This window comes from Enterobacter cloacae complex sp. P1B (assembly GCF_014982345.1).
GTDB lineage: Bacteria > Pseudomonadota > Gammaproteobacteria > Enterobacterales > Enterobacteriaceae > Enterobacter > Enterobacter bugandensis.
This window is the reverse complement of the sequence record NZ_JADCLF010000017.1, coordinates 57,388-172,730: the sequence shown is the minus strand read 5'-3', so window position 1 is coordinate 172,730 and position 115,343 is coordinate 57,388. Positions and strand designations below refer to the sequence as shown.

Genomic DNA, 115,343 nt, shown 5'->3' with positions numbered 1-115,343 from the left:
CAAATAATTCCGCTTAATAAAATCAAAGACTTAAAAACCACCAATGAAAAAGGGTCCAGAGACCCTTATATTTTCAGTACCCAGCTTTATTGCCACGCAGGCGCTTTCCCTAACGCAAACCGCCCTGCCCCTAAACACGCCACCGCCAGCGAGCCAACAAAGAAGTACACCAGGCTTTCAATCGCCCATGCCCCAACCTTATCGAGCGCGAACGTTTCACCCATTCCCACCATCAGCCATGCCACGATCATCGTAAACGCCAGCACCAGCGCGGCCGGGCGCGTAAAGAGCCCGACAATAATCAGGATCGGTGCCACCACTTCGCCAATCAACACGCCGTAGGCAATAAATCCCGGCAGCCCTTTCTCCACAAGCATGCCGCTGATAAAGCCCACGCCGCCAAACAGCTTATGCAAACCGTGAAAAAGCATCAGCCCACCGACGGCAAGTCGTAACAAGAGTTTGCCGAGATCGTCGCACGATAGCTTTTCATTAACAGCAATTAACAATGATTTAACCATTTGAAATGATTCCTGTTTTCACTGAGGCATCACCAGATTATGCCGAAGCGTGGCGCGTGAAAAGCACCTTTTAAATGGGGGGATTTGACGGGCAATACAGTGACTTTCTTCTAAGCTTGTAAGCGATATCACAAAAAGGAGACGGACAACCATGAAACAAACCGTGGCTGCATATATAGCGAAAACGCTCGAACAGGCTGGCGTAAAACGTATCTGGGGCGTGACCGGCGATTCCCTGAACGGGCTCAGCGACAGCCTGAACAAGATGAAAACTATCGAATGGATGCCGACCCGTCATGAGGAGGTCGCTGCCTTCGCGGCCGGTGCCGAAGCGCAGCTCACAGGAGAACTGGCCGTGTGTGCAGGCTCGTGCGGGCCTGGCAACCTGCATCTGATCAACGGCCTGTTCGACTGTCACCGCAACCACGTGCCGGTGCTGGCGATTGCCGCCCATATCCCCTCTTCCGAAATCGGCAGCGGCTATTTTCAGGAGACGCATCCGCAGGAGCTGTTCCGTGAATGCAGCCACTACTGCGAGCTGGTTTCATCCCCGGAGCAGATCCCGCAGGTGCTGGCGATCGCCATGCGCAAAGCCGTACTAAACCGTGGCGTTTCCGTGGTCGTTATCCCGGGAGATGTGGCGCTCAAGGCTGCGCCCGAAGGGGCCAGCACCCACTGGTATCACGCCCCGCAGCCGGTGGTAACGCCAGCCGAAGAGGAGCTGAAAAAGCTGGCGCAGCTGCTGCGCTACTCCAGCAATATCGCCCTGATGTGCGGCAGCGGCTGCGCGGGCGCGCATAAAGAGCTGCTGGAATTTGCCGGTAAGCTTAAAGCGCCCATCGTCCACGCCCTGCGCGGCAAAGAGCACGTCGAATACGATAACCCGTACGATGTGGGCATGACCGGGCTGATCGGTTTTTCTTCCGGCTTCCACACCATGATGAACGCCGACACGCTGATCCTGCTCGGCACCCAGTTCCCGTACCGCGCGTTCTACCCGACGGATGCCAAAATCATTCAGATTGATATCAACCCGGCCAGCATCGGCGCGCACAGCAAGGTCGATATGGCGCTTATCGGCGATATTAAATCCACCCTTGCCGCCCTGCTGCCGCTGCTGGAAGAGAAAACCGACCGCAAATTCCTTGATAAAGCGTTGAGCGATTATCGCGACGCGCGCAAGGGGCTGGACGATCTCGCCAAACCGAGCGACAAAGCCATTCATCCGCAGTATCTGGCGCAGCAGATCAGCCATTTTGCGGACGACGACGCTATTTTTACCTGCGACGTCGGCACGCCCACCGTCTGGGCGGCACGCTACCTGAAGATGAACGGCAAACGTCGCCTGCTCGGCTCGTTCAACCACGGCTCAATGGCCAACGCCATGCCGCAGGCGCTGGGGGCAAAAGCGACGGCACCGGAGCGTCAGGTCGTGGCGATGTGCGGCGACGGCGGGTTCAGTATGCTGATGGGGGATTTCCTGTCGGTGGTGCAGATGAAGCTTCCGCTGAAAATCGTGGTCTTTAACAATAGCGTGCTGGGCTTCGTGGCGATGGAGATGAAGGCAGGAGGCTATCTCACGGATGGCACCGAGCTGCACGACACCAACTTTGCCCGCATCGCCGAAGCGTGCGGCATCACCGGCATCCGCGTGGAGAAAGCCTCAGAGGTGGATGAAGCCCTGCAGCGCGCCTTCTCCATCGACGGTCCGGTACTGGTTGACGTCGTCGTCGCCAAAGAAGAGCTGGCGATCCCGCCGCAGATCAAGCTGGAACAGGCCAAAGGTTTTAGCCTCTACATGCTGCGAGCCATCATCAGCGGGCGCGGTGACGAAGTGATCGAACTGGCAAAAACCAACTGGCTCAGGTAAAACGTTTCGCATGACCTCTTAAAATAAAGGGATGTGAAATGATTGATTTGCGTAGTGATACCGTTACCCGCCCGAGCCGCGCCATGCTCGAAGAGATGATGGCCGCCCCGGTCGGGGACGACGTCTACGGCGATGACCCGACGGTCAACGAACTGCAGCGCTATGCGGCAGAGCTGAGCGGCAAGGAGGCCGCGCTGTTCCTGCCGACCGGCACGCAGGCTAACCTGGTGGCGCTGCTCAGCCACTGCGAGCGCGGCGAAGAGTATATCGTCGGCCAGGGTGCGCATAACTACCTGTACGAAGCTGGCGGCGCGGCGGTGCTCGGTAGCATCCAGCCGCAGCCGATTGACGCCGCGCCGGACGGCACCCTGCCGCTGGATAAAGTCGCGGCAAAAATCAAAGCTGACGATATTCACTTCGCCCGCACCCGGCTGCTCAGCCTCGAAAACACCCACAACGGCAAGGTTCTGCCGCGCGAGTACCTGAAAGCGGCGTGGGAATTCACTCGCGAGCGCAGGCTCGGCCTGCACGTCGACGGCGCACGCATTTTCAACGCCGTCGTGGAGTACGGCTGCGAGCTGAAAGAGATAACGCAATATTGCGACTCGTTCACCATTTGCCTCTCGAAAGGGCTGGGCACGCCGGTGGGTTCGCTGCTGGTTGGCAGCACAGATTACATCAAGCGCGCCAACCGCTGGCGTAAAATGACCGGCGGCGGCATGCGTCAGGCGGGCATTCTGGCGGCTGCGGGACTGTACGCGTTAAAAAATAATGTGGCGCGCCTCAAGGACGATCATGACAACGCCGCGTGGATGGCAACGCAGCTGCGCGAGATCGGCGCGGACGTGATGCGTCACGACACCAACATGCTTTTTGTGCGCGTGGGCGACGAGCACGCCGCTGCGCTGGGTGAGTTTATGAAAGCGCGTGGCGTGCTGATCAATGCCTCCCCGGTCGTGCGCCTGGTGATGCATCTCGACGTGAGCCGCGAACAGCTGGCGGACGTGGTGAAACACTGGCAGGCGTTTTTACAGCGTTAAGGAGCATCACGTGCCGCAACGTATTCTGGTGCTTGGCGCCAGCGGATATATCGGTCAGCACCTCACCACTGCATTAAGCCAGCAGGGGCATCAGGTGCGGGCAGCGGCACGCAATACCGAGCGCCTGCAAAAGCTTGGTTTGCCTGGCGTGACCTGTCACAACGTCGATCTCAACTGGCCGAAGGAACTCCCCGCGCTGCTGGAAGGGGTCGACACGCTTTACTACCTGGTCCACAGCATGGGCGAAGGCGGGGATTTTATCGCCCACGAGCGTCAGGTGGCGATGAACGTCCGCGATGCCCTGCTGCAAACGCCGGTGAAGCAGGTGATTTTTTTAAGCTCGCTCCAGGCACCCGAACACGAGCAGTCCGACCACCTGCGCGCCCGCCAGCTGACGGCAGACACGCTGCGCGGGGCGAATATTCCCGTCACCGAACTGCGCGCCGGGATCATCGTCGGCGCGGGTTCCGCCGCCTTCGAAGTAATGCGCGATATGGTCTACAACCTGCCGGTGCTGACCCCGCCGCGCTGGGTGCGCTCGCGCACCACGCCGATTGCGCTGGAGAATTTGCTCCACTATCTGGTGGCCCTGCTGGATCACCCGGCAGAGCAACACCGCGTGCTGGAGGCGGCAGGCCCGGAAGTGCTGAGCTATCAGGAGCAGTTCGAACATTTCATGCGCGTCAGCGGACGCCGCCGCTGGCTGATCCCCATCCCCTTCCCGACCCGCTGGATTTCAGTGTGGTTTTTGAATGTGATCACCTCGGTTCCCCCAACGACTGCCAAAGCACTGATCCAGGGGCTAAAGCACGATCTGCTGGCGGACGATCGCGCGCTGCGCGCATTGATCCCCCAGGCGTTGATCCGCTTTGACGACGCGGTGCGCCATACGCTGAAAGAAGAAGAGAAGCTGGTGAACTCCAGCGACTGGGGCTACGACGCGCAGGCCTTTGCCCGCTGGCGCCCCGAGTACGGCTATTACCCGAAGCAGGCGGGCTGCACGGTAAAAACCTCTGCCAGCCTTCACGCGCTGTGGGAGGTGGTGAACCAGATCGGCGGCAAAGAGCGCTATTTCTTCGGCAATATCCTCTGGCAGACGCGCGGTGCGATGGATCTGCTGGTCGGTCACCGGCTGGCGAAAGGCCGCCCGGCGCATCCGTATCTTAAGCCAGGCGATGCGGTCGACAGCTGGAAGGTGATCGTCGTCGAGCCGGAAAAACAGCTGGCGCTACTGTTCGGCATGAAAGCGCCGGGGCTGGGGCGGCTCTGCTTTACGCTCAAGGACAAAGGCGACCATCGGGAACTGGACGTTCGCGCCTGGTGGCACCCACACGGGATGCCGGGTCTGTTCTACTGGCTGTTTATGATCCCCGCCCATCTGTTTATCTTCCGGGGAATGGCAAAACGCATTGCGCAACTGGCAGAACAAAAGACGAAAATAAGTTAATAAAACCCTCTTTCTTTCACCTTTCCCATTGCAACACATCGTAATTCACGAAAGAATGCGCACGAAATTCTTTTCAACACAGTGGATTGATATGAAGGTACTGGTTACCGGGGCGACCAGCGGCTTAGGCCGAAATGCGGTCGAATTTCTGCGCAACAAGGGCATCAGCGTCAGGGCCACCGGTCGCAACGAAGCGATGGGGAAACTGCTGCAAAAAATGGGCGCGGAGTTCGTCCATGCCGACCTGACGGAGCTGGTCTCCTCGCAGGCGAAGGTGATGCTCGCCGGTATCGACACGCTGTGGCACTGCTCCAGTTTTACCTCCCCGTGGGGAACCCAGGAAGCCTTCGATCTCGCCAACGTGCGCGCCACGCGTCGTCTGGGCGAATGGGCCGTCGCCTGGGGCGTGCGTAACTTTATCCATATCTCCTCCCCGTCGCTCTATTTTGATTATCACCACCATCGCGACGTGCAGGAAGATTTCCGCCCTGCTCGCTTTGCCTGCGAGTTTGCCCGCAGCAAGGCGGCCAGCGAAGAGGTAATCGACCTGCTGGCGCAGTCAAACCCGCATACCCGTTTTACCGTCCTGCGCCCGCAGAGCCTCTTCGGACCGCACGACAAAGTGTTTATTCCGCGTCTGGCGCAGATGATGCACCACTACGGCAGCGTGCTGCTGCCGCGCGGCGGCGATGCGCTGGTGGACATGACCTATTACGAAAATGCCGTCCACGCCATGTGGCTGTCAAGCCAGCCGGACTGCGATAAGCTTATCTCCGGTCGCGCCTATAACATCACCAACGGCGAGCCCTGCACGCTGCGCAGCATTGTGCAGCGGCTGATTGATGAACTGCAGATCGACTGCCGTATCCGTTCCGTGCCCTACCCGATGCTGGACATGATCGCCCGCAGCATGGAGCGTTTTGGCAGTAAATCCGCCAAAGAGCCCGCGCTGACGCACTACGGCGTATCGAAGCTTAATTTTGATTTTACGCTGGATATCACGCGCGCGGAGACTGAGCTGGGGTATAAGCCGATTGTGACGCTGGATGAAGGCATTGTGCGCACGGCGGCGTGGTTACGGGATCACGGGAAGTTGCACCGCTAGCCTTTTTGCCCGGTGGCGGCTTCGCCTTACCGGGCCTACATCTCCTCGCCCCTCCGGGGTGAGGGGAAAGTGCAGATACTAAAACGGCAACCTTTCGGTTGCCGTTTGCTTTTACAGAGCCGTCCAGGCATCAGCCCATGCCAGACCTGCGCCTGGTTCATAGTATGCCGGGGAGTTGTTACACCAGCCGCTGTACGGGAACGGTTTGCACTGGAACAGTTTACCGTGGTTGTTCACGATATCACCTGCGTTGTACTTGCTGTTCGCGCTCCACGCCTGGTAAGCACCTTCGTCACCTGATGGCGTTGCCGCTTTCGCTTTCACGTTCAGCAGGTAAGTGGTGGTATTGCTCAGCTCGCCATCGCTGACGGTCAGGCTGATTTCAATCTGCTGCGCCGTTGCGGACTCAGGCGCCTTGAAGGTCACCACCGCTTTATCTTCGCCGGTCACAGTCTGGCCATCCTGAGAATGCCAGGTGTAGGTCAGCTTGTTGCCGTCCGCGTCGGTAGAGCCTTCCGCGCTCAGAGAAACCTGTGCGCCCGCTTCAACGGCACCGATTGGACCCGCAATCTGCGCAACCGGCGCGTGGTTCACCGCAACAGGTTCAGCCGGGGTTTCATCCGGCGTTGGCGCTGGAGCTGGTGCCGGCGTTTCATCTTCTGAAGGCGTTGGCGTTGGCGCTGGCGTTACCGGGGTTTCGTCCGGCGTTACGGCAGAGCCGTCATCGTTCACGATATTGACGTTATAGAACTTCTGCACGCACTTGGTATAGTCGCCGTCTTTGAACGCACTGAACGGCGTCTGGTAGCCCACCAGCTGGCACGAGTAGGTCTTACCGTCTGGCGTATCCGCGCTCCATCCCCAGTCCTGCTCCCAGTAGATCTTCAGGGCGCCGGCACCGTATTCGTCGAACTGCTTCATGTTGGCGCAGCCCAGCACTTCATTGGCCGGAACAGGCACTTTCAGGTAGTTCGCGAACTCTTTGTAGTACTTGATACGGTTCTGAGACTGAGCAATTTCAGTCGGGCCGCCGCACTCTACGCCGCCGTTGATGATCTGGGTGGTCACACCGAAGCCAGGGACCAGACCGTTGGCTTTATCATGATCGTTCGGCTGCCACGTGCCGTCGATAACCTGCAGCATGCTTGGTTTTGGCGGCTGCGGGTAGGCGAAGAAGAAGATCGCGCTCGCCAGGTTCAGCCAGGTATCCGCCACCAGCTCAGGTTTATCCAGCAGGGTACGCACGTCGCCGTACATTGCTTCGGAGAACGGACCGTAGTTGTAGTTGTAGGACAGCTGCTTCGCGCCGCGACCGAAGTAGCTCAGGAAGTCGCCGTCTTTATCCTTACCGCACGGCCAGGTCTGGCCCTGCCATACTTTCGGGTCACATTCGCCGTTATAGCCGCCCTTCTGCCCTTCGCTCCAGCCCATTTCACGCACGTGGACCAGCGCCTGACGCCACTCGGCTTCCGGACGCCAACTTTCGTGGCCGCCGGTTTCCTGGGCAAAGTGGGCAAACATGGTGGCCAGCTCTTTGCGGCAGATCGCATCGCTGTCGCGACCGTCGTTATAGGTCTTACACAGCGCCGGGAATTTACCTACGGCTTTCAGGAAGTTGCTGTAGGTATAGGCCTGAGCGCGCAGCGGGAAGAGATAATCCCAGTCGCTGGCCTTCACGATCCCTTCCACGCGCTTAACGTTGTCCGGGTTCGCCGCACGGCCTGGCTCAATCATTTCGACCTGCGCGTTATCAAGGGTCTGAATCGTCTCTTTAACGGAGGTCATCAGCGGGAAGTTAGTGAGCTCCTGCTCTTTCTTCGCCAGATCGCTGGCTTTCATGGTGTACGGCTCGCCGGTGGTCGCCTGCAAAGAGGCAGCCTGCGCCATAAAAGGTGCAACGCAAGCACCAGCAACAAGTACACTCAGTAACGTCCTTTTGTTCATTTCAATATTCCTGTTTCGTTAAGATTAAAAAAAGAATCCCGGTTTATGTATTAATCCATTAATAAATAAACCACAGACAGCTGTTTTCACTTTTCGAAGAACACCAAAAGGAATTCTTCAAAAATAAAAAACGTTAATAACTCGCTGCTAATTTCAATTCCTGATATTTTTTCCAGACTTTGTGGGCATACATCATACGCTGCGGATAGTTCTCTCTTTTTAATCCGGCGTTATAAGCCCCTACTGCTTCCCAGTTATAACCGTAGACCTTAATCATGTTTGAGAGAATCGACGCTCCCACCATAATTGAGGTACAGGGTTCGGCCATCAACCGATACTCATCAATGCCTTTTCTCTCAAGCTCCGTAAAGTGTGAGCTGTTTATTTGCATTAATCCGACATCGCGTGTGCCATCATGATTTTGCCCTACCGCATACGGGTTCATCCCCGATTCAACGTTAGCGATGGCGTACAGCAAATAAGGATCGACATGATAATAGTGCGCGGCGTTATTCCAACAGTTTGCCAGTGCGCCGTGGCTTATTATCAATAATAACAAGATGAACTTTTTCATTTTTACCTGCTGACATTTTCGGTTATTTCTCCTGGCCAACATCCTGTAAAATGAAGTTTGAATTGCTCCCCCCAATAAGGGGGGAGCATTTATTGGGCTAGATTATTTGCAGTCTGTTGCTGCGCCTTCTTTTACCCATACATCGCTGTTAGCCGGGTTATCACCACGGGTCCACCATTTGGCACGGTAAACGCTGCCCTGGTAAGTGGTGGTATCGCCGCCGTTGTAAACCAGGTCAGAACGCCAGTTCATCTTCACGTTGCTCACCAGTTCCCATGCATCCACACCGAAGCCAGGCTGGTTGCCCTGCGTCCAGTACTTCGCTTTCCACACCAGATGGTCGAAGCTTACGGTATCGCCATTGTTGTAGATTTTGCTGGCATCCCACGCAGCATATTTGCTGGCGTTAGCATCGACAGGCGCGTCGCAGCTGCCGGTTGCAGAACCTTCGTCAGATGGCGGAGTCACATCATCAGCCGGAGGGGTCACATCGTCAGCTGGTGGGGTCACATCGTCAGCCGGAGGAGTCACCTCATCAGCCGGTGGCGTTACGTCAGCCGGTTTTGGATTCACAGTCACCTGCACGTTAGACTGCACGCTGGTTTTACCATCCGTCACAACAACGCTCAGCGTGTAAGAAGAGGTATTGTTCACCTCTGGCGCAGTGATGCGAACGTTAGCAGTATCGGTACCCGTTGCGTTCATATCAGCCGGTACGCTCCAGCTGTAGGTCAGCGCATCGCCATCAGGATCGGAGGCTTGTGCATGCAGAGAAATCGCTTCACCGGATTCAACGGTAACGGATTCCATGGCATTGATCACCGGAGCCTGGTTGGCCTTAGGCGCTTTGTTCACTACCTGTACGTCGATAGCGTTGCTCAACCCTTTCGCGTCGGTCACGGTCAGGCGGAACACCAGGTTCTGATCGCTGGTCACGGCCGGTACGCTGAAGCTGGCTTTCGCTTTGGTGCTGTTCGCGAGGGTCACGGTGGCGCCGGAAACCTGCGTCCATTTATAGGTCAGCGCATCGCCGTCCTGGTCGCTGGAGGCTGAGCCGTCGAGCGTGACAGTCGCCGGGCCCGTTACCGTCATGTCGGTTGCAGAAGCGACCGGCGCATGGTTGGTTACAACCGGCTCAACAGGCGTAGAGCTGCCGCCCAGCAGGCTTTCGTTCATGGCATTCAGGATATCGCCGTTATCGGATTCGATAGACCATGCGAACAAACCACCCAGGTTTTTGTTCAGGACGTATTTGCCTTTCGCATTGACGGAACGGGCGTTATCGTATGTCACCAGCTCACCGGTGGATTTGTTGAACACGTACGGCGCTTCTGCTGCTTCGTCGTATTTGTATTCCCAGCCTGGTTTGCCCAGCATCTGGTTTACAATCTGACGGTAGTCAACAATACCGTTTTCCCATGTCCCTTTGATTGGACCCGTCGCGGTACCGGTGAATGGATTGTCACCCGTGTAACCGTGAACGCCGGTCCAGCCGCGGCCATACATGCCCGCACCGACGACGATCTTGCCAGGCTGAACGCCCTGCGCCAGCATCTCTTTCACTGCGTTATCGGTGGTGTAGTTGGTATCTGGTTTCCAGGACGCACCGTACAGCGCGGTCTGGTGACCCAAATCGGTATTACTCCACGCACCGTAGAAGTCGTAGCTCATCAGGAAGATATGGTCGATGTACTGCTGCGCGGTGTTGTAGTCCACGTCTTCGATCTTATCTTTACCTGCACCGATTGCCGTGGTCAGCTCGTAGGTACGGCCAGTTTCCGCAGACAGCTCGTTCAGCATCTGACGCAGGTCATGCATCAGCGCGGTGTAAGTTGCTTTGTCGGTCTGCGGGTTACCCAGCTTGGCGTTCTCACCGCCGCCTCCCGGGAATTCCCAGTCGATATCCACACCGTCGAACACTTTCCAGGTGGTCAGGAAGTCTTTAACGGACGCAACGAAGCGGTCGCGCAGCACTTTGTTATCCATCTGATAGAACGGGTCAGACAGAGTCCAGCCGCCTACGGATGGCAGGATTTTCAGATCAGGATGGGCTTTTTTCATCGCCATCAGCTGGCCGTAGTTGCCTTTGTACGGGTCGTCCCAGTTGCTTACGCCCTGCTGAGGTTTTTGCAGCGCAGCCCACGGGTCGTGGATCGCCACGGTGTAGTCCTGGCGGCCCTGACAGGCGCGTTTCAGAGACTCCAGCGCGCCGGAGGATTTGGCGCTGTCGTTAATGCCGTCGCCGCCACAGATTGGAATGAAGCCGTACAGCAGGTGGTTAATGTTCGCGACAGGAATTTTGTCTGCCGAGAAGTTACGGTCGTACACGCCCCACTCAGGGAAGTAAGCGCCAACCACTTTATCGGTGTGCTGCGCGAACGCTTTGTTGTTTTCCAGCAGCGGGGTGTTCAGAGGAAGCAGGTGGCTACCGTCGGTATCCGCCACGATGATCAGCTTGCTGGCGCTCTTGGTGCAGCCGCTGTCGTTACACAGCTCAACCTGCTCCTGATAGCGTCCGCCTTTCTTCACTTTAAAGGTTGCAGAGCCTGCGGCACTACCCGCACCGGTCCAGACGGTCTTGCCGTCCAGCAAAACTTTTGCAGACGTTGGGGCATCGCCGCTCCAGACGTTCCACTCCACCTTCACGTCAACGCCATCTTTATGCACTTTGATGAGGTTGTTGTAGTCCTGTGCCGCCTGATCCACCTCTACCAGCGCAAACTTATCATTGCCTGATGTAATTGACGGTGTACCCGGCGCCGCTGCAAATACTGAGCTTGTTGCGGCTGCAACAAAAAGCGCCAGATATTTAGGCTTCATAAATTTCATTTTTTATTTCCTGATAAATTTATTCGTAACGTAATAATCCATGTCTTCCTTGAGAGCATGGAGTCTATTTGCGTAATGCGTATTTAACCAACCTGAAAACCGTGACAAAAAACGTTTTGCTGCGTTGTATTCCTCCATAAAAAGATACAAGCCCAAATTCCGTGTAGCTTATATCTTTTACGATACACTGAGCGCAAAGAGACATCCTTCTCTTCCACCGTCAAAAAAACTTATAAAAAAACTTGACCTGTATATTTAAAATATGAAAGCAAACTGCTGCCCAATAAACACGACTATTCCAGCAAATGACAGATAGGGTCCGAAAGAAATAGTGAGGTTATTTTTATTTAAATTATTTAACGCGAAATAGCCCGCGATACCGCTCAACGCTGCGGCAAGTTCAATTGAAGGCAGCGCCTGCCAGCCGCACCAGGCGCCTAAGGCCGCCAGCAGCTTAAAATCGCCGTAGCCCAGCCCTTCCCGCCCGGTCAGCAGGCGAAAGGCCCAGTAGAGCAGCCAGAGCGACAGATAGCCCGCTACCGCACCGAACAGCGCGTCCTGCAACGGCAATCTGTGGTCAAATGCATGGAGTAAGAGACCTGCCCACAGCAGCGGCTGGGTCAGGCAGTCCGGGAGAAGCTGATGCTGCCAGTCGATCATCGCCAGAGGAAGTAAAAACAGCGCGAGTAACCACAGCGAAAACAACCCCTGAACGTCCGGCATGCACCAGGCCGTAACGCCAAAAAACAGCGCCGAGAAAAATTCGATCAAAAATAACCGCAGCGGGATGGTCGTGCCGCACTGGTGGCAGCGTCCCCGTAATAACAGCCAGCTGACCAGGGGGATATTTTCCCATGCAGCAAGCGTGTGCTGGCACACCGGACAGTGCGAGGCAGGAAAGAGCAGATTGCCGCTTCCCTCTTCATCCATCACGATCCCCGGCAGGCGCTCGGCAACAACGCCAAGAAAACTACCCATAATCCCGCCCAGGATCGCACTCATTATCGGAAAACTAACCGGGCAGGCCTCCCTGATCAGCGAGAAGGTATTCATGCGTTTTTTGCCCAGGTGAGCTGCACCTGCGCTTTTACATCGCTGAGATGGTCAACCGGCGTAAGGTTTATTTTTTTCAATCTGACGCCGGAGGTTTGATTAATTTCGCGCAGCCAGTTTTTTAATTCATAAACATTTACCCGATTAACCACGAACGATAAAGTTTGTCCCTCCTGGCGCACGTCCGTCAGCGACAGGTTAATTTCATTGGCGCTTTTCTCGACCACTGTGCGAGGATTATCCGTTTTGACTAACTGAACCTGAAGATGATTTTTATCAATTTCATTGCGCATCCAGTTAAGCGTCTCTTTTTGTCTTTTAAGCGTCGATTTACTATTTTGAATCATATTATCCAAAGGGATGACTCCTGCGTAATACACTGCAGCCCCAAGCAGGGCAACGATGCAGAGTTTTAAAATAACTTTCTCCCGGGCGCTGTAGTTCTGGTAGCGTGATTTCAGCTGCGCGATTCGCTCTTTCATTTATGTTTCCCTGCGATCATGGCGGTATAGGGTTTGGTGGTTGAAACAGGCTGTAAGGTAAAATCGAAATTCTCACGGGTCTGGTTAACAAACGCCTGCAACGCGGGCTGGTTTTGCGCGCTAACGCTCAGCGTCAGCGTGTTTTGCTGAGCATCGTATTCCAGCAGATCGATTTCCATCGCAGGCACTGACTGCCGGGCGGCCGCCAGCTCGTCCAGCTGAAGGAAGATCCCCTTACTCTGTTTTTTGACGTTCTGACCAAAGTGATATTTGATGTTGGTCTGGTGACGCATGCTGGGGAAATGGTGCTTATACACCTGGAGGATCTCCTCCTGTATCTGGTTTTCCTGCTGCACCAACATCCAGGCCATCGCAATGCGCGGCCCCAGCAGCAGGCCAACGGACAGCAGGCCCGCAATCGCCACTGCGGCTTTCATGCTTTTCGCGACGCGCCCGTTACCGGCCTTAAGGCTGAATTCACCGTGAAGCAGATTCACGCGACAGGCCTGCCACTGCGGCTGGATCAGCACCAGCGGATGCTGCCAGGGCTGGGCAATGTCGACGTCCACACCAGCAGGCGCTTCGCCGTAACAGCACACCTCCCCCTCTCCGGCCTTCTGCATCAGAAGCGGCAGCAGGCTCGCTTCCATTTCGCTGGCAACATGCGGTGATAAACGTAGCCAGTAGCCGTCGTCCTGAGCGACAAGAGTACTTCCGCCAGCCGTCACGGGCAGCAGCCAGGCATCCGGCAGCACCTGGATCACTTTTAACCCCGCCTCCTGACAGCGGCTTAACCACCCGCGCAGCAGATCGGCGTCTATCGCCACCGCATCAACCTCAGCGCCTTTTTTGTTCAGCACCGTCCAGTGGAGATTATCCACCTCGCCAATCAGCGTCTCTTCCGCCATCCAGGAGAATGCCATCGCCTGAGAGGCGACTTTCTTCGGCAGCGTAAAATGGCGGAAGATCATGCTGCTGGCGGGCAGCAGCAGACAAACACGGGCCGCCAGTGGGTGGTCCGCCAGCGCGTCCAGGCTCTCCAGCGTCTCAACCTGCTGGCTGCCGGAGACACACCCCATTATTTTCCCGCCCTCGCGGTTATCGGGACGAACAAAAAGTACCTGTTTCATAGCGATCTACTTTTCTTATTCAATCATTCGGTAACGACGTTGCCACGTCACGATCTCACCGGCCTCGTTATTGACCTGAAGCTGGCTAACCACGCGAAGCGTTAATTCATCGGTATTGCCGGTATAGTTCACGCGGAAATACCGGCTGCTGATGGAGAGAAGCTCAGCCACCTGCGGGAGATCGTCTTTCAACTGCGGGAAGGTCTGCTCCAGCGCTTTGCTGAAGGTTTCCATATTTTCCCAGCCGGTTTCTGGACGCGAATCAATCAGGCGAACGGCATCATCTTCCGTTAATTTTCCGGGGAACAGCGCGGCCAGTAAGGCGGCCTGTTCCGGTTTCAGGGTGTTCACATCCACCTTGCTGGCAGAGTCCGGCAGCGCGCAGAGCAGCTTGCTCACCTTCGGATATGCCGCTACCGGGAACGCGGGCAGCTGTTTGATCTCCGCAATAGTGCGCATCATCTGATTCGCGGGCTGTCGGGCGGGCACAACGCCCGCCCAGGCATCGCTCTCTGCACCGTCTTTGGCCGTCGTCGCGTCGCCATCGAGATAGTCCACCAGCTGTTGATACACCTCTTCTGCCGTAGTGTGGCTGATGCCGCTTTCCGTCAGGATCTGTTCAACAATCTGCTCGTTGCGCGGTTTTTCCGGCACGGCGGGCGCGTTTTGCCCCTGTGGTATTTTCTCTGCGGCCAGCAGGTTATTGACGTTAAAGCAGTCCTGCGCGTCTTCCACCTGGCTGACCACCGTGTAATCTTCGCCCCGCGTCTCCAGCGGCTGGTGCCAGTCGCCGTCAAGGTTCAGAGCCTTGTTTTCACCGGTGGCGTCGGTCTGCAGGCGGTCCTTCACCACCTTCTCCTGCGCCTGCATCGCCCAGCGCAACTGCTGCTGGCTGACCTGATAATGGGTTTTCTGCAGATTGCGACAGAACTGCTGGCTAATTTTGGCGGCCAGCGCCGACATCATGACCAGCAGGATCAGCACCACCAGCAGCGCTACCCCTTTCTGTTTACGTAATGCATTCATGATTTTGCTTCCGGTGCCGGCAGCGGCGCAGGCGCGGTCTCTGGCGCAGCGGCGGGCGCTGGCGCCGCCGCTTCAGGCATATCGCCCGGGGTCGTAAAGACCCAGCGCCAGGTATCGCCATTTTCCATGGTCAGCGTCAGCTCCACGCCGTCCGGCAGATGCGCCGGGTCGCTCCAGCTTTTCTGCCAGCCCTGACGATAAAAACGCCACTGCAGGGATTTCACCTCGCTGACAATCGGCACTTCATCGGGCTTCGCGTCCACCGGGCCATCAATCACCGGCCAGACGTCGCGATACAGACGCCCCTCTTCCAGGCGCCAGCGCACACGCTCCAGCTGGATCGTTCCGCTCACGCCATTCAGCGTGGTCAGCTCAAGCGCATCATCCACCTGACGAAACAGATCCGGCTCGTTACGCGGGGCGCGTGCCTGCAGCTGGTAGAAATCGCGCTCCATCAGATTCCAGGCCCGCTGCAGCTGATTGAGCTTCGCGGCGCTGGCGTCGGTTGCCGAACTGGTGCGCATTGCGCCGTCCAGAATTTGCCAGGCCAGGGTGCTGATCACCGCGAAAATGGTCAGGGCAATCATGATCTCCAGCAGGGTAAACCCGCGCTGGCATCGCGTTTTTTTCACTTGCTCTCTCCCGGCGGAACGATCTGCAAAGCGATAACCGGCTGGCTGTCGTCCCCTTCCGCGTAGACGCGAATGGCGTTCGCCCAGCCGTTGTCGGCGGTTTTCACCCGCTGCTTGCGCCAGTTCCAGCTGCGCCCGCCCATGATTTCCGTCCCCTGCGCCTCGGCGTCCGGGAAGTCGGTTTTCGTGAGCTGCGCTTCCGCCAGCTGATTTTCCGCCACCCAGCTGGCCTGCAGCGTGTCGGCCAGGCCGTGAGTGAAACGCACGTTCAGGGAGACGGAGTTCATCAGCGCCAGCGCGGCGGTGGAGAAGATCACCAGCGCGACCATCACCTCCAGCAGCGTCATCCCCTTTTGCTTTTTGCCGTTAGCCATCGTTCTCTACCGATACAGGCGCAGCGCCTTGCGACACCACGCGGAAATGGTGCTGTTTGTCATAGCTTTGCAGCGTCAGCGTGAAGCGGCTGATTTCGCCGTCCGGTAAAAAGAGCACCTGCGGATCGGCGCTTACCGTGGCGGCAAGGCGCTGGGGCGAGAGCGAAACGTGCATCTCTTCCGGGAAATCGCCTTTGGTGGTAATACGCCCGGCGGATAACGGCACCCAGTGACGTTCGCCGTTTTTATCCTCGAGCGTCACCAGCTGATAATTATCCGTCGTGATGACCAGCCCGACGATATTTCCGTCCATCACCGCACGGTCTGAACCATAATCAACGAGGGCTTTTAATTGCTGGCCAAATATATCCGCACCGCTGCGTGAAGGTATTGTTGACACCACCATCATGGCGCAGCTGGCAAATATCACCAGCGCCAGAATAATTTCCAGCAACGTAAAGCCGCGTTGTTTATTCATTATTTCTCTTTCTTATCCAGAGACCAGTTCGTAATATCATCGGCGGTATTGGCTTCACCGTCCGGACCGGCGGAGAAGACGTCGACCGCGCCGTGTTCGCCCGGGCTAACCAGAATATAATCTCCGCCCCACGGGTCCTGCGGCAGGCGACGGATATAGCCATCAGCACGGTAGCCGTTCGGGATTGGCGCGATTTCAGGCTTGGTTACCAGCGCCTGTAAACCCTGCTCGGTTGTCGGGTAACGGTGGTTATCCAGCTTATACATATCCAGCGAACCTTCGAGCGCGACAATATCGCTGGTTGCTTTTTGCGTATCTGCTTTTTCTTTATTGCCCATTAAGTTTGGCACCACCATGCTCGCCAGTACGCCGAGAATAACAATGACCACCATTAATTCGAGCAAGGTGAAACCCGCCTGACGCGCCAGGTTTTTACGTTTTAAAGCCATGATTTAACCTACCATATTATTAAGTTGCAGAAGCGGTTGTAATATTGACAGCACGATGAATAAAACAATCGTCGCCATGGATACCACCAGCGCCGGTTCAAATACCGACAGCGTTAATGTAATTCGATGCTGCAATGCCGATTCCTGGTTTTCCGCCGCGCGGTCCATTAAATTGCCTAATTCTCCGCTCTCTTCACCGGAGGCAATCATATACAGCATGGTCGGCGGGAATAATTTCGCCTGTTCCAGCGCGGCATAGAGCGATGCCCCCTGGCGCACGGTATCCGCCGCCTGCTCCAGCACCTGCCGGGCATAGAGGTTTTCGATACCGTCCATCGCGATATACATCCCCTCCAGCAGCGGCACGCTGCTGGCCTGCAAAATGCTCAGGGTACGGATGTAGCGGGCGCTGTTGATGGCGCACACCAGCTTTTTGATAGGCGATCCGTTCACCAGCCAGCTGTGCCAGCGAAAACGGTTTTTGGCGTTTCTCAGCCAGGTCTTAAAGCCGACAAACCCGCCACCGAGGATCCCCACGATGTAGATCCCGTACGCCTGCAGAAAATCACTCACCGCAATCAGCGTGCGGGTGGTGATCGGCAGCTGCTGCTTCATGTGGGTGAACTGCTCGATCACCTGCGGCACCACCGCCACCAGCAGAATGCTGATGACCGCGATGGCGACCACGGTCAGGGTAATCGGGTAGACCATCGCCTGCGTCAGCTTGCTTTTCATCTTCTGGCGCTGCTCGTTGTACTCCGCCAGCTTCTCCAGCACGTCGCCCAGGTGGCCGGTTTTTTCGCCGGCCATCACCAGGGTGCAGTAGAGCTTGTCGAAGGTGCGCGGGAACTGGCTAAACGCGTCGAACAGCGTGTGGCCTTCCACTACTTTCTCGCGGATCTCCACCACCATCGCCGCCAGCTTTTTGTCCTCCGTCTGCTTCGAGATAGCCTTCAGGGCGCTTTCCAGCGGCAGCGCGGCGTTGACCAGCGTCGAAAGCTGGCGGGTAAACATCGACAGCACCGGCGTGGAGAGCTTTGCGCCGGTTTTCGCTTTACCGGACGCCGCCGCCTCGCGGGTTTCGTTGATGCTGACGGGCATCAGTTTTTGCTCGCGAAGCCACTGGCGAACCTGCTTTTGCCCCTCGGCCTGCAGCGTGCCGCGCTGGGTTTTCCCCGCGCCGTCCGTTGCGGTCCAGGCGTAGAAGGCCATTACGCATCCCCCCCACGCTCGGCGGTGACGCGCATCACCTCTTCCAGCGAGGTCACGCCGCTAATCACCTTCAGCAGCCCGTTTTCACGCAGGCTGTAAGCCTGCTTAAAGAGCTGCGTCTCGATGGACATTTCGTCCTTATCTTCATGAATGGCGCGGCGCATGGTGCTGTCCACCACCAGGAACTCATGAATACCGGCCCGGCCCTGATAGCCGCTCTGGCGGCAGTGTTCACAGCCCACCGCGCGGTAGATTGCTTTTGGCGGCGCGTCCATAAAGCTGAACAGCGCTTTTTCATTGGCATCCAGCGGACTGGTGGTCCGGCAGTGCGTACACAGCCGACGCACCAGACGCTGGGCAATGACACCGAGCAACGATGAACCGATTAAAAAGGATTCCAGCCCCATATCCCGCAGGCGGGTTATCGCCCCTGCGGCGCTGTTGGTGTGCAGCGTAGACATGACCAGGTGACCGGTAAGCGACGCCTGTACCGCAATTTGCGCGGTCTCACCGTCACGAATTTCCCCGATCATCACCACGTCCGGGTCCTGACGCAGAATGGCGCGCAGCCCGCGGGCAAAGGTCATGTCCACGCGCGGGTTAACCTGCGTCTGTCCCACCCCTTCCAGCTCGTATTCAATCGGGTCTTCTACGGTCAGAATGTTGCGTTCGTGACCGTTCAGCGCCGAAAGAATGGCGTACAGGGTGGTACTTTTACCGGAGCCTGTCGGCCCGGTGACCAGGATAATGCCGTGCGGGCGGTCAATCAGCCCTTTCAGCTTCTCCAGCTCTTCATCAATCAGGCCCAGCTTGTTGATGTCGGGCTTGAGATTGCTTTTATCGAGCAGACGCATCACCACGCGCTCGCCGTACTGGGACGGAATGGTCGAGACGCGCACGTCGATCGCCTTGCGACCAATGCGCAGGGAGATACGGCCATCCTGCGGCAGGCGCTTCTCGGCGATGTCGAGTTTTGACATGACCTTGATGCGCGATACCAGCAGCGGCGCGAGCTTGCGCGCAGGCTGCAGCACCGGGCGCAGCACGCCGTCAACGCGGAAGCGAATGCTCAGCGTGCGCTCGAAGGTTTCGATATGAATATCCGACGCGCCGTCCTTCACCGCCTCGCCGAGAATGGCGTTGATCAGGCGGATTACCGGCGAGTTTTCGTCGTTATCGAGCAGATCTTCGTTATCCGGGATCTCCTCGGTTAACGCCATCAGGTCGATATCGGCGTCCATATCGTCCACCAGCTGCTGCGAGACGCCGCTGCTCTGCTGCCAGATTTTGGCCAGCATCTCGTCAAACGCTTCCGGCGTGAGGGTGACCGGGACGAACGCGCGTCCCAGCACCCGGCGCACTTCCAGCAGTGCAAATGCCGGGGTGTCATCACGGATATAGACGTCATTGTTATAAAATAAAACGCCGTTATCTTTTGCGTAGCTGCTGCTACACAGTGTTTTACTCAGTTCGTCCACGTTGCCCCTCCGCCTTACTCTTTAAACGGATTGCGTGTCGCGCTGGTTTTCACCGGTGCGGCATGGGTGGCAGTCTTAGTGTCGGCAGACGGAAACGCGGGCAGAATGGCGTTATCCGCTGGCTCAATAATGCCGAGCTTTTTCTCCTCCACGCGCTGCATCTGGCGAACGCGGATCTGGTCATATTTCTCTTTCGACGCGGCGCTGTAGTTGTCGTCGTCACGCAGGACGGTGGTATGGATAAACACCATCAGGTTGCGTTTCGACGTGTCCTGCGAGGTGTAGCGGAACAGCTGGCCCACCAGCGGGATATCGCCGAGCAGCGGCACTTTGGAAACCGACTGCTTGGTGACGTTTTCCATCAGGCCGCCGAGCACCACCGTCTGGCCACTGTGGACCATCACTTCGTTATTAATGGTGCGAGTGTTGAAGGTTGGGCCGAGGCTGGCGTCTTCCGTCGCGCTGTTGTCAACGCTGGAGACTTCCTGCTCAATCTTCAGGTGGATCATGTCACCGTCGTTAATCTGCGGCACAATTTTCAGCTTGGTACCGACGGTCTTACGCTCAACGGAGTTAAAGACGTTGTCGCCGCTGGTGGTCTGCGAACCGGCAAGGACCGGCACGTCCTGACCCACGTTAAACGACGCTTCTTTGTTATCCAGCGTGACCACGCTCGGCGTGGAGAGAATGTCGTTTTTACCGTCGGTGGAGAGCGCGGTCATCAGGGCGCCGAAGTCGCCGTTGAAGAAACCGGTCGCCAGGCCGGTGAAGCTTGCCCCCTTCATGGTGCCGTTTTTAATCTGGCTGATAGGCAGGCCGGTTGAGCCGAACTGCACGCCGCCGTGTTTGCTGGTCCACTGCACGCCGAGATCCAGGCCGTTACCGTCCTGCACTTCAGCAATGATCGCTTCCACCAGCACCTGCGGACGGCGAATGTCGAGCTTGTCGATCACCTTCTCCAGGGAGTTCATCACGTTAGGCTGCGCGGTGATCACCAGCGAGTTCGTTGACTCATCGGCGCTAATATTCAGATCGCTGGCCGCCGTGGCGGTTTTCGACTTCGGCGCACCCGCCTTGTCTTTCAGCTGCTCGCCAATACCGGTCAGCACCGGAACCACTTTGGTGGCGCTGGCGTATTTGAGGTAGAAGACGCGGGTATTCCCCTCGTTGTTCTGCTCGCGATCCAGCTGATGGATCAGGGAACGGGTGCGCATGCGCGCATCTTCCGAACCGCTGATCACCAGGCTGTTGGTCTCGTCATCCGCTACCACCTTGGTGGCGAGCTGCGGCGCGTTCTGCCCCTTCTGCTCTTCGTTGTTGAGGTTGTTCAACATGTCGGAGAGCTCTTTGGCGGACGCAAAGCGCAGCGGTACGATTTCGCGACGCTGAATGCCGTCTCTGTCGACGCGCTGCACCAGATCCACCAGGCGGTTCACCACCGAGGCTTTCCCGGTTAACAGCAGGACGTTCGACGGCTCAAAATGCACCACGTTACCGATACCGGTGGCATCGTTCAGCTGGCGCAGCAGCGGCGCCAGCTCACGCACCGGCACGTTTTCCATGCGCACGACGCGGGTGATGATCTCATCGCCTTTGCCCGGATTTTTGCTGTCTGCCAGCGGGGCCCCGGCGGTGCGGGCTACGCTTGAGCGCACCACTTTGACCATGCCGTTGTCCATCGGGATCACCGACAGACCGTACAGGTCCAGCACGCTCAGGAAGAACTGGTAATACTCATCTTCCGTCAGCACGTTATAGGTTCTGACCGACACCGTACCCTGAACGGACGGGTCGACGAGAATGGTTTTGTTAAGATTGCGGCCTACCGTATCGATAAACTCGCGGATATCGGTATTTTTAAAGCTCGCGCTAAAGTTGGCTGCAAGCAGCGAACTGGAATATAACGACAATGCGGTCAGCGCCACGCACGCCCAAGGAAATTTCTTCATGTCTGTACACTTGTTAATTGTTTAGAACATTAACCCGAATATTTTCAAGGTGAGCGTGACGTCTGACGACGACCTCCGCTTCTTTCATTTTCGACCAGTTGGCAATAATACTTTTTGCCTTTGCTTCATCGGTCATATCGACAGAGTTGACTTTCACAGCCACGTCGCCCTTTTCCAGCCCGGAATGGCTGAAGAACGCTGAGGCATTCCTTGGATTGATGTTGTAGCCTTCCAGTTGGCCTTTTTCGATTACCGGTTTTAACACCAGATAATCATCCAGATGCACGCTTTCCGCGCCTGCATCTTTCGTCGATTTGGTTACCGGGCCGCTGTCAACGCCGCCCTTAAAATAGTCAGGCTTATTTAACGCCAGTACCTGCGTAGCACCTTCATAATTAACCACCACATTGTCTTTGTTAATTTCCTGAATAAAGGCATCGTTAAAACCGGTCAGCGGCTCGCCTTCGCGATAGCTGCGCTGGCCTGCCGGGGTTTTAATCACCGCAAAGGAGAGCCAGGCATCGTCACTGCTGACAATTCCTTCAATTTCCGCTGCCAGCGGGGCTTTCGCGGCAGCCGGTAAGTTATCCTGACGCACCGCAGCCGTGAACAGAGTAAATGTCTTTTCTTCACGACGATTTTTCAGCGGCTGTTCATCAGATTTAGCCAACTTATTCGTAACTTTTTTATAATCTTTAAACGTCAGATAGCCTTGCTGGCCGCAAAAAATTAACAGCACAAACATAATACAAGGCGTTATCCACCGTGACAGAAATGAGAACCTCATTTTTCATCTGGCCTTTAGCAAAGCGGAAATAAGCAGCGTCGGGCTGCGCCAATATGTGTGAAAAATAGTAATTAACTGCCGTAAATACGACCATCGACTTCGCCATTAACTTTAATAAAAAAAACTATTGACCAAATAAAATCGGGATGTTAGGTCATTGCAACTGGATATTTTTACCCTGTGCGCAAATTGACCACCCTGTGGCGTTGCTTTACTTTCTCGTCCTGTTGCTATTCCTAATCAGAGACGGTAAGTCGTTATGTATCAGAGCCACTTTAAATTTAAACAACCGCCATTCAGAACAATCACGGGTTTCTCCGGCGATTTTCTGGTGCCTTATCATCAGGACGTATTCAACCTGCTGAAAGAGAAAAGCCAGGTGGCGGGAATTATCGGGCTCTTTTGCAACGACGCACCGCTGCTGGGCCACTTCAGCGATGCGCTGAAGGCCAGCCTTCCTGGCGCCATTGCCATCAACGCGTTTCCTAAGCTGAGTGCCAGTAGCCTGCTGTACAAGCTCAACCCGGGAACGAAAGAGAGCAAGAGCCGCATTCAGGCGGTGGATGCCGTGCTGCATCAGTGGCAGGGCGGAAAAAACCGCAGCAAAACCCTGGTCATCCGTCACGCGGAAGCGATGAAGGAGACCTGCCGTGAGGTGCTGGGGATGTTGCTTACGCGTGCTCAGGAGCTGGAGTTCCGTCTGTCCATCGTGCTGATGGGCAGCGCGGATCAGGAAGCCGCCCTCTTACACCCATCTGAACTTCGCGAATATGCCCATACCCGTCATACATTGCGTCCCCTGACCTGCCGGGAATTTCTCAGCTATGTGCAGGCGCAGTGTGAAGAACACGGGTGCGAGAATTCGCCGCTAACCCCGGCGCGCGTGCGCAAGATGCACGCGCTGACCAAAGGCAACATCAGCAAACTGAATGAACTGGCGCACCTGTCAATGCTCGCGGCCTGGACCGAACGTGCAGCGCAGGTCAGCCCGCGTCATTTACGCCTGGCGGCAGGCGAGATCCTCCCGGCGAAAAAACACGGTAAGCGCCTGGCGACCGTGGGATTGTTCGCCTCGGTTCTGTTCGCCGCCTGCGGATGGTATTTAACCGCCTCAATCAATGCAAAACTGCCGATTCAGCTTCCCGTACCGGCGAGCTGGAAACAGCAGAAGCCAAAAGCCGACGCGCCTGTCGTGCCGGTTATCGACAATGAAGTGGTTAATCAGCCGGATGCGATGCACCAGCTGTACCTGATGTGGGGGTATGACGCCTCCGCGGATGATGCGCTGTGTCAGAACGCCGGGAAGGTCAATCTGATGTGTAAACAGGGCAACGCGTCACCGGATGCGCTGGCACAGGAGGGTTATCCGTGGGTCAGTGAACTCAAAACCGGTAACCATCTTAACTACGCTGTTGTCGCCCGCGTAGGCGATGACTCGATGGATCTGCTGATGAATAACCGCACCTGGCAGGTGAGCCGCAGCTGGTTTAACCAGCATGCCACCGGTAACTTTACCCAGCTGCATCGCCTGACGCCGGAAGGCAAAGATGCCATCAGCGCCGCCAGCGATGCGAAAGACATGGGCTGGCTGGATCAGGCGCTGAGTCTGGCTCTTGGCCAGCCTGAAACCCATGCTCAGACCTGGACGGCTGAGATGATGAAACGCACCCGCGAGTTCCAGCAAAAAATGCATCTGCATGTGGATGGTATTCCAGGGGAAGATACGCTGATGCAGTTAATGCGTGAAACCCATACCACGCCGAGCGTGCTGATTCAGGCCACGCATGCCACACCGGACGCCAACACGCAGGAGAAGCATTCCTAATGTCTACCATCTGTCTTGCGGCTCAGCGCAGCTACACCACCGGAGAGGCGGTCTGGTTTTCGTACCGCCTCCCCAGCCTGAGAAAAATTTGCGGTCATACCTTTTTATGGGTATTGGGTTTGTGCGCCCTGGTCATGGCAGGGCTGTACGCGCATATTTACTGGAATTTGCGCCACCCGGCCCCTGAACCGGTAAAAGCGAGCGTCGCTAAACCGGAAACGCAGCTTTCCGATATGCATTATGTGTACGTGAGTAAACCGTTCCCGCATCCGCATCCGCATCCTAAACCGGCGCCGGTACGGGAAGAGATGCCGCCCATGCAGGATCTGCCGATAAGCACCGATGATGCTGACTGGCAACAGGCCCCTGATAGCACCGTGCCGCAGGATGTCGGGCACGATACGTCGCGTGATACCCTGCCGGGAACCGAGGCGCACGAAAACGCCACCGCGTCGTCGGGTAGTGAAGATGCTTCGTTAGCCGAATTGTTTAAGCAGGCGTTGAAAGAACAAGAGCAGGATTATTCTCAAGGCAAAATTCCCGCGCCGCCGGTTGACGAAACGCAGGATCAATCGCAAAGCAGTTTGTTGCATAACGATAACGTCCAGTCTCCTTTGAGTAAAAAAGGAGACCGGCTGGAGTAGTTAATATTTTTCAGGCAGCGTGGTGAGGTTAAGCAGACGACCTTTCTCCACCACAATATATTGACCTTTTTTCAGGTCGGAGAGGATTTTAATAATGGTACTGCGGGCCAGGTTGGTATATTCCTGAATATAGTCATAAATATTAATATCGCGCTGCTGGTGAACAATCAGCTCATTAATTTCGTAGAGGAATTCGCGGACCACAGAATAGGCGCTACGGGCGACCAGAACATCATCGCGTTTGCTCAGCAGGCAGATGTACCAGGAGAGCACTTTGGTCAATTCAGGCCACAGATTTTTCTCGGTCATAAGCTGCGCGAAGGCCTCTTTTTTGATGCTGCGTACCACGGTGTTTGCGCGGACCAGGCCGTACATATGGGCTGACTGATAGAAAATAGCGGACAGGCCAAACACGCACTGTCCGGTGACGGTAAACATGCAGAGTTCGTCTGATTCACGACGGAATTCGACTTCGCCGCTGACGATAATATGAATATACTGAGAGTCAGCCGTGGAAATTTTCTGCCATTTCTTTAAGGTTTTCTCTTCAAAACCTTCCGTGGCAGAAATAATGGCTTCCATTTCAGGTTGTGGACGTAATTTTTTACCGTAAATGCTTAACATTGTTATACCCATTTAAGATTAGATTTATTAGACATAGCATGGCCGCGGCATTAAAACCGAAAACCAACAATCTTTTCCTGATGAAAGGCTCAAGGAGAAAATAAGAACGCCTGCCGCCAGCAATATTTTTTTGATTTACTTAGCAAGCTATGTGTCTATCTTAAATCCGGATAATTTTAAGTCAATTTACTAAAAATGAATTGAGTTTGTACTTAAGATTAATCTTAAGCACAAATAAGGGGAAAACGCGCATTCGGGCGCAAACCGAAGGTTTACCCCTGCCCGTATTTCTCTAAAAGGGCTTCTGCAATGGCCATCGTTTCCACATCCGCGACGCCGTTCCATACCTGCGGGCGATAGTGCATCTGAAAGGCGGTGATAACGCGTTGCTGCTGCTGATCCGTGGCGTTGTCCGGCACCTCATAGCCATAGCGCATCAGCAGATCGAGCAGGGCTGCACGATCTACCTCCTGATAGCGCGGACGACCATTGATATAGAAGTTCACGCGCTCGGCATCGGGCCAGGCCCCAATCCCCTGCTTCGCCAGCGCCTGCCAGGGAAACAGCGGGCCGGGATCGTCCTTACGCTGGGGCGCGATATCAGCATGCGCCACCACGTTCTGCGGTTTAATGTCGTACCGGGCGATAATATCTTTCGCAAGCGGGATAAGCGCCGCGATTTGCGCGGGCTCAAACGGCGCGAAAACTTTCACACCGTCGCGCTTCTGCCAGCCGCGGTTCTCCAGTTCAATGCCGACAGACGTGTCGTTGATGCGGTTGGTGCCGCGCCAGAAGCTGATGCCCGCATGCCAGGCCAGCTCGCTCTCCGGCACCAGCTGCCAGATGCGCGGTTTGCCGTCGGGTGTGGGCGGTTTTGCGGGGATGAGATAATGCGAGCTGACGTTTTTGTCGGTTAAGGTCGCAAGCGAGGTGTCGAAGTCGTCGGCGGTGTAGTGGATCACCAGCACCTTTATGCGCGGGTAGGCCGCCTGCGCCTGATGGCGGGTATCCAGCTCGTAGGCACCTTTATCAACAATGCCTTTTTCCTGGGCGCATCCTGCCAGCAACATCGCCAGCAGGAGCGTTGAAAGCGAGCGCTTCATCGACGGGTTTTCACCGCCGTGCCGCTTACGCTCACCATCAGCATGCTCGAATCTTTGCCGACGGTTTCATAATCAATATCGATTCCTACAACGGCATCTGCGCCCAGCGCTTTGGCCTGCTCGCCCAGCTCCTTAAACGCAATTTCGCGCGCTTTACGCAGCTCTTTTTCGTACGCGCCGGAGCGTCCACCGACGATGTCACGAATCCCGGCGAAGAAATCCCGGAAAATGTTCGCGCCCAGAATCGCTTCGCCGGTGACCACGCCGCAATACTCGGTAATGGTCTGTCCTTCCAGGGTTGGCGTTGTTGAAAACTGCATACTTTCTCTCCTTCTTTAGCGTTCAATGCGTTAGCAACAGCATTATCGGTTCGTTACGCTATGATTGAAAGGATAGTTAATAAATAAGGAAATCAACATGCGCTACTCTGCTTTAACACTTTTAGTGCCCTGCGCGCTGGTGCTCAGCGCCTGTACTACCACGGTCACGCCAGCCTTTAAGGATATCGGTACCCGCAGCGGCCCCTGCATAGACGGCGGCCCGGATACCGTGGCGCAACAGTTCTATGATTACCGCATTCAGCATCGCGGAAATGATCTCACCGCCCTGCGCCCGTACCTGAGCGATAATCTTGCAAAACTGCTCAACGATGCCACTCGCGATCCGCAGCATAACGCCCTGCTGAAATCCGATCCGTTCTCCAGCCGCACCACGCTGCCGGACAGCGCCGAGGTGGCCAGCGCGTCAACCATCCCGAACACCGATGCGCGGAACATTCCGCTGCGCGTGAAGCTGACCCAGGGAACCCAAACCTGGCAGGACGAAGTGCTGATGATCCGTGAAGGCCAGTGCTGGGCGGTGGACGATGTGCGCTATATCGGCGGCAGCGTTCATGCCCCGGCCGGCACGCTGCGCCAGTCGATTGAGAACCGCTAGATCATTAGTGATAAAAATGTTACCCCCGTAAAATGTCCGGCATTTCACGCGGAATGCCGACATTTATACTCGCCGACCTTGCCGTTCGCTATTTTGTGCTATGTTTAAGAGGAAATGCGGGTTATATTTAACTTTTAACGCAGAAATATTGCATAACTATTCTGTCAACGGTACTATCTGCGGCCTCAATTGCTATAGATTGCCTGGATGAGTAAAGACTGCCCCGATGAGTATTAAACTAAACGGCATTAACTGCTTCTACGGCGCACACCAGGCGCTGTTTGACATCACGCTGAACTGCCCGGAAGGCGAAACGCTGGTTTTACTTGGCCCAAGCGGTGCAGGCAAAAGCTCCCTTCTGCGCGTCCTTAATCTGCTTGAAATGCCCCGTTCCGGTACGCTGGCTATCGCCGGTAACCATTTTGATTTCGCGAAAACCCCGTCAGATAAAGCTATACGCGAACTGCGTCAAAACGTCGGCATGGTCTTCCAGCAATACAATCTCTGGCCGCACCTGACCGTGCTGCAAAACCTGATTGAAGCCCCGTGCCGCGTGCTGGGGTTAAGCAAAGATCAGGCCATCGCGCGTGCTGAAAAGCTGCTGGAGCGTCTGCGCCTTAAGCCCTACAGCGACCGCTATCCGTTGCACCTCTCAGGGGGTCAGCAGCAGCGCGTGGCGATTGCCCGCGCGCTGATGATGGAGCCCGCGGTACTGCTGTTTGATGAGCCGACCGCGGCGCTGGACCCGGAAATCACCGCCCAGATCGTCAGCATCATTCGCGAGCTGGCGGAAACCAATATTACGCAGGTCATTGTTACCCACGAAGTGGAAGTGGCGCGTAAAACCGCCAGCCGTGTGGTCTACATGGAAAACGGGTATATCGTTGAGCAAGGTGACGCGAGCTGCTTCGCTAACCCGCAAACCGATGCCTTCAAAAACTATTTATCTCATTGATTGTGTCAGGGGAAATATAATGAAAAAAGTATTACTTGCCGTGCTGCTTGCTGGCGTTACCCTTTCCGCTACCGCAGCCCAGACCATTCGTTTCGCCACGGAAGCCTCCTACCCTCCGTTTGAGTCCATTGATGCGAACAACAAAATTGTTGGCTTCGACGTAGACCTGGCAAACGCCCTGTGTAAAGAGATCGACGCAACCTGTACCTTCAGCAACCAGGCGTTCGACAGCCTGATCCCAAGCCTGAAGTTCCGCCGTATTGACGCCGTCATGGCCGGTATGGACATCACTCCTGAGCGCGAAAAGCAGGTGCTGTTCACCACCCCTTACTACGACAACTCCGCCCTGTTTATTGGTCAGAAAGGTAAATTCACCTCTGTCGATCAGCTGAAAGGTAAGAAAGTCGGCGTGCAGAACGGCACCACGCACCAGAAGTTCATCATGGATAAACATCCAGAAATCACCACCGTTCCGTACGACAGCTACCAGAACGCGAAGCTGGATCTGCAGAATGGCCGTATCGACGGCGTATTTGGTGATACCGCTGTCGTGACCGAGTGGCTGAAAGCCAACGACAAACTGGCGCCAGTGGGCGACAAAGTGACCGATAAGGACTACTTCGGTACCGGTCTGGGGATTGCCGTTCGTCAGGGCAACACCGAGCTGCAGCAGAAATTCAACGCTGCGCTGGAAAAAGTGAAGAAAGACGGCACCTACGAAACCATCTACAAAAAATGGTTCCAGAAGTAATTCCTGATGAATGAAATTTTTCCTTTAGCAAGCGCCGCCGGGATGACCGTCGGCCTTGCCGTTTGCGCACTGATTATCGGCCTGGTGCTGGCGATGTTCTTTGCGGTGTGGGAATCAGCAAAATGGTTCCCCGTCGCCTGGGCGGGCTCCGCGCTGGTCACCGTACTGCGTGGGCTACCGGAAATTCTGGTGGTCCTGTTCATCTATTTCGGCTCCTCACAGCTGCTGCTCACGCTGTCGGACGGCTTCACGATCAATCTCGGCTTTGCGCAGATACCGGTGCAGATGCAGATTGACAACTTTGACGTCAGCCCGTTCCTCTGCGGCGTGATTGCCCTCTCCCTGCTCTACTCCGCGTACGCGTCGCAAACCCTGCGCGGTGCGCTGAAAGCGGTACCGCAGGGGCAGTGGGAATCCGGTCAGGCGCTGGGCATGTCGAAAGCAGCGATCTTCTTCCGTCTGGTGATGCCGCAGATGTGGCGCCACGCCCTGCCGGGCCTGGGCAACCAGTGGCTGGTATTGCTGAAAGATACCGCGCTGGTGAGCCTGATCAGCGTGAACGATTTGATGCTGCAAACCAAAAGCATCGCCACCCGTACTCAGGAGCCATTTACCTGGTACATCGTGGCGGCGGCTATCTACCTGGTAATCACGCTGCTCAGTCAGTACATCCTCAAGCGTATTGACCTGCGTGCGACGCGCTTTGAACGGAGACCAGGCTGATGCTTGAATATTTCCCGGAGCTGATGAAAGGGCTGCACACCAGCCTGACGCTGACCGTGGCGTCCATCATTGTGGCGCTGATCCTGGCGCTCATCTTCACCATCATCCTGACGCTGAAAACGCCGGTGCTGGTGTGGATCGTGCGCGGCTACATCACCCTGTTTACCGGTACGCCGCTGCTGGTGCAGATCTTCCTGATTTACTACGGTCCGGGCCAGTTCCCGTCGCTGCAGGCGTATCCGGTTATCTGGCACCTGCTCTCTGAGCCGTGGCTCTGCGCTCTGATTGCCCTTTCGCTGAACAGCGCGGCCTATACCACCCAGCTGTTTTACGGGGCGATCCGTGCCATCCCGGAAGGACAATGGCAGTCCTGCGGGGCGCTGGGCATGAGCAAAAAAGACACGCTGGCGATCCTGCTGCCGTACGCCTTCAAGCGCGCGCTCTCCTCTTACTCTAACGAAGTGGTGCTGGTGTTCAAAAGTACCTCGCTGGCCTACACCATCACCCTGATGGAAGTGATGGGTCACGGGCAGCTGCTGTACGGGCGCACCTATGACGTGATGGTGTTCGGCGCGGCCGGCGTGGTCTATCTGGTGGTGAACGGTCTGCTGACGCTGATGATGCGACTGATTGAGCGTAAAGCGTTAGCGTTTGAGCGCAGAAATTAATCACGCGAGTGCATAAAACGTAATTACCAGAGCGGATAACCCGATGGCTTATCCGCTTTTTTTTATATTCAATATAATATTTAATCATATTTATTGCATATAAATTCATTAACTGGCATTGTACATCCATGCCGCAGACACGGCGCATAATGACAAGATAGACAGACGGGAGCATTACAATGAAAAAGTTAGTTCTGGCCGCACTACTCGCCACCTTCGCCGCTGGCGCATCCGCTGCTGATAAAATCAATTTTGGCGTTTCGGCCACCTATCCGCCGTTTGAATCGCTGGACGCCAGCAATCAGATCGTCGGTTTCGATATCGACCTGGCGAAAGCCCTGTGCAAGCAGATGCAGGCCGACTGCACCTTTACCAACCATGCCTTCGACAGCCTGATCCCGTCGCTGAAATTCAAGAAATACGATGCGGTGATCTCCGGGATGGACATCACGCCGGAGCGCAGCAAGCAGGTGGCGTTCACCGACCCGTACTACGCCAACTCAGCGGTGGTAATTGCGAAGAAAGGGGCTTATAAGTCCTTTGACGAGCTGAAAGGCAAACGCATCGGGATGGAAAACGGCACCACGCACCAGAAATACCTGCAGGACAAACATCCTGAAGTGAAAACCGTCGCCTATGACAGCTACCAGAACGCGATTATCGACCTGAAAAACGGCCGTATCGATGGCGTCTTCGGCGACACCGCCGTGGTAAACGAATGGCTGAAAACCAACCCGCAGCTGGGTACGGCAACGGAAAAAGTGACCGATCCGCAGTACTTCGGCACGGGCCTCGGCATCGCGGTACGTCCGGATAACAAAGCCCTGCTGGAAAAACTGAACGGCGCGCTGAAGGCGATTAAAGCAGACGGCACATACCAGAAAATCAGCGAGCAGTGGTTCCCGCAGTAATCTCTTTTTGCCGGGTGGTCTGGCCTACGGGGGTGGTCTGTAAGCCGGGTAAGCGCAGCGCCACCCGGCAATTTCTCACAGCGGCACAAAGAACCTGAACCGCGCCCCGCTCACGGACTCCATCAGCCTGATCCCGCCGCCGTGTAGCTCCAGCATTCGCTTAACGATTAACAGCCCTAACCCGCCGCGGTTCTCCCGCGATGCCTGGGTATTCAGCGCCGAAGGCCGCTGGAACAGATCGTCGCGCAGCGAGGCATCCACGCCCGTTCCGGAGTCTGCCACTTCGACCTGAAGCCGTTCATTCTCCTGCCAGACCGCCAGACGAATTTCCCCGCCAGTGGGCGTATGACGCATCGCGTTATCGAGCAGGTTGGTCACCACGCGTTCGATCATCGACACATCGGCGTTTATCAGCGGCAGCGGCCCCGGCACGTCAATACGCAGATTCACCTCGCGCGTGCGGGCGGTAAGCTCAAACTTCTGCGCCACGTCGGAAATCAGCTCTCCCATCGCGAAACGCTCGCGCTGCGGCTTAATGCCGCCGTGCTCAAGGCGCGCCAGCTCGAAAAGCTGCTGGGAAAGATGTCGTACCTTTTGTCCCTGACGCAGCGCGGTGGCGAGATACTGCTGGTGCTCCTGCGGCGTCAGGGTGGCGGATTTGAGCGACAGGGTTTCAAGATAGCCCAGCAGCGAGGTCAGCGGCGTGCGAAGATCGTGCGAAATGTTGGCGATAAACTCCCGGCGCTGGCGATCGCTGTCGGCCAGCTGGTCCCACTGGCGGGTAATTTTCCGCGCCAGCTCGATGAAACTGTTGCGCAGGAGCGCCACTTCGTCATTGGCCGCGGCATCCGGCGGCTGTGCTGCGAGCAGCCTGATTGCGCTAATGCTGTCCTGCTCCAGGCCGGTGACCTCTTCCGTCAGGCGCTTAACCGGACGCGTCACCCAGTACCAGACCAGCAGTCCCGCCAGCAGGCCAAACAGCGCGACCCACAGCAATGACCAGAGCACCGTGCTCCAGAGCGCCTTATGCCAGGCCATTTCCGCCAGCGCGTTCGACTCCTCGCCCTGCAAAATAATGTACAGGTAGCCCTTAAGCTCGCCGTCCTGCCGCAGCGGCGTGGCGCTGAACACTTTTTTATTTTGACTGCGCGGATCGTCGCCCAGTACCGGTATGGCGGTACCGCTCAGGAAGGTCTGAACCGGTGCCAGGTCGATTTTTTGCCGCTGAATATGGCCCGGCGGTGCGGCATCGGCCAGGATATCGCCGTCCGGCGAGATAACGTACAGTTCAACGCTCGGGTTGAAGGTCATCAGCCGGTCGAACAGCGGCTTCAGCGCGGTGCGGTCAACCCTGCCCTGCGCGTCCAGAATCGGTTCCCGCTGGACGATCTGCTGCGCCAGGCCGCCCGACAACCGCTGCACCATCGCGTTGCCGTACTGCATACTGCTGTAGAGCTGTACCGCGCAGGCGACGGTAGCACAGAGCATCATCAGCAGGACAAACAGCAGCGTCAGTCGCTGGCTCAGGCTAAAGCGGCGCATCATGGTTTGGCTCCGCAAATTTGTAACCCTTGCCCCAGACGGTGCGAATTATCTCCGGCTCGGCGGCGTCCTTCTCAATCTTGATGCGCAGGCGGTTGATATGGGTGTTGACGGTGTGCTCGTAGCCTTCGTGCTGATAGCCCCACACCTGCTCCAGCAGCGCCAGACGGGAAAACACCTCGCCGGGATGGCGGGCGAAGAAGTACAGCAGTTCGAATTCGCGCGGGGTGAGATCCACCACCTGGCCGTGAAGCAGCACGCTGCGCGCCAGGGGATCGATCGTCAGGCCGTGGGCCTGAATTTGCCCGTCAGCCTGCGCCTGCCCCATCGCCTGCTGGCGGCGGAACAGCGCTTTGATGCGGGCAATCAGTTCCTGCACTGAAAAGGGTTTTGCCAGATAATCATCGGCGCCGGTTTCCAGCCCGGTGATGCGGTCGGTTTCGCTGCTGCGGGCGCTGATGATGATCACCGGCAGATAGCGGGTCATCTGACGGATGCGGCGGCAGATCTCCAGGCCGTCAACGTTGGGCAGCATCAGGTCGAGGATCACCGCATCCCACGGCTGTTTTTCAAGGCGCTGCAGGGCGTTGCCCCCGTCGGGCTCGTGGGTGATGGCGTAGCCTTCGTCTTCTAAGTTGAGCCGCAGAAGCGCCGCGATATCGTGGTCGTCTTCCACCAGCAGGATCTGCTTCATGGGTAAGCCTTTATTCATCTCTTATGACGTAAGCTTACCTGATTTTATGGGCGGGCAGAGTTCACATTTTGTTTAAGATTTCACGAGCAACGTCAGGACTTCATAATGCGCGGTATGCGGGAACATATCGAAAAGCTGTACGCGTTCAATGCGATAGCCCGGCAGTTGAGCGATGTCTTTCGCCATGGTCTGTGCGTTACAGCTTGAATAGACGATGTATTCCGGCGCCATCTGGCTCAGGTAGTCGCAGAGGGATTTGCCAATCCCACGACGCGGCGGATTAACCAGCACCAGCTCCGGCACGTTGCCCTGACCGGTCGCGAACTGCGTGGAGTCCAGCGCCTGAAAGTGCAGATTGGTTAACCCCAACTCGGCAGCGGACTGCTTTGCGCAGGCAATCGCTTCGGCGGAGATCTCAATGCCGGTGAGCTGCATCTCAGGCGTGGCGCAGTGCAGGCCAAAACCGCCCACGCCGCAGAACAGGTCCCACATATGATGGATGTTTAACGCGCGCACCCAGTCGCGGGCGGTGGCGTACAGGCTGCTTGCCACGGTCGGGTTGGTCTGGAAGAAGCTTTGCGGGCGGATCCATAGCGGTACGCCGTTGAAGCTCTCCGCCAGCGCGTGCTGGTCGGTGAAGAAAACCTCTTTCTCCCCTTCCATGATCGCCATATGCACCGGCTGAATGTTTGCGGTAATCACCTTTAACTGAGGAAGCTGTTCCTGCAGCCACGGCAGCGCCGCGCGCAGCTGCGCCAGCTTGGCTTCCGAGCGCAGCACGAAGCGCAGCATCATACCGCCATCGATCTGGCTTTCCGTCAGGAGAAGGTACTTTAGCTCACCGCGCCTGCGGGCAACGTTGTAAGGCGTTAACCCCGCGCGAGCGATAAACGGTTTCAGTGCGGCAAAGACCGGCTCAAACGAGGCGGGATAGAGCGGGCAGTCGGTTAAGTCTTCCGGCGTGCCGTCGCGGTGCAGCATCCCCAGCAGCGGTTTTTCAACGCTGCCGCTGACCACCATTTTGGCTTTGTTGCGAAAGCCCTGCTCCGGGCCGCTGACGGGTGCGCACCACTCGCCCACCGCGCGTGCTGCCAGCAGCTGTTGCAGGTCGGTCATTTTGGCGGTGAGTTGTTGAGAAACCGGCTGTTCTATCCACTGACAGGAGCGGCAGCGTCCGGCGTCATAGAGTGCGCACTGCATATGAAAACCTTAAGGAAAACGAGGGCTGCGATTATACACATTATTGCAGGCGGAAGAACCGCCGACTGGACGCCGGAACGAAAAGCAGGCAGAGCACCAGCATATCCGGCAGTTTTTGCATGACCAGCGCATGGAAAATCTCACGTCGCGACTCACCCGGAATGCTGAACAGCTCAGGATAGCCATAGCCCAGCGAGGCGGCCCACAGATAGCTGGCGGCGGTCACCTGCGTGAGCAGATAGACCCAGCGCGCCCAGTTTCGCCCTTTGACCAGCGAAAACGCGCAGTAGATCTCGATAAACACCAGCACCAGGCTGCTTAAAAAGACCAGCGTCAGATTCCACGTTTGCACGCTGCGGTGAATGAATTCCCCGATGCCGCGCACGCCCAGCGTATTCAAAATCATCAGAACGTCCAGGCAGCGGATCATAATAATGGCGAGCGCCGCCACCTGAACCAGCGCAGGAACGTTAGGACGGGCGTGCGTAATACGTGATTTTTTTACTAATCCCAATGTTTTACTTCCCTGAAAAACAGTGCCGCGTCATGCGCGGCACATCACCGGAAATTTTAAATCCTTCAGCCGCGTCTTGCACGCTGGATATCGCGCACGCGCTGTTTTTCCGCGCGCGCCATCAAATACCAGGCGATAAATCCGACAATTCCGACCACGCCGAGAATGATAGAGGCCAGAGCATTGATCTCCGGGTTCACCCCCATGCGCACGCTGGAGAAGACCAGCATCGGCAGCGTCGTCGCGCCCGGCCCCGAAACAAAGCTGGCGATAACCAGATCGTCGAGGGAGAGCGTGAACGCCAGCAGCCAGCCGGAGATCACCGCCGGCATAATCATCGGCAGGGTAATGATGAAAAAGACCTTTAGCGGCGTGGCGCCGAGATCCATCGCCGCCTCTTCAATGGAGCGGTCCAGCTCGCGCAGGCGCGAGGAGATCACCACCGCCACATACGCGGTACAGAAGGTGACGTGCGCCAGCCAGATGGTGAGCATGCCGCGATCCGCCGGCCAGCCGATGGCGTGCGCCAGGGCCACGAACAGCAGCAGCAGCGACAGGCCGGTAATGACGTCCGGCATCACCAGCGGGGCAGTGATCATAAAGGCGAAACCGTTTGAGCCGCGAAAACGCCCGAAGCGCACCATCACCAGCGCGGCGATGGTGCCCAGAACGCAGGCCATCGTGGCCGCCAGCGCGGCAATGGTCAGGCTCAGCCCCACCGCGCTCATCATTGCGTCGTCGTGGAACAGCTCGCTGTACCAGCGCGTCGACCAGCCCGCCCAGACCGTCACCAGTTTGGAACTGTTGAACGAGTAGATCACCAGCATCAGCATCGGCGCATACAGGAAGGTGAAGCCGATAACGAGGATCAGAATGCGCCACGGGGAGCGTACTACCGGTAAGTTGTTCATCCGCGATCTCCCATCTGTTTCTGCTGATGCTTATGGAACCACATGATCGGGACGATCAGCAGCAGGAGCATGATAATCGCCACCGCCGACGCCACCGGCCAGTCGCGGTTATTGAAGAACTCCTGCCACAGCACGCGGCCAATCATGATGCTGTCCGGCCCGCCGAGCAGTTCCGGGATCACAAACTCCCCGACCGCCGGAATAAACACCAGCATCGACCCGGCAATGATTCCGCCTTTGGTCAGCGGGACAATCACGCTGAAGAAGGTCTTCAGCGGACGCGCGCCGAGATCGAGCGAGGCTTCCACCAGCGAGTAGTCAATCCGCGTCAGGGCGGTGTAAATCGGCAGCACCATAAACGGCAGATAGGCATACACAATGCCGATATAGACCGCAAGGTTGGTGTGCAGGATGGTCAGCGGCTGATCGATGACCCCAAGCCACATCAGAAAATTATTCAGCACCCCGTTGTTTTTCAGGATCCCCATCCACGCGTAAACGCGTATCAGAAACGAGGTCCACGACGGCAGGATCACCAGCAGCAGCAGGATGTTGCGCGTTGAGGGCTTGCTGTGCGCCACGGCCCACGCCAGCGGGTAGCCCATCACCAGACAGCAGAGCGTCGAGATCGCCGCCACCTGCAGAGACTGCAGATAGGCTTCGAAATAGAGCGGATCCTCGGTGAGCTGGAGGAAGTTGCCCAGATTCAGCGTCAGCGTCAGTTGCCCGTCGGCCCACTCCCACAGATCGGTATATGGCGGGATCGCCCGCGCCATCTCCGCCAGGCTGATCTTAAAGACGATCAGGAACGGCAGCAGGAACAGCAGGATCAGCCACACGTAAGGCATGGCGATTACCAGCTTGCGCCCGTGGTTCATCTTAAGGCGCGTCAGCCAGTGGGCAAAGCCGCCCGGTTTTTTGACGCGGGCTGGAGGTTCAAGTGTGCTCATGATCGCTCCTTATACCGTCAGCACGACGCAGCTGTCCGCGTCCCAGCACAGGCGCACTTCGTCGCCCCAGGTCGGCTGCCCCTTGCGGTAGCGATGTTCGTTCTGTAGCTGCGCGCTGAGCATCTGTCCGCTTTTCAGGCGCACGTGGTAAATGGAGAGATCGCCCAGATAGGCAATGTGCACCACTTCCCCGACGGCAAAGTTATAGCCATCGGCAGGCGGATCGTCACAGAGCATGATCTTCTCCGGACGCAGCGCGACGTAAACCGGCACGTTATCCACCACGGAGCTATCCGGATCGACCTTAAGCGGATGCTGCAGCCCCGGCGATTCGATGACCAGGCCGTCATCCTGACGATCCTTCAGCAGCCCTTCGAAGACGTTAACCGAGCCGATGAACTCCGCGCTGTAGCGGGTGGTCGGATGCTCGTAAATCTCTTCCGGCTCGCCAATCTGCACGAACTTCCCGCGGTTCATGATCGCGATACGCCCGGCCATGGTCATGGCCTCTTCCTGGTCATGGGTGACCATCACGCAGGTCACCCCCACGCGCTCGAGGATATCGACCACTTCGAGCTGCATACGGTCGCGCAGCTTTTTATCCAGCGCGCCCATCGGCTCGTCGAGCAGCAGCAGTTTCGGGCGTTTCGCCAGGCTTCTCGCCAGCGCCACGCGCTGACGCTGACCGCCGGAAAGCTGGTGCGGCTTACGCTTCGCGAACTCCTGCATATGCACCAGGCTCAGCATTTCGGCCACGCGCGCGGTGATTTCGGCTTTCGGCAGCTTGTCCTGCTTCAGGCCAAAGGCGATGTTTTGCTCCACCGTCATGTGCGGAAACAGCGCGTAGGACTGGAACATCATATTAATCGGGCGCTGATACGGCGGCACGCTGGAGAGATCCACGCCATCGAGCATAATTTGCCCGGCGGTAGGCTGTTCAAAACCGGCCAGCATACGCAGCAGGGTCGATTTACCGCAGCCCGATGCGCCCAGTAGCGCGAATATTTCGCCTTTATAGATAGTCAGGCTGACGTCGTCCACGGCATGCTGGCCATCGAAAGATTTGGTGAGGTTACGAATTTCAAGAAGCGGGGTCAGCGCTTTACGGACTTTCGCCTGCGGGCGGGGGATCGCGTCATTCACGGGGTGCTCTCCGGCATAGATCAATACTGGTGCAAACGCACCGTCTGGGTGCGCATCGCCGGGCGGCGCGAACGCTTGCCCGGCCTACGGGTTGTGTAGGCCCGGTAAGCGATAGCGCCACCGGGCAACATTACCAAACGCCGTTATTTACCGCTTTTCACCTTGGTCCACGCGCGGGTACGCACGCGGTCAATTTTTGGATCCTGAACCTTCAGGGTGAACAGCTTGGCGAACACGTCCGCTGGCGGATAGATTGCCGGGTTACTGCGGATCGCTTCACTCACCAGCGGCACGGAGGCCTTGTTACCGTTGGCGTAGTAAACGTGGTCGCTGATGTGGGCAATCACCTCAGGACGCATCAGGTAGTTAAGGAACTGGTAGGCTTCGTCTTTGTTTTTCGCGTCAGCCGGCATGGCGAAGACGTCAAAGAAGGCCAGCGCCCCCTCTTTCGGAATGAAGTAGGACACATTCACGCCGTTTTTCGCCTCTTTCGCGCGGTTCGCCGCCTGCCACACGTCCCCTGCCCAGCCGATCGCCACGCAGATGTCGCCGTTCGCCAGGTCGTTGATGTACTGTGACGAGTGGAAATAGCGAATGTTTGGACGCAGCTTCAGCAGCAGATCGGTCGCCGGGCCGGTGTAATCATCGGCTTTATTGCTGTTCGGGTCTTTGCCCAGGTAGTTCAGCACGGTGGCGAAAATCTCTTCCGGCGCATCGAGGAAGGAGACGCCGCAGCTTTTCAGCTTCTCAAGGTTTTCCGGCTTCAGCACCACGTCCCAGCTGTCCAGCTTAACGTCCGGGCCCAGCGCGGCTTTGACTTTATCCACGTTGTAGCCGATACCGGTGGTCGCCCACAGGTAAGGCATGGCGTATTTGTTGTCCGGGTCGTGCTTCGCCACCAGCTTCAGCACTTCCGGATCGAGGTTTTTCCAGTTCGATAACTTGCTCTTGTCCAGCGGCTGGAAGACGCCCGCCGTCAGCTGACGCTCCAGGAAGCTTGCGGAAGGTACGACCAGGTCAAAACCGGTGCTGCCTGCCATCAGCTTTCCTTCCAGCACTTCGTTGGAATCGAAAACGTCATAGACCACTTTAATGCCGGTCTCTTTTTCAAAATTAGCGACCGTGTCCGGCGCAATATAGTCAGACCAGTTGTATACGTGCAGCGTTTTTTGTTCCGCAGCGAGCGTGCCGGCAGAGACGGCCATCAGAGCACCCGCAACCAGACCCGATAACCATTTTTTATTCAAGGCGATCATAGTGTTATTCCTTCTGAAAGCTCGTTAACAAACGAACTAAACTGTGCAATCTGGATATATGCAAAAATCATGCATAGTTTGTCGCTCTGCTCAAAATAAAAAGAAACCTCTTTACCCGGCAGGATCCGCTCGCTTTTTTAAGCATCGCAAGAATAACTGTAGCCCGTGTCTCCGGCTATAGCCCAGACGAAAAAACGCCTTTTATCAATTTTTTATGCAGGTTAAGTCTACGTGATAAGCCGAAATGGCCTTGAGGGAGGTGAAAAATTCTTTAAAGAAAGGTTAAAGGCAGCAGAAAAAATGGCCTTCTGCAGCCGCTATGGCAGCGACTGCGCAAAAGTCAGACAGGCTTAGTGAAGAAAATTGGGAGATGCATCATTATTCTCAGCATCGTCTTCCGCGCTATACAGCAGATGATGTGCATTGGCTTCCATCATAACCATGGAAATTTGCTCTTCGCTCAGGCGCATAAACCAGGCGAACTGCTTGAACGACAGCCCTGCCCCGGAGAATAAAGACTGGCAAACGACCAGTTTAGGCAGATTATCGTCCTGTATATCGAGAAATGCTTTCACCGTCAAAGAACTGGCGTTGATAGCCGAGAGATCGGAGGCCAGCGCCAGCAGCGCAGAAGGCTTCACTTCGGCCAGCGCGGAAAAAAGGATCACGTCGTTAATCAGATCGATTTTGGCATCGAAAATGCCGTCGAAATTCTGCATATGAGGCAGATGCAGCGCCTGGCAGGAATCACATTCGAAGAAGGTGATCCCGGCATCATCAAGCCATTGACGTAACGTATCCAGTGTAGGTACGACCTGTAAATCCATCGCTGTGCAGCCTCTTTAGTAAAAACTTCGCATAGGGTACTCAAAAAGCGCCCGGTAATCCATTTAACCGCCCGTTTTCAGACAGTAACCCGGCGTGGCATGACGCTCGATCCATGAGATCATTTTACCTGCAATATCGACCCCTGTGGTTTTTTCCACACCTTCCAGCCCCGGGGAGGCGTTCACCTCCATCACCAGCGGCCCGCGCGTCGCCCGAAGAAGGTCCACGCCCGCTACGTCCAGCCCCAGGGTTTGCGCCGCTTTCACGGCTATTTCCCGTTCGCGTTCGCTAATATCGGCTACCCGCGCAACGCCGCCGCGGTGAAGGTTAGAGCGGAAGTCGCCCTCTTTGGCCTGGCGCTCGATGGCCGCCACGACCTCGTTCCCCACCACGAAACAGCGAATGTCGCGCCCTTTCGCCTCTTCAATGTACTCCTGCACCAGAATGTGCGCATTCAGCCCGCGAAAGGCGTCGATCACGCTCTCCGCCGCCTGACGCGTTTCCGCTAACACCACGCCAATGCCCTGCGTGCCTTCCACCAGCTTGATCACTAAAGGCGCGCCGCCCACCATATCGATCAGATCGCTGGTGTCGTCCGGTGAATGAGCAATGCCCGTGACCGGAAGATCGATCCCCTGTCGGGCGAGAAGCTGCAGGGAGCGCAGCTTGTCGCGGGCGCGGGAAATGGCGACGGATTCGTTGAGCGGATAGCTGCCCAGCATCTCGAACTGGCGCAGCGCGGCGGTGCCGTAGTAGGTAATCTGGGAGCCGATGCGGGGGATGACCGCGTCAAAGTGCGGCAGCTTGCGGCCTTTGTAGTGAATCGACGAGGCGGCGGGGTCGATATTCATATAGCAGGACATCGGGTCGAGGATCTCAACCTGATGCCCGCGTTTCGCCGCCGCTTCTCGCAGGCGCTTACATGAATAGAGCGTTCCGTCCCGGGACAATATGGCAATTTTCACCCTGCACCTCTCTGAAGACATGGAAAAAGCCTGCATATCATATACGCAGGCAGGCGCAGGAGGAATGGACTATCGCGTTGCCCAGCCCTGCTTGTGCAGATACTCAAGAATAAACGGGCGGTTTTCTTTGATGATGGTGCGGCGAATATGGTCCGTCCAGGTGTCGCGACGGTTATTGCTGCCTCGCGTCATGTAGTAGTTCGCCAGCTCTTCATCGTATTGATTCAGGACATCCTGATCGACCGGCTGGTAATGGTTTTCATGCACCAGCATCGCGGCAGGAATGCGCGGCTTGAGATCCGGGTTGTCCGCCGGCCAGCCGAGGCACAGGCCAAACAGCGGCAGCACGTGTTTTGGCAGCTTCAGCAGGTCGGTCACGCTTTGAATGTTGTTACGCAGCCCGCCGATATAGACACCGCCTAACCCCAGCGATTCCGCGGCCGTAAAGGCGTTTTGCGCCATCAGCGCGGTATCCACCACGCCCAGCAGCAGCTGTTCGGCCAGCCCCAGCTCGGCCTCAGGGCAGATCTGCAGGTGGCGGTTAAAGTCGGCGCAGAACACCCAGAACTCGGCTGCCTGAGCCACATGCTTCTGCCCGCCGGTGAGCGTCACCAGCTGTTCACGCATGGCCTTATCAGTAATACGGATAATCGAGCTGCACTGCAAAAAGCTGGAGCTGGAGGTGGCTCTTGCGCTGTCGATAATCGCATTACGCTGCGCCTCGGTAATCGGCTCATCGGTAAAGTGGCGAATGGAGCGGTGGGACTGGAGCAGGTCTATGGTTGGCGTCATCTTGTCTCTCTTTAGTCTTGCTTAATACGTATGGCAGCCAGTATAGGCAATGATGTGCGCGGTGTAATTGGCGAAACATAGCTCATAGGTATTATAACGACAGGCGAAACCTTCTTTAATGACGGCGGGTTATGGGGCACTATACGTGTCATTCGCCGTCAGGCTTGTTTTTTGAGGAGAGAGAAATGTTTGCAGTAATTTTTGGTCGTCCAGGGTGCCCTTACTGTGTGCGCGCGAAAGAGCTGGCTGAGAAACTGACCGAAGAGCGCGATGACTTCAACTTCCGCTATGTGGACATCCACGCGGAAGGCATCACCAAAGCCGACCTGGAAAAAACCGTCGGTAAGCCGGTTGAAACCGTGCCGCAGATCTTCCTCGATCAGAAACACATTGGCGGTTGCACCGACTTTGAGGCCTACGCTAAAGAGCATCTGGGCCTGTTTGCCGAGCAGTAATGAAGAGACGCCCTCACCCTGAGGGCGTTTTTATTTGCGGTGCCGTCGGTGCTGAACCAGGCTGCGCACAAACAGATAGCACAGCGCGCCAAGCGCGCACCAGAATACGCCGCTCAGCAACCACGCCAGCTCCTGCCAGAAACTCCGCGTTGAAATATACATCAGGCGCATCATCAGCAGACACAGCGGTGCAGCGAGCATGGCGCCCAGCAGCGGTTTCACCACCTCCCCTTGACGGGAGAGAAAACTGGCGGCAGCCCCAGGCAACGTGAAGAAGAGCAACCCCAGCTCAGGATGCCCGGACGCCCTGAACGCGCCCTTTACATTAAATGCGAGCGACATGCACACGACCGTGAACAGCAAAAAACAGCTGATCACCCCCGCCCAGTTTCGTTTCATATTCAAACTATCCTCCTGACTTATCTCTATCAAATACACATTCGTCGGGTAGACGCCCAGTCAGATAAAGCAGTGCGGCAATCCATGCCAAAGTACGCACAGGGTGATGCGATAATCAGTAGCTGTCAGTAGCTAATGCGATTAAACTACACGCCAGCTAATGTTTTAGGGAATAAAGCAGGAAACAGGGAGCGTTAGCGCTTTTCCCTGATCCAGAAAACAGTAGCCCAAAAAGTCCTTTCATTCAACAACTTACTGGTAAACAAGAAGTTAGCCTCCGTGAATATAAACGTCGCAGACTTGTTAAATGGGAATTACATCCTGTTATTATTTGTGGTACTGGCGCTGGGTCTTTGCCTGGGTAAATTGCGTCTGGGTTCGGTTCAACTCGGTAATTCCATTGGCGTTTTAGTCGTCTCCTTATTATTAGGCCAGCAGCACTTCAGCATTAACACGGACGCGCTGAACTTAGGTTTTATGCTGTTTATTTTTTGCGTTGGCGTAGAAGCGGGACCTAACTTTTTTTCAATTTTCTTCCGCGACGGCAAAAATTATCTGATGCTGGCGCTGGTGATGGTCGGCAGCGCGCTGCTGATCGCGTTAGGACTGGGCAAACTGTTTGGCTGGGATATCGGGCTTACGGCCGGTATGCTGGCCGGCTCTATGACGTCAACCCCCGTGCTCGTGGGCGCCGGTGATACCCTGCGCCATTCCGGCATGGCGGGCGCGCAGCTCTCTACCGCCCTCGACCATCTGAGCCTGGGCTATGCCCTGACCTATCTGATTGGTCTGGTGAGCCTGATCGTTGGCGCGCGCTACCTGCCAAAACTGCAGCACCAGGATCTGCAGACCAGCGCCCAGCAAATCGCCCGCGAGCGCGGTCTGGATACTGATTCCAAACGTAAAGTCTATCTCCCGGTTATCCGCGCCTACCGCGTCGGGCCGGAGCTGGTGGCATGGGCAGACGGCAAAAATCTTCGCGAACTGGGGATTTACCGCCAGACGGGCTGCTACATCGAACGTATCCGCCGCAACGGCATTCTGGCGAACCCGGACGGCGACGCGGTGCTGCAGATGGGCGACGACATTGCGCTGGTGGGTTACCCGGACGCCCACGCCCGTCTCGACCCGAGCTTCCGTAACGGCAAAGAGGTGTTCGACCGCGACCTGCTCGACATGCGCATCGTCACCGAAGAGATCGTGGTGAAAAACCATAACGCCGTGGGCCGCCGTCTGGCGCAGCTGAAGCTGACCGACCACGGCTGCTTCCTCAACCGCGTGATCCGCAGCCAGATTGAGATGCCTATCGACGACAACGTTGTGCTCAACAAAGGCGACGTGCTGCAGGTCAGCGGCGACGCGCGACGCGTAAAAACCGTTGCCGACCGCATCGGCTTTATCTCCATTCACAGCCAGGTCACCGACCTGCTGGCCTTCTGCGCCTTCTTCATTGTTGGCCTGATGATCGGGATGATCACCTTCCAGTTCAGCAACTTCAGCTTCGGCATCGGTAACGCCGCCGGTCTGCTGTTCGCCGGGATCATGCTGGGCTTCCTGCGAGCCAACCATCCGACCTTCGGCTACATTCCGCAGGGCGCGCTGAACATGGTGAAAGAGTTCGGTCTGATGGTGTTTATGGCGGGCGTCGGCCTGAGCGCGGGCAGCGGCATCGGCCACAGCCTCGGCGCCGTCGGCTGGCAGATGTTGGTTTCCGGCCTTATCGTCAGCCTGGTGCCGGTGGTGATCTGCTTCCTGTTCGGCGCCTACGTGCTGCGTATGAACCGCGCCCTGCTGTTCGGGGCAATGATGGGGGCGCGTACCTGTGCCCCGGCGATGGAAATCATCAGCGATACAGCGCGCAGCAACATCCCAGCGCTGGGGTATGCAGGCACCTATGCTATCGCGAACGTACTGCTGACGCTGGCGGGTACGCTGATTATCATCATCTGGCCGGGACTCGGATAACTCCTAAGTTTGCGCGTAATGAAAAAATTTTTGTAACGCGCAGAACTTTTTTAGCAGGGTGCAGTCATAACTAGTGCCACTGCTTTTCTTTGATGTCCCCAATTTGTGGAGCCCATCAACCCCGCCGTTTTGGTTCAAGGTTGATGGGTTTTTTGTTGCCTGAATTTTATAAACATTAAAATCAACAGGTTACATCGAATCATCAAGCCCAGTGGCGGCAAAATGGCGACTAAAAAATACATGTATCACCATCTTTCGTTATCCCACCTCTTAAAATGCTCAGTGTGCGCTTTACAAAAACCATCAAGATCAGGAAATAAGGTTAACTGTCGTACATCAAATGTTTCTGAAAGGATGCGCAAGAACATCAGTTTCATTTCGGCCGTTATTGCTATTGGGAGATAGGCGTCTTCTCTTTGATCAAAGTCTAAACTCCCCATTCTGTGTTCGCTGACCACGCTATACATAAATTGGGCGCTTTGCGCTGCTATTCGTTTGGTTACTACTGGCGGTTCCCATGCTGTTGCTGGTTTTTCACTATTCCCTTTAACGAATATTTGATCATAGTTACGCTCTTCCGCCTCCCCTTCCTGCCCATGAATAAAGTCAGAATGTATGCCGAAGAGTAGCCCTGTTTTGCCTGGTTCAGATTGACACGCAAACCACAGCGCCACGAGCATGTTCCTGGAGAAATCGATCAGACGTGTTGCTGCCCCATGATGTTGTAACTTTGCAAGTACTTCAAAATCAGCCAAACGCCTGCCGTCCTCGTACCCATACCCTTTGTGTCGCGCTTTTTTAAGAAGCTCAAGTTCATAACCTCGCATCCTACTTTCAGTAACTAGCCTATGACTAATTTTCAATCTGCGATAAGCCGCGCTGTGTATTGGCCAATCAACATCGCCCTGCCCCCGCCACATATAAACAGCGGTGTTTCTTGTAGTCTTTTCCGTCGTTATGTCAATGAGCTCAGAAAAGTTTCGCGGTGCTTTAATGCGCCCAAATAGTTTGGTATCAATTACATCCATGGCATTGTTCCAATCAAGAATAGTCACCTCCTATAATACATAATTTCCTTTTTGAATAAGTAAGTAAGAAGTGGTGCCGTTCTTCAAATTTAAAAATAGGTAACTTGCCCAAGTTAGCGTAAAACCACCGTGTGCCTTCCAGCGCACAATTAAAAATACTTTTGATGGCCGAACCTAGCCCCGTACTGTTGAACGAATTACGAGCAATCTGAACCTGTTACTACTGAAACGCTTTTCAGTTTTTGATATGTACTCGCCCCCTGCCAGACCCGCACCAGCCTTTGACCTGCATTGTTTTTCTTGATTTTCTCGCCTCCAAAACTTAATTTTCTTTTTCCATCTAAAAACCGAAAAAGCATTAACTATCTGATAGTTAAACGTTTAATCTAATCATTCAGGGATCCATAAAAGTGAAAAACACTGAAATCCTTTTCAATCTTTTCAGTTCTGGTTTTATGCAAAGTCGCCAGCACTGGCGCGGTCTGGCGGTCTGGTTTGTAGGAAAATAAAACTGAAAAATTTTTATGATCCAAAAACCGCAGGCGGGTGCGGTGTAGTGCGATTTTGGTCGGCGAAAGATTTTTTGTCCGTGCTGTGACGCGCCAGCGCCCCGCTGTTGGCACGATCTGTTTTAAGGGTGGATCTGAGCGTAAGAAAAGGCTGAACGCGCCAGAGCGCCGCTGACAGCGCGTAGCGATAGCCGCTTGTGAGGTAAGAAAAGAGATATCCCCGCCAGGGAATGAAGGGCATAAAAAAACCCGCTTTCGCGGGTTATGTTCTGGACAGGTTTACTTGCCAATCACCGGGGAGTATTTGCCGTTCAGCGTGTCCGCTTTCGTTCCGGTGTTCCGGATGGCTGCCGCGTTGGTCGGTGTCCCCGTATTGCTGTGCGTGTGGCTTGCCGTTTGCTCTGCCAGCCCCTTAACCACGTCGAGCGTGTCCAGCATCAGCTGTGCCACGTTGATTGTGCCAGAGCCAATCCACACCCCCGGGGCAATAATTTGCTGTTGCACGGCCGCCACGCTTTTACGTATCTGGCCAATTTTCTCAATCAGGTCTTTACCCGTTGTGACTGTCTGGCTCCCGGCTATGTCCGTTTCATCATTGCCGCCGATACTCGCCACGCGGTTATTGACGGCCTTCCTCCGTGCATACCTGCTGAATGGCTCCGGCCATCAGCGTGAACGTACCCAGCACGGTAATTTTATCCGTGGCTTTAACCGTGGTTTCGCGGCTGACCATCTCCCGCTGTTCTGTATCGGCCTTAACCACCCGCGCCATTGAGGTTTCACTGATCGTCTGGTCTGTCTGCCTCACCCAGTCACCCGCCTGGGTGACGCGCTGCGACACTTCTGCACGCTGCTGTTGCAGCTGTTCGCTGGCTGGATATCCGGGAGGCTGGTTCCGTCCGGCACGGTCTGCCGCACAAAAGGCTTATCCGGCCGTCCGCCAGTAAAAACGATTTCGACCAGCGTTCCTTCAGGCGGAAACTGGAACATCCCCGAATCATTACCCGCCATAGGAACCGGCAGCGGCACAGCAGAGTAAACAGGCGTGTCTTTACCTACGGCAGCGGCCACATCTTCAAGGTCGTGCGCCAGTGCAAACGCTCGGCAAGCTGCATCAAAGTGAGCATGTTTAGAAGTTTGATAACCAAACATGGTCATTTCCCTCAGTCGGTAACAAAATCGAACTAATTACAAACCACTTTGCAATCTGAGAGTGCATCTACAGTCATTGTGGCAATATTGATCATCACTTTCTCGCGCTTCTTATCCTTCTGAAGGCGGTGACGAATCAAGCGCCCATCCGCTAACATGTCATTTATGGTGTCGATGGATAACCCTTTGAGTTCACTATATTTTTTCGATAGATATGGAAGGTACGGCCAGTGAGATTGAAATTTGAGGTGTCATAATGCATGATTCCTTGTTTGAATACGGATGAGTTGTGGTCAACCCCATGAAAACCACACAACCTGATTTGTTCACCAATGTGAACTCACACAAACTCACTCCTCACAGTTCGATAAGTCAAACATTGAGTTCACTTGGAGTGATCATGAATTTGGAAAAAGGTGGAAGAGTAGCGCTCGAAAGGATGGTCGATGCATATGGATACACTACAAGGCAGGCGCTGTGCGATCACTTAGGAGTCTCAAAAAGTACGTTAGCTACACTCTACATGCGTGATTCATTCCCCTCTGAATGGGTGATACAGTGTGCGCTAGAAACAGGAGTCTCTTTGAATTGGCTTGTCACTGGTACTGGATTAAAGTACGAAAAAGATACCAGTGATTTAATATCCATTAAGAAATGCAAAATTATTGATGGGGCTGTTAACCAATCAAGTTATTTGATGTTTGACAAGGCATTTCTGCCCACTGAATTGACTTCACCCATATTTATTCAGGATCATGAAAAATCTTACATTGCAGATGAGACATTTTTAGATATCTCGGATGGTAAGTTTCTGATACAAGTTGATAATAAATTCAGCATTCGAGAGATTGCACAAATTCCGAACAATAGAGTAAAAGTTATCAATGATTCATATTCCTTTGACTGTGATATAACAGATATTACAATAATCGCACGAGTAATTAAAACCATCCTATAATTAGGTAGAAAAGAATGGAAGAAAAACTTTACAACCTCATAGAAGTTTTCATTAAGTATTCTTTATGGCCTTTGCTTTGCATTCTTGCTTTGATATTTTATAGAAAACAGCTTGGTGCTATCCTTTCAAATTTAAGTGGTGCTAGAAATTTTAAAGTCCAATCGCCCGTTTTAAACATTGAAGCGACTACTACTGTTCAACTCGAAAATGAAGATAACGCACCTCCCACAGAAAATCTCCCTCAAAACACGAAACCTACAATATCCAATGAAATTAAAACTGATTGGTTTGCTACTGTATGGGATTTGTTTGATGAAGGAAAATTTGAGGATGCCCGTTATTACTTTAATGAAACAATGAAACAACAGCATCATCATTTGGAATACAATAAAGAATATCCATTCTTCTTGTTCGTAAAATATATGTTTTTACCAAGCAATGAAGTTTTGAATGAATTTAAATCAAAAATTAATGAAATAAACATCTTTCAAAACAAGCGCCATTACATTGATAATTATATAAGTTGCTTGACAAAAACAAAGCAATACTCCAAAGCAATATCATTTGTTAAAGAAGAGTTGCGTGCTGTTCATTCTCCAATCGAAAAAGCACATTTAACACTTAAATTATCGCAATTATACATTGATAACTTTGAAGCTACTAAAGCTGAATTAATCATAACTTCCCTGATAGATAAGTTAGAAACCATTGAAAGTGATGAAAGGGATGAATATTTATCCCGCTGCTATAACCAATTGGCTGAGATTGAAAAAGGCAAAGATAATTTGTTCAATTACGCACTTTGCTTAGATAAAGCAGCAGAATACTCACCTAGTGATATCGACGGCATATTTAACGCCGCATACGAGGCTGCTAACACTCCCCTTAGGGCTATTGAAATAGCTAATTATTCACAACTTATCAATTTAGATCCCAAAAACAGCATGACTTTCAACAATATGGGCGTAACTACAGGAAAATGTGGATTAAAATTAATCTCTAGCGAACATTTTAATAAGGCGGTGGAATTAGATAATACGTTGGCGATGGCCAACATTGGCAATGCTCTTCTTAATGCTGGATTATCTGATCAGGCAGATGAGATGATAAAAAGAGCATTATCTTTTAAAAACCCACACGAAAACATACATCAACTGATTACAAAATTAAATACAGAGAGGGATAATGAGAAGAAAAAATGGAACGACCTGCAGAAATACGCTCAGGAAAACGTACGCATTCTGCGAAAATTCACTAGAGCATACTACAATATATTCGAAAAGTTCCCTTTACATCAAAACTGGAGATCTGATAAAGGAGAGATTATCGAAATAACTCAATCAGAAACAAATAAAATTTGCATTAAATGGGAATCTAATAATGATGTGGAAGAAATTCGCGGTTTATTGAACAATTTAGCCTTTAATGGAACTTATACTCTTAAAAATAAAAAAACAGACACCTTATTGAGTTTAGGATTAAATGAAAATAAGACATTTCAATGCGTAGGTTATTACGATACAAAAAAAGAATGTATAATTATTACTTCAGTCTCTGTGACCGATAAGTTTAAAGTTGTGCTCAATAAATCCTAGTCTATGTTTGATTAGAAATATTCATACATTGACCACTATTTATATATACAGTTAAATTATACCCTCATTCATGAGGGCTTTTTTATGGCAGTACGTAAATTAAACATAGGAACATGGATTTGCGAATGTTACCCCACAGGACGTAGTGGGCGGCGCGTGCGTAAGCAATTTGCCACCAAAGGGGAAGCACATGCTTTTGAACGCCACACGATGGATGAGATAGAGGCTAAAACCCTGGTTGGGTGAATCAGTGGACCGTAGAACTCTGCGAGACGTCGTTGAACTCTGGTTCAAACTACATGGCAAATCCCTGTCCGCTGGCGAACATGTTTACGATAAGTTGCTCCTGATGGTCAATGCACTCAGAAATCCCCTAGCAACAGATCTCAGTTCCAAAATGTTCGCCCTTTACCGTGATAAACGTTTGACGGGTGAAATCTACTATAGCGATAAGTGGAAGAAAGGAGCCAGCCCGGTAACCATCAATCTGGAGCAAAGCTATCTGAGCGGAGTATTTAGCGAGCTAGCCCGGCTTGGTGAATGGACAGCACCTAATCCGCTAGAAAACATGCGCAAGTTCACCATTGCCGAGAAGGAAATGGTTTGGCTGACGCATGAACAAATCACTGAGATTCTGTACTACTGCCAACGGCAAAGTCCTCTTCTCGCTCTCATTGTTAAAATCTTCTTAAGCACAGGTGCACGATGGCGCGAAGCAGTAAACCTTACATGTTCTCAAGTCACTATGTACCATATTACATTCGTCAGGACTAAAGGTAAAAAGAACCGCAGTATTCCAATCAGCAAAGATCTTTATGAGGAAATCATTGCCCTAAACGGCTTCAAGTTCTTTACGGATTGCTACTTCCAGTTTTTGTCTGTGATGCAAAAAACTTCAATAGTGCTTCCCCATGGGGCAGCTTACCCACGTTTTGCGTCATACGTTCGGAGCACACTTCATGATGTCTGGCGGCAACATCCTTGCCCTGCAGAAGATCCTCGGCCATCACGACATAAAAAAGACCATGCACTATGCTCACCTGGCCCCTGACCACCTAGAAACGGCCCTGCGCTTTAATCCGATAGCTACATTGCCAAGTGGCGACAAAGTGGCGGCAGCAGTTGGCATTACCCCGTAATCGCCACTCCTTACCACTAACCTAACTTATTGATTATTATGTAAGTCATTGTTTTGACCAACCCGTTTACATAAATGGGTTTTTTGTTGCCTGAAATTCCCCGTCCTGTAATCTGACCTTCTCTCTTCCCACCAAAACATATATGATTAAACGAATATGATTTAATCTACCCTCAGGAACACCCATGCTCCACCCGCTCCAGCTCTTCAAAACCCTCTCCGACGAAACGCGACTCGCCATCGTCATGCTGCTTCGCGAAACGGGAGAATTGTGTGTCTGCGATCTCTGCTCCGCCACCAACGAACCGCAGCCGAAAGTCTCCCGCCATATGGCCTTGCTGCGCGAGTCCGGGCTGGTTATCGATCGTCGCGAGGGTAAATGGGTCCATTACCGTCTCTCTCCCAACATGCCGGCATGGGCAGCAGCCGTTATCGACACCAGCTGGAACTGCCTGCGGGAAGAGACGCGCATGAAGCTGAAAAACCGACTCCCGGGCTCATGCTAATCAAAACATATTCATGAAATCAGATATAACGGAGTAAGCGATGTTTCTGGCAGGGGCAATTTTTCTGTTTACGCTGGTACTGGTCATCTGGCAGCCCAAAGGGCTCAGTATCGGCTGGAGCGCGACCATTGGCGCCGTGCTGGCGCTGGCCAGCGGGGTAATTCACATTAACGATATACCTGTGGTCTGGAATATCGTCTGGAACGCCACGGCGACGTTTATCGCCGTCATCATTATCAGCCTGCTGCTGGATGAGTCCGGCTTTTTCAAATGGGCGGCGCTGCACGTTGCCCGCTGGGGAAACGGTCGCGGGCGATTGCTGTTTACTTATATCGTGCTGCTGGGTGCGGCCGTGGCGGCGCTGTTTGCCAATGACGGCGCGGCGCTGATCCTGACGCCTATCGTCATCGCCATGCTGCTGGCGCTGGGGTTCAGCAAGCAGGCCACGCTGGCGTTTGTGATGGCGGCAGGTTTTATCGCCGATACCGCCAGCCTGCCGCTGATTGTCTCCAACCTGGTCAACATCGTGTCGGCAGACTTCTTTAAGCTGGGGTTCAGCGAATACGCCTCGGTGATGATCCCCGTTGATATCGCCGCGATTGTCGCAACGCTGGTGATGCTGCATCTTTTCTTCCGCAAGGAAATTCCCCCGGAATACGACCTGGCGAAACTTCAGGAGCCCGCGCGGGCCATTCACGATCTCCCGACGTTCAGAACGGGCTGGATCGTGCTGCTGCTTCTGCTCGTTGGCTTCTTTGTGCTTGAACCTCTCGGCATTCCGGTCAGCGCCATCGCCACCGTCGGCGCGCTGATTTTATTCGCTGTCGCAAAACGGGGACATGCAATAAACACCGGAAAAGTGCTGCGCGGCGCTCCGTGGCAAATTGTTATTTTCTCGCTCGGGATGTATCTGGTGGTGTATGGCCTGCGCAATGCCGTGCTGACGGATTATCTTACTGGCGTGCTGAATAGCCTGGCCGGACACGGACTGTGGGCCACCACGCTGGGAACCGGGTTCATCACCGCGTTTCTGTCATCCATAATGAACAATATGCCCACGGTGCTGATTGGCGCGCTCTCCATTGACGGCAGCACGGCAACGGGATTAATTAAGGAGGCGATGATTTACGCCAACGTGATTGGCTGCGATCTGGGCCCGAAAATCACGCCTATCGGCAGCCTCGCCACCCTGCTCTGGCTCCACGTGCTGGCGCAGAAAAATATGACGATAACCTGGGGCTACTATTTCCGGACGGGCATCATCATGACGCTGCCGGTCCTGTTTGTGACGCTCGCCGCGCTGGCGCTACGTCTCTCCTTCACACTGTAATGAGCCACTGATATGAGCCACATCACCATTTACCACAACCCAGCCTGCGGCACCTCGCGCAATACGCTGGAGATGATCCGCAACAGCGGCACGGAGCCGGAGATTATCCTCTATCTGGAAACCCCGCCGTCGCGCGATACGCTGACCACCCTGATTGCCGATATGGGGATTTCGGTGCGGGATCTGCTGCGCAAAAACGTGGAGCCCTATGAACAGCTCGGCCTTGCTGAAGATATCTTCAGCGACGACCAGCTTATCGAGTTTATGCTGCAACACCCGATCCTGATTAACCGTCCGATCGTGGTCACGCCGCTGGGCACGCGTTTGTGCCGCCCGTCTGAAGTTGTCCTCGACATTCTGCCGGACGCGCAGAAAGGCGCGTTTACGAAAGAGGATGGCGAAGCCGTCGTGGACGCCAGCGGGAAAAAAATCGAATCCAGGTAAAACTGGCAGGGCGAGTGATGCCTAAGGGTTCCCCTCGCCCGCAATTCTCCCCACCATCGCCCGAATTTCCTCCCGGCTTAATGGCTCTCGGTCAGTCACATAGTGCAGCGTCATCCCTTCGATGAAGGCATCCAGCGCGCGGGTGGTAACCGGGTCGAACCACTGCTCCAGCGTGGTCTGGCTCATCTTCATCCAGTCCTGCATCACCGTTTTGAGCGCCGCGCTGCGGTGCATAAAGGCGTAAAGCTGATACATCAGTGCCATGTTGTGCGGCGTGGTCACCTGCGAGCTGTGGATCAGGGTGGTGATGGATTCACACGCCATCTCCGGCCCGGTGACGCCCGCGAAGAAATCCCGATACTGCTGTGACATCTGCCGCGTAAACCACGTGAAGGCCTCCTCCAGCAGCGGCTCCATGCCGTCGAAATAGTAGGTCATCGACCCCAGTGGCACGCCCGCGCAGCTGGCGATTTTACGGTGCGTAACGGCGTGAATCCCGTGTTCGGCAATGGTATCCAGCGTCGCCTGGAGAATTTTTTCACGTCGATGCGGATCGTTCGGTGGTCTGCTCATAAATTCCTCACCTGGTTTGTGTACAAATGTACACAAACTTGCTAGTGTTGTCGCTACTGTTGTACTTCTGGTGCTACCCCAATGACGCTGACCTCTTCCCGCAACGCCCTGCGACTACGCATGTGGGCATTGTTTATGTTCTTCTTTATTCCCGGTCTGCTGATGGCCTCCTGGGCCACACGTACGCCCGCCATTCGCGATATTTTGTCCGTCTCTACCGCGGAGATGGGCATCGTGCTGTTCGGTCTGTCGATAGGCTCCATGAGCGGTATCCTCTGCTCCGCGTGGCTGGTGAAGCGCTTTGGCACGCGGGCGGTGATCCGCACCACCATGTGCTTCGCGGTAATTGGGATGATCGTGCTAAGCGTGGCGCTGTGGTTTGCTTCGCCGGTGCTGTTTGCCCTGGGGCTGACGGTATTTGGCGGCAGCTTCGGCTCGGCAGAGGTTGCGATAAACGTTGAAGGGGCGGCGGTCGAGCGCGAGATGAACAAAACCGTGCTGCCCATGATGCACGGCTTTTATAGCCTCGGCACGCTCGCCGGCGCGGGCGTGGGGATGGCGCTGACGGCCTTTGGCATGAGCGCGAATCTGCATATCCTGCTGGCGGCGCTGGTATGCATCATTCCGATCCTGACCGGCATTCGGGCGATCCCGAACGGTACCGGCAAGAATTCCGCTGAAGAACAGCATTCGACGGAAAAAGGGCTGCCCTTCTACCGCGATTTCCAGCTGATGCTCATCGGCGTGGTGGTGCTGGCGATGGCGTTCGCGGAAGGTTCTGCCAACGACTGGCTGCCGCTGCTGATGGTGGACGGCCACGGCTTTAGTCCGACCTCCGGCTCGCTGATTTACGCCGGGTTTACGCTGGGGATGACCGTCGGGCGCTTCACCGGCGGCTGGTTTATCGACCGCTACAGCCGCGTGGCGGTAGTGCGCGCCAGCGCCCTGCTCGGCGGCCTGGGTATCGCGATGATCGTCTTTGTGGACGTGGACTGGATTGCCGGGGTCTCGGTGATCCTCTGGGGTCTGGGCGCGTCGCTCGGCTTCCCGCTGACTATTTCGGCCGCCAGCGACACCGGCCCGGATGCCCCGACCCGCGTCAGCGTGGTGGCGACCACGGGCTACCTCGCCTTCCTGGTCGGGCCGCCGCTGCTCGGTTTCCTCGGTGAGCACTACGGGCTGCGCAGCGCCATGCTGGTGGTGTTAGGGTTGGTTATCATCGCGGCGCTGGTGGCGCGCGCGGTGGCAAAGCCGGAAACGGAACAAACGTCAATGGAGAAGGGATATGAGCGTTAAACTGATCGCCGTCGACATGGATGGCACATTCCTGAGTGATGCCAAGACCTATAACCGCCCGCGCTTTCTGGCGCAGTATGCGCGCATGAAGGAGCAAGGCATTCGCTTTGTGGTCGCCAGCGGCAACCAGTATTACCAGCTGATCTCCTTCTTCCCGGAGATCGCGCATGAAATTGCCTTTGTTGCCGAAAACGGCGGCTGGGTGGTCGATGCCGGGGAAGATGTGTTCAACGGCGAGCTGACAAAAGCGCATTTCAGCACCGTGGCCACCGTCTTAAACGATGTTCCCGGCATTGAGATTATCGCCTGCGGGAAAGGCAGCGCCTACACGCTTAAAGCCTATGACGATGCCTTCATTGATATCGCGTCAAAATATTATCACCGTCTCGAAAGGGTGCAGGATTTCAACAGCCTGAACGACATCTTCTTCAAGTTCGGGCTCAACGTTTCCGATGACGAAATTCCGCGCATTCAGGCGCTGCTGCATGAAAAGCTAAGTGACATTATGGTGCCCGTCACCACCGGTCACGGCAGCATTGACCTGATTATCCCCGGCGTGCATAAAGCCAACGGCCTGCGGATCCTGCAAACGCGCTGGGGCATCGAGGACAGCGAAGTGGTGGCCTTTGGTGACAGCGGCAACGACGTGGAGATGCTGCGTCAGTCCGGGTTCAGCTTTGCGATGGCAAATGCCAAACCGCATATTAAAGCGGAGGCGCGCTTTGAAGCACCGCATAATAACGAGGAAGGCGTTTTAAACGTGATTGAGAAGGTGTTGAACGGAGAGACACCGTTTAATTGACCGCGTGCGGTCTGGCGGCCTCGCCCCTCACCCAGGCCCTCTCCCCAATGGGGAGAGGGGAAAAAAGATTATGGTTGCAGAGCGTTTCCGACGCGTTTGTCCTTCAGGAACACCACCATCAGGCCAACCCACAGCACGCCGTTGGCGAGGTTAAACAGGCTGAACAACCCGTTGCCGCCCAGCGCGTAAGCGTGCTTGCTCACCTCGATACCGACGGTAAAAATCAGCATCTGCAGCATGCCCATCGCCGCAGAGACCGTACCTTTACTCATCTCGCTCGCAAACAGGGTCAGGCGCACCAGACCAGCGTTCGCCACGCCAATTCCGAAGGCATAAATGCTCAGCCCCGCCGTCATCCACAGGTAGGCGTGGGATGACGCGACGGTCGCTACCGCAGCCAGAATCAGCCCTGCCGCAATCGGCCAGCCGCCCATGATAATCAGTGAACGCACGGTGCGGCGAGACGTCAGACGGGCCAGCACCAGGTTACCGATAATCAACGCGCCAAAGATCGGCACCTGCAGCAGGCCGTACTCGTAGCTGCTGAGCTTTTCACCGCTGATGATAATAACCGGTGACTGCGCGATCCACGCCAGCAGAGGCAGGCTAACGAATCCGGTCGCCAGCGCCCCCGCCACAAAGCGGCCATTTTGCAACACTGCTTTGTAATCCCGGCCCAGCTCTTTCAGCGAGAGTTTTTCGCCCAGACGGGTAGCCGTTTCCGGCATCGCGCGGTGCAGGCCGAAGAACGCGATGGCGGCGAGAACAGCAAAGAGCACAAACATCCCTTCCCACGGCGCAACGTGCACCCACGCGGCCCCCACCAGCGGCCCGAGTAAGGGGGCGATCAGCGCCACGTTCGCCATCAGCGCGGTAATTTTGATACACACCGCCTCCTCAAACGACTCCTGGATGGCGGCATACCCCACGGCGCCGATAAAGCACAGGCTCACCCCCTGCAGGAAACGCAGCAGGGTAAATTGTTCAATGTTTTGCGCCAGCAGCGTGGCGAGGCAGGTAACGATAAACCACACCACGCCCGTCAGCATCACCGGACGGCGCCCAATACGATCCGACAGCGGGCCTAACAGCCACTGCAAAAACATGCCGCCAGCCAGATAGGCGGTCATGGAGGTCGGCACCCACTCGATTCCCGCGTTGTACTGCTCCACAACGGCCAGCATACCGGGCTGGATCATATCGTTGCCGATATAGGTAGAGAATTCGTAGAGCACCAGACACAGAGGGAAAAGCAACGCCTGACGACCCAGACGTGAACCAGAAGAAGAACGGTTTAACATGCAATCTCTTTATAATGACAAAATCGCGACGAGTGTAATGAAATGCCGTAATCCGAGATAGTGATTTATCGAGGAGAAACAGAAATAAAGCACATATCGTCTTCGTTTAAGGTTTCCTTAAGTTGACAGATTTATGATAGCGCGATTACTCGTCACTGATCCCTAATTATGGCACTCACTTCCAGCCGTTCAGAATTGTCTAACTTACAGACTAATAAGACAAAACAGCTTTACCGCTTACCGTCCCGCTTTTATGGTTATCAGCTTTTGGTGCTAGTAGCGCTTGCCGTGGTGTTTACGTGGCTATCGCGCGATGAAGCGCTCGACAGATGGATCACCGGTTTTTGGTATGACGCGGCGACACAGACTTTCCCGCTGCAGAAAGACCACCTGCTGGATCTGCTGAATCATCGTCTGGCGAAGTACATTGCGATTGCCTTAGGCGCCGTGGCGCTGCTTTACGGCGCTTACAAACATAACGCAAGGCTTGTCACAGCCGCGCTGCTGATGGGGCTTGGCGCGCTGGTGGTTGGCGTGCTGAAAAGCATCAGCCACCACAGCTGCCCGTGGGATCTGGTGGAATATGGCGGTAAGGCCGTGTCTTACCCCCTGTTCAGCGCCGTTCCGGCAGACAGCGGTCCGGGCCGCTGCTTCCCGGGTGGCCATTCTTCCAGCGGCTTTATGGTGATGGGGCTGTTTTTTGCCTTCTGGCGCGAGCGTCCGCGTCTCGCCTGGAGCTTTGTGGTCCTTGGCGCGGTTCTGGGTCTGGCGATGGGCTTCGGCCAGGTGATGCGCGGGGCACATTTTTTCTCTCACAACCTGTGGGCCGGGTGGTGGGTCTGGTTTTCCCAGGTGGCGGTCTACGGGCTGGTTTCCACCCGGTTTGCAAAAGAGTGATTACGCTATGCTAGAGAATCTGAATTATCAGCTGTTTTATCTGATCAACGCCACCCCGGCCTCGCCAGAGTGGATGATTGATTTTGCCACCTTTCTGGCGAAAGACCTTATCAGCATCGTGCCTGCGCTGGCTGCCATTCTCTGGCTGTGGGGGCCGCGCAGCCAGGTTAAGGCACAGCGCCAGCTGGTGATCAAAGTCGCGATGGCGCTCGGGGTAAGCGTGCTGGTCAGCTATCTTCTCGGCCACGCGTTCCCGCACGATCGTCCTTTTGTCGATCGCATTGGCTACACCTTCCTGCACCACGCGCCGGATGACTCTTTCCCGAGCGATCACGGTACGGTTATCTTCACCTTCGCGCTGGCTTTCCTGTTCTGGCATCGCCTGTGGTCGGGTGCGGTGCTGATGGTGGTCGCTGTGGCTATCGCCTGGTCGCGCGTCTATCTTGGCGTCCACTGGCCGCTGGATATGGTGGGCGGTTTCCTGGTGGGGCTGATTGGCTGCGTGAGCGCGGCTATCCTGTGGAATCTCTTCGGTGAGGCGCTCTACCGCGGGCTCTCTTCGCTCTATCGCGCCATTTTTGCCATCCCGATCCGTAAGGGCTGGATACGTGACTAACCCCAACCGGACAGGTTACACTGAGCCCCCGCCCTGCGGGGGCTCACTTTTTTATCCCGAGGAACTATGGAAACACGACGCGATGACCGCATTGCTCAGCTGCTGCAGGCGCTGAAGCGCAGCGATAAGCTGCATCTGAAGGAAGCCGCCAACCTCCTCGGCGTCTCAGAGATGACCATTCGTCGCGATCTGAACAGCGACAGCGCCCCCGTGGTGCTGCTGGGCGGGTACATCGTCCTTGAGCCGCGCAGCGCCAGCCATTATCTGATCAGCGACCAGAAGACGCGTCTGGTTGAAGAGAAGCGCAAAGCCGCGCGTCTTGCGGCCACGCTGGTTCAGCCGCACCAGACGCTGTTTTTTGACTGCGGCACCACCACGCCGTGGATTATCGAAGCCATCGACAGCAGCATTCCCTTTACCGCCGTGTGCTACTCCCTGAACACCTTTCTGGCGCTTCAGGAGAAACCCGAGTGCCGGGTGATCCTCTGCGGCGGCGAGTTTCACGCCAGCAACGCCATCTTTAAGCCGCTTAACCTGCAGGACACGCTTAGCAATTTATGCCCGGACATCGCGTTTTATTCTGCCGCAGGCGTGAACGTGCGCCAGGGTGCAACCTGCTTTAATCTGGAGGAGCTGCCGGTGAAGAACTGGGCGTTAAATGCCGCGCAGTATCATGTGCTGGTGGTCGATCACAGTAAGTTTGGCAAGGTGCGTTCGGCAAGAATGGGCGAGCTGGCGCAGTTTGACGCCATCGTCAGCGATTGCCGCCCCGATGACGAGATTGTGGCCCATGCAAAGGCACAGCAGGTGAAGTTGATGTATTGAGGTTATGCCGGGTAAGCGCAGCGCCACCCGGCATAAAACTTAACTAAACCAGCTGCCAAACCAGCTATGGAATTTCATCAACACGAAATCCCACATCCGGCTGAAGAAGCCGCCCTCTTCCACCGCTTCCATCACAATCAGCGGACGCTGTTCAATCGACTTACCGTTTAGCTGGAAATCAATCGTCCCGACCACCTGGCCTTTTTTCAGCGGCGCGGTGAGCTGCGGTTCGGTCAGGGTATAGCTTGCTTTCAGGTTTTTCAGCTGACCGCGTGGAATGGTCACGGAACCGGCCTCACCCGCCCCCAGATTCACCTCGCTCTTATCACCAAACCAGACGCGCTGGCTGACGAACGTGGCATCCGGTTTAATCGGCGTCACGGTTTCATAGAAGCGGAAGCCCCAAGTCAGCAGTTTTTCTGACTCGTTAAAGCGGATGCGGTCGGTTTTGGTGCCCAGCACCACCGAGATCAGGCGCATGTCGCCCTGCGTCGCGGAGGCCACCAGGTTGTAGCCCGCGCCGGCCGTGGTGCCGGTCTTCATTCCGTCCACGTTAACGTTGCTGCTCCACAGCAGGCGGTTGCGGTTCGGCTGGCGAATTTTGTTGAAGGTAAACTCTTTCTCTTTGTGGATGGCGTATTCATCCGGCACGTCGTGGATCAGCGCTTTTCCCAGCAGCGCCATGTCGCGCGCGGTACTGAACTGTCCCGGCGCATCCAGGCCGTGGACCGTTTTGAAGGTGGTGTTGGTTAAGCCGAGCTTTTGCGCATAGCCATTCATCAAACCAATGAAAGAATCCTGACTGCCGGCAACGTAGTCGGCCAGCGCGATACACGCATCATTTCCCGACTGAATGATTACCCCTTTGTTCAGATCGGAGACGGAGACCTGATCGCCAGGCTTCAGGAACATCACCGACGAGCCCCGCAGCGCCGGGTTGCCTGTCGCCCAGGCATCCTTCCCGATGGTGACCATATCGTCCAGCTTGATCTTGCCCGCTTTTAACGCCTGCCCGACCACATAGCTGGTCATGATTTTGGTCAGGCTGGCCGGATCGAGTTTCTCATCCGCATTGCCTTCCGCCAGCACCTTACCGCTGGAATAGTCCATCAGGATCCAGGCGCGCGCGTCCACAGGCGGCGCTTCGGGCGCAGCCTGTTCAGCCGCGTAGAGTGTTGGTGCAAACAGGAAAAGAAGCGCAGAGCCTGCCGCCAGGCTGCGCAGAGAAGTCATTTTTCGCGTCATAAATGCCACCCGAGTGTCCATTCAAAAATTACGTCACATCACCGTGTCGCAAGAAGCGATGAGTAATAGCGCACTAAAACGGTTAAAGAAACCCAACGAGGGTAAAGTTATTAAAGTTTATGCAATAACATTCATTTACGCTTTGATTCAGGCGTTTTTTTTGTCTTCTGTTGCGTAATTGTTAGGTTTATCTCACCATGGCAAAAAGCCGACCCGGATTCACACTCAACAGGAGTAAATATGATTACGCTGTGGGGCAGGAATAATTCGACCAACGTTAAGAAAGTGCTCTGGACGCTGGAGGAACTGGATTTACCGTTTAACCAAATCATGGCTGGCATGTCGTTCGGCGTGAACAAAGAGGCCGACTATCTGGCGATGAACCCGAACGGCCTGGTGCCGCTGCTGCGCGATGACGAAACAGACGCAACGCTTTGGGAGTCCAACACCATTGTGCGTTACCTTGCCGCCCAGTACGGTCTTGGCCGCCTGTGGGTTGAAAACCCGGCGCAGCGCGCTCAGGGTGAGAAGTGGATGGACTGGGCAAATCAGACGCTCTCTCCCGTTCACCGCGTGATCCTGATGGGGCTGGTGAGAACCCCTGAAGCCGAGCGCGACTACCCCGCCATTCATGCCGCGCAGGATGCCTGCGAAAACCTGTTTGCGATGATGGACGATGAGCTGGCGAAGCACGCCTGGTTCTCCGGCGATACGTTCGGCGTGGGGGACATTGCCGTAGCGCCGTTCGTCTGGAACCTGACCAACCTCGGTCTGAAATGGACGCCGCGCCCGAACCTTGACCGCTGGCTTAAGCAGCTTAGCGAGCGCCCGGCGTACCGTAACGTGGTGATGATCCCGGTCACCTGATTACGCACCGGACGGGCTGACTTTTAACAGCTGCCCGTCCGTTTCGTCAGTCAGGACATAGAGATAGCCATCCGGCCCCACCCGCACATCGCGAATACGCTGCTCCCGGTCGCCCAGGATCCGCCCGTCCTCCGTCACTTTATTGCCGTCCACGCTCAGCACGATAACGTCCTTTTCCTTCAGCGCCCCAATAAACAGCTTGTTTTTCCACTGCGGGAACACGTCGCTATTATAGAACGCCATGCCGCTGACCGCGGGCGACACTTTCCAGACAAACAGCGGCTTTTCGGCTCCCTCAACGTGCTCGCCTTTGGCTTCCGGGATTTTCAGCCCGCTGTAGTTAATGCCGTGCGTTGCCAGCGGCCAGCCGTAATTTTTGCCCTTCTCCGGGATGTTGATTTCATCCCCGCCGCGCGGGCCGTGCTCGTTCAGCCACAGCGTGTCGCTCCACGGGTTCATCGCCATCCCCTGCGGGTTACGAATGCCGTAGGACCAAATTTCCGGCCGCGCGCCGGAGGTGTTCACAAAGGGGTTATCCGGCGGCACTTTACCGTCTTCGGTGAGGCGCACCACTTTACCCTGCAGCTTGTCCAGATCCTGCGCCGTCGGGCGCTGGTTGTTCTCGCCGAGTCCAATAAAGAGATACCCTTTGCCGTCGAACACCAGTCGCCCACCAAAATGGTTACCGGTTGAGAGTTTCGGCATCTGGCGGAACACCACCTGGAATCCCTCGATGCGGGAAAGATCGTCGCTCAGGCGACCATAGCCCACCGCCGTTCCGGCCTTGCCGTCACGCCCGGCTTCGGCGTAGCTCAGCCAGACGCGGCGCGACTTTTCAAAATCAGGCGCCAGCACCACGTCCAGCAGTCCTCCCTGGCCGTTCGCCCACACCTTCGGCACGCCGACAATGGGATCGGAAAGTCCTTTCCCGGCCTGCCAGCGCTTGAGCTGCCCGCCCTTAAGAGTGACCAGTAAACCGTCATTACCCGGCAGGAACGCCATCGACCAGGGGTGATCGAGTCGGTTTTGCAGCACCTCAACCTTTACCGCCTCTGGCGCAGCAAGAAGCGAAAACGGAATAAACAATGCAGGCAGGAAAATCAACGAGGATCGAGGCATAAAGCGCTCCTTTTTCGGCATATGGCATAAAGATTAGCCATTACCTCCGGGCGCGTTACCACTTTTACAAAAGCTTAATCAGATGGGGGGAGTTGCCTCCCCCCGAACTCAGTGCTGTGCAAGCGTCTCGTGCTTGTTAAGACACATGATGCAAAGAGAGAGCGTTGTCAGGCAGTTTTCAAGCTTCTCCGCGTTAACAGCGATAAAATTTGGGCAGTCGTGGCGTCCGTTCATCAAACATACCCCTGCAATGGAGAGCACCTCAGCGGCGCGACGCAACGCCATCAGCTCGCTTTCATCGTATTCCGCCTTCAGGGTCGGTGCTTTTTCACGCATGAAATTACACAGTTCAAACAGATTATCACGCAGATGTTCGCTTTCGCTGACTGACATATAGCCCTTTGCCTTCCTGAGCTGCAGATAGGCGGCCAGGTCGATTCGGGCGTTGATCAGCTTGTTAAGCAGATCGCGTTTCAGTCTGTCAACGGACATGCTATTTCCTCCTCTGTCAGCCATGTTGCACATTCAGAATAAGGTCATTTTTTGTACAGTTTAATGCCTGAGATCAATTATTCTTAAGTGATTAACATTATTTACAATGTTACAACCTCGGCCTGGCGCATCCGCCTTGCAAAGAGTGTATAAATCCCCGGCGATACGCTGTAAAATCCCGCCCTGATAACTCCATAATTGATGAATTTTTAACCTATGAGCAATGTTACGCACCAGCCGAAAATCGGCTTCGTCTCCCTGGGCTGCCCGAAAAACCTGGTGGATTCAGAACGCATCCTGACCGAACTGCGCACCGAGGGCTATGACGTGGTGCCAAGCTACGACAACGCCGATATGGTGATCGTTAACACCTGCGGTTTTATCGACAGCGCGGTCCAGGAGTCACTGGAAGCCATCGGTGAAGCGCTGACCGAAAACGGCAAAGTGATTGTTACCGGCTGCCTGGGCGCAAAAGTGGACCAAATCCGCGAAGTGCACCCGAAGGTGCTGGAGATCACCGGCCCGCACAGCTACGAGCAGGTGCTGGAACATGTTCATCACTACGTGCCAAAACCAAAGCACAACCCGTTCCTGAGCCTGGTGCCGGAACAGGGCGTAAAGCTGACGCCGCGTCACTACGCCTACCTGAAAATTTCTGAAGGCTGCAACCATCGCTGCACCTTCTGCATCATCCCGTCGATGCGTGGCGATCTGGTGAGCCGTCCGATTGGCGAAGTGCTGGCGGAAGCCAAACGTCTGGCCGATGCGGGCGTGAAGGAGCTGCTGGTGATTTCCCAGGACACCTCGGCTTACGGCGTGGACGTCAAACACCGCTCCGGTTTCCACAACGGCGAGCCGGTGAAAACCAGCATGGTGGGCCTGTGCGAGCAGCTGTCCAAACTCGGTATCTGGACGCGTCTGCACTACGTCTACCCGTACCCGCACGTTGACGATGTGATCCCGCTGATGGCGGAAGGCAAAATCCTGCCGTACCTGGACATCCCGCTGCAGCACGCCAGCCCGCGTATCCTGAAGCTGATGAAACGCCCTGGCTCCGTTGACCGCCAGCTGGCGCGCATCAAGCAGTGGCGTGAGATCTGCCCGGATCTAACCCTGCGCTCCACCTTCATCGTCGGCTTCCCGGGTGAAACCGAAGAAGACTTCCAGATGCTGCTCGACTTCCTGAAAGAAGCGCGTCTGGACCGCGTAGGCTGCTTCAAGTACAGCCCGGTGGAAGGCGCAACCGCCAACGAGCTGGCGGATCAGGTGCCGGAAGAAGTTAAGGAAGAGCGCTGGAACCGCTTCATGCAGCTGCAGCAGCAGATCTCTGCTGAACGTCTGCAGGAGAAAGTGGGCCGCGAGATCATGGTTATCATCGACGAAGTGGACGAAGAAGGCGCGATTGGCCGCAGCATGGCGGACGCCCCTGAAATTGACGGCGCGGTGTACCTGAACGGCGAAACCAACGTTAAGCCGGGTGATATTATTCGCGTCAAAGTTGAAAACGCGGACGAGTATGACCTGTGGGGTAGCCGGGTTTAATCTCACTGCACATCTTTTACAGGCCGGGTAAGGCGTAGCCGCCACCCGGCACATTTCACTGCACTACCCTTTAATCCTCGGATCCAGCGCGTCGCGCAGCCCATCCCCCAGCAAATTAAACGCCAGCACGGTCAGGAAAATCGCGAGGCTCGGGAAGATCGCCACGTGTGGCGCAATCACCATATCGGCCCTAGCCTCGTTCAGCATCGCGCCCCACTCCGGGGTCGGCGGCTGTGCCCCTAAGCCCAGAAACGACAGGCTGGCCGCCGAAATAATCGACACGCCGATACGCATGGTGAAATAGACCACGATGGACGACACCGTCCCGGGCAGAATATGGCTGAACAGAATGGTGGTATCGCTGGCCCCCATGCTGCGGGCGGATTCAATAAACGTCTGCTGTTTCAGCACCAGCGTGTTGCCGCGCACCAGGCGGGCAAAGGCCGGAATCGAAAAGACCGCCACCGCGATGATGACGTTGGCCATGCCGCTGCCCATAATGGCGACAACGGCAATCGCCAGCAGAATGCCGGGGAAAGCAAACAGCACGTCGCAGATGCGCATGATGATGCGGTCCCACCAGCCTTCATAATACCCGGCGACGAGCCCCAGCACGGTACCGATAGCCGCACCGATCAGCACCGCGACTACCCCGGCGGCGAGAGAAATTTGCGCCCCCACCAGCACGCGGCTGAAGATATCGCGGCCAAGCGAGTCCACGCCGAACCAGTGCAGCATTGAGGGGCCGTCGTTCAGGCGGTCGTAGTCAAAGTAGTTTTCCGCATCAAACGGCGCTACCCACGGCGCAACGATCGCCACCGCAATTAGCACCAGCACGAACAGCCCCGCCGCCATTGCGACCGGCTGACGGCGAAAACGTCGCCAGAATTCGGACCACGGGGTGCGGACATGCTCCGGTTTCAGCCCCGGCATCGCGTTCAAAACGGCCTGACGCCGCCAGTTCAACAATCGCATCTTACTTATACCTGATGGCCGGGTTAATGGCGGCGTAGAGCACGTCCACCACTAAGTTGATAAGAATAAACTCCAGCGAGAAAAGCAGGACTTCTGCCTGAATCACCGGGTAGTCGCGCATCTCGACGGAATCGACCAGCAGGCGCCCCAGCCCCGGCCAGTTGAAGACCTTTTCCACGACGATAGAGCCACCCAGCAGGAAACCAAACTGCAGCCCCATCATCGTCACCACCGGGATCATCGCATTGCGGAACCCGTGCTTGAGAATGACCCACTTCTCGCTGACTCCTTTCGCCCGCGCGGTGCGAATATAATCTTCGCTCAGCACGTCCACGAACGAGGCGCGGGTAAAGCGGGCCATCACCGCCGACACGGCAGCGCCCAGCGTCATGGAGGGCAGAATGTAATGCTTCCAGGTATCGGCCCCGACGGTCGGCAACCAGCCCAGTTCAACGGAGAAGATCTGCATCAGCAACATCCCCAGCGCGAACGCCGGGAAGGAGATGCCGGTCACCGCCAGCGCCATGCCGAGCTTGTCCGGCCAACGGTTACGCCAGACGGCCGCCACAATCCCGGCGCCAAGTCCGAACACCACCGCCCAGCTCATGCTGGCAATCGTTAGCCAGAACGTGGGCATAAAGCGGCTGGCAATCTCCTCTGACACCGGACGCCTCGACACCATCGAGATACCAAAGTCGCCCTGCAGAACGTTGCACATATAGTGCAGAAACTGCATATACAGCGGCTGGTCGAGGCCCAGCTGTTTACGCACCAGCTCAATGACGGTGGCATCCGCTTCGGGCCCGACTACCAGGCGCGCCGGATCGCCCGGCAGCATGTGGACAAACAAAAACACCAGCACCGCCACTATCAGCAGCGTCGGGATAAGCCCCAGCAGACGTTTACAAACATAATTCAGCATGAGGTTTATTTTAAATCCGCATCGTCAAAGCTAAAGCCGGTGTCCGGCATGATGTAGAACCCGGTCAGCGCTTTGTTATGGGCTGAGACCAGTTTCTCCACCACCAGCGGTACCCACGGCGACTCTTTCCAGATAATGTCCTGCGCGTCCTTGTAGAGGCGGGCTTTCTCTTCCGGTTTGGTGGTTTTCAGGGCATCGGCCAGGTCTTTGTCCACCTGCGGATTGCTGTAAAACGCGGTGTTGAACAGGGTTGGCGGCCAGTTCTGCGAGGCGAACAGCGGCGACAGCGCCCAGTCGGCTTCACCGGTCGAGGCCGTCCAGCCGGTGTAGAACATCCGCACGCCGCTCTCTTTCTGCCCTTTCCCCTCCACTTCTGCCGCACGCTGCCCGGCATCCATCGCGGTGACCTGCGCCTTAATCCCCACCTGCGCCAGCTGCTGCTGGGTGAACTGCAGCACCTTCTGGGCGGTGCTGTGATTGTGCGACGACCACAGCGTGGTGCTGAAGCCGTTCGGGAAACCCGCCTCTTTCAGCAGCTCGCGCGCTTTGGCCGGATCGTACGGCCACGGCTGATAGCTTTGCGCATACGCAATAGACGGCGGCAGCACGCCGGTGGCCGGGGTGGCATAACCCGCAAAAGCGACCTTCACCAGCGCCTGACGGTTAATGGCATAGTTGATGGCTTCACGCACCTTCGGGTTATCAAACGGCTTCTGCGTGACGTTCATGCTGATGTAGCGCTGCATGATAGACGGGCTGGCAACCAGCTCCAGCTTGCTGTTTTTCTGCAGAATGGCGGCCTGCTCATACGGGATGGGGAAGGCAAACTGCGCCTCGCCGGTTTGCAGCATTGCCGCGCGGGTGTTGTTATCCACCACCGGGCGCCAGGTGATGGTGTCCAGCTTCGGCAGCCCCTGCTGCCAGTATCCCGCGAATTTTTTCACCTTCACGAAATCGGTCTGGTTCCAGGTGAGCAGCTCGTACGGCCCGGTTCCCACCGGGTGGAAGCCGATCTCTTTACCGTACTTTTTCAGCGCGGCGGGCGACATCATCGCCGTCGCCGGATGCGCCAGAATATTGATAAACGCGGAGAATGGCTCTTTCAGGGTGATTTTTACCGTTGCCGGGTCGACTACCTCGGTGCTGGCGATATTTTTATACAGGTTATAGCGCTTGAGGCTGTTTTGAGGATTGCTGGCACGGTCGAGGTTGACCTTTACCGCCTCCGCATTGAAATCAGTCCCGTCCTGGAACTTCACGCCGGAACGGAGCTTGATGGTATAGACCAGCCCGTCGTCGGATACGGTGTACCCCTCCGCCAGCACATTTTTCAGCTTCATCTCTCTGTCGAGACCAAACAGCCCCTGATAGAACGATTTCGCCACCGCCTGGGAGAGCGTGTCGTTGGCGTCGTACGGATCGAGCGTGGTGAAGTTGGAGCCGACGGCAACCACCACATCTTTGGCGGCGAACGCGGGGGCAGCGGCCAGGGCTGCCGTCACGCTCGCGGCTAACAACCATTTACGCGCTACAAATGTAACCATTGTGTTCTCCTGCCTGTTGTAAGTTATAACCGTGAGAAGGCATTGTCCTGGCGCGGCGGAGCCACGAAGTGGCCCGGACCAACCTCACGCAGCGTGACGCGCTCCACGGCTTCGCCCCGTTTACGAATGTTGCTCGGCATCTCATCCTGCAGCAGCACGCGCTGGCCGTGACGGTGCGCGGGATCGGCAACCGGCACCGCCGCAATAAGCTTGCGGGTGTAGGGGTGCTGCGGGTTCTCAAACACCGCCCTTCGCGGGCCAATCTCCACGATCTGCCCCATAAACATCACCGCCACGCGGTGGCTGATACGCTCTACCACCGCCATGTCGTGCGAGATAAACAGGAAGGCAATGCCCATATCCCGCTGTAAATCCAGCAGTAAGTTGATAATTTGCGCCCGGATCGAGACATCCAGCGCCGAGACGGATTCATCCGCAATCACCACCTTCGGGTTCAGCGCCAGCGCGCGGGCGATGCATATACGCTGCCGCTGCCCGCCGGAAAACTCATGCGGATAACGCCAGGCGTGTTCCGGCTTCAGGCCAACGCGCTCCAGCAGCCAGGCCACGCGACGCTGCGCCGCCTCGCCGTCGAGCAGGTTATGCACCCGCAGCGGCTCCATAATTGAGTACCCTACCGTATGGCGCGGGTCGAGAGAGGCATACGGATCCTGGAAGATAAACTGAATATCTCGTCGTATCGCCTGTAATTTATTATCTGGCAGAGTGTCGATACGTTCACCGTTAAAGGTTATCGTCCCCTCCTGGGTCTCCACGAGCCTGAGCAGCGCCCGCCCGGTGGTGGATTTCCCGCAGCCGGACTCTCCTACCAGCGCCAGCGTTTCACCCGGCCAGAGATCGAAACTGACGTTTTCCACCGCATGCACTTCGCGCTTCAGGCGGTTGAAAATTCCGCTGCGCAGCGGAAAGCGGGTCACCAGATTGCGCACTTCGAGTATCGGTTTGCCCGACACCACGGTGTCCTGCTCGCCTTCATCCTCCTGCGGCTCTGTCGCCTCCAGGGAAATCAGCGGAAAACGACGCGGCAAATCGCTGCCGTTCATCGCTCCAAGCCGCGGCACCGCCGCCAGCAGCGCTTTGGTGTAAGGATGCTCGGGGGCATGGAAAATCTGCTCGACCGCACCGGTTTCCACAGCATTGCCCTTGTGCATTACCAGCACCCGATCGGCGATGTCAGCCACCACGCCCATATCGTGGGTGATGAAAATCACCCCCATCTCCATCTCCTGCTGCAGCACTTTGATGAGCTGCAGGATCTGCGCCTGAATCGTCACGTCCAGCGCCGTCGTCGGCTCATCGGCGATCAGCACCGCCGGACGGCAGGAGAGCGCCATGGCAATCATCACCCGCTGGCGCATGCCGCCGGAAAGCTGATGCGGGTAGCGCCCCAGAATGGCCTGCGCCTCCGGAATGCGCACCAGCTCCAGCATGCGTCGGGCCTCTTTGAGCGCCTCATCGCCGCTCAGCCCCTGATGCAGCCGGATGGACTCGGCAATTTGTTCCCCGACCGGGAACACCGGGTTCAGGGAGGTCATCGGCTCCTGGAAGATCATCGCGATATCTGCCCCGCGCACGCCCTGCATCTGCGCGCCGCTCAGCTCGTTTAAATCAATGACCTGACGGTTACGGCGGCGCAGGAGCATTTTCTCGCTGCTGATTTGCCCGCCCGTCTGTTCCAGCAGGCGCATCAGCGCCAGCGCGGTGACCGATTTACCGGAGCCGGATTCGCCAACAATCGCCAGCGTCTCGCCGCGCCTGAGCGAGAACGATAAATTCTGTACTGCGGGGATGAACTGCCGCTCTTCCTGAAACGCAATATTCAGCTGATGGACAGCCAGCACCTCGCGGTTGTCCAGTTCTTCAGTGTGCGGCACGCGCTGCCCCCTTATTCACGATAGATGCCCGTGCTCGGCTCATCACCGGCATAACCCCAGGCGCGGTACATGCCTTCGCTGTTGAACGGCAGGGCCACGTTGCCCTCACGATCGACCGCAATCAGCCCGCCGACGCCGCCCAGGGCAGGTAATTTTTCCATCACCACGCGCTCGCAGGCCTCGCTCAGGCTTAAACCGCCGTAATCCATCAGCGCGGTGATGTCGTAGGCCGCGAGGGCGCGAATAAACACTTCCCCGGTGCCGGTACATGACACCGCCGCCGTGGCGTTATTGGCATAGCAGCCCGCGCCGGGCAGCGGGCTGTCGCCGACGCGTCCCGGCAGCTTGTTGGTCATGCCGCCCGTTGACGTCGCCGCCGCGAGGTTACCGGCTTTATCGAGCGCCACCGCGCCGACCGTGCCCATTTTGGTGGTTTCATCCAGCGGAGCAGTATGGTCAAGCTGCGTTATGCCCGCCGTACGGGCTTCCAGCAGCTGCTGATAGCGTTCTTCCGTGGAAAACAGATCCGGCGATACCGGTTCCATTCCGTGCTCAAAGGCAAATTTTTCCGCCCCGGCGCCCGCCAGCAGAACGTGCGGGCTCTCCTCCATCACCAGACGCGCCGCCAGCACCGGATTTCGCAGATGGCTCACGCCCGCCACGGCGCCCGCCTTCAGGGTGACGCCGTCCATCACGCAGGCGTCCAGCTCGTGGGTTTCATCCCGGGTAAAGACCGAACCTATTCCGGCATTAAAGAGCGGACACTCTTCCAGCAGGCGCACCGCCTCGGTGACCACATCCAGCGCGCTCTCGCCCGCTTCCAGCATTTTCTGGCCCGTTTCCACAATGGCGTACAGCGCGTCAATGTAGCGCTTTTCCTGCTCGGGACTGAGCTGTGCACGGGTGATTGCCCCTGCGCCGCCATGAATTGCGATTACCGCATTAACCATTCGCATCACCCGTTAGCCTGATTCGCGGCTTTTTCTATAAATATCATTATCGTCGATGAAACTTCAGATGATTTTTGAATATAGAAAGACGCAACAGTGATGTAAAGCGTACACCCATCGGGTCATACAGTTAGCCGCACTTTTCTGCCATAATGGGCGCTTTCGTTGTTACTCCGCAGGAGCCCACCATGGATTTTACCGCCGGACTGATGCCGCTTGAGACGGCACTCTCGCAGATGCTTGACCGTATTTCTCCGCTGCATGACGTTGAGACGCTGCCGCTTGTGCGCTGTTTTGGTCGTATTGCCGCGCGCGATATCGTCTCGCCGATGAACGTGCCGGGGTTCGATAACTCCGCGATGGACGGCTACGCGGTGCGCCTGGCGGATCTCCAGACGGGTAACGCCCTGCCGGTGGCGGGTAAAGCCTTTGCGGGCCAGCCGTTTAGCGGCGAATGGCCTGCTGGCACCTGCGTGCGCATCATGACCGGCGCGCCGGTTCCGCAGGGCTGCGATGCCGTGGTGATGCAGGAAGAGACCGAGCAGACCGACGACGGGGTGCGTTTTACCGCGAACGTTAAAGCGGGCCAGAACATCCGCCGCACGGGCGAAGACATCACCCTCGGCGCGACCGTTTTTGCCGCCGGGCAAAAATTGACGGTAGGTGAACTGCCGGTGCTGGCGTCGCTCGGCATCGCCGAAGTTGACGTTGTCCGCAAGGTGCGCGTGGCGGTCTTCTCCACCGGCGACGAGCTGCAGCTTCCGGGCCAGCCGCTGCAGGACGGCCAGATTTATGACACCAACCGCCTGGCGGTACACCTGATGCTCGAGCAGCTGGGCTGCGAGGTGATTAACCTCGGGATTATTCCAGACGACCCGGAAAAACTGCGCGCGGCGTTTATCGAGGCGGACAAATCCGCCGACGTGGTCATCAGCTCCGGCGGCGTCTCCGTGGGCGAAGCGGATTACACCAAAACCCTTCTTGAAGAGCTGGGCGAAATCGCCTTCTGGAAGCTGGCGATCAAGCCGGGCAAACCGTTCGCGTTTGGCAAGCTTCCGCACAGCTGGTTCTGCGGTCTGCCGGGTAACCCGGTCTCTGCGGCGCTCACCTTCTACCAGCTGGCGATCCCGCTGCTGGCGAAGCTTTCCGGCAACAAAGCCAGCCCGCTACCGGAACGCCTGCGCGTGCGTGCCGCTACGCGGCTGAAAAAATCGCCGGGTCGTCTCGATTTCCAGCGCGGCATTCTGGTCCGCGGCGCGGACGGTGAGCTCGAAGTGAGCACCACCGGACATCAGGGCTCGCACATTTTCAGCTCCTTCAGTCTGGGTAACTGCTTCATCGTGCTGGAGCGCGAGCGCGGCAACGTGGAAGCCGGCGAATGGGTTGAGGTTGAGCGCTTTAACCACCTGTTCGGAGGCTGACATGACGGTGGAGCTGAGCGACCAGGAGATGATGCGCTACAACCGCCAGATCGTGCTGCGCGGGTTTGACTTTGAGGGCCAGGAAGCGCTTAAGGCAGCCAATGTGCTGGTCGTCGGTCTCGGCGGGCTGGGCTGCGCTGCCGCGCAGTATCTTACGGCGGCGGGCGTGGGCAGGATGACGCTGTTGGATTTCGATACCGTCTCGGTGTCCAACCTGCAGCGCCAGACGCTGCACAGCGACGCGACGGTTGGCCAGCCGAAAGTGGACTCTGCCCGCACGGCGCTGGCGCGCATCAACCCCAACGTTCAGTTCACCCTGATTGACGCGATGCTGGATGACGACGCGCTGTTCGCGCAGATTGCGCAGCACGATCTGGTGCTCGACTGCACCGATAACGTCGCCGTCCGTAACCAGCTGAACGCGGGCTGTTTTGCCCACAAAACCCCGCTGGTCTCCGGCGCGGCGATCCGCATGGAGGGGCAAATCAGCGTCTTCACGTACGCGGATGGTGAACCCTGCTACCGCTGCCTGAGCCGTCTGTTTGGCGAGAATGCGCTGACCTGCGTCGAGGCGGGCGTGATGGCGCCACTCGTCGGCGTGATTGGCTCATTGCAGGCAATGGAAGCGATCAAAGTGCTGGCACACTACGGCACGCCTGCCGCGGGGAAAATCGTGATGTATGACGCGATGACCTGTCAGTTCCGCGAGATGAAGCTGATGCGCAATCCGGGGTGTGAGGTTTGCGGAGGTTAAAGCAAACGGCAACCTTCAGGTTGCCGTTTTAGTGTTTGCTCCCTCTCCCTCTGGGAGAGGGTTGGGGTGAGGGCATCAGGCCGCACCCGTCAGATAGACGTCCGTCCAAACGCCCCCTGCCAGTCCTGCTCAAACTTCACGATCGCCGCATCCACCGCAGGGGAAGTAATAAACTGCTGCGCCACGTCCAGCGGCAGCGTGATGGACTCGCACCCTGCCAGCAGGCAGTCCAGCGCCTGACGCGGGGTTTTAAAGCTCGCGGCCAGCACCTTTGACTGCGGCGCGTGCAGCGCCAGCAACTGCTGTAATTCCACAACGGTCTGGATCCCGTCCCCGCCCTGCGCGTCCACGCGGTTAACGTAAGGAGCCACATACTCTGCTCCGGCCAGGGCGGACAGCATCCCCTGCGCGGCGCCATACACCGCCGTGCCCAGCGTCGGGATCCCTTCCGCTTTCAGCATCTTAATAGCCTCCAGCCCTTCCGCGGTCACCGGCACCTTCACCACCAGGTCGTTAATGATAGCGCGCAGCTTGCGCGCGTCTTCCACCATCCCTTCGGCGGTGGTTGCCATTACCTGCGCAAACAGACGGCCCTTACCGCCCAACGCGTCGTGCAGCGCGGGCAGCAGCTCATCTAGCGGCGTTTTTCCTGCCGCCACAATGCTTGGGTTGGTGGTCACGCCCGCCAGCGGGAAGATACGCGCCAGCTTTTTGACTGCCGCAACGTCAGATGTGTCGAGATAAAGTTCCATGATGTCACCCTCAAAATTAGCCTGCACTTACCCTATCACGATAAAACCTGCTCAAGAGTTGACCTGCATCAAGATAACTTTCATTCGAAAGTAATTTAATCTTCATATGCAACTTGAGGGCAAAAATATGATCTTCAATATTCAGCGTTATTCCACCCACGACGGCCCCGGTATTCGAACCGTGGTGTTCCTGAAAGGCTGCTCGCTGGGCTGTCGCTGGTGTCAGAACCCGGAAAGCCGCTCGCGCAGCCGGGACGTGCTGTTTGACGCGCGCCTCTGTCTGGAAGGCTGCGACCTGTGCCAGCTGGCGGCACCGGGCTGTATCGAACGCGCGCTCAATGGCCTGGTCATCCACCGCGAAAAGCTGAGTGAAGAGACGCTTAATGCCCTCACCGACTGCTGCCCGACGCAGGCGCTTACCGTCTGCGGTGAAGAGAAGCAGGTGGACGAGATCATGGCCACCGTGCTGCGCGACAAACCTTTTTATGACCGCAGCGGCGGCGGGATCACCCTCTCCGGCGGCGAGCCGTTTATGAACCCGGAGCTGGCGCACGCCCTGTTCAAGGCCAGCCACGAACAGGGTATCCACACCGCCGTCGAAACCTGCCTTCACGTGCCGTGGCACTATATCGAGCCGTCATTACCGTACGTCGATCTGTTCCTTGCCGACCTTAAGCACGTCGACGGAGCGGTGTTCAAACAGTGGACCGACGGTTCGGCCAAACGGATCCTGGACAACCTGAAGCGCCTCGCCGCTGCCGGGAAAAAGATCACCATCCGCGTGCCGCTGATCCAGGGCTTTAACGCCGATGAAGCTTCCATCACAGCCATTACCAACTTCGCCGCCGACGAACTCGGCGTCGATGATATTCATTTTTTGCCGTATCACACGCTGGGCATGAACAAATACACCCTGCTCGGCCAACCTTACTCTGCCCCTGACAAACCGCTGGATAACCCTGCCCTGCTGGATTTCGCGCAGCAGTACGCCTGCCAGAAAGGGTTAACCGCGACCTTACGAGGATAAACCTATGACCACCCTGAATCTCAACACCCTCAGCGAACGTATTAAGGCGCACAAAACGGCGCTGGTGCATATCGTCAAGCCGCCGGTCTGTACCGAGCGCGCGCAGCATTACACCGAAATGTACCAGCAGCACATGGACAAGCCGATCCCGGTGCGTCGCGCCCTGGCGCTGACACATCACCTGGCGGAACGCACCATCTGGATCAAGCACGACGAGCTGATTATCGGCAACCAGGCAAGCGAAGTGCGCGCCGCGCCGATCTTCCCGGAATATACCGTCTCCTGGATTGAGAAAGAGATTGACGATCTGGCGGACCGTCCGGGTGCGGGCTTCGCGGTGAGCGAAGAGAACAAGCGTGTGCTGCATGAAATCTGCCCGTGGTGGCGCGGCCAGACGGTGCAGGACCGCTGCTACGGCATGTTCACCGACGAGCAAAAAGGCCTGCTGGAAACCGGCATCATCAAAGCCGAAGGCAACATGACCTCCGGCGACGCCCACCTGGCGGTAAACTTCCCGCTGGTGCTGGAGAAAGGTCTCGACGGCCTGCGCGCCAAAGTGGACGAGCGCCGCTCGCGCATCAACCTGACGGTGCTGGAAGACCTGCACGGCGATCAGTTCCTGAAGGCAATTGATATCGTGCTGGAAGCCGTCAGCCTGCACATCAAACGCTTCGCCGACCTGGCGCGTGAGATGGCGTCTACGGAAACCCGCGAAAGCCGCCGCGACGAGCTGCTGGCGATGGCGGAAAACTGCGACGTGATTGCCCACGAGCCGCCAAAAACATTCTGGCAGGCGCTGCAGCTGTGCTACTTCATTCAACTGATCCTGCAAATTGAGTCCAACGGCCACTCCGTCTCCTTCGCGCGTATGGACCAGTATCTCTATCCGTACTACCGCCGCGACGTGGAGCTGGACCAGAGCCTGGATCGCGAGCACGCCATCGAGCTGCTGCACAGCTGCTGGCTGAAGCTGCTGGAAGTGAACAAAATCCGCTCCGGCTCGCACTCCAAAGCCTCTGCCGGTAGCCCGCTGTACCAGAACGTCACCATTGGTGGTCAGAAGCTGGTTAACGGCGAGCCGATGGACGCGGTGAACCCGCTCTCCTACGCGATTCTGGAATCCTGCGGTCGCCTGCGCTCCACCCAGCCAAACCTGAGCGTGCGCTACCATGCGGGCATGAGCAACGACTTCCTCGACGCCTGCGTGCAGGTGATCCGCTGCGGCTTCGGGATGCCGGCATTTAACAACGATGAAATCGTGATCCCGGAATTTATCAAGCTTGGCGTTGAGCGCGATGATGCCTACGACTACGCGGCCATCGGCTGTATCGAAACCGCGGTAGGCGGCAAGTGGGGCTACCGCTGCACCGGCATGAGCTTTATCAACTTTGCCCGCGTCATGCTGGCGGCGCTGGAAGGCGGCCGCGACGCCACCAGCGGCAAGGTGTTCCTGCCGCAGGAGAAAGCGCTCTCCGCCGGTAACTTCGACAATTTCGAGGAGGTAATGGCGGCGTGGGACAGCCAGATCCGCTACTACACCCGCAAATCTATCGAAATTGAGTACGTGGTAGACACCATGCTGGAGGAGAACGTCCACGATATTCTCTGCTCGGCGCTGGTGGACGACTGCATCGAACGCGCGAAAAGCATCAAGCAGGGCGGCGCGAAGTATGACTGGGTCTCCGGCCTGCAGGTGGGTATCGCCAACCTCGGCAACAGCCTGGCAGCGGTGAAAAAGCTGGTCTTTGAGCAGGGCGTCATCGGCCAGCAGCAGCTGGCGGCGGCGCTGGCGGATGACTTCGACGGGCTGACCCACGAGCAGCTGCGCCAGCGCCTGATCAACGGCGCGCCGAAGTACGGCAACGATGACGATAGCGTGGACATGCTGCTGACACGCGCCTACCAGACCTACATTGAGGAGCTGAAGCAGTACCACAACCCGCGCTACGGCCGCGGCCCGATTGGCGGTAACTACTACGCGGGCACGTCGTCTATCTCCGCTAACGTGCCGTTCGGCGCGGCAACGATGGCCACGCCGGACGGACGTAAGGCGCATACCCCACTGGCGGAAGGGGCCAGCCCGGCTTCCGGTACGGACCACCTCGGCCCGACGGCGGTGATCGGCTCGGTCGGTAAACTGCCTACCGAGGCGATCCTGGGCGGCGTGCTGCTGAACCAGAAGCTGAACCCGTCGACGCTGGAAAACGACAGCGATCGCCAGAAGCTAATGGTACTGCTGCGTACCTTCTTCGAGGTGCACAAGGGCTGGCATATTCAGTACAACATTGTCTCCCGCGAAACGCTGCTGGAAGCGAAGAAGCACCCGGACCAGTACCGCGACCTGGTAGTGCGCGTGGCGGGTTACTCGGCGTTCTTCACCGCCCTGTCGCCGGATGCGCAGGACGATATTATCGCCCGTACTGAGCATACGCTGTAACGGTGTATCCCCTCTCCCCTTGGGAGAGGGAGAAAACACTAAAAACGGCAACCTCGGTTGCCGTTTTGCTTTTACTTTCGAATGAAATTAAATTTGTGCTCCCCGTCACCTTGTTATTAGAATGTTTCAAAACGCAGTGACCCAGGAGCACAGTATGACCGTTAAAGTTATCGTCACCGATATGGACGGAACTTTCCTTGATGATGCCAAGCAGTACGATCGTGACCGCTTCCAGGCACAGTTTGAGCAGCTTAAATCCCGCGATATTGAATTCGTTGTCGCCAGCGGCAACCAGTATTACCAGCTCATCTCCTTCTTCCCCGAGCTGAAAGAGCAGATCTCCTTCGTGGCGGAGAACGGCGCGCTGGTGTTTGACCACGGCGAACAGGTTTTCCACGGCGAGCTGACCCGCCATGAGTCGCAGATCGTTATTGGCGAACTGCTGAAAGACGAAGGGCTGAACTTTGTAGCCTGCGGTCTGGAGAGCGCCTACGTCAGCGACAAAGCCCCGGACGCCTTCGTGGCGCTGATGTCAAAGCACTATCACCGCTTAAAACGCATCAGCGATTACCGCGAAATCGACGACGTGCTGTTTAAGTTCTCCCTGAACCTGCCAGACAGCGATATCCCGAACCTGGTCGATAAACTGCACGTCTCCCTGGACGGCATAATGAAGCCGGTCACCAGCGGTTTCGGTTTTGTCGATTTGATTATCCCCGGCCTGCACAAAGCCAACGGCATCAGCCGCCTGCTGAAACGCTGGAAAATCTCCCCGCAGGAGTGCGTCGGCATTGGCGACAGCGGCAACGACGCGGAAATGCTGAAGCTGGTGAAATACTCTTTTGCGATGGGCAACGCGGCGCAGAGCATTAAAGACATTAGCCGCTACAGCACCGACGATAACAACCATCAGGGCGCGCTGAACGTCATTCAGGCCGTGCTCGACAACCACTCTCCTTTCGACGTCTGATCCTTTCCTCGCCGGAGCCCCGCTCCGGCCTCTCACTCTTTTTCCGACCTGTGACTTGCGTCAAGTTTTTAAACTTGCATTAACTTATTTTTAACTTAAAGTATCATTTGTAGATATTTTAACTTTCGAATGAAAGACGCGAGGCAGTTATGACCTTTACCAGTGAAACCTTGCCGGCGGACCACAAAGCGGCAATCCGTCAGTTAAAACGTGAGTTACGCGCGCAGATCGGCGACGTGCAGGCGGTGTTCGATAAGCTCAGCGATAAAATCGCCACCCGCGTGGCGGAGATCAACGCCCTGAAAAATAAAGGCGAATCCGTCTGGCCGGTGATTCCGTTTGCAGATGTGAAAAACGGCACGATTACCGACGCTCAGCGCGAGGCCGTTAAGCGCCGCGGCTGCGCGGTGATTAAAGGTCACTTCCCCCGCGAGCAGGCGCTGGCGTGGGATCGGTCGATGCTCGACTACCTCGATCTGAACAAGTTTGACGAGGTGTACAAAGGGCCGGGCGACAACTTCTTCGGCACCTTAACCGCCTCCCGCCCGGAGATTTACCCGATCTACTGGTCCCAGGCACAAATGCAGGCGCGCCAGAGTGAAGCGATGGCGCAGGTGCAGTCGTTCCTGAACCGTTTATGGACATTTGAGAGCAACGGCAAGCAGTGGTTTAACCCTGACGTGAGCGTGATTTACCCGGACCGTATTCGCCGCCGCCCGCCGGGAACCACCTCTAAAGGGCTGGGGGCGCATACCGATTCCGGCGCGCTGGAGCGCTGGCTGCTGCCGGCTTACCAGCAGGTGTTTGCCCGCGTGTTTGACGGCAACGTTGAGAAATACGATCCGTGGAACGCCGCGCACCGTACTGAAGTGGAAGAATACACCGTGGATAACACCACCAAGTGCTCGGTGTTCCGCACCTTCCAGGGCTGGACGGCGCTGTCGGACATGATCCCCGGCCAGGGGCTGCTGCACGTGGTGCCGATCCCGGAAGCAATGGCCTACATTCTGCTGCGTCCGCTGCTGGACGACGTGCCGGAAGACGAACTCTGCGGCGTGGCGCCGGGGCGCGTGCTGCCGATTTCCGAGAAGTGGCACCCGCTGCTTGTCGAAGCATTGACCAGCATTCCGGCGCTGGAAGCCGGTGATTCCGTGTGGTGGCACTGCGACGTGATCCACTCCGTCGCGCCGGTGGAAAATCAGCAGGGCTGGGGCAACGTGATGTACATCCCCGCCGCGCCAATGTGCGAGAAGAACCTCGCCTATGCGAAAAAGGTCAAGGAAGCGCTGGAAACCGGCGCGTCGCCGGGAGACTTCCCGCGCGAGGATTATGAAAAAAGCTGGCAGGACCGTTTTACCGTGAACGATCTCAACATCCACGGTAAGCGCGCGCTGGGCATGGCTTAACTGTCGTACAGCCCTTCCCGCTCCACGGCGGTGCGTCGTTTCCCCTGACGTATCCGCCGTACCGACTCCCGCACGGCCAGCGTGCCGTTCAGCAGCAATGTTCCTACCGGCGCGTCCGGGCGCATCAGCCGCTGCTGGAGCATATGCACCGCTTCCGTTCCCAGCTCGTCGCGGGGAACATGCACCGCCGTTAAGGGCACATCCTGAATCGCCGCCAGATTAAAGCCGTCAATGCTCATCACCGAGACGTCCTGCGGCACGCGCAGACCGTGATTTTGCAGCGCGCTGATGGTGCCTGCCGCCATAAAGTCCCCGCCTACCAGGAACGCCGTCGGCAGGTCTTTTCCCTTCTGTTGGTTAAGCCACTCGCTCACCAGTTGCTCCGTCTCTCTGGCGCTGAAGCTTGGCACCACCAGCAGATCGCGCCTGTCGTTAAACCTGAGATTATGAGCGTGCCACGCGTCGCGGATCCCCGCCAGGCGCAGCTCCATGGTGTAGCGACGCAGGCACAGCACGTTCATCACCTCGCGGTGCCCCATCTCGAACAGGTACTCCGCCGCCCGCTCGCCAATAGCACGGTGATCCGGGGCAACGGCAGGCAGGCGCATGCGGCGGTCCCGGCAGTTAATCAGCATGCAGGGTTTCCCCACATCCACCGCCAGATCGTGGATATGCGGATCGTCGATACCGAGCAGAATGGCCGCCTGGGTATCCGGCTCGTTCATGCGTGCCAGAAAAATCTGGGCGTCGCTGTCGTTCTCCTCCAGCGCGCAGTAGCGCAGCCGAACCTCGTGCGAGGCAAGCCCTTTGCTCACGCTCTGGATCACGCGGTAGTAAAAGATGTCGGACCGCTCGTCGAAGGCTCGCTGAGGGGCAAAAACCACCAGGCTGTTAAGCAGCAGACGCCCCGCCGCCATGCCGTCCATTACCCCCAGCTCCCGCGCGCACGCCAGCACCTTAGCCCGCGCCTTTTCGCTGGTATTCGCTTTGCCTGCCAGCACACGGGAAACCGTACTGATGGAGAGCTGGGTACGGGCGGCGATTTCGGTGATTTTTAGCCTTTTGTCCATTTTGTGATCTGGCTCCATTTGCGAAATGAAAAAATTTTCATAGCGTGTTTATCAGGCAATAACTGACATCAAGACCATCATGCCAGAGGGTTTACGTCAGTTATGAGAAATTTTGCACAAAATCCACTTTTGCCCTCTCATTTTCTTCCCTAAGGTGAACTTGTCACACAGCTTCCATACTAGTTGTATAGCAACTTAAGCATTCTAAGCGGATAGAAATCAAAGGCATAACAATCTGCGTGACACCTGAACCTCCGTCCCCTTACCGTCCGTCTTGTGGAGAGTAAAATGAGTCAGGACATCAATAACACCGTTGCGACAAGCAAAACCCGTCGCGTCATTAAGAATTTGCGCTGGTACGTGCTGGTGCTGTTTTTACTTGGCGTCACCGTTAACTACATCACCCGTAACTCACTGGGGATCCTCGCCCCGGAACTGAAAGAGAGCCTCGGGATCACCACCGAGCAGTACTCCTGGATAGTCGGCGCGTTTCAGATCGCCTACACCATTTTCCAGCCCCTGTGCGGCTGGCTGATCGACGTTATCGGCCTGAAGATTGGCTTTATGGTCTGCGCCGGGATCTGGGCGCTGATGTGTATCTTCCACGCGGGTGCCGGAAGCTGGCTACATCTCGCGATTCTGCGCTTCTTTATGGGTGCTTCCGAAGCTGCCGCCACGCCAGCGAATGCCAAAACCATCGGCGAATGGTTCCCTAAATCGGAACGTCCCGTTGCCGCCGGCTGGGCGGGCGTGGGCTTCTCCATCGGCGCGATGCTGGCCCCGCCTATCATCTACTTTGCTCACGCCTCGTTCGGCTGGCAGGGCGCGTTTATGTTTACCGGCGTGCTGGCGCTGCTGTGGGTGATCCTCTGGTGGGCGTTCTACCACAACCCGGAACAGCACCCGAACCTGAGCCGCGACGAGCTGGCGTTTATCAAACAGGATAACGAACCCGCACCGGTCAAGCTGCCCTTCCTGACCGCGCTGAAAACCGTCTCGAAAAACAAACGCTTCTACGGTATCGCCATCCCGGCCTTTATGGCAGAACCCGCCTGGGCGGTGCTGAGCTTCTGGGTGCCGCTGTACCTCGCTAAAGAGCACGGCATGGATTTGAAGCAGATCGCGATGTTTGCCTGGCTGCCCTTCCTCGCCGCCGACCTCGGCAGCGTGGCAAGCGGCTACCTGACGCGCCTGTACACCCGCTGGTTCGGCTGCTCCCGCGTGAACTCGGTGGTGGCAAGCTCCGTCACCGGCGCGTTTCTGATGATTTCGCTGGCCATCGTCGCCGTGACTCGCGACCCGTATATCACCATCGTACTGATCTCCATCGGCGGCTTCGGGCACCAGATTATCTCCTGCATGCTGAGCGCGCTGGTGGTGGAGTCCTTCGACAAAGGCCAGATGGCGACCGTCAACGGCATGCGCGGCTCGGCGGCGTGGATCGCCAGCTTCCTGTTCTCCCTGTTAATCGGCGTGACCGCCGACAAAATCGGCTTCAACCCGCTTTTTATTGCCATGGGCTTCTTTGACCTGATTGGCGCTCTCTTCCTGGTGGCATTTATTGCTGAACGTCGCGCCAAGCGCGCCTGATAGTGGATGTATTGCATATGAAAACCCTGAAAAACTGGACCGTCGATAAGCAATCTGCGAATCATCTGGAGCTGCTGGTGGATAATCAGCACCGCCTGTGCCTGTACGTGCTGGAACAGAACCTGTTCCGCGTGCTGATCAAACGCAAAGGCGAGATGGCGCTGGACCGCACCTGGAGCATCGCCCCGGAACAAGACGTGCCGTGGGAAGGCCGCCGTCGTGACGACTTGAGCGGTTTCTCCTGCCCGGCCTGGACCCTGACGCAGCAGGATGACGCAGTGACGGTGGCAACCGAGCAGCTGCGCGTGACCGTCCACCAGCCCCTGTGGCTGGAGTGGCACTACCGTAATGATGCGGGCGAATGGCAGCCGCTGGTCCAGGATCGCCCGACCAGCGCCTACCTGCTGAACGCCCACGGCGACGGCGTGGCGCACTATCTCAGCCGCCGCAAGGACGAGCGTTTCTACGGCCTGGGTGAGAAAGCGGGCGATCTGCAGCGCAACGGCAAACGCTACGAGATGCGTAACCTGGACGCCATGGGTTACAACGCCGCCAGCACCGATCCGCTTTATAAGCACATTCCGTTTACCCTCACCCGCCGCGATGACGTGAGCTACGGCCTGTTCTACGACAACCTGAGCAGCTGCTGGCTGGATCTGGGCAACGAGATCGACAACTATCACACCGCCTATCGCCGCTGGCAGGCGGAAGCGGGCGATATTGATTACTACCTCTTTACCGGCGCGCGCGCGCTGGACGTCACCAAAGCCTTTGTGCGCCTGACCGGGAAAACGCTGTTTGGGCCGAAGTGGAGCCTGGGCTACAGCGGCTCGACCATGCACTACACCGACGCGCCGGACGCGCAAAACCAGCTGATGAGCTTCATCCGCCTGTGCGAAGAGCACGCCATTCCGTGCGATTCGTTCCAGCTCTCGTCCGGCTATACCTCCATCAACGGCAAGCGCTACGTCTTCAACTGGAACTACGACAAAGTGCCGCAACCGAAGGCGATGAGCCAGGCCTTCCACGACGCGGGACTGAAGCTTGCGGCCAACATCAAGCCGTGCCTGCTGCAGGATCATCCCCGCTATAACGAAGTGGCGGAACGCGGCCTGTTCATTCGCGATTCAGAAACCGATGCACCGGAACGTTCCAGCTTCTGGGATGACGAAGGCTCGCACCTCGACTTTACCAACCCGCAGACGGTGCAGTGGTGGCAGAACGGCGTGACCACGCAGTTGCTGGAGATGGGTATCGACTCCACCTGGAACGACAACAACGAGTATGAAGTGTGGGACGGGGAAGCCCGCTGCTTTGGCTTCGGCAAGGAGATCGCCATCAAGCATATTCGCCCGGTGATGCCGCTGCTGATGATGCGCGCCTCGCTGGAAGCGCAGCAGCGCTTTGCGCCGGAAAAACGCCCGTATCTCATCTCCCGCTCCGGCTGCGCCGGGATGCAGCGCTACGTTCAGACCTGGAGCGGCGACAACCGCACCAACTGGGACACCCTGCGCTATAACATCCGCATGGGGCTGGGCATGAGCCTGTCCGGGCTGTTCAACGTCGGTCACGACGTGGGCGGTTTCTCCGGCGACAAGCCGGACGCCGAGCTGTTCGTGCGCTGGGTGCAGAACGGCGTAATGCACCCGCGCTTTACCATCCATTCATGGAATGACGATCGCACCGTGAACGAGCCGTGGATGTACCCGGGCGTGACCCCTGCGATCCGCAGCGCCATTGAGCTGCGCTACCGCCTGCTGCCGTATCTCTACACCCTGCTCTGGCAGGCGCACGCCGACGACGAGCCGATGCTGCGCCCGACCTTCCTCGACCACGAGCACGACGCGCAGACCTTTAAAGAGTGCGACGACTTCCTGCTGGGCCGCGACCTGCTGGTCGCCAGCGTCGTCGAAGCCGGGCAGCGCGAGCGCCGCGTCTGGCTGCCGGATAACGCAACGGGCTGGTACGATTTTTACACCCACGCGTGGTATGCGGGCGGGCAATCCATCGTCCTTGATGCGCCGCTGGAAAAACTGCCGCTGCTGGTGCGCGCCGGGGCCGGTCTGCCGCTGAGCGAGCGCATCACGCATGTGAGTGCTGAAAAAGATACGACCCGCGAGCTGAAGCTGTTCCCGGTTAAAGGCGTCGGCACAACCACGGGGCTGCTGTTTGAGGACGACGGTGAAAGCTGGGGCTATCAGAAGGGCAATGCGCTGTGGGTGGAATGGGAAATGGAGTGTGATGGCGCAACCATCAACCTGAAGGTCAACGCGCGCGGGGATTATCGTCCGGCGTGGAAGGCGCTGAAGGTGTCATTACCTGTAGGGGAAAAACGTACGCTGCGGGTGAACGGGGTTGAAGGGAGCGAGTGGGTGGTGTAGTGCGGCCTGATGCCCTCACCCTAGCCCTCTCCCACAGGGAGAGGGGATAAAGGCACGACGCCTTTCCCTAAGTATTTCGCGCTGCAGGAAGGCGGCAAACCTGTGAATCCCCGGGAGCTTACATAAGTAAGTGACCGGGGTGAACAGGTGCAGCCAACGCATCTGCAGCGTGAAAGACGACGGGAAATTAGCCGTCGATACCTTTGCTGCGCAGGTAATCTTCGTAGTTACCGGTGAAGTCCACCACGCGCTCTGGCATAATTTCGATCACGCGGGTCGCCAGGGAGCTGACGAACTCACGGTCGTGAGAGACGAAGATCAGGGTGCCCTGATACATCTCCAGCGCCATGTTCAGCGATTCGATCGATTCCATGTCCAGGTGGTTGGTCGGTTCGTCCATCACCAGAATGTTCGGTTTTTCCATCATCAGCTTGCCGAACAGCATGCGGCCTTTTTCACCACCGGAGAGCACTTTGGCCGGCTTTTTGATGTCGTCCTGGCTGAACAGCAAACGACCCAGAATGCTGCGCACCGCCTGCTCGTCGTCACCTTCCTGCTTCCACTGGCTCATCCAGTCGAAGACGGTCAGGTCGTTTTCGAACTCATATTCGTGGTCCTGCGCGTAGTAACCAATCTGCGCGTTTTCAGACCACTTCACGGTGCCGTTGTCCGGCTGCAGTTCACCCACCAAGGTTTTCAGCAGGGTAGATTTACCCACGCCGTTGGCGCCCAGAATGGCAATCTTCTCACCCACTTCCAGCAGCAGGTTGAAGTTTTTAAACAGCGGGCCTTCATCAAAGCCTTTGGTCAGCGCCTCAACTTCCAGCGCGTTACGGAACAGTTTCTTGTCCTGCTCGAAGCGGATGAACGGGTTCTGACGGCTGGAGGCCTTCACTTCTTCCAGCTTAATTTTGTCGATCTGACGGGCACGCGATGTTGCCTGACGGGATTTAGAGGCGTTAGCGCTGAAGCGGCTCACGAAGGATTGCAGGTCCGCAATCTGCGCTTTCTTCTTGGCGTTGTCGGCAAGCAGACGTTCACGCGCCTGGGTGGCTGCCGTCATGTATTCGTCGTAGTTGCCCGGATATACGCGCAGCTCGCCGTAGTCCAGATCCGCCATGTGCGTACAGACCATGTTCAGGAAGTGACGGTCGTGCGAGATGATGATCATGGTGCTGTCGCGGTCGTTCAGCGTCTGCTCCAGCCAGCGGATGGTATCGATGTCCAGGTTGTTCGTTGGTTCGTCGAGCAGCAGGATGTCCGGGTTAGAGAACAGCGCCTGTGCCAGCAGCACGCGCAGCTTCCAGCCTGGCGCGACTTCGCTCATCGGGCCGTAATGCTGTTCAACCGGAATACCCACGCCCAGCAGCAGCTCGCCCGCACGCGCTTCCGCAGAGTAACCGTCCATTTCGCCGTACTGGGTTTCCAGATCGGCCACTTTATAGCCGTCTTCTTCGCTCATTTCGGCGAGACCGTAGATACGATCGCGCTCCTGCTTCACTTCCCACAGCTCCGCGTGCCCCATGATCACGGTGTCGAGCACGGTGAACTCTTCGAAGGCAAACTGATCCTGACGCAGCTTACCGATACGCTCGTTCGGATCGAGCGACACGTTGCCCAGCGTCGGCTCTAAATCGCCGCCGAGGATCTTCATAAAGGTGGATTTTCCGCTACCGTTGGCACCAATCAGGCCGTAACGGTTGCCGCCGCCAAATTTGACGGAAATGTTTTCGAACAGCGGCTTACTGCCAAACTGCATAGTGACGTTGCTGGTAACTAACACGGAGAGATTCCTGCGAAAAGTGTGATAAACACGGCATTATGCCACAATTCCGAATTGAGATCCCGTGTTGCGGCAATCCACTAAACTTTAACAAAATCGAAAAAAATGTGATTTCGTACACATCTGAATTCCCTGTTAGCGGGAATGCACATATAATGCGCTCCCATCACAGATTCAGACTTATCAACTCATCGCCTGAATGGCTTAGATACCTCGCACAACATGAACATGAAATTAACAACGCTTTTTGCGGCGGCGTTAGCCGTAGTAGGTTTTTGTAAGACCGCCTCTGCGGTGACGTATCCCCTGCCGACAGACGGAAGCCGTCTGGTGGGTCAAAACCAGGTGGTGACGGTGCCTGAGGGCAACTCTCAGCCGCTGGAGTATTTCGCCGCGCAGTACCAGCTGGGCCTGTCCAACATGCTGGAAGCGAACCCGGGCGTTGACCCGTATCTGCCAAAAGCAGGTACCGTGCTGAATATTCCTCAGCAGCTGATCCTGCCGGATACCGTTCATGAAGGCATCGTGATTAACAGCGCCGAAATGCGTCTGTATTACTACCCGAAAGGCACTAACACCGTGATCGTGCTGCCAATCGGTATCGGTCAGTTGGGCAAAGACACCCCGCTGAACTGGACCACCAAAGTAGAGCGTAAGAAAGCGGGCCCAACCTGGACGCCGACGGCTAAAATGCACGCGGAATACATCGCTGCGGGCGAGCCGCTGCCCGCCGTTGTGCCAGCCGGCCCGGATAACCCGATGGGCCTGTACGCGCTGTACATTGGTCGTCTGTACGCCATCCACGGCACCAACGCCAACTTCGGTATCGGCCTGCGCGTGAGCCACGGCTGCGTGCGCCTGCGTAACGACGACATCAAGTTCCTGTTCGAAAACGTGCCGGTCGGTACGCGCGTGCAGTTCATCAACGAACCGGTGAAAGCGACGTCTGAGCCAGACGGCAGCCGCTACATCGAAGTGCACAACCCGCTGTCCACCAGCGAAGACCAGATCAACAACAACGAGATCGTGCCGATTACGCTGAACAGCGCGGTGCAGTCAGTGACCTCTCAGCCAGACGTGGAAACCACCATCGTCGACCAGGCGATTCAGAACCGTTCCGGTATGCCGGTGCGTCTGAACTAATCACGCGCATCAAAAAAGCGGGCCTCGAGGCCCGCTTTTTTTTATCCGTTATTCACAATCACAATCCCGCCGTGGTCGTAGCGATAGTGGCAGTGGGCATACTCCAGCGGCGTGCCATCTTCCAGATAAATGACCTGCTCCACCTCCAGCACCGGATCGGTTTCCTCACAGACCAGATGCTCTCTGTCCAGCGCGCTGGGCTTTAGAGCCCGCACGACCCGGTATGACCCCATAATTTTCAGCCCCAGGGTTTCCTGAACGTACTGAAACACCGAACCTTCAAGGTGGTTTTTCGTCAGGCCCGGCACCAGATTCATCGGCATCACTGTGGAATCCAGCGACATTGGTTCGCCGTTCAGTAAACGCAGGCGAATGAAGTCGTAGATCGGCGCATCGGCGTTAATCATCAGCGACGCCTGCTCTTTTTCGTTGGGGAAGCGCAGTTCGAAATGCACCACCTGGCTCGTGACCGTACCCAGATGCGCCCAGGTTTTGGTCGCGCCAAAGTAGTCGCTGCCGGAGAGATCCCACTGCGAGAGCTGGAGGAAGTTTTTGCGGATGAACGTCCCCTGCCCCTGACGGGTGTAGACCAGCCCTTCGACGATCAGCTGGCGCATCGCCTGCTGAATAGTCATCCGGCTGGTGCTGAACTCAGCCGCCAGTGCAAACTGGTCCGGCAGGGGTTCGTTGGCGGCGTACTGCTGGCTGATAATGCGTTTCTTAATTTCCCGCGCTATGGTGATGTACTTCGCCGCCATCGTCCTTCCTTTCTGTTAGTTTTCTATCCCGCTGTTTTTCATGGCCACTCGCTCGGCAATTTTGAGGAAAGGCAGGTAGAAGAATACACCAAATACGATGATTGCCAACTGGACCACCACGGCGCGCCAGTCCCCCGCCGTCGCCAGCCAGGCGCTCAGGATCGGCGGCGTGGTCCAGGGGATCATCACCACGCAGCGGGACATTAACCCCAGCGTGGTGCAGAGCCAGGCGAAGTAAATGCCGATGGCGGGTAGCAGCACAAACGGGATCATCAGCGGCAGGTTAAAGACGATCGGCAGGCCGAAAATCACCGGTTCGTTGATGTTGAATAAGCCAGGTGCCAGCGACAGACGCGCCACCTGCTTCGCCGACTGCTGGCGCGAGAAGATAAAGATGGCGATCAGCAGCGAGATCGTGCTGCCCGTGCCGCCCACCATGCCAAACGTCGGCACGAAAATATTGTTGATGATGTGCGGGATCGGCTGACCGTTGGCGAAGGCCAGCATGTTCTCGTTGGTGTTAATCAGCAGAAACGGCTCCAGCACCACGCTGTTGACCACCGACTGATGAATACCGAGCGTGAACAGGAAGTTGCCGAAGCTGTAGATGAAAATCGTCCCCGGCAGGCTGGTGTTGATCAGCCGCAGCGGCTGCTGGATAAAGGTCGTAATGAGATGGATCAGATCCGTATGCAGCACGTTTGCCAGGATCGCCGCCAGCACCGCGAACAGGGAGAGCGTGAGGATCGTCGGGATCAGCGCGGTAAAGGATTTGCTCACCGCCGGGGGTACGTTTTCCCCCAGCGAAATGTGCAGCGCCTTCAGCCGCGAAATGGCGATGAACAGCTCGGTGGAGAGCAGGCCAATCAGCACCCCGGCGAAAATCCCGGTGGAACCGATATTGGCGAAGGTCAGCACCTGCGTGACGTTCACCGCAGCGTCGCTGCCAACGGGCGTAACCTGTAAGCGCATCGGCATCATGATGATAAAACTGCTGACGGCGATAACCACTGCCGAGACCGGATTGTCGAAATCTTTGTTGCGCGCCAGCGACCAGGCAATCATCGGCGCCAGCAGCAGCGCGGCGATGTTCAGCGTACCGTTAATAATCGCCTCGCCCCACACCTTAAACTGTGTGAGCGTGTCGCCCTCAAAAATCCACGGGAACACCACGTTGTTCACCAGCACCGCCAGACCGGCGAGGATGAAAATCGGCATCACCGTGGCGAAGGCGTCGCGCAGGGATCGCAGGTGCACCTGGTTTGCCAGGCGCGCCGAGAACTCAACAAATTTGTCGACAAAAGACTGCATGTGCGGTGTGATTTTTGTTTCAGACATAGCGGAGTGTTCCCATCAATCAGTCACAAAAACGGCCCGGCAGCGTACGGCTTACATCTCGCGTCCGTTGGTATGGATAACCTGTTTTAACCACGCGTAGCTCTTCTTCGGCACGCGCTTCAGGTCTTTAAGGTCATGATTCTCGCGGTTGACGTAGACCACGCCGTAGCGCTTACGCATGTCCCCCTGCGAGCTGAGAATGTCAATTAACCCCCAGCCGAGATAGCCAATGACCTCTGCGCCATCCTCGAACATGGCTTCCTGCATGGCCTCGATATGCGCCCGGTGGTAGTCGATGCGGTAGGTATCCTCAATCGGGTTAACCCCGTCCCAGGACTCAATCACCCCAATACCGTTTTCAATCGGGAAGACCGGCAGGCGCCAGTCGTTGGCATAGCGAGTGATGATGGTGCGAAAGCCCAGCGGATCGATCTGCCAGTTCCACTCGGTGGCTTTCAGGTAGGGGTTATTTTTCTCACCGTGCAGCAGGTAATAGTTGACCGGCGTGCCTTCCGGGATCGCATCGCTGTCCAGCGTTTTGCTGGCGTAGTAGCTGAAGGCCATAAAGTCGTTTTTCGTGCGGGCAAACAGAGCGAGATCGTCGGCGCGATAGATATCACCGAAGCCCTCCTGCTCTACCACCGCCATCACCGCCGGGCTGTAGCCCTGGCCGGCAAAGACGCGCAGCAGGTTCTGGTTGAGGAATTCGTCATACTGCTGGGCGCAGAAGATATCGCGCGGCTTGCAGGTGGCCGGATAGATCAGCTGGTGCGCCAGCATGCCGCCCATTAGCTGGCCCGGTTTTGTCTGGTGCAGATACTCGGTCAGCGACATGTGCGCCACCATCGCATGGTGCTGAAGCTCATACAGCTCGCGCAGGGTTTTCTCGCCTTTCATATAGCCGGAAATGCGGAACGCTTCCGGCATATGGAAGATGTTCTGCTCGTTAAAGGTCAGCCAGTACTTTACCCGGTCGCCGAAGCAGTCGATCATCTTTTTGCCGTAGCGGATAAAAGCCTCCACCACGCGGCGATCGTTGAAGCCGTTGTACTCCTGCGCCAGCGCCAGCGGCATGTCGAAGTGGTAGAGGCAGACCATCGGCTCGATGCCGCGGGCGATGAGATCGTCAATAAAGCGGTCGTAAAAGGCGATGCCCTCGTCGTTGAACGCGCCGTCGCCCTGCGGGCAGACGCGGCTCCAGGAGATCTGGAAGCGGTAGCAGTTCATGCCCAGATCCTGCATCAGGTCGAAATCTTCCCGGTAGCGATGGTAGGAGTCGGTCGCCACCTTCCAGTCGGAGACGTTTTCTCCGGCTTCACGAATGTCGTACACCGACATCCCCTTCCCACCCTCGTTCCAGGCCCCTTCCGTCTGCATGCTGGATACCGAGTTGCCCCATAAAAAGTTGGCCGGCAGTGAATTGTTCATGCTCTCTCCCTATATGACTAGTCATTTAAAATCTCATGACTAGTCATATAGGCGAAGATGAAATTTCGATCAAAGGGGAGGATCGTTTTTTGTGAGGAATGTCGGAAAGAAGCGCTAAGCAGGAAAAATGAAGAGCGAAATCCTGTTATTCAGGCCTGAGCGTTAGCCTATGCAGAATCACATTTCCTGCTCGTGCCGCTGGCTGGCCTCATAAAATCATTATTAACTTAATGCGCACCAACCACGGCTCAGGCCGGAACATAAAAATCTCAACCCTATCAAATGGAAAATGACGCTCATGAAGATATCTACTCGCCGTATCGCATTCGCTCTTAGCTTAGCGTTGCCCGGCTCAATGACTCACGCGGCAACGGTGTATACGGGTGATAAAGTGCAGGGAGTGCCGGTTATCTCTACGCTGGATGTATCAGACCTGCCAGCCGGACAACATCGCTTCATGTTCGAGGGGGTTGAGACAGGAACGGGACAGCGCTGGTATGTACCCATAATGGTGGCAAAAGGGAAAACGGACGGGAAGAAAGTCCTTCTGCAGGCGGGCGTCCACGGGGATGAGCTAAACGGTGTGCGCATCGTACAAAAAGTGATGGAACAACTGGACCCCGAAAAAATGAACGGCAGCGTTATTGGCATCATTGGCCCAAACCGTTCTGGCCTTGAGAGAGTCTCCCGGACATGGTCTGTTTCAACCGATGGGGGTGAAACGATCGACTACAACCGCGTCCATCCAGGAAAAGAAACGGGTAACCCTGCTGAGCGTCAGGCATGGATGATGTGGAACAAGGTTTACAAGGGGAATGTCGACCTGGCGATTGACTATCACACCCAGTCTACCGGAACGGCTTATCCGCTGTTCATTTATGCCGACTACCGCAATGCGGATGCCCGGACAATTGCGGAACTTTTTCCGGCAGATCAAATTAAGAAAGACCCCGGCGAAGCCGGCTCAATGGAAACCACCTTTATTCAAAATGGTATCCCGGCGATAACGGCCGAGACGGGAGAGCCGAGGATTTACCAGCAGGATATGATTGCCCGGGGTGTAGAGGGTGCCCTCAATGTACTGATCCATTACAAGGTGATTGAAGGCAAAATCGGCGCAACCGCCAGCAGCAATAAAACGTATATTGGTAATGCTATCAGTTCCATACGAGCAACTACGGGTGGGTTTGCGGAAGTTTTCGTTAAACCCGGCGACACGGTAAAAGCAGGACAAGAGGTCGCCCTGCAGCGAAATGCTTTCGGTGATGTTGTCGCGAAGTATTCAGCAGAACGGGACGGCAAAGTACTGGCAATTGGAACAGATGTGGTCAGAGAGCCCCGAGCCCTGCTGGTAAGAGTCCTTGAGCAAAACCCAGCCGCAACCTGCAAAGACGGCTGCTGATTACCGCCACAGCACATCGTTGAATCGGCAAAAGCAGCTTATCGCCATTTCTTCGATATCATCCCCGGCAGGCGAAGCGCCGCCGGGGATGAGGAGCGTTATTGTTGCGCAAGCTGATTGCGACGATATTCCCCCTGCCGCTCCAGCATCCAGCCCGGATATTCACGCGGCAGCGCGCTGACGGCATCCAGCTGCTTAAGCTCGTCTTCGCTGAGACGGATCCCGGTGGCGGCAATGTTGTCGTCCAGCTGCTCAACGCGCTTCGCGCCAATGATGACGCTGGTCACTGCCTTCTGGTGCAGCAGCCACGCCAGCGCGATTCGTGCGACGGAGACGCCCTTACTTTCGGCAATCACTCGCATCACGTCCACGCAGTCGAAGGCGCGATCTTTGTTCACAGGCGGGAAGTCAAACTCCAGACGGCGGCTACCGGCTTCGCTCTGCCCGTCGCGACCATATTTTCCACTCAGCAGGCCGCCCGCCAGCGGGCTCCAGACCATCAGCCCGACGCCTTCGCTCTGCATCATCGGCACCAGCTCGCGCTCAAGATCGCGCCCGGCGATGGTGTAGTACGCCTGGAGGGATGCGAAACGCGCCAGCCCGAGTCGCTCGGAAATGCCCAGCGCTTTGGCTATCTGCCACGCCGCCCAGTTCGAGACGCCGATGTAGCGCACGTGGCCGTGCTGCACCAGGCTATCCAGCGCATACAGCGTCTCCTCAATCGGCGTGGCCGGATCGAAACCGTGAAGCTGATAGAGATCGATATGATCGAGCTGCAGGCGGCGCAGGCTCTCCTTCACGCTGCTGATGATGTGATAGCGCGAGCTGCCGCGCGAGTTCACCCCCGCAGTGCCCGTTTCGCCGAACACCTTGGTGGCAACCACCACATTCTCGCGCGGGACATTGAGGTTTTTCAGCGCCTGCCCGAGGATCGCCTCCGAGCGCCCTTCCGAGTAAACGTCCGCGGTATCGATAAAGTTGATCCCGGCATCCAGCGCGCGGCCCACCAGCTGTTCTGCTTCGCTCTGCTGGAGCTGACCAATCTTGCCCCACATGCCGCCTTCTCCGCCGAAGGTCATGGTGCCGAGGCACAGTTCAGAAACGAACAGACCGGTGTTGCCCAGTTTTTGATAACGCATAAGATAATCCTCGCATGTCGATTGGGTACCCGATAGTTATACCCGCCCCTCAGCCATCGCGAATGTGGCGTTCCTGTCCGTTTCTTGCCCAATCCTCTGAATTTTATCCGCGCGGGGCGTCGCCAAAGACGCTGTAGTCCGGGAGCTGCACCTGCTGATACGGCTCCCAGCCGCCGCCGAGCGCCTTGTAGAGCGCCACCAGATCGAGAGCGCTTTGTACCTGCGCCTGCGCCCGCTGCTGCTCGGCCTGCGCCAGCTGACGCTGGGCGTCCAGCACGTCGATAAAGCTGGCGATCCCCTGCCGGTAGCTGTCGCTGGCAAGATCAAAGGCGTTTTGCAGCGCGTCGATGGTTTTCGCGAGACCCGCCTCACGCTGCTGGTCGGTGCGATAGCTCACCAGGGCATTTTCGACATCGCCGAGCGCGGTGAGCACCGTCTGGCGATAGTCCAGTACCGCAGCGCCCTGCTGCGCGCGCGCCACCTTGACGCTGGAGACCAGCCGACCGCCCTGGAAAATCGGAATGGAAACCTGCGGGCCGAAGCTGTAGAAGTGGCTGCTCCAGTCGGTCAGCCAGCCGGATTCGCTGTTGCGCAGGCCAAACTGTCCGGAGAGGGTAAAGCTCGGGAACAGCTCGGCCACCGAGACACCAATCTGCGCCGTGGCGGCATGAAGGTTGGCCTCCGCTTCGCGCACGTCCGGACGGCGGCGCGCCAGCGTGGACGGTATACCAGTCTGCACGATATCCGGCAGCGCGGGCATTGGCTGCGCGGATTGCAGCTCGCTATCCAGCGCCCCCGGCGGCTTGCCGAGCAGAATAGCCAGCCCGTTCATCGCCTGGCGTTCCTGGGCCTGATACTGCGGCAGCTGGGCTTCAAGATTGCCCAGCTGCGCCCGGGCGTTTTCCACGTCCATCTGCGGCGACAGCCCGCCGCGCTGGCGGCTTTCGGTCAGGTCCAGCGTCTGCTGCGCGCTTTTAATCTGAGTGTTCAGGGTAGCGTTAATGCTCTGCGCCCCGCGCAGCTGGAGCCACGCGCGCGCCACTTCCGCTTCCAGCGACACCAGCGCATCGTTACGCTGTTCGATGGCGGCCTTCTGCTGCGCCTCGGCGGCTTCCACCTGACGGCGCACCTTGCCCCAGAGGTCGATTTCCCACTGAGCGTCGAAGCTGCCCTGATAAAGGTTAATCGGCTGCGTCAGCGGCCCCAGCGCGCCTCTGAGTTCAGGGTCGACATTATCCAGCTGGTCGTACACGCCGTGGGATTTTAGCTCCCCTTCCAGCCCGAGCTGCTGGCGCGTCGCCTGCAGATTGCCGTTCACCGACGGGAAAAATGCCCCGCCCGCCTGGTTAATCTGTTCACGCGCCCCGGCAATGCGCAGTACCGTTTGCTGTAGCGTCAGGTTTCCGGCGATGGCGCGTTCAACCAGACTGTCGAGCTGCGGCGAGCCGAAGGTTTTCCACCAGCGCGGATTGGTCGCGGCGGAGGTGGTTTGCGATTTTACCGCGCTGTCGCCCTTATCGTTCCAGTGCGTAACGGCGGGTGGCGCAGGCTGCTGGTAGTCCGGCCCGACGGCGCAGCCCACCAGCAGCATCATTATCATCAGGGGGTGTAAACGTCTGTGTATCATCAGTGTGCTCCTGCACTCCCCTCGCTCTTAACCGGCGAGAGCAACAAACAAAACGGAATCAATAGCAAGGCCACGGCGCTCAGAATGGTGAAGACGTCGATGTAGGCCAGGAAGCGGGACTGCTCGATCATCGTCTGGTACATCCGCCCGGTGGCAATCCCGGTCGGATCGCCCACCTGGGTGGTGAAGTTCTGGATCGCCTGGGCGCTTTCGCGAATCGCCAGCTGGAACTGCTCGTTAAACGGCGAGGCGTGGTAGGCAAGGTGTGCGCTGTGCGCCTGCGCGCGCTCGGTGATGGCCGCCGTCGAGAGAGAAATCCCGATGGATCCCGCCACGTTGCGGAACATGGTAAACAGCGCCGCCGCATCGGCGTTGAGCCGTCTCGGTATCGAGATGAAGGCGATGGTGGTGAGCGGCACAAACAGGAACCCCAGACCAATCGACTGGGCGCTGCGGAACAGCACCAGGGTTTCGAAGTCAATATCCGGCGTCAGCGTGCGCGACCAGAAGAACGACACCGCCAGGCAGGTAAAGCCAAAGGCGATGATCCAGCGCGTCTGCACCACCGGCATCAGCTTCAGCACCAGCGGGATGGTCAGCACGATCAGCACCGCGCCGGGCGAGAGCACCAGCCCGGACCAGGTGGCGGTATAGCCCAGATCCTGCTGCGCCAGCTGCGGGATCACCACCGAGCTGCCGTAGAGGATCATCGCCATCCCCGCCATCAGCAGGCTGGAGATCGCGAAGTTGCGGTCCTTCATGCAGTGCAGATCCACCACCGGCTTTTTGGCATACATCAGCCAGTAGATTGCGCCAATAATGCCAACCAGCGTCAGCACCGCGAAGGTGCGGATAAAGTTCGAGTAGAACCAGTCGTCATCCTCGCCCCGGTCGAGCATCACCTGCAAACAGCCAAGGCCGAGGGCGATCAGGCCGATCCCCGTCCAGTCGATGGTCAGCTTCTCTTTTGATTTGCTCTCCCACGGCGGATCTTCCAGCAGCTGGTAGATCGCCAGCACCGTCACAATCCCCACCGGGATGTTGATAAAGAACACCCAGCGCCAGGAGTAGTTGTCGGTGATCCAGCCCCCCAGCGTCGGGCCGAGCACCGGCGCGACGATAATCGCAATGGAGGAAAGCCCAAACGCTTTGCCCCTGTCCTCCGGCTTGAAGTAGTCAAGCAGCACCGACTGCTGGGTGGGCTGTAGCCCGCCGCCAAAGAAGCCCTGCATCACGCGGAACAGGATGATTTGCCACAGCTCGGTGGCGATGCCGCACAGAAACGAGCAGATGGTGAACATCACGATGCAAATGAGGAAGAACTGCTTGCGGCCAAACAGCCGGCTCAGGAACGCCGAGATGGGCAGCACGATGCCGTTCGCCACCAGGTAGCTTGTCAGTACCCAGGTGGATTCGTCGTAGCTGGCCGAGAGCGACCCCGCCACGTGCGGCAGCGCGACGTTGACGATGGTGGTGTCCAGAATTTCCATGAACACCGCCAGGGTGACGACAATCGCCACCGCCCACGGGTTACTGGCGGGCTTCCAGTTATCGTGGCTATGATCCGTCATTCCACGGTGACCTTCGGTTCAACCGACAGCCCCAGCGGCAGCGGCTTGTTCGGATCCAGACCTTTATCAATGACGATTTTTACCGGTACGCGCTGAACAATCTTCACGAAGTTACCGGTGGCGTTTTCCGACGGGAAGGCGGAGAAGCGCGAGCCGCTGCCCTGCTGGATGCTGTCGATATGGCCTTCAAGCTCCATATCCGGCCAGGCATCCACGGAGACGCTAACCTTATCGCCGGGCTTCATGCGCTCAAGCTGGGACTCTTTAAAGTTCGCCACCACCCACACGTTCGGGGAGACCAGCGAGAACAGCGCGGTGCCCGCCTGCACCAGCGTGCCGGGCTGCACGTTGCGTTTGGTGACAAAGCCGTCGAACGGGGCGCGGACTTCGGTGTAAGAGAGGTTCAGATTCGCGGTTTCCAGCTGCGCTTTGGCCTGTTCGACCTGACGCTCGCGGGCTTCGACGTTGGTCTCCTGCTGGCGAATTTGCAGCTGTACCTGCTCCGCCACTTCCAGCTGCGCCTGTGCGCTGGCAAGGCCAGCCTGGGCGCTGCGCAGCTGAGCATTCGCAGAATCAATACTTTGCTGGGTGGTCGCGCGCGGGTCAACGCCGCGCTGGCGCCGGTACTCCGCCTGCGCGTTCGCCAGATCGGCCTGCGCTTTCAGCACCTGCGCTTTGGCTTCGTCACGCTGGGCGGGATACTGCACTTTTGAGAGCGCCAGCTGCGCCTGGGCCTGATGCAGCTGCGCTATAGCCAGCCCAAGCTGAGCCTGAGCCTGATCGCGCTGGGCGGTGGTATCGCGAGGATCGATCACCACCAGCACGTCCCCTTTCTTCACGCGCTGGTTATCCCGCACGCGAAGCTCGGTAACGTAGCCCGCCGTTTTGGGGGCAATGGTCACCACGTCGCCGTCGGTAAAGGCGTCGTCGGTCGTCTCTTCGTTGCGGGTTAAAAACCACCAGACCAGCGCCACGATCACCATCACGATGACCACGATGCCAAGGATAATTAACGGTTTTTTGCCCGGGCGTTTACGCTCGTTATTGTTTTTATCCTGCTCGTCAGCAGGTGGATTTTGTTCTTCTGCCATAATTCAGCAACGGTCCTGTCAGTGAGCGGCATCACACTATGCCGTTCACTAAAGCTAGGACGTTGCTATACATTTGCCAGGAAAAACTGACAAATTGCGCACTATATGAGAAGGAATAGTCCGAAACCGATCGCCGCAGCCCAGAGCAGCATCGGGATCGACCAGAGGTGGAAGCGCCACCAGATGCGACGGTCGTTGGCCATGCGCAGGGCGATCAGGTTTGCCAGGGAGCCGGGCAGCAGCCCAAACCCACCGATGTTCACCGCCCAGGCCAGCAGCGTGTCCGGCGGAACGTAGTTGAGCAGCAGAATGGTGGCAGGCACGTTGCTGATAAACTGCGACAGGCCAATCGCCGTCAGCCACAGTCCCGGCTGCGACAGCGTGCTGACGCTGTGCAGAACGTTTTGCAGCACGGGAAGCTGAATAAGCAGATGCACGTCGATGAACATCGCCATAAAGACCAGCAGCAGCGTCCAGTCCACGCTTACCAGCACGCGCCGCGCCAGCACGACAAAGCCCGCGGCGACGAGCAGGACGCCCGCCAGCTCATACCTCAGCTCCAGGGCGAACAGAAAGACGATATACAGCCCGAGGCAGCTCCAGACCAGCCGCGGCTGCCACTGCGGGCCCGTGGTCCCGCTATGGTATTGCAGCTTTTTATCCGGAAACGCGAACCAGCAGACCGCCAGCAGCGACAGCATCATCACCAACGCCAGAGGCGCCATCTGCCAGGTAAAGGCGGCGAATGACAGACCGGAACGACCCCAGAGAAGAATATTTTGCGGGTTGCCGATGGGCGTCAACAGAGAACCGGCGTTAACGGCGAGCGCTTCAAAGATAATTAGTCTGCTGACCGGGATCTCGCATAGCTTACGCAGGGTGAGCGTGAGGGGCACGATGATAAACAGCGCCACATCGTTGGTCAGAAACGTCGACAGCACCGCGGCGGAGAACACCATAAACAGGGCCAGCCTGCGCTCGGTGGCAAAACGGCGCACCATTTTACGCCCCAGGACGTCAAAATAGCCGCTCAGCTCGACCCCTTTGGTCAGCATCATTAACCCACTCAGGGTAATGATGGTGCGCCAGTCAATCGCCGCAGACCAGGCCTGTGGCGCAAACGGCACAAACAGGCTTAACCCGGCGCCAATGATTAATAAGAGATGGAAGAAACGATCGCGTGAGAGGGCCTGCAGTCCAGGGATTTTCATTCAGCGGAGGGACCATATTTAAGGGTAAATTCGCGAAACTTCACCAGCGTCTCTTCGCTAACGTGGTGCTCCATTCCTTCCGCATCCCGACGGGCAATTTCCGGGCTGACGCCCAGCACCAGCAAAAAGTTCTCGACAAGCTGATGGCGCTCGCGGCTCTCCTGCGCAAGCTTCTCCCCTTCCGGCGTCAGAAACACGCCGCGCCAGGGGATCATTTCGATCAGGCCTACCGAGGCCAGACGTTTTAACATTTTAGCGACCGTCGGCTGCGAAACCCCGAGCCTGGCGGCCATATCGACCTGACGCGCTTCCCCAACCTCGCGGATCAGATCGGAAATCAGTTCAACATAATCATCAATCAGTTCACGCCGGTGCGCTTCACGTACCTGGCGAAAACCTTCGACATGTTCTTCAACATTCACCAGTTGCGTCGTTTTTTTAATGGTTGGCTTACCTGCGCGACGGTTCATTGTACTTCCTCATTGGGGTGACGCTTCCAGCGCCCGGTATCGAGAGCGCACATTGTAAACCATCCCTCCACAAGCACAAAAAATTAACGAAATAGCCATAGCTATACAATATAGCCTGTGCTATATCTGTATGTAATGCAGTCACCCTTCACGGATCGAAGGGATCAAACATCAGGAGGTCTCATGAACGAATTCAAGAGGTGCATGACCGTGTTTACCCACTCTCCTTTTAAAGTGCGCTTAATGCTGTTGAACATGCTGTGCGATATGTTTAACAACAAACCGCATCAGGACGACAAACCTTCCCACTAAGCGGCGTTGCGGTACGCCGCTTCATTTTTCTGTCACACTTCCGTTGTAAACTGACCAATTCCCGATAATTTTTGCGGATTTGCAGCCCCCTTCGCAAAACATCTGTTTAGCAACTGTTGACCTTAATTCACGCTCGCACTATCTTCTTGCAGCCCTGCACAATTTGCGGCTCGCTGAAGCGGACCTCTCATTCCCTTTCCACGCACTGTCCGGCAGGCTTTGACCCTTGGCGCCAGGGTGAGCACATGGCGTTTTTGTGATAGTGACCTATGAATGTAACCCTGATAGATACCATCGTTACCCGCAGCCGGGCCTTAAGCCCGTGGACGGGATTTTACTTTTTGCAGTCGCTGCTGATTAACTTTGCGCTCGGCTATCCCTTCAGCCTGCTTTATGCAGTGGCTTTCACCTGCATCCTGCATGTGCTGTGGCGAGCGGCCCCGCGCGTGCAGAAAGCGTTGGTAGGGGTCTGTTCGCTGATTGCTGCGATGTATTTCCCGTTTGGCCAGGCCTACGGCGCGCCAAACTTCAACACCCTGCTGGCGCTGCACTCCACCAATATGGAAGAGTCGACGGAGATCCTGACGATCTTCCCCTGGTACAGCTACGTCGTCGGCCTCTTTATCTTTGCGCTTGGCGTCATCGCGGTTCGTCGCAAAGCAGACGCGAAGAGATCATGGGGAAAAATGGAGTCTCTGTGCCTGGCGTTTAGCGTGGGGACGTTTTTCGTTGCGCCGATGCAAAACCTGGCCTGGGGCGGCGTGTTCAAGCTGAAAGATACGGGCTATCCGGTGTTCCGTTTCGTTAAAGACGTCGTCGTGAACAATAAAGAGGTTCTCGACGAGCAGGCGCGCATGGCTGAACTTTCCAATATGAAAGACACCTGGAACGTGCTGGCGGTTAAGCCGAAATACCATACCTATGTGGTGGTGATTGGCGAGAGCGCACGTCGCGACGCGCTGGGCGCATTCGGCGGGCACTGGAATAACACACCGTTTGCCAGCTCTGTCAACGGCACCCTGTTTACCGATTATGTGGCGGCCAGCGGCTCGACGCAGAAATCGCTCGGCCTGACGCTGAACCGCGTAGTGGATGGCAAACCTCAGTTTCAGGATAATTTTGTCACGCTGGCCAACCGCGCCGGTTTTCAGACCTGGTGGTTCTCCAATCAGGGGCAAATTGGCGAATACGACACCGCCATCGCCAGTATTGCTAAGCGTGCTGACGAAGTGCAGTTCCTGAAGAGCGGTGATTTTGAAGCCGACAAAAACACCAAAGACGAGGCGCTGCTGAAGATGACGGCGCAGGTCTTTGCTACCCAGCGCACCCAGCCGCAGCTGATTGTTCTGCACCTGATGGGATCGCACCCGCAGGCCTGCGATCGCACTGGCGGTAAATACGCGGAGTTTGTGCAGTCGAAAGAGACCTCTTGCTATCTCTATACCATGACGCAAACCGACGAGCTGCTCAGCAAGCTTTACGATCAGCTGCGCAACACGGGCGAAAGCTTCTCTGTGGTCTATTTCTCGGATCACGGGCTGGCGTTTAAAGAGCGTGGCAAAGAAGTGCAGTATCTGGCGCACGACGACCAGTTCCAGCAAAATTTCCAGGTGCCGTTTATGGTGCTGTCGAGTGATGATAAAACGCATCGCGTTATCAAAGCGCGGCGCTCGGCGAATGATTTCCTGCAGTTCTTCTCGCAGTGGACGGGGATTAAGGCCAAAGAGATAAAAAATGATTACCCGTTTATCTCCAACAAGAAAGCGCCCCCAGTGTACGTTACCAACTTCAAGTTACAGAAAGTTGACTATAACCATCTGGGTACCGATATTTTTGATATTAAGAGTAAGTAAGCTGTGCGATCTCGTGCGGTCTGATGCCCTTACCCTGGCCCTCTCCCACAAGGAGAGGGAAAAAGCTAAAAAAAAAAATCCGCCACATTGGGCGGATTTTTTATTAGCTCACCGAAGTGATTAGAAGCGGTAACCTACGCCCGCGATCCAGGTGCCAACGTCAACGTTGCGGATACGGCTCTGCTCATAGGAGAAGTCCAGAGCCACGTCCTGGATTGGGTTGAACTGCAGGCCTGCGCCATAGGAGAAGCCGTAGTCGCTGTTGCTTGCAGTGCGGTTCAGACCCTGGTTTTCGGTCTGCTGGAATTTACCGTAGCCAACACCTACAACACCGTAGATGCTCGCCCAGTCGTTCAGACGGTAAGCTGGACCAGCAGTGATACCGTAGTACTGGCCTTTGTTGTATGCGCCGTTCTCAGTACGATCTTTCTCGGTGTAGGTGAAAGAACCGATCACGCCCAGCGGGTTGTTATCCTGCTCGTAACGATACTTCAGGTTGAAACCGTTGGTTTTGTTCATCACGCCCTGCATATCGCTCTGAGCGTAACCACCAGTTACAGTAGAAGTAGCAGCTACAGCGGTACCTGCGGAAACAGCCAGTACAGCGGCCAGTGCTGAAAGACATGCAATTTTTTTCATAACCACCTCAAATGTGCTTCAAGTAAGTCCGTAAGTTTTAAATATATCAAAAAATTTTGCGAAACTCTTTGTGATTCGTGATGTCTAATGAGGCCTTTCCTGTAACAGAACGTTTCCAACCTCAGCTAACTCTTTCAAATCACATGCGATTTTTCCTACTAAACGCCCATATTGCGCGTCTGCGCCGTTACATTCATCCAGATTATTCCTAATCTTTCAGGTGATAAATCCACCAGCGCTTAACCATTTTACGGATTTCACGGGTCTTTTTTTTCAACCTAGTCTCAACCGTAGCTGTATATTTCCTTTACACTGCAACCTTTACTCCACTTGACATTAGCTGACAGGAGAAAGGATGCCTGGGTTATCCCGCACGTCGTCGGTCTGGTTGCCGGTAGCCGTCATACTTATTGCCATGTTGTCCATCCAAAGCGGTGCTTCGCTGGCAAAATCGCTTTTTCCACTGGTGGGTGCGCCCGGGGTAACAGCCCTGCGTATCGTGCTGGGAACGGCGATACTGGTCGTCATCTTCAAACCCTGGCGTCTGCGCTTCAAAAAAGAGCAACGTCTTCCCCTGCTTTTTTATGGTCTGTCCCTCGGGGCAATGAACTATATGTTCTACCTCTCCATCCAGACCATCCCGCTGGGGATTGCCGTCGCGCTGGAGTTTACCGGCCCGCTGGCGGTCGCGCTTTTCTCGTCACGTCGTCCGGTGGATTTTATCTGGGTCGTGCTGGCCGTTCTGGGCTTATGGTTCCTGCTGCCGCTCGGCCAGAATGTCTCTGAGATTGATCTCACGGGCGCAGCGCTGGCGTTGGGAGCAGGAGCCTGCTGGGCTGTCTATATACTCACCGGGCAGCGAGCGGGTGAAGAGCATGGCCCGGCAACGGTCGCCCTGGGTTCCGTGATTGCGGCTATCGTTTTTGTGCCGATCGGTATGGCGCAGGCCACGGAGTCTATCTGGCAATGGTCAGTCATGCCTATCGGGCTGGCGGTCGCTATTCTTTCAACGGCTCTCCCCTATTCTCTGGAGATGATTGCCCTGACGCGTCTGCCGACGCGCATATTTGGCACCCTGATGAGCATGGAGCCCGCCCTTGCGGCGATCTCCGGGATGGTGTTCCTGGGCGAAACGCTGACGTTTACCCAGACGCTGGCGCTCTGCTCAATTATCGCGGCGTCAATGGGGTCAACGCTCACCATGCGCCCTGAACCTAAAGTTGAGAAAATCGACATCGGCTAATGCCATATATTCTGCATGGCTTCACGGCCATGCAGAATAAAGGCCAGAATGCCATCCGTTATAATTTCTTACATAGTTTGTCATATAACCGAAATATCCTTCCCCACCCATTCCCCTCTATGCGAATTAAGATTGATCTGTATCAATTTTAAAATTATCTATTAATTTCAATAAATTAAATTATCAACCACCTTCTTGCTATTAAACCGATAGGCACAGCCAGACCGCAGAGAAAAAATCCGGTGCTATACTTAGTTCCGTAATTACCTGGGACATAAACATCAAGAGGATATGAGATTATGAGTACCGCTAAACTGGTGAAAACGAAAGCGTCTAATCTGCTTTATACCCGTAACGATGTATCGGATAGCGACAAAAAAGCGACCATTGAGTTGCTGAATCGCCAGGTGATCCAGTTCATCGATCTTTCGCTGATCACCAAACAGGCCCACTGGAATATGCGCGGTGCAAACTTTATTGCCGTCCATGAAATGCTGGATGGCTTCCGCACAGCACTGGTGACACACCTCGATACGATGGCTGAACGTGCCGTTCAACTGGGTGGTGTCGCGCTTGGGACCACGCAGGTGATCAACAGCAAAACGCCGCTGAAAAGCTACCCGCTGGATATCCACACCGTTCAGGATCACCTGAAAGAGCTGGCGGACCGCTACGCGATTGTGGCCAATGACGTGCGCAAAGCGATTAGCGAAGCCAAGGATGAAGATACCGCAGACATCTTCACCGCCGCATCCCGCGACCTTGATCAGTTCCTGTGGTTTATCGAATCTAACATCGAGTAATCCATAAGACTTTCCTGTCAAACCCTCGCCTCTGGTGAGGGTTTTGCACATTTATGGTGCACAGTTTTTGCCTGAGACGGTGCAAAAGTGAATAAATTGTAATAATCACCTCACACAACCGTTAATGGGAGATTGTTTTTTCGTCAGAATTTACGCTTAATATCTCCCCGTCAGTTGACCCAAACGAAGCGCACCAAAATGGTGCTCCATGCTGGTGCAACACGACATCATTGCCACGCTTTTTGTGCAATGTATGATTTCATCCCCTTTGTAAAACAACAGCTTGTAAAGTTGGCACGATTTTTTCATTGTGCCAGTCGTTCTCGCAGGGGATCGCCCCGTGGATATAAAAGGAAATGCTATGAAGTCTGTATTAAAAGTTTCACTGGCTGCACTTACCCTGGCTTTTGCGGTGTCTTCTCAGGCTGCCGACAAACTGGTTGTGGCGACCGACACGGCGTTCGTTCCGTTTGAATTCAAACAGGGTGACAAATACGTTGGTTTTGATGTTGATCTGTGGGCCGCTATCGCCAAAGAACTCAAACTGGACTACACCCTGAAGCCGATGGACTTCAGCGGCATCATCCCGGCGCTGCAAACCAAAAACGTCGATCTGGCGCTGGCGGGCATCACCATTACCGAAGAACGTAAAAAAGCGATCGACTTCTCTGACGGCTACTACAAAAGCGGCCTGCTGGTGATGGTCAAAGCGGATAATAACGACGTAAAAAGCGTGAAAGACCTCGACGGTAAAGTGGTGGCAGTGAAGAGCGGCACCGGTTCCGTGGATTACGCGAAAGCGAACATCAAAACCAAAGACCTGCGCCAGTTCCCGAACATTGACAACGCGTATATGGAACTCGGCACCAACCGTGCTGACGCTGTTCTGCACGACACGCCGAACATCCTGTACTTCATTAAAACGGCTGGTAACGGCAAGTTCAAAGCCGTGGGCGACTCTCTGGAAGCTCAGCAGTACGGTATCGCGTTCCCGAAAGGCAGCGACGATCTGCGCACGAAAGTTAACGGCGCGCTGAAAACGCTGAAAGAGAACGGCACTTACAACGAAATCTATAAAAAATGGTTCGGTACTGAGCCTAAATAATTTTACCTGAATTCAGGTTTATAGCGCCCGGCGGCGCTCACGCTTGCCGGGCCTACATTTTTCGTTTTTCACCACGGTATACAGGAATACATCATGCAGTTTGACTGGAGCGCCATCTGGCCTGCCATTCCACTCTTGCTTGAAGGCGCTAAAATGACCCTGTGGATTTCGGTCCTGGGTCTGGTAGGTGGGTTGATTATCGGTCTTGTCGCCGGTTTCGCCCGCACCTACGGTGGCTGGATTGCAAACCACATCGCACTGGTTTTCATCGAAGTGATCCGCGGCACGCCGATTGTCGTGCAGGTCATGTTTATCTACTTCGCCCTGCCAATGGCATTTACCGACCTGCGCATCGATCCGTTCAGCGCGGCCGTCGTGACCATTATGATCAACTCGGGCGCCTACATCGCGGAAATCACCCGCGGGGCGGTGCTGTCGATTCATAAAGGTTTCAGCGAAGCCGGTCTGGCATTAGGTCTTTCTCGTCGCGAAACGATCCGTCACGTTATTCTCCCGCTGGCGCTGCGCCGCATGCTGCCGCCGCTGGGTAACCAGTGGATCATCAGCATTAAAGATACATCGCTGTTCATCGTTATCGGCGTGGCCGAACTGACCCGTCAGGGCCAGGAAATTATTGCGGGCAACTTCCGCGCGCTGGAAATCTGGAGTGCGGTCGCCGTCGTTTATCTGATCATTACGCTGGTACTGAGCTTCGTTCTGCGCCGTCTTGAAAGAAGGATGAAAATCCTGTGATTGAATTTAAAAACGTCTCCAAGCACTTTGGCCCAACCCAGGTGCTGCACAATATTGATCTGAATATCAAGCAGGGTGAAGTGGTGGTGATTATCGGGCCTTCCGGTTCCGGTAAATCGACCCTGCTGCGCTGCATCAACAAGCTGGAAGAGATCACCAGCGGCGATCTGATCGTTGACGGTCTGAAGGTAAACGACCCGAAAGTGGACGAGCGTCTGATTCGTCAGGAAGCGGGCATGGTGTTCCAGCAGTTCTACCTGTTCCCGCACCTGACGGCGTTGGAAAACGTGATGTTTGGCCCACTGCGCGTGCGCGGTGCCAACAAAGCGGCGGCGGAAGCGCTGGCAAAAGATCTGCTGGCGAAGGTTGGCCTGGCGGAGCGTGCGCACCACTACCCTTCCGAGCTCTCCGGTGGCCAGCAGCAGCGCGTGGCGATTGCCCGCGCGCTGGCGGTGAAACCGAAGATGATGCTGTTTGATGAGCCGACGTCCGCACTCGACCCGGAGCTGCGCCACGAGGTGCTGAAAGTCATGCAGGATCTGGCGGAAGAAGGGATGACGATGGTGATCGTGACCCACGAAATCGGCTTTGCTGAGAAAGTGGCTTCCCGCCTGATCTTTATTGATAAAGGCCGCATCGCCGAAGACGGTAACCCGCAGGAATTGATCGCGAATCCGCCTAGCCAGCGTCTGCAGGAGTTCCTGCAGCACGTCTCCTGATCCCTCGCTACATACCGAGCCGGGCTTGCCCGGCTTTTTTACGCCAGATTGTTCCCAAAAACTCCCCTCCGCCTCTCGCCCTCTATACTTATCATTTTGCACGATATTTTTGTCGGAGGACGCCGTGCCGTGGATCCTGCTGCTGTTGATAAGCCTGTTTAGTACGCCATCGCTTGCCGTGGCAATCCCCGGCGTCACCACCGGAGCAACTGCTACTCAGCAAAATACGCCGCCTCCGGAGCCGGATGCAGAACAAAAAAAAGCGGCCTATAGCGCACTTGCCGACGTCCTTGAGAATGACACCTCCCGGCAGGAGCTGATCGATCAGTTGAGGAAGGTGGCCGCCACGCCGCCTCAGGATCCGGTTCCGACCATTACGCCACCGCAGATCGAAGAGGAAAAGACGGTACTGGAAAACGTCACAGACATCAGCCGCCGCTACGGGGAAGCCCTGTCGTCGCGTTTTGCCCAGCTCTATCGAAATCTTGTTGGCACCTCGCATAAACCTTTTAATCCCCACACCTTCACCGCAGCCGCCACGCAGTTTGCGATTCTGGCGGGTGCCGTGTTCATTTTTTACTGGCTGCTGCGCCTGTGCGCCTGGCCGCTCTACCGGAAGATGGGCCACTGGGGACGGAAAAAAAATCAGCATAAAAGCAGCTGGCTGCACCTCCCGGCCATGATTACCGGAGCGTTTATCATCGATTTACTGCTGCTGGCCCTGACGCTGTTTGTCGGTCAGGTGCTGGCGGACCGCCTCAATACGGGCAACAAAACCATTGCCTTCCAGCAGGCGCTCTTCCTGAATGCGTTTGCGCTCATCGAATTTTTTAAAGCGGTGCTGCGCGTCATCTTTTGCCCGCGCGTGCCTGAACTTCGCCCTTTCAACATCAACGACGACAGCGCGAAATACTGGGCCGTGCGGCTAAGCGTGCTCAGCGGACTGATAGGCTACGGCCTGCTGGTTGCCGTGCCGATTATCTCCAACCAGGTTAACGTGCAGTTTGGCGCGCTGGCGAACGTGCTGATTATGCTCTGTATAACCGTCTGGTCTCTGTACCTTATCTTTCACAATAAAAGGACGATCACCGAGAGTCTGCTGCATCTGGCCGACCGTTCCCTCTCTTTCTTCAGCCTGTTTATCCGCGCCTTCGCGCTGGTGTGGCACTGGCTGGCAAGCGCGTATTTTATTGTGCTGTGCTTCTTCTCGCTGTTCGACCCGGGAAACAGCCTGAAATTTATGATGGGGGCGACGTTTAAAAGCCTGGCGATTATCGGCATCGCGGCGTTTGTGTCCGGGCTGCTGTCCCGCTGGATCTCGAAAACCATCACCCTGTCGCCGCAGGTCCAGCGTAATTACCCGGAACTGCAAAAACGGGTGAACGGCTGGATGTCGGTATCGCTGAAGGTGGCGCGCATTCTGACCGTCTGCGTGGCGATCATGCTGCTGCTGAATGCGTGGAGCCTGTTTGATTTCTGGAACTGGCTGCATAACGGCGCAGGCGAGAAGACCGTCGATATTTTAATTCGTATCGCGCTGATTCTGTTCTTCTCCGCCGTCGGCTGGACGCTGCTGGCGAGCCTTATCGAGAACCGTCTGGTATCGGATATTCACGGCAGACCGCTCCCCAGCGCCCGCGCACGCACGCTTTTGACCCTGTTCCGCAATGCGCTGGCGGTGATCATCAGCACCATCACCATCATGATTGTGCTATCGGAAATCGGCGTGAATATCGCCCCGCTGCTGGCGGGTGCCGGCGCGCTGGGTCTGGCGATCTCCTTCGGCTCGCAAACGCTGGTGAAGGATATTATTACCGGCATCTTTATCCAGTTTGAGAACGGGATGAACACAGGGGATCTGGTGACCATCGGGCCGCTGACCGGTACCGTGGAGAGGATGTCGATTCGCTCGGTAGGCGTGCGTCAGGATACCGGGGCATATCACATCATTCCCTGGTCATCGATCACTACCTTCGCCAACTTTGTGCGCGGCATTGGCTCCGTTGTGGCCAACTACGATGTGGATCGTCATGAAGATGCCGACAAAGCGAAGCAGGCGCTGCGGAATGCGGTCAGTGAACTAATGGAAATGGAGGATATTCGCGGGCTGGTGATTGGCGAGCCGTCGTTTGCCGGCATCGTTGGGCTGACCAACACGGCGTTCACCCTGCGCGTGTCGTTCACCACCCAGCCGCTGAAGCAATGGACGGTGCGCTTTGCCCTCGACAGCATGGTGAAAAAGCACTTCGATCTGGCGAACGTGCGAACGCCGGTGCAGACGTATCAGGTATTGTCGCCGCCCGCCTCGCCGCTCCCTCCGCAGGAGCCGACGCTGTAACCGAGCCGGGTGGCGGCTTTGCCCTACCCGGCCTGGGGCGGGATACTATTTGCGACGTTTGTTATCGTCCATAAACGACCAGGCGATAAAGCGGCTCTGCTTCTGGCCCTGCGCCATCTCTTTTTTCACCACTTTTACGGCGCCCGCTTCGCTCAGCGCGCGGTAGAGCGGCGGCAGGTTATCCCCGCGGGAAACCAGCGTCGTGAACCACTTCACCTGACGGCCAAACTGTTGGCTTTCCGCAATCATGCGCAGGATGAAGGCAACTTCACCGCCCTCGCACCACAGCTCCTGCTGCTGCCCGCCGAAGTTCAGCGCGGCGTCTTCCGCCTGACCGAGGTTGCGGCGTTTACGTTCGCTGCCCGCGCGAGCCGCTGCCGCCGAATCATGAAACGGCGGGTTGCACATCGTAGCGTCATAGCTTTCGTTTTTATGAATTATGCCGTTGAAGATGGAAGCCGCCTCTTTCTGACGACGCAGACGAATGGAGCGGCTCAGGCCAGGGTTCGCGCTGATAATCGCCTGCGCGCTGGCAAAAGCCTCGGCGCCGATTTCGCTCCCGGTAAAGCGCCAGTGATATTCATGTCCGCCAATCAGCGGGTAAATCAGGTTTGCCCCGGTGCCTATATCCAGGATGGAAGCCTGCTGCGGTATAGCGCCGTCACGATCTTCGGCAAGCAGATCGGCAAGGTGATGAACGTAATCAGCGCGGCCCGGCACAGGGGGGCAGAGAAAGCCTTCCGGAATATCCCAGTGAGCCACACCGTAAAAATGCGCCAGCAGGGCTTTGTTCAGCGTTTTCACCGCCTGCGGATCGGCAAAGTTGACGGTCGGCTCACCCGCTGGGGTCTGGACAATATAGTCCTGCAGCGCAGGGCAGCTCTGGCACAGGGCGTTCATGTCGTAGCGGCTGCGGTGGCGATTTCGTGGGTGCAATCCCGGCTTTTGGGAAGTCATGGCGTTCTCCTTTAAACAGCGGCGTAAGATACCCTGTGCTGGCCCAGCGGTAAATCTTTCTCTGCGGCGCTTAAAAAAACACCGTAAATCAAACACCTCTACGTCTATGATCTGTCAGCGAATTGTCAGTTTTTATCGTTCAAAAAATAAGCAGATCATCATCAAATATTTGCGTTAAGTCACACTCGTCAGGCTTCTAAACTTAAAGGGAATCACCTGTTGTTTCCTCATGAGGATGTGATTATGAAAAAGTACCTGACCCTTGCTGTTATCGCCGGCGCCCTGGCAACGGCTTCATTTTCTGCGATGGCCGTTCAGTCACTGAATGAAAGTACCGATACTAGCCAACTGCGTCCGGCGGGCACCGTCTCGGTAAGTCGCGCAAGTAACCTGGACGATCTGCAGAATAAACTGGCCGAAAAAGCCCGCCAGGAAGGTGCGAAAGGCTTTGTCGTGAACTCCGCTGGCGGAGATAACCATATGTACGGCACAGCAACCATCTATAAATAATTTTTTCCTCCACAACAAGACTGCATCTGCCTGCCGGATGCAGTTCATTTCCGCTTTATCTTGATTGTTCATTTTTTAACCCCATATTAAAAGCAGGGTATAAACCGATTTCAGGAGGATGCCATGGCTTCCGGTTGGGCGAATGACGACGCCGTTAACGAACAGATCAACAGTACCATTGAAGATGCGGTTGCGCGCGCTCGCGGTGAGATTCCGCGCGGCGAAAGTTTGAAGGAGTGCGAAGAATGCGGAGAGCCGATCCCGGAGGCGCGGCGTAAAGCCATTCCAGGCGTAAGGTTATGTATTACCTGCCAGCAGGATAAAGATTCAAAAAATGCGTCACATTCAGGTTATAATCGCAGAGGATCGAAAGATAGCCAGTTACGCTGACTCTCCTTTACCTAAGTTAACCCTGCCTGCACTTACCTTTACGCTCACGGTTTTTAGCGAACCGCGTAGCAAAATGTGCCCTTCATCTTTCTTCTGTAAAGCGCATCCACAAGAAGTGTAAAGCGCTGGTTTGAATTTATTAATATTCAATAAGTTATTTGTCATTCAATTTTTTTGACTGATCACGTCAATTCTCTTCGATTTTATCCGTCAGGAAAAAACGTGATACTTATCACATCGACGGAACATCGTCCCCTTAACAGAAAACACCTGCGAGAGATTAATTATGAAAACCATCAAATATGCTGTAGCTGCTGTTGCCCTGTCCGCTCTGTCTTTCGGCGCATTCGCCGTAGAGCCTGTTTCATCCACTCAGGCCCAGAGCATGAATAAAATCGGTGTGGTAAGTGCAGAAGGCGCGACCACGCTGGACGGCCTGGAAGCCAAGCTGGCTGAGAAAGCCGCTGCTGCCGGTGCAAGCGGATACACCATCACCTCCGCTAACACCAATAACAAGCTGAGCGGTACTGCGGTTATCTACAAATAATCGCCTGAAATGAATGCTGTACCCTCGCCAAACCCTCTGGTGAGCTGCTCCAACCCTCATTGACCCTGTTGTTTGTTACCCTTGCTTGCCCGTCCGCCACTGGACGGGCTTTTTTTTTGCCTAAAACGACTGTGCCACCCGCTGTAACCCCGCTTCCACCGTCTCTACCTCCCCTGTCGCCAGCAAGCAGCAGGCCATTTGCAGTTTGATCGACTGTGGGACCGGCACATTTCCGGCCAGGCACTGCGTAATCCAGTGCGCGGTAACCTGCGGATCTTTTGACTCCGGCAGAATCACATCGCTGTTTTCTTCCCCGCGTTCAAGCACAACGCGCGTACCGACAGAATCGATCAGCATCAGCTGTGGGCAACGCTGCGGGTTGGCGTACACCTCCCCTTCTGTTCCGTGCATCAGCAGTGCGCGTCCACCGATTTCGGCAAAGAACTGACCGACGCGCGTCACGTACTCCGGATGAGAAACACTGGAAAGGCGCAGTGCGGCATCCTCAGCAAACGGCGTTGCCAGCTTCGCCAGGGTGTGCGCACTGTTACGCACGCCCATGCGCCAGCGCATGTCCAGCTGCTTTTCCAAAGGCGGACAGAGCGCACGAACGGGAATATAGACCGGCTGGTTCCCCTCCAGCTTTGCCTGCGCCTGGCCGGCATGGAGGGTCGGTTCAATGCCCAGCAGTTCAAAGATGGTTTCTGTCAGTACGCGCGTGGGATCTTCGCTGACCCCATGTACCACCACAGGGAACCCCAGCTTATGTAACAATATCGCCAGCAGCGGCGTCAGGTTTGCCTGCTTGCGCGCCCCGTTATAGCTCGGGATCACAATCGGCATCGGTTTTGCCACTGGCGGCGTTAAGCGCAGCGTTTGCGCCTGCATCGCCTCGTAGAAACCACGCATCTCCGCTTCGCCTTCGCCTTTGATACGCAGCGCAATCAGGATGCCGCCCATTTCCAGGTCCGGTACCTCGCCGTTGAGCATACGGGTGTAAAGCGCGCGAGCGGTTTCATGGTCCAGGTCGCGGGCGTGGTTTTTCCCACGACCTACCTCTTTGATAATTTTGCGATAATCCACGACATTTCTCCTGACAGCCTATCTTGTTAACACTATAGCCCTGATGAATGGCTCTCCGTTAGTTTTTTATCCCTTAAGGCAACCTTCTGTTTTAATAGCAAAAAATAAACACAAGCTTTTTTTCAATTATTTGTGATTTCTATAGCAGATTCGTATTCATACATTTTTTGATTAAATAACCAGCGGAAAGTCATTAAGGGTCAACGGTGAAAACGTCCAGGCAACGCTATCACCCGAAACATATCAGGATTTGCTATGAACAAGGTTGCTTTAGGTTTAATCATCGCCGCAGCGGTGGGATGTTCTGCATCCACGTTTGCGGCAACGAACGGTGAAGGGCAAATAAACTTCACCGGCGAAATTATCGATTCTGCTTGTCAGGTCGTAAATGGATTAAGTAATCCATTAAATGTACAGCTGGGGAAAGTGTCTAAAACGGTATTTACCGGTGCAGGCTCTACCAGCACCTTAACGAAGTTTGATATTCAGTTAACGAATTGTCCTGACACGGTCACCTCCGCCGCCATTAACTTTGGCGGAACACCGGATGCGAATAACAATTCAACGCTTGCCTTAACGCCAGATACCGATGCGGCGACAGGGGTGGCGATTCAGTTGGTGGATGCCTCGCAGCAGCCTGTCAGCCTGTATACGCCGTCTCAGCAGTATCAGTTAACCTCCGGCACGGCAGTTAACGATCTGGAGTTCGGCGCACGCTATATCCAAACCGGCCCGGCAATTACCGCAGGCCCTGCTAACTCCGTTTCAACCTTCACCGTTATTTATAACTGATCTTATCAATCCGGAGATATTAATGCTTTCGCGAGCATTAATATCTTCTCTATTCATTGAGAAATCTTTATGCGCCACGGTTATTTACTGAGCACGCTTTTACTGGTAGCAACTGCTTCACATGCTGGGGTCATTATTAACGGCACCCGACTGGTCTATCAGGGAGATAAAAAGGAATCTTCTCTTGGTCTTTCAAATCCAGATGCGACGGATTATCTGGTGCAGTCCTGGGTTGATTCCGGCGGTAAAAACCTGGCCAAAGCCCCGTTCCTGATCACCCCGCCGCTTTTCCGTCTGGATGCGCACGAAGATAACGTTCTGCGCGTGGTGCGTACGGGCGGAAATTTACCGGAAGACAGGGAATCCCTGTACTGGTTGAACATTAAAGCAATCCCTTCCTCAAAACACGTTGAGGGGGTAAATACGCTGCAAATCGCCATTAATACTCGAATCAAATTATTGTATCGCCCGTCTGCGGTAAAAGGCAGACCAGAAGATGTGGCGGATAAACTTGAATGGCGCCGCGAAGGGAACGATCTGGTGGTGAATAACCCCACGCCGTTCTATATGAATTTCCAGACCGTTACGCTGAATGGTCATAAAGTCGCGAAAGCCACCTGGGCTGTTCCGAAAACGGAAACGCATTTTGCCTTACCGGGTAATGTCGGGGGCGCGAATGTGACGTATTCCATTATTACCGACTTCGGCAGCATCAGCCATACCTGGTCGAAATCCGTTCATTAATTCTTTTGCCCGGTAATAAAATAATTATGTACAGCCATAAAAAGCCGTTCACCTGCCGATTGTCTTCATTGCTGGTCATTCTCTGCGGTCTGGCAATGGCGATCTTTGCGCAGCAGGTTATGGCTGATGAT

General features: G+C 56.2%; 107 protein-coding genes and 3 pseudogenes (1 of these 110 running past the window's edge). 51 read left to right on the top strand and 59 right to left on the bottom strand.

All coding sequences use genetic code 11. The annotated features are described in order from the left end of the window. Nucleotides 1–86: 86 nt before the first annotated feature. The gene (locus INF77_RS21480; RefSeq protein ID WP_063449197.1) at nt 87–521 is read right to left on the bottom strand and encodes a DoxX family protein; all 435 of its coding nucleotides are present in this window, start codon (nt 519–521) and stop codon (nt 87–89) included. Nucleotides 522–672: 151 nt separating this feature from the next. Between INF77_RS21480 and poxB the strand changes: the two genes are divergently transcribed. The 4 genes from poxB (at nt 673) to INF77_RS21460 (ending at nt 5,983) form a co-directional block, all read left to right on the top strand. Then, nucleotides 673–2,391, top strand: a complete 1,719-nt coding sequence (gene poxB, locus INF77_RS21475; protein ID WP_028012539.1) for a ubiquinone-dependent pyruvate dehydrogenase — start codon at nt 673–675, stop codon at nt 2,389–2,391. Nucleotides 2,392–2,429: 38 nt separating this feature from the next. Further along, nucleotides 2,430–3,431, top strand: coding sequence for a low-specificity L-threonine aldolase (ltaE, locus tag INF77_RS21470; protein ID WP_193531985.1), 1,002 nt, complete (start codon nt 2,430–2,432; stop codon nt 3,429–3,431). A 10-nt stretch (nt 3,432–3,441) separates the two neighbouring features. Then, nucleotides 3,442–4,878: an SDR family oxidoreductase gene (locus INF77_RS21465; RefSeq protein ID WP_045261794.1), complete on the top strand. Its 1,437-nt coding sequence runs from the start codon at nt 3,442–3,444 to the stop codon at nt 4,876–4,878. A 91-nt stretch (nt 4,879–4,969) separates the two neighbouring features. Then, entirely contained in the window at nt 4,970–5,983 is a 1,014-nt protein-coding gene (locus INF77_RS21460; RefSeq protein ID WP_193531986.1) for an NAD(P)-dependent oxidoreductase, read from the top strand. 111 nt (nt 5,984–6,094) lie between these two features. Here INF77_RS21460 and INF77_RS21455 read toward each other — a convergent pair whose 3' ends face one another. The 15 genes from INF77_RS21455 to gspC all read right to left on the bottom strand — a co-directional run bounded on the left by INF77_RS21455 (nt 6,095) and on the right by gspC (nt 22,338). After that, nucleotides 6,095–7,927 carry a chitinase gene (locus INF77_RS21455; RefSeq protein WP_150143180.1) on the bottom strand — a complete coding sequence of 611 codons (1,833 nt, stop codon included), beginning with the start codon at nt 7,925–7,927 and terminating at the stop codon, nt 6,095–6,097. Between the two features lie 133 nt (nt 7,928–8,060). Further along, nucleotides 8,061–8,501 carry a type III secretion system invasion protein IagB gene (gene iagB, locus INF77_RS21450; RefSeq protein WP_048999354.1) on the bottom strand — a complete coding sequence of 147 codons (441 nt, stop codon included), beginning with the start codon at nt 8,499–8,501 and terminating at the stop codon, nt 8,061–8,063. A 102-nt stretch (nt 8,502–8,603) separates the two neighbouring features. After that, nucleotides 8,604–11,330, bottom strand: a complete 2,727-nt coding sequence (locus INF77_RS21445) for a glycosyl hydrolase family 18 protein (protein WP_048959678.1) — start codon at nt 11,328–11,330, stop codon at nt 8,604–8,606. Nucleotides 11,331–11,585: 255 nt separating this feature from the next. After that, nucleotides 11,586–12,383, bottom strand: coding sequence for an A24 family peptidase (locus tag INF77_RS21440; protein ID WP_047362778.1), 798 nt, complete (start codon nt 12,381–12,383; stop codon nt 11,586–11,588). After that, nucleotides 12,380–12,865 (bottom strand): type II secretion system protein GspM, encoded by a 486-nt coding sequence (gspM, locus tag INF77_RS21435; RefSeq protein ID WP_063437597.1) that lies wholly within the window; start codon nt 12,863–12,865, stop codon nt 12,380–12,382. The genes INF77_RS21440 and gspM overlap by 4 nt, the downstream gene beginning before the upstream one ends. Then, entirely contained in the window at nt 12,862–13,995 is a 1,134-nt protein-coding gene (gene gspL, locus INF77_RS21430; protein WP_063437596.1) for a type II secretion system protein GspL, read from the bottom strand. Before gspL ends, gspM begins: the two co-directional genes overlap by 4 nt. Nucleotides 13,996–14,010: 15 nt before the next feature. After that, nucleotides 14,011–15,021, bottom strand: a complete 1,011-nt coding sequence (gene gspK, locus INF77_RS21425; RefSeq protein ID WP_063437595.1) for a type II secretion system minor pseudopilin GspK — start codon at nt 15,019–15,021, stop codon at nt 14,011–14,013. Then, nucleotides 15,018–15,653, bottom strand: a complete 636-nt coding sequence (gspJ, locus tag INF77_RS21420; protein ID WP_193531987.1) for a type II secretion system minor pseudopilin GspJ — start codon at nt 15,651–15,653, stop codon at nt 15,018–15,020. Before gspJ ends, gspK begins: the two co-directional genes overlap by 4 nt. Further along, complete coding sequence (gene gspI, locus INF77_RS21415; protein ID WP_028012527.1) at nt 15,650–16,027, bottom strand: type II secretion system minor pseudopilin GspI; 378 nt, start codon at nt 16,025–16,027, stop codon at nt 15,650–15,652. Before gspI ends, gspJ begins: the two co-directional genes overlap by 4 nt. After that, nucleotides 16,020–16,505, bottom strand: a complete 486-nt coding sequence (gspH, locus tag INF77_RS21410) for a type II secretion system minor pseudopilin GspH (RefSeq protein ID WP_028012526.1) — start codon at nt 16,503–16,505, stop codon at nt 16,020–16,022. Before gspH ends, gspI begins: the two co-directional genes overlap by 8 nt. After that, nucleotides 16,505–16,954 carry a type II secretion system major pseudopilin GspG gene (gene gspG, locus INF77_RS21405; protein WP_028012525.1) on the bottom strand — a complete coding sequence of 150 codons (450 nt, stop codon included), beginning with the start codon at nt 16,952–16,954 and terminating at the stop codon, nt 16,505–16,507. Before gspG ends, gspH begins: the two co-directional genes overlap by 1 nt. A 3-nt stretch (nt 16,955–16,957) precedes the next feature. Further along, entirely contained in the window at nt 16,958–18,166 is a 1,209-nt protein-coding gene (gene gspF / locus INF77_RS21400; RefSeq protein ID WP_045261802.1) for a type II secretion system inner membrane protein GspF, read from the bottom strand. Beyond that, complete coding sequence (gspE, locus tag INF77_RS21395; protein WP_006809432.1) at nt 18,166–19,644, bottom strand: type II secretion system ATPase GspE; 1,479 nt, start codon at nt 19,642–19,644, stop codon at nt 18,166–18,168. Before gspE ends, gspF begins: the two co-directional genes overlap by 1 nt. A 14-nt stretch (nt 19,645–19,658) precedes the next feature. Beyond that, nucleotides 19,659–21,593 (bottom strand): type II secretion system secretin GspD, encoded by a 1,935-nt coding sequence (gene gspD, locus INF77_RS21390; RefSeq protein WP_048959671.1) that lies wholly within the window; start codon nt 21,591–21,593, stop codon nt 19,659–19,661. 13 nt (nt 21,594–21,606) lie between these two features. Next, nucleotides 21,607–22,338 (bottom strand): type II secretion system protein GspC, encoded by a 732-nt coding sequence (gene gspC / locus INF77_RS21385; protein WP_041910664.1) that lies wholly within the window; start codon nt 22,336–22,338, stop codon nt 21,607–21,609. A gap of 301 nt (nt 22,339–22,639) precedes the next feature. On the opposite strand from gspC, the gene INF77_RS21380 reads away from it, so the two are divergent. Together INF77_RS21380 and INF77_RS21375 are read left to right on the top strand one after the other, a co-directional pair. After that, the gene (locus INF77_RS21380; RefSeq protein ID WP_063154608.1) at nt 22,640–24,205 is read left to right on the top strand and encodes an ExeA family protein; all 1,566 of its coding nucleotides are present in this window, start codon (nt 22,640–22,642) and stop codon (nt 24,203–24,205) included. After that, nucleotides 24,205–24,849, top strand: coding sequence for a hypothetical protein (locus INF77_RS21375; RefSeq protein ID WP_193531988.1), 645 nt, complete (start codon nt 24,205–24,207; stop codon nt 24,847–24,849). The genes INF77_RS21380 and INF77_RS21375 overlap by 1 nt, the downstream gene beginning before the upstream one ends. On the opposite strand, the gene INF77_RS21370 is transcribed toward INF77_RS21375, so the two are convergent. The 3 genes from INF77_RS21370 to INF77_RS21360 all read right to left on the bottom strand — a co-directional run bounded on the left by INF77_RS21370 (nt 24,850) and on the right by INF77_RS21360 (nt 26,896). Next, nucleotides 24,850–25,473, bottom strand: a complete 624-nt coding sequence (locus tag INF77_RS21370) for a helix-turn-helix domain-containing protein (protein WP_028012518.1) — start codon at nt 25,471–25,473, stop codon at nt 24,850–24,852. A 272-nt stretch (nt 25,474–25,745) separates the two neighbouring features. After that, a complete protein-coding gene (locus INF77_RS21365; RefSeq protein ID WP_048999349.1) occupies nt 25,746–26,576 on the bottom strand; it encodes an N-acetylmuramoyl-L-alanine amidase in 831 nt (276 codons plus the stop codon). Next, complete coding sequence (locus INF77_RS21360) at nt 26,573–26,896, bottom strand: heavy metal-binding domain-containing protein (RefSeq protein ID WP_028012516.1); 324 nt, start codon at nt 26,894–26,896, stop codon at nt 26,573–26,575. Before INF77_RS21360 ends, INF77_RS21365 begins: the two co-directional genes overlap by 4 nt. 97 nt (nt 26,897–26,993) lie before the next feature. Here INF77_RS21360 and INF77_RS21355 point away from each other — a divergent pair, with 97 nt between their 5' ends. The 6 genes from INF77_RS21355 to artJ all read left to right on the top strand — a co-directional run bounded on the left by INF77_RS21355 (nt 26,994) and on the right by artJ (nt 31,520). Further along, entirely contained in the window at nt 26,994–27,512 is a 519-nt protein-coding gene (locus INF77_RS21355) for a lipoprotein (RefSeq protein WP_028012515.1), read from the top strand. A 226-nt stretch (nt 27,513–27,738) separates the two neighbouring features. Next, nucleotides 27,739–28,467, top strand: coding sequence for an arginine ABC transporter ATP-binding protein ArtP (gene artP / locus INF77_RS21350; RefSeq protein ID WP_008500030.1), 729 nt, complete (start codon nt 27,739–27,741; stop codon nt 28,465–28,467). Between the two features lie 19 nt (nt 28,468–28,486). Beyond that, nucleotides 28,487–29,218: an arginine ABC transporter substrate-binding protein ArtI gene (artI, locus tag INF77_RS21345; protein ID WP_008500032.1), complete on the top strand. Its 732-nt coding sequence runs from the start codon at nt 28,487–28,489 to the stop codon at nt 29,216–29,218. Between the two features lie 6 nt (nt 29,219–29,224). Next, complete coding sequence (gene artQ, locus INF77_RS21340) at nt 29,225–29,941, top strand: arginine ABC transporter permease ArtQ (protein WP_028012514.1); 717 nt, start codon at nt 29,225–29,227, stop codon at nt 29,939–29,941. Next, nucleotides 29,941–30,609: an arginine ABC transporter permease ArtM gene (artM, locus tag INF77_RS21335; RefSeq protein ID WP_028012513.1), complete on the top strand. Its 669-nt coding sequence runs from the start codon at nt 29,941–29,943 to the stop codon at nt 30,607–30,609. Before artQ ends, artM begins: the two co-directional genes overlap by 1 nt. Nucleotides 30,610–30,788: 179 nt before the next feature. Beyond that, the gene (gene artJ / locus INF77_RS21330; protein WP_015571008.1) at nt 30,789–31,520 is read left to right on the top strand and encodes an arginine ABC transporter substrate-binding protein ArtJ; all 732 of its coding nucleotides are present in this window, start codon (nt 30,789–30,791) and stop codon (nt 31,518–31,520) included. 75 nt (nt 31,521–31,595) lie between these two features. Here artJ and INF77_RS21325 read toward each other — a convergent pair whose 3' ends face one another. The 11 genes from INF77_RS21325 to nfsA all read right to left on the bottom strand — a co-directional run bounded on the left by INF77_RS21325 (nt 31,596) and on the right by nfsA (nt 42,315). Further along, nucleotides 31,596–33,065: an ATP-binding protein gene (locus INF77_RS21325; RefSeq protein ID WP_193531989.1), complete on the bottom strand. Its 1,470-nt coding sequence runs from the start codon at nt 33,063–33,065 to the stop codon at nt 31,596–31,598. Beyond that, nucleotides 33,049–33,756, bottom strand: coding sequence for a response regulator transcription factor (locus INF77_RS21320; RefSeq protein WP_041912037.1), 708 nt, complete (start codon nt 33,754–33,756; stop codon nt 33,049–33,051). The genes INF77_RS21325 and INF77_RS21320 overlap by 17 nt, the downstream gene beginning before the upstream one ends. 72 nt (nt 33,757–33,828) lie before the next feature. Beyond that, nucleotides 33,829–34,956 (bottom strand): 23S rRNA (uracil(747)-C(5))-methyltransferase RlmC, encoded by a 1,128-nt coding sequence (gene rlmC / locus INF77_RS21315; protein ID WP_193531990.1) that lies wholly within the window; start codon nt 34,954–34,956, stop codon nt 33,829–33,831. Between the two features lie 40 nt (nt 34,957–34,996). After that, complete coding sequence (locus tag INF77_RS21310) at nt 34,997–35,470, bottom strand: YbjO family protein (RefSeq protein WP_028012509.1); 474 nt, start codon at nt 35,468–35,470, stop codon at nt 34,997–34,999. Nucleotides 35,471–35,535: 65 nt separating this feature from the next. After that, on the bottom strand, nt 35,536–36,381 hold the full coding sequence (gene potI, locus INF77_RS21305; protein WP_028012508.1) for a putrescine ABC transporter permease PotI: 846 nt from the start codon (nt 36,379–36,381) through the stop codon (nt 35,536–35,538). Continuing rightward, entirely contained in the window at nt 36,378–37,331 is a 954-nt protein-coding gene (potH, locus tag INF77_RS21300) for a putrescine ABC transporter permease PotH (protein ID WP_041910674.1), read from the bottom strand. Before potH ends, potI begins: the two co-directional genes overlap by 4 nt. Nucleotides 37,332–37,340: 9 nt before the next feature. Further along, nucleotides 37,341–38,474, bottom strand: coding sequence for a putrescine ABC transporter ATP-binding subunit PotG (potG, locus tag INF77_RS21295; RefSeq protein WP_049136642.1), 1,134 nt, complete (start codon nt 38,472–38,474; stop codon nt 37,341–37,343). Nucleotides 38,475–38,617: 143 nt separating this feature from the next. After that, complete coding sequence (gene potF / locus INF77_RS21290) at nt 38,618–39,730, bottom strand: spermidine/putrescine ABC transporter substrate-binding protein PotF (RefSeq protein WP_041910676.1); 1,113 nt, start codon at nt 39,728–39,730, stop codon at nt 38,618–38,620. Nucleotides 39,731–40,080: 350 nt separating this feature from the next. Further along, complete coding sequence (locus tag INF77_RS21285) at nt 40,081–40,557, bottom strand: YbjN domain-containing protein (RefSeq protein WP_003858385.1); 477 nt, start codon at nt 40,555–40,557, stop codon at nt 40,081–40,083. A 63-nt stretch (nt 40,558–40,620) separates the two neighbouring features. Further along, nucleotides 40,621–41,523 carry a 30S ribosomal protein S6--L-glutamate ligase gene (rimK, locus tag INF77_RS21280; protein WP_028012504.1) on the bottom strand — a complete coding sequence of 301 codons (903 nt, stop codon included), beginning with the start codon at nt 41,521–41,523 and terminating at the stop codon, nt 40,621–40,623. 69 nt (nt 41,524–41,592) lie between these two features. Continuing rightward, entirely contained in the window at nt 41,593–42,315 is a 723-nt protein-coding gene (gene nfsA / locus INF77_RS21275; protein ID WP_028012503.1) for a nitroreductase NfsA, read from the bottom strand. A gap of 185 nt (nt 42,316–42,500) precedes the next feature. Here nfsA and INF77_RS21270 point away from each other — a divergent pair, with 185 nt between their 5' ends. Then, nucleotides 42,501–42,770: a GrxA family glutaredoxin gene (locus INF77_RS21270; protein WP_028012502.1), complete on the top strand. Its 270-nt coding sequence runs from the start codon at nt 42,501–42,503 to the stop codon at nt 42,768–42,770. 30 nt (nt 42,771–42,800) lie between these two features. Here INF77_RS21270 and INF77_RS21265 read toward each other — a convergent pair whose 3' ends face one another. After that, entirely contained in the window at nt 42,801–43,169 is a 369-nt protein-coding gene (locus INF77_RS21265) for an inner membrane protein YbjM (protein ID WP_080339193.1), read from the bottom strand. 279 nt (nt 43,170–43,448) lie between these two features. On the opposite strand from INF77_RS21265, the gene INF77_RS21260 reads away from it, so the two are divergent. Continuing rightward, a complete protein-coding gene (locus tag INF77_RS21260) occupies nt 43,449–45,134 on the top strand; it encodes an aspartate:alanine antiporter (RefSeq protein ID WP_014169303.1) in 1,686 nt (561 codons plus the stop codon). A gap of 245 nt (nt 45,135–45,379) precedes the next feature. Here the strand turns inward: INF77_RS21260 and INF77_RS21255 are convergent, their stop codons facing one another. From INF77_RS21255 to INF77_RS23350, 3 genes and pseudogenes are all read right to left on the bottom strand, one after another. After that, on the bottom strand, nt 45,380–46,162 hold the full coding sequence (locus INF77_RS21255; protein ID WP_193030917.1) for an FRG domain-containing protein: 783 nt from the start codon (nt 46,160–46,162) through the stop codon (nt 45,380–45,382). A 788-nt stretch (nt 46,163–46,950) separates the two neighbouring features. Further along, nucleotides 46,951–47,769, bottom strand: a pseudogene (locus INF77_RS23355) (hypothetical protein); the annotation flags it as partial. Between the two features lie 86 nt (nt 47,770–47,855). Further along, nucleotides 47,856–48,078 (bottom strand): annotated as a pseudogene (locus INF77_RS23350) (regulator). A gap of 145 nt (nt 48,079–48,223) precedes the next feature. Here INF77_RS23350 and INF77_RS21240 point away from each other — a divergent pair. From INF77_RS21240 to arsC, 6 genes and pseudogenes are all read left to right on the top strand, one after another. Further along, nucleotides 48,224–48,781, top strand: coding sequence for a phage repressor protein CI (locus INF77_RS21240; protein WP_193532023.1), 558 nt, complete (start codon nt 48,224–48,226; stop codon nt 48,779–48,781). Nucleotides 48,782–48,795: 14 nt separating this feature from the next. Next, nucleotides 48,796–50,376, top strand: coding sequence for a tetratricopeptide repeat protein (locus INF77_RS21235; RefSeq protein WP_193531992.1), 1,581 nt, complete (start codon nt 48,796–48,798; stop codon nt 50,374–50,376). Nucleotides 50,377–50,460: 84 nt separating this feature from the next. Beyond that, nucleotides 50,461–51,515, top strand: a pseudogene (locus INF77_RS21230) (tyrosine-type recombinase/integrase). A 184-nt stretch (nt 51,516–51,699) separates the two neighbouring features. Next, entirely contained in the window at nt 51,700–52,020 is a 321-nt protein-coding gene (locus tag INF77_RS21225) for a metalloregulator ArsR/SmtB family transcription factor (protein WP_063437590.1), read from the top strand. Nucleotides 52,021–52,060: 40 nt separating this feature from the next. Continuing rightward, on the top strand, nt 52,061–53,350 hold the full coding sequence (locus INF77_RS21220; protein ID WP_063437589.1) for an arsenic transporter: 1,290 nt from the start codon (nt 52,061–52,063) through the stop codon (nt 53,348–53,350). Nucleotides 53,351–53,362: 12 nt separating this feature from the next. After that, a complete protein-coding gene (gene arsC, locus INF77_RS21215; RefSeq protein WP_063437588.1) occupies nt 53,363–53,794 on the top strand; it encodes a glutaredoxin-dependent arsenate reductase in 432 nt (143 codons plus the stop codon). 21 nt (nt 53,795–53,815) lie between these two features. On the opposite strand, the gene INF77_RS21210 is transcribed toward arsC, so the two are convergent. Further along, nucleotides 53,816–54,367 carry a TetR/AcrR family transcriptional regulator gene (locus INF77_RS21210; RefSeq protein WP_047368174.1) on the bottom strand — a complete coding sequence of 184 codons (552 nt, stop codon included), beginning with the start codon at nt 54,365–54,367 and terminating at the stop codon, nt 53,816–53,818. Nucleotides 54,368–54,448: 81 nt separating this feature from the next. Here INF77_RS21210 and INF77_RS21205 point away from each other — a divergent pair, with 81 nt between their 5' ends. Both INF77_RS21205 and INF77_RS21200 read left to right on the top strand, forming a co-directional pair. Next, entirely contained in the window at nt 54,449–55,663 is a 1,215-nt protein-coding gene (locus INF77_RS21205) for an MFS transporter (RefSeq protein WP_041910681.1), read from the top strand. Beyond that, nucleotides 55,653–56,465, top strand: a complete 813-nt coding sequence (locus tag INF77_RS21200) for a Cof-type HAD-IIB family hydrolase (protein WP_047362756.1) — start codon at nt 55,653–55,655, stop codon at nt 56,463–56,465. The genes INF77_RS21205 and INF77_RS21200 overlap by 11 nt, the downstream gene beginning before the upstream one ends. Nucleotides 56,466–56,533: 68 nt before the next feature. On the opposite strand, the gene INF77_RS21195 is transcribed toward INF77_RS21200, so the two are convergent. Beyond that, entirely contained in the window at nt 56,534–57,766 is a 1,233-nt protein-coding gene (locus INF77_RS21195; RefSeq protein ID WP_048960865.1) for an MFS transporter, read from the bottom strand. A gap of 168 nt (nt 57,767–57,934) precedes the next feature. On the opposite strand from INF77_RS21195, the gene INF77_RS21190 reads away from it, so the two are divergent. The 3 genes from INF77_RS21190 to deoR all read left to right on the top strand — a co-directional run bounded on the left by INF77_RS21190 (nt 57,935) and on the right by deoR (nt 60,104). Next, a complete protein-coding gene (locus INF77_RS21190) occupies nt 57,935–58,663 on the top strand; it encodes a phosphatase PAP2 family protein (protein WP_193531993.1) in 729 nt (242 codons plus the stop codon). A 7-nt stretch (nt 58,664–58,670) separates the two neighbouring features. Next, entirely contained in the window at nt 58,671–59,279 is a 609-nt protein-coding gene (gene ybjG / locus INF77_RS21185) for an undecaprenyl-diphosphate phosphatase (RefSeq protein WP_028012487.1), read from the top strand. Between the two features lie 66 nt (nt 59,280–59,345). Next, a complete protein-coding gene (deoR, locus tag INF77_RS21180) occupies nt 59,346–60,104 on the top strand; it encodes a DNA-binding transcriptional repressor DeoR (RefSeq protein ID WP_041910685.1) in 759 nt (252 codons plus the stop codon). A 39-nt stretch (nt 60,105–60,143) separates the two neighbouring features. Here deoR and dacC read toward each other — a convergent pair whose 3' ends face one another. Next, on the bottom strand, nt 60,144–61,349 hold the full coding sequence (gene dacC, locus INF77_RS21175) for a serine-type D-Ala-D-Ala carboxypeptidase (protein ID WP_032644979.1): 1,206 nt from the start codon (nt 61,347–61,349) through the stop codon (nt 60,144–60,146). A 240-nt stretch (nt 61,350–61,589) separates the two neighbouring features. On the opposite strand from dacC, the gene INF77_RS21170 reads away from it, so the two are divergent. Then, on the top strand, nt 61,590–62,216 hold the full coding sequence (locus INF77_RS21170; RefSeq protein ID WP_045259989.1) for a glutathione S-transferase family protein: 627 nt from the start codon (nt 61,590–61,592) through the stop codon (nt 62,214–62,216). On the opposite strand, the gene INF77_RS21165 is transcribed toward INF77_RS21170, so the two are convergent. Both INF77_RS21165 and bssR read right to left on the bottom strand, forming a co-directional pair. Then, entirely contained in the window at nt 62,217–63,335 is a 1,119-nt protein-coding gene (locus INF77_RS21165; RefSeq protein WP_048957049.1) for a PQQ-dependent sugar dehydrogenase, read from the bottom strand. 108 nt (nt 63,336–63,443) lie between these two features. Then, complete coding sequence (gene bssR / locus INF77_RS21160; protein ID WP_045259987.1) at nt 63,444–63,827, bottom strand: biofilm formation regulator BssR; 384 nt, start codon at nt 63,825–63,827, stop codon at nt 63,444–63,446. Between the two features lie 216 nt (nt 63,828–64,043). On the opposite strand from bssR, the gene rimO reads away from it, so the two are divergent. Further along, on the top strand, nt 64,044–65,369 hold the full coding sequence (gene rimO, locus INF77_RS21155) for a 30S ribosomal protein S12 methylthiotransferase RimO (protein ID WP_045259986.1): 1,326 nt from the start codon (nt 64,044–64,046) through the stop codon (nt 65,367–65,369). 63 nt (nt 65,370–65,432) lie between these two features. Here the strand turns inward: rimO and gsiD are convergent, their stop codons facing one another. The 5 genes from gsiD to iaaA are packed head-to-tail and all read right to left on the bottom strand — an operon-like array spanning nt 65,433 to nt 71,655. Beyond that, nucleotides 65,433–66,344: a glutathione ABC transporter permease GsiD gene (gene gsiD, locus INF77_RS21150; RefSeq protein WP_028012480.1), complete on the bottom strand. Its 912-nt coding sequence runs from the start codon at nt 66,342–66,344 to the stop codon at nt 65,433–65,435. Nucleotide 66,345: 1 nt separating this feature from the next. Next, nucleotides 66,346–67,266 carry a glutathione ABC transporter permease GsiC gene (gene gsiC, locus INF77_RS21145; protein ID WP_193531994.1) on the bottom strand — a complete coding sequence of 307 codons (921 nt, stop codon included), beginning with the start codon at nt 67,264–67,266 and terminating at the stop codon, nt 66,346–66,348. Nucleotides 67,267–67,271: 5 nt separating this feature from the next. Continuing rightward, nucleotides 67,272–68,810 carry a glutathione ABC transporter substrate-binding protein GsiB gene (gsiB, locus tag INF77_RS21140; protein WP_193531995.1) on the bottom strand — a complete coding sequence of 513 codons (1,539 nt, stop codon included), beginning with the start codon at nt 68,808–68,810 and terminating at the stop codon, nt 67,272–67,274. 23 nt (nt 68,811–68,833) lie between these two features. Further along, the gene (gsiA, locus tag INF77_RS21135) at nt 68,834–70,705 is read right to left on the bottom strand and encodes a glutathione ABC transporter ATP-binding protein GsiA (protein WP_045630941.1); all 1,872 of its coding nucleotides are present in this window, start codon (nt 70,703–70,705) and stop codon (nt 68,834–68,836) included. 11 nt (nt 70,706–70,716) lie between these two features. Further along, entirely contained in the window at nt 70,717–71,655 is a 939-nt protein-coding gene (iaaA, locus tag INF77_RS21130) for a beta-aspartyl-peptidase (RefSeq protein ID WP_045260003.1), read from the bottom strand. A 188-nt stretch (nt 71,656–71,843) separates the two neighbouring features. Between iaaA and moeA the strand changes: the two genes are divergently transcribed. Together moeA and moeB are read left to right on the top strand one after the other, a co-directional pair. After that, nucleotides 71,844–73,076: a molybdopterin molybdotransferase MoeA gene (gene moeA / locus INF77_RS21125; RefSeq protein WP_049136666.1), complete on the top strand. Its 1,233-nt coding sequence runs from the start codon at nt 71,844–71,846 to the stop codon at nt 73,074–73,076. Nucleotide 73,077: 1 nt separating this feature from the next. After that, nucleotides 73,078–73,830 (top strand): molybdopterin-synthase adenylyltransferase MoeB, encoded by a 753-nt coding sequence (gene moeB, locus INF77_RS21120; RefSeq protein WP_193050357.1) that lies wholly within the window; start codon nt 73,078–73,080, stop codon nt 73,828–73,830. 89 nt (nt 73,831–73,919) lie between these two features. On the opposite strand, the gene fsa is transcribed toward moeB, so the two are convergent. Next, nucleotides 73,920–74,582, bottom strand: coding sequence for a fructose-6-phosphate aldolase (fsa, locus tag INF77_RS21115; RefSeq protein WP_193543101.1), 663 nt, complete (start codon nt 74,580–74,582; stop codon nt 73,920–73,922). Between the two features lie 127 nt (nt 74,583–74,709). On the opposite strand from fsa, the gene INF77_RS21110 reads away from it, so the two are divergent. From INF77_RS21110 to INF77_RS21095, 4 genes are all read left to right on the top strand, one after another. Beyond that, nucleotides 74,710–75,609, top strand: a complete 900-nt coding sequence (locus tag INF77_RS21110) for a glycyl-radical enzyme activating protein (protein WP_028012472.1) — start codon at nt 74,710–74,712, stop codon at nt 75,607–75,609. Nucleotides 75,610–75,613: 4 nt separating this feature from the next. Beyond that, nucleotides 75,614–78,046, top strand: coding sequence for a formate C-acetyltransferase/glycerol dehydratase family glycyl radical enzyme (locus INF77_RS21105; protein WP_193531997.1), 2,433 nt, complete (start codon nt 75,614–75,616; stop codon nt 78,044–78,046). A 154-nt stretch (nt 78,047–78,200) separates the two neighbouring features. Then, the gene (locus tag INF77_RS21100) at nt 78,201–79,016 is read left to right on the top strand and encodes a Cof-type HAD-IIB family hydrolase (RefSeq protein WP_045259978.1); all 816 of its coding nucleotides are present in this window, start codon (nt 78,201–78,203) and stop codon (nt 79,014–79,016) included. Nucleotides 79,017–79,165: 149 nt separating this feature from the next. Further along, nucleotides 79,166–80,422 carry a DUF1479 domain-containing protein gene (locus INF77_RS21095; RefSeq protein ID WP_041910700.1) on the top strand — a complete coding sequence of 419 codons (1,257 nt, stop codon included), beginning with the start codon at nt 79,166–79,168 and terminating at the stop codon, nt 80,420–80,422. Here INF77_RS21095 and INF77_RS21090 read toward each other — a convergent pair. After that, nucleotides 80,419–81,492: a LacI family DNA-binding transcriptional regulator gene (locus INF77_RS21090; RefSeq protein ID WP_047368158.1), complete on the bottom strand. Its 1,074-nt coding sequence runs from the start codon at nt 81,490–81,492 to the stop codon at nt 80,419–80,421. The two genes, INF77_RS21095 and INF77_RS21090, sit on opposite strands and share 4 nt — an antisense overlap. Nucleotides 81,493–81,780: 288 nt before the next feature. Here INF77_RS21090 and INF77_RS21085 point away from each other — a divergent pair, with 288 nt between their 5' ends. Together INF77_RS21085 and INF77_RS21080 are read left to right on the top strand one after the other, a co-directional pair. Next, entirely contained in the window at nt 81,781–83,082 is a 1,302-nt protein-coding gene (locus INF77_RS21085; protein WP_028012467.1) for an MFS transporter, read from the top strand. 17 nt (nt 83,083–83,099) lie between these two features. Next, nucleotides 83,100–85,463, top strand: coding sequence for a TIM-barrel domain-containing protein (locus INF77_RS21080; protein WP_193531998.1), 2,364 nt, complete (start codon nt 83,100–83,102; stop codon nt 85,461–85,463). Between the two features lie 187 nt (nt 85,464–85,650). On the opposite strand, the gene INF77_RS21075 is transcribed toward INF77_RS21080, so the two are convergent. Next, nucleotides 85,651–87,246, bottom strand: a complete 1,596-nt coding sequence (locus INF77_RS21075) for an ABC-F family ATPase (protein WP_088204904.1) — start codon at nt 87,244–87,246, stop codon at nt 85,651–85,653. A 222-nt stretch (nt 87,247–87,468) separates the two neighbouring features. On the opposite strand from INF77_RS21075, the gene ldtB reads away from it, so the two are divergent. Next, the gene (gene ldtB / locus INF77_RS21070; protein ID WP_008501186.1) at nt 87,469–88,389 is read left to right on the top strand and encodes a L,D-transpeptidase; all 921 of its coding nucleotides are present in this window, start codon (nt 87,469–87,471) and stop codon (nt 88,387–88,389) included. A 41-nt stretch (nt 88,390–88,430) separates the two neighbouring features. Here the strand turns inward: ldtB and INF77_RS21065 are convergent, their stop codons facing one another. Genes INF77_RS21065 through INF77_RS21055 form a run of 3 tightly spaced genes read right to left on the bottom strand, consistent with a single transcriptional unit; the run spans nt 88,431 to nt 91,913 of the window. Next, nucleotides 88,431–89,147, bottom strand: a complete 717-nt coding sequence (locus tag INF77_RS21065) for a GntR family transcriptional regulator (protein ID WP_025912880.1) — start codon at nt 89,145–89,147, stop codon at nt 88,431–88,433. 15 nt (nt 89,148–89,162) lie between these two features. After that, the gene (locus INF77_RS21060) at nt 89,163–90,485 is read right to left on the bottom strand and encodes a PTS sugar transporter subunit IIC (protein WP_193531999.1); all 1,323 of its coding nucleotides are present in this window, start codon (nt 90,483–90,485) and stop codon (nt 89,163–89,165) included. A gap of 51 nt (nt 90,486–90,536) precedes the next feature. Continuing rightward, nucleotides 90,537–91,913, bottom strand: a complete 1,377-nt coding sequence (locus INF77_RS21055) for a glycoside hydrolase family 1 protein (RefSeq protein ID WP_193532000.1) — start codon at nt 91,911–91,913, stop codon at nt 90,537–90,539. A gap of 298 nt (nt 91,914–92,211) precedes the next feature. Here INF77_RS21055 and INF77_RS21050 point away from each other — a divergent pair, with 298 nt between their 5' ends. Further along, a complete protein-coding gene (locus tag INF77_RS21050) occupies nt 92,212–93,315 on the top strand; it encodes a succinylglutamate desuccinylase/aspartoacylase family protein (protein ID WP_080472188.1) in 1,104 nt (367 codons plus the stop codon). 98 nt (nt 93,316–93,413) lie between these two features. Here the strand turns inward: INF77_RS21050 and INF77_RS21045 are convergent, their stop codons facing one another. The 6 genes from INF77_RS21045 to mntR all read right to left on the bottom strand — a co-directional run bounded on the left by INF77_RS21045 (nt 93,414) and on the right by mntR (nt 100,424). After that, on the bottom strand, nt 93,414–94,454 hold the full coding sequence (locus INF77_RS21045) for an aldo/keto reductase (RefSeq protein WP_193532001.1): 1,041 nt from the start codon (nt 94,452–94,454) through the stop codon (nt 93,414–93,416). A gap of 103 nt (nt 94,455–94,557) precedes the next feature. Continuing rightward, entirely contained in the window at nt 94,558–96,081 is a 1,524-nt protein-coding gene (locus INF77_RS21040) for an efflux transporter outer membrane subunit (protein ID WP_193532002.1), read from the bottom strand. Continuing rightward, on the bottom strand, nt 96,081–97,652 hold the full coding sequence (locus tag INF77_RS21035) for a DHA2 family efflux MFS transporter permease subunit (protein ID WP_028012453.1): 1,572 nt from the start codon (nt 97,650–97,652) through the stop codon (nt 96,081–96,083). Before INF77_RS21035 ends, INF77_RS21040 begins: the two co-directional genes overlap by 1 nt. Beyond that, a complete protein-coding gene (locus INF77_RS21030) occupies nt 97,649–98,743 on the bottom strand; it encodes an HlyD family secretion protein (protein WP_041910714.1) in 1,095 nt (364 codons plus the stop codon). Before INF77_RS21030 ends, INF77_RS21035 begins: the two co-directional genes overlap by 4 nt. A 101-nt stretch (nt 98,744–98,844) precedes the next feature. Then, nucleotides 98,845–99,954 carry an anion transporter gene (locus INF77_RS21025; protein WP_028012451.1) on the bottom strand — a complete coding sequence of 370 codons (1,110 nt, stop codon included), beginning with the start codon at nt 99,952–99,954 and terminating at the stop codon, nt 98,845–98,847. Next, complete coding sequence (gene mntR / locus INF77_RS21020) at nt 99,951–100,424, bottom strand: manganese-binding transcriptional regulator MntR (protein ID WP_008501176.1); 474 nt, start codon at nt 100,422–100,424, stop codon at nt 99,951–99,953. The genes INF77_RS21025 and mntR overlap by 4 nt, the downstream gene beginning before the upstream one ends. A 183-nt stretch (nt 100,425–100,607) precedes the next feature. On the opposite strand from mntR, the gene mntS reads away from it, so the two are divergent. After that, nucleotides 100,608–100,736: a manganase accumulation protein MntS gene (gene mntS / locus INF77_RS21015; RefSeq protein ID WP_014831181.1), complete on the top strand. Its 129-nt coding sequence runs from the start codon at nt 100,608–100,610 to the stop codon at nt 100,734–100,736. A gap of 269 nt (nt 100,737–101,005) precedes the next feature. Next, complete coding sequence (locus INF77_RS21010) at nt 101,006–102,589, top strand: phosphoethanolamine transferase (RefSeq protein ID WP_193030887.1); 1,584 nt, start codon at nt 101,006–101,008, stop codon at nt 102,587–102,589. 120 nt (nt 102,590–102,709) lie between these two features. On the opposite strand, the gene ompX is transcribed toward INF77_RS21010, so the two are convergent. After that, nucleotides 102,710–103,228 carry an outer membrane protein OmpX gene (gene ompX / locus INF77_RS21005; protein ID WP_028012448.1) on the bottom strand — a complete coding sequence of 173 codons (519 nt, stop codon included), beginning with the start codon at nt 103,226–103,228 and terminating at the stop codon, nt 102,710–102,712. A 355-nt stretch (nt 103,229–103,583) separates the two neighbouring features. On the opposite strand from ompX, the gene rhtA reads away from it, so the two are divergent. From rhtA to ybiO, 6 genes are all read left to right on the top strand, one after another. After that, nucleotides 103,584–104,471 carry a threonine/homoserine exporter RhtA gene (gene rhtA, locus INF77_RS21000; protein WP_041910716.1) on the top strand — a complete coding sequence of 296 codons (888 nt, stop codon included), beginning with the start codon at nt 103,584–103,586 and terminating at the stop codon, nt 104,469–104,471. 299 nt (nt 104,472–104,770) lie between these two features. Next, on the top strand, nt 104,771–105,274 hold the full coding sequence (dps, locus tag INF77_RS20995; RefSeq protein ID WP_008501171.1) for a DNA starvation/stationary phase protection protein Dps: 504 nt from the start codon (nt 104,771–104,773) through the stop codon (nt 105,272–105,274). A 361-nt stretch (nt 105,275–105,635) separates the two neighbouring features. Continuing rightward, a complete protein-coding gene (gene glnH, locus INF77_RS20990) occupies nt 105,636–106,379 on the top strand; it encodes a glutamine ABC transporter substrate-binding protein GlnH (RefSeq protein WP_014831177.1) in 744 nt (247 codons plus the stop codon). 93 nt (nt 106,380–106,472) lie between these two features. Then, nucleotides 106,473–107,132, top strand: coding sequence for a glutamine ABC transporter permease GlnP (gene glnP, locus INF77_RS20985; RefSeq protein ID WP_003858462.1), 660 nt, complete (start codon nt 106,473–106,475; stop codon nt 107,130–107,132). Continuing rightward, on the top strand, nt 107,129–107,851 hold the full coding sequence (gene glnQ / locus INF77_RS20980; protein ID WP_028012446.1) for a glutamine ABC transporter ATP-binding protein GlnQ: 723 nt from the start codon (nt 107,129–107,131) through the stop codon (nt 107,849–107,851). Before glnP ends, glnQ begins: the two co-directional genes overlap by 4 nt. Nucleotides 107,852–107,975: 124 nt before the next feature. Next, nucleotides 107,976–110,189: a mechanosensitive channel protein gene (ybiO, locus tag INF77_RS20975; protein WP_193532024.1), complete on the top strand. Its 2,214-nt coding sequence runs from the start codon at nt 107,976–107,978 to the stop codon at nt 110,187–110,189. Between the two features lie 45 nt (nt 110,190–110,234). Here ybiO and rlmF read toward each other — a convergent pair whose 3' ends face one another. Further along, entirely contained in the window at nt 110,235–111,146 is a 912-nt protein-coding gene (gene rlmF / locus INF77_RS20970; RefSeq protein WP_193532003.1) for a 23S rRNA (adenine(1618)-N(6))-methyltransferase RlmF, read from the bottom strand. 243 nt (nt 111,147–111,389) lie between these two features. Here rlmF and mcbA point away from each other — a divergent pair, with 243 nt between their 5' ends. From mcbA to ybiJ, 3 genes are all read left to right on the top strand, one after another. Continuing rightward, nucleotides 111,390–111,656 (top strand): DUF1471 family periplasmic protein McbA, encoded by a 267-nt coding sequence (gene mcbA / locus INF77_RS20965; protein WP_028012443.1) that lies wholly within the window; start codon nt 111,390–111,392, stop codon nt 111,654–111,656. Between the two features lie 123 nt (nt 111,657–111,779). Beyond that, complete coding sequence (locus tag INF77_RS20960; protein WP_028012442.1) at nt 111,780–112,046, top strand: DksA/TraR family C4-type zinc finger protein; 267 nt, start codon at nt 111,780–111,782, stop codon at nt 112,044–112,046. A 286-nt stretch (nt 112,047–112,332) separates the two neighbouring features. Further along, nucleotides 112,333–112,593 (top strand): DUF1471 family protein YbiJ, encoded by a 261-nt coding sequence (gene ybiJ, locus INF77_RS20955; RefSeq protein ID WP_014883102.1) that lies wholly within the window; start codon nt 112,333–112,335, stop codon nt 112,591–112,593. 120 nt (nt 112,594–112,713) lie between these two features. Here the strand turns inward: ybiJ and ybiB are convergent, their stop codons facing one another. Further along, complete coding sequence (gene ybiB / locus INF77_RS20950) at nt 112,714–113,676, bottom strand: DNA-binding protein YbiB (protein WP_047368145.1); 963 nt, start codon at nt 113,674–113,676, stop codon at nt 112,714–112,716. A 255-nt stretch (nt 113,677–113,931) separates the two neighbouring features. On the opposite strand from ybiB, the gene INF77_RS20945 reads away from it, so the two are divergent. The 3 genes from INF77_RS20945 to INF77_RS20935 all read left to right on the top strand — a co-directional run. Next, entirely contained in the window at nt 113,932–114,468 is a 537-nt protein-coding gene (locus INF77_RS20945; protein ID WP_028012440.1) for a fimbrial protein, read from the top strand. A gap of 69 nt (nt 114,469–114,537) precedes the next feature. Further along, nucleotides 114,538–115,212: a molecular chaperone gene (locus tag INF77_RS20940; RefSeq protein ID WP_028012439.1), complete on the top strand. Its 675-nt coding sequence runs from the start codon at nt 114,538–114,540 to the stop codon at nt 115,210–115,212. Between the two features lie 26 nt (nt 115,213–115,238). Then, a protein-coding gene (locus tag INF77_RS20935) for a fimbria/pilus outer membrane usher protein (RefSeq protein WP_193532004.1) crosses the window boundary here: on the top strand, nt 115,239–115,343 show its start. The gene runs 2,439 nt beyond the window's last position; the window shows 105 of its 2,544 coding nt (coding positions 1–105); the start codon lies at nt 115,239–115,241; its stop codon lies off the right edge, out of view.

Excerpts from the sequence above, each read along its gene's own strand:
- INF77_RS21480 (WP_063449197.1), bottom strand. The coding sequence starts at position 521 with ATGGTTAAATCATTGTTAATTGCTGTTAATGAAAAGCTATCGTGCGAC.
- poxB (WP_028012539.1), top strand. The coding sequence starts at position 673 with ATGAAACAAACCGTGGCTGCATATATAGCGAAAACGCTCGAACAGGCT.
- ltaE (WP_193531985.1), top strand. The coding sequence starts at position 2,430 with ATGATTGATTTGCGTAGTGATACCGTTACCCGCCCGAGCCGCGCCATG.
- INF77_RS21460 (WP_193531986.1), top strand. The coding sequence starts at position 4,970 with ATGAAGGTACTGGTTACCGGGGCGACCAGCGGCTTAGGCCGAAATGCG.
- INF77_RS21455 (WP_150143180.1), bottom strand. The coding sequence starts at position 7,927 with ATGAACAAAAGGACGTTACTGAGTGTACTTGTTGCTGGTGCTTGCGTT.
- iagB (WP_048999354.1), bottom strand. The coding sequence starts at position 8,501 with ATGAAAAAGTTCATCTTGTTATTATTGATAATAAGCCACGGCGCACTG.
- INF77_RS21445 (WP_048959678.1), bottom strand. The coding sequence starts at position 11,330 with ATGAAATTTATGAAGCCTAAATATCTGGCGCTTTTTGTTGCAGCCGCA.
- INF77_RS21440 (WP_047362778.1), bottom strand. The coding sequence starts at position 12,383 with ATGAATACCTTCTCGCTGATCAGGGAGGCCTGCCCGGTTAGTTTTCCG.
- gspM (WP_063437597.1), bottom strand. The coding sequence starts at position 12,865 with ATGAAAGAGCGAATCGCGCAGCTGAAATCACGCTACCAGAACTACAGC.
- gspL (WP_063437596.1), bottom strand. The coding sequence starts at position 13,995 with ATGAAACAGGTACTTTTTGTTCGTCCCGATAACCGCGAGGGCGGGAAA.
- gspK (WP_063437595.1), bottom strand. The coding sequence starts at position 15,021 with ATGAATGCATTACGTAAACAGAAAGGGGTAGCGCTGCTGGTGGTGCTG.
- gspI (WP_028012527.1), bottom strand. The coding sequence starts at position 16,027 with ATGGCTAACGGCAAAAAGCAAAAGGGGATGACGCTGCTGGAGGTGATG.
- gspH (WP_028012526.1), bottom strand. The coding sequence starts at position 16,505 with ATGAATAAACAACGCGGCTTTACGTTGCTGGAAATTATTCTGGCGCTG.
- gspG (WP_028012525.1), bottom strand. The coding sequence starts at position 16,954 with ATGGCTTTAAAACGTAAAAACCTGGCGCGTCAGGCGGGTTTCACCTTG.
- gspF (WP_045261802.1), bottom strand. The coding sequence starts at position 18,166 with ATGGCCTTCTACGCCTGGACCGCAACGGACGGCGCGGGGAAAACCCAG.
- gspD (WP_048959671.1), bottom strand. The coding sequence starts at position 21,593 with ATGAAGAAATTTCCTTGGGCGTGCGTGGCGCTGACCGCATTGTCGTTA.
- gspC (WP_041910664.1), bottom strand. The coding sequence starts at position 22,338 with ATGTTTGTGCTGTTAATTTTTTGCGGCCAGCAAGGCTATCTGACGTTT.
- INF77_RS21380 (WP_063154608.1), top strand. The coding sequence starts at position 22,640 with ATGTATCAGAGCCACTTTAAATTTAAACAACCGCCATTCAGAACAATC.
- INF77_RS21375 (WP_193531988.1), top strand. The coding sequence starts at position 24,205 with ATGTCTACCATCTGTCTTGCGGCTCAGCGCAGCTACACCACCGGAGAG.
- INF77_RS21370 (WP_028012518.1), bottom strand. The coding sequence starts at position 25,473 with ATGTTAAGCATTTACGGTAAAAAATTACGTCCACAACCTGAAATGGAA.
- INF77_RS21365 (WP_048999349.1), bottom strand. The coding sequence starts at position 26,576 with ATGAAGCGCTCGCTTTCAACGCTCCTGCTGGCGATGTTGCTGGCAGGA.
- INF77_RS21360 (WP_028012516.1), bottom strand. The coding sequence starts at position 26,896 with ATGCAGTTTTCAACAACGCCAACCCTGGAAGGACAGACCATTACCGAG.
- INF77_RS21355 (WP_028012515.1), top strand. The coding sequence starts at position 26,994 with ATGCGCTACTCTGCTTTAACACTTTTAGTGCCCTGCGCGCTGGTGCTC.
- artP (WP_008500030.1), top strand. The coding sequence starts at position 27,739 with ATGAGTATTAAACTAAACGGCATTAACTGCTTCTACGGCGCACACCAG.
- artI (WP_008500032.1), top strand. The coding sequence starts at position 28,487 with ATGAAAAAAGTATTACTTGCCGTGCTGCTTGCTGGCGTTACCCTTTCC.
- artQ (WP_028012514.1), top strand. The coding sequence starts at position 29,225 with ATGAATGAAATTTTTCCTTTAGCAAGCGCCGCCGGGATGACCGTCGGC.
- artM (WP_028012513.1), top strand. The coding sequence starts at position 29,941 with ATGCTTGAATATTTCCCGGAGCTGATGAAAGGGCTGCACACCAGCCTG.
- artJ (WP_015571008.1), top strand. The coding sequence starts at position 30,789 with ATGAAAAAGTTAGTTCTGGCCGCACTACTCGCCACCTTCGCCGCTGGC.
- INF77_RS21325 (WP_193531989.1), bottom strand. The coding sequence starts at position 33,065 with ATGATGCGCCGCTTTAGCCTGAGCCAGCGACTGACGCTGCTGTTTGTC.
- INF77_RS21320 (WP_041912037.1), bottom strand. The coding sequence starts at position 33,756 with ATGAAGCAGATCCTGCTGGTGGAAGACGACCACGATATCGCGGCGCTT.
- rlmC (WP_193531990.1), bottom strand. The coding sequence starts at position 34,956 with ATGCAGTGCGCACTCTATGACGCCGGACGCTGCCGCTCCTGTCAGTGG.
- potI (WP_028012508.1), bottom strand. The coding sequence starts at position 36,381 with ATGAACAACTTACCGGTAGTACGCTCCCCGTGGCGCATTCTGATCCTC.
- potH (WP_041910674.1), bottom strand. The coding sequence starts at position 37,331 with ATGAGCACACTTGAACCTCCAGCCCGCGTCAAAAAACCGGGCGGCTTT.
- potF (WP_041910676.1), bottom strand. The coding sequence starts at position 39,730 with ATGATCGCCTTGAATAAAAAATGGTTATCGGGTCTGGTTGCGGGTGCT.
- INF77_RS21285 (WP_003858385.1), bottom strand. The coding sequence starts at position 40,557 with ATGGATTTACAGGTCGTACCTACACTGGATACGTTACGTCAATGGCTT.
- nfsA (WP_028012503.1), bottom strand. The coding sequence starts at position 42,315 with ATGACGCCAACCATAGACCTGCTCCAGTCCCACCGCTCCATTCGCCAC.
- INF77_RS21270 (WP_028012502.1), top strand. The coding sequence starts at position 42,501 with ATGTTTGCAGTAATTTTTGGTCGTCCAGGGTGCCCTTACTGTGTGCGC.
- INF77_RS21265 (WP_080339193.1), bottom strand. The coding sequence starts at position 43,169 with ATGAAACGAAACTGGGCGGGGGTGATCAGCTGTTTTTTGCTGTTCACG.
- INF77_RS21255 (WP_193030917.1), bottom strand. The coding sequence starts at position 46,162 with ATGGATGTAATTGATACCAAACTATTTGGGCGCATTAAAGCACCGCGA.
- INF77_RS21240 (WP_193532023.1), top strand. The coding sequence starts at position 48,224 with ATGAATTTGGAAAAAGGTGGAAGAGTAGCGCTCGAAAGGATGGTCGAT.
- INF77_RS21235 (WP_193531992.1), top strand. The coding sequence starts at position 48,796 with ATGGAAGAAAAACTTTACAACCTCATAGAAGTTTTCATTAAGTATTCT.
- INF77_RS21225 (WP_063437590.1), top strand. The coding sequence starts at position 51,700 with ATGCTCCACCCGCTCCAGCTCTTCAAAACCCTCTCCGACGAAACGCGA.
- INF77_RS21220 (WP_063437589.1), top strand. The coding sequence starts at position 52,061 with ATGTTTCTGGCAGGGGCAATTTTTCTGTTTACGCTGGTACTGGTCATC.
- arsC (WP_063437588.1), top strand. The coding sequence starts at position 53,363 with ATGAGCCACATCACCATTTACCACAACCCAGCCTGCGGCACCTCGCGC.
- INF77_RS21210 (WP_047368174.1), bottom strand. The coding sequence starts at position 54,367 with ATGAGCAGACCACCGAACGATCCGCATCGACGTGAAAAAATTCTCCAG.
- INF77_RS21205 (WP_041910681.1), top strand. The coding sequence starts at position 54,449 with ATGACGCTGACCTCTTCCCGCAACGCCCTGCGACTACGCATGTGGGCA.
- INF77_RS21200 (WP_047362756.1), top strand. The coding sequence starts at position 55,653 with ATGAGCGTTAAACTGATCGCCGTCGACATGGATGGCACATTCCTGAGT.
- INF77_RS21195 (WP_048960865.1), bottom strand. The coding sequence starts at position 57,766 with ATGTTAAACCGTTCTTCTTCTGGTTCACGTCTGGGTCGTCAGGCGTTG.
- INF77_RS21190 (WP_193531993.1), top strand. The coding sequence starts at position 57,935 with ATGGCACTCACTTCCAGCCGTTCAGAATTGTCTAACTTACAGACTAAT.
- ybjG (WP_028012487.1), top strand. The coding sequence starts at position 58,671 with ATGCTAGAGAATCTGAATTATCAGCTGTTTTATCTGATCAACGCCACC.
- deoR (WP_041910685.1), top strand. The coding sequence starts at position 59,346 with ATGGAAACACGACGCGATGACCGCATTGCTCAGCTGCTGCAGGCGCTG.
- dacC (WP_032644979.1), bottom strand. The coding sequence starts at position 61,349 with ATGACGCGAAAAATGACTTCTCTGCGCAGCCTGGCGGCAGGCTCTGCG.
- INF77_RS21170 (WP_045259989.1), top strand. The coding sequence starts at position 61,590 with ATGATTACGCTGTGGGGCAGGAATAATTCGACCAACGTTAAGAAAGTG.
- INF77_RS21165 (WP_048957049.1), bottom strand. The coding sequence starts at position 63,335 with ATGCCTCGATCCTCGTTGATTTTCCTGCCTGCATTGTTTATTCCGTTT.
- bssR (WP_045259987.1), bottom strand. The coding sequence starts at position 63,827 with ATGTCCGTTGACAGACTGAAACGCGATCTGCTTAACAAGCTGATCAAC.
- rimO (WP_045259986.1), top strand. The coding sequence starts at position 64,044 with ATGAGCAATGTTACGCACCAGCCGAAAATCGGCTTCGTCTCCCTGGGC.
- gsiD (WP_028012480.1), bottom strand. The coding sequence starts at position 66,344 with ATGCGATTGTTGAACTGGCGGCGTCAGGCCGTTTTGAACGCGATGCCG.
- gsiC (WP_193531994.1), bottom strand. The coding sequence starts at position 67,266 with ATGCTGAATTATGTTTGTAAACGTCTGCTGGGGCTTATCCCGACGCTG.
- gsiB (WP_193531995.1), bottom strand. The coding sequence starts at position 68,810 with ATGGTTACATTTGTAGCGCGTAAATGGTTGTTAGCCGCGAGCGTGACG.
- iaaA (WP_045260003.1), bottom strand. The coding sequence starts at position 71,655 with ATGGTTAATGCGGTAATCGCAATTCATGGCGGCGCAGGGGCAATCACC.
- moeA (WP_049136666.1), top strand. The coding sequence starts at position 71,844 with ATGGATTTTACCGCCGGACTGATGCCGCTTGAGACGGCACTCTCGCAG.
- moeB (WP_193050357.1), top strand. The coding sequence starts at position 73,078 with ATGACGGTGGAGCTGAGCGACCAGGAGATGATGCGCTACAACCGCCAG.
- fsa (WP_193543101.1), bottom strand. The coding sequence starts at position 74,582 with ATGGAACTTTATCTCGACACATCTGACGTTGCGGCAGTCAAAAAGCTG.
- INF77_RS21110 (WP_028012472.1), top strand. The coding sequence starts at position 74,710 with ATGATCTTCAATATTCAGCGTTATTCCACCCACGACGGCCCCGGTATT.
- INF77_RS21105 (WP_193531997.1), top strand. The coding sequence starts at position 75,614 with ATGACCACCCTGAATCTCAACACCCTCAGCGAACGTATTAAGGCGCAC.
- INF77_RS21100 (WP_045259978.1), top strand. The coding sequence starts at position 78,201 with ATGACCGTTAAAGTTATCGTCACCGATATGGACGGAACTTTCCTTGAT.
- INF77_RS21095 (WP_041910700.1), top strand. The coding sequence starts at position 79,166 with ATGACCTTTACCAGTGAAACCTTGCCGGCGGACCACAAAGCGGCAATC.
- INF77_RS21090 (WP_047368158.1), bottom strand. The coding sequence starts at position 81,492 with ATGGACAAAAGGCTAAAAATCACCGAAATCGCCGCCCGTACCCAGCTC.
- INF77_RS21085 (WP_028012467.1), top strand. The coding sequence starts at position 81,781 with ATGAGTCAGGACATCAATAACACCGTTGCGACAAGCAAAACCCGTCGC.
- INF77_RS21080 (WP_193531998.1), top strand. The coding sequence starts at position 83,100 with ATGAAAACCCTGAAAAACTGGACCGTCGATAAGCAATCTGCGAATCAT.
- ldtB (WP_008501186.1), top strand. The coding sequence starts at position 87,469 with ATGAACATGAAATTAACAACGCTTTTTGCGGCGGCGTTAGCCGTAGTA.
- INF77_RS21065 (WP_025912880.1), bottom strand. The coding sequence starts at position 89,147 with ATGGCGGCGAAGTACATCACCATAGCGCGGGAAATTAAGAAACGCATT.
- INF77_RS21060 (WP_193531999.1), bottom strand. The coding sequence starts at position 90,485 with ATGTCTGAAACAAAAATCACACCGCACATGCAGTCTTTTGTCGACAAA.
- INF77_RS21055 (WP_193532000.1), bottom strand. The coding sequence starts at position 91,913 with ATGAACAATTCACTGCCGGCCAACTTTTTATGGGGCAACTCGGTATCC.
- INF77_RS21050 (WP_080472188.1), top strand. The coding sequence starts at position 92,212 with ATGAAGATATCTACTCGCCGTATCGCATTCGCTCTTAGCTTAGCGTTG.
- INF77_RS21045 (WP_193532001.1), bottom strand. The coding sequence starts at position 94,454 with ATGCGTTATCAAAAACTGGGCAACACCGGTCTGTTCGTTTCTGAACTG.
- INF77_RS21040 (WP_193532002.1), bottom strand. The coding sequence starts at position 96,081 with ATGATACACAGACGTTTACACCCCCTGATGATAATGATGCTGCTGGTG.
- INF77_RS21035 (WP_028012453.1), bottom strand. The coding sequence starts at position 97,652 with ATGACGGATCATAGCCACGATAACTGGAAGCCCGCCAGTAACCCGTGG.
- INF77_RS21030 (WP_041910714.1), bottom strand. The coding sequence starts at position 98,743 with ATGGCAGAAGAACAAAATCCACCTGCTGACGAGCAGGATAAAAACAAT.
- INF77_RS21025 (WP_028012451.1), bottom strand. The coding sequence starts at position 99,954 with ATGAAAATCCCTGGACTGCAGGCCCTCTCACGCGATCGTTTCTTCCAT.
- mntR (WP_008501176.1), bottom strand. The coding sequence starts at position 100,424 with ATGAACCGTCGCGCAGGTAAGCCAACCATTAAAAAAACGACGCAACTG.
- mntS (WP_014831181.1), top strand. The coding sequence starts at position 100,608 with ATGAACGAATTCAAGAGGTGCATGACCGTGTTTACCCACTCTCCTTTT.
- INF77_RS21010 (WP_193030887.1), top strand. The coding sequence starts at position 101,006 with ATGAATGTAACCCTGATAGATACCATCGTTACCCGCAGCCGGGCCTTA.
- ompX (WP_028012448.1), bottom strand. The coding sequence starts at position 103,228 with ATGAAAAAAATTGCATGTCTTTCAGCACTGGCCGCTGTACTGGCTGTT.
- rhtA (WP_041910716.1), top strand. The coding sequence starts at position 103,584 with ATGCCTGGGTTATCCCGCACGTCGTCGGTCTGGTTGCCGGTAGCCGTC.
- dps (WP_008501171.1), top strand. The coding sequence starts at position 104,771 with ATGAGTACCGCTAAACTGGTGAAAACGAAAGCGTCTAATCTGCTTTAT.
- glnH (WP_014831177.1), top strand. The coding sequence starts at position 105,636 with ATGAAGTCTGTATTAAAAGTTTCACTGGCTGCACTTACCCTGGCTTTT.
- glnP (WP_003858462.1), top strand. The coding sequence starts at position 106,473 with ATGCAGTTTGACTGGAGCGCCATCTGGCCTGCCATTCCACTCTTGCTT.
- rlmF (WP_193532003.1), bottom strand. The coding sequence starts at position 111,146 with ATGACTTCCCAAAAGCCGGGATTGCACCCACGAAATCGCCACCGCAGC.
- mcbA (WP_028012443.1), top strand. The coding sequence starts at position 111,390 with ATGAAAAAGTACCTGACCCTTGCTGTTATCGCCGGCGCCCTGGCAACG.
- INF77_RS20960 (WP_028012442.1), top strand. The coding sequence starts at position 111,780 with ATGGCTTCCGGTTGGGCGAATGACGACGCCGTTAACGAACAGATCAAC.
- ybiJ (WP_014883102.1), top strand. The coding sequence starts at position 112,333 with ATGAAAACCATCAAATATGCTGTAGCTGCTGTTGCCCTGTCCGCTCTG.
- INF77_RS20945 (WP_028012440.1), top strand. The coding sequence starts at position 113,932 with ATGAACAAGGTTGCTTTAGGTTTAATCATCGCCGCAGCGGTGGGATGT.
- INF77_RS20940 (WP_028012439.1), top strand. The coding sequence starts at position 114,538 with ATGCGCCACGGTTATTTACTGAGCACGCTTTTACTGGTAGCAACTGCT.